Annotated in this window: 103 protein-coding genes, 1 other RNA gene, 8 pseudogenes and 1 riboswitch (1 of these 113 running past the window's edge); of the genes and pseudogenes, 62 read left to right on the top strand and 50 right to left on the bottom strand. The window is 71.1% G+C overall.

Features of this window, described 5'->3' with window-relative positions:
- Positions 1 to 978 carry the 3' portion of an NAD+ synthase gene (locus ACFYW5_RS09670; RefSeq protein WP_389416385.1) on the top strand. Its footprint begins 777 nt before the window's first position, so the window shows 978 of its 1,755 coding nt (coding positions 778-1,755); its start codon lies beyond the left edge, outside the window; the stop codon is at positions 976 to 978.
- A gap of 73 nt (positions 979 to 1,051) precedes the next feature.
- On the opposite strand, the gene panB is transcribed toward ACFYW5_RS09670, so the two are convergent.
- Entirely contained in the window at positions 1,052 to 1,918 is an 867-nt protein-coding gene (panB, locus tag ACFYW5_RS09665) for a 3-methyl-2-oxobutanoate hydroxymethyltransferase (protein ID WP_389416384.1), read from the bottom strand.
- A gap of 194 nt (positions 1,919 to 2,112) precedes the next feature.
- Here panB and ACFYW5_RS09660 point away from each other — a divergent pair, with 194 nt between their 5' ends.
- From ACFYW5_RS09660 to ACFYW5_RS09635, 6 genes and pseudogenes are all read left to right on the top strand, one after another.
- Complete coding sequence (locus ACFYW5_RS09660) at positions 2,113 to 3,663, top strand: MFS transporter (protein ID WP_389416383.1); 1,551 nt, start codon at positions 2,113 to 2,115, stop codon at positions 3,661 to 3,663.
- 576 nt (positions 3,664 to 4,239) lie between these two features.
- Positions 4,240 to 4,875, top strand: coding sequence for a TetR/AcrR family transcriptional regulator (locus ACFYW5_RS09655; RefSeq protein WP_389416382.1), 636 nt, complete (start codon positions 4,240 to 4,242; stop codon positions 4,873 to 4,875).
- A 181-nt stretch (positions 4,876 to 5,056) separates the two neighbouring features.
- Entirely contained in the window at positions 5,057 to 6,109 is a 1,053-nt protein-coding gene (locus tag ACFYW5_RS09650) for an endonuclease/exonuclease/phosphatase family protein (protein ID WP_389416381.1), read from the top strand.
- Between the two features lie 42 nt (positions 6,110 to 6,151).
- Positions 6,152 to 6,426: pseudogene (locus tag ACFYW5_RS09645) on the top strand (MFS transporter); the annotation flags it as partial.
- An 80-nt stretch (positions 6,427 to 6,506) separates the two neighbouring features.
- Entirely contained in the window at positions 6,507 to 7,529 is a 1,023-nt protein-coding gene (locus tag ACFYW5_RS09640; RefSeq protein ID WP_389416380.1) for an ATP-binding cassette domain-containing protein, read from the top strand.
- Positions 7,526 to 8,335 (top strand): ABC transporter permease, encoded by an 810-nt coding sequence (locus ACFYW5_RS09635; RefSeq protein WP_389416379.1) that lies wholly within the window; start codon positions 7,526 to 7,528, stop codon positions 8,333 to 8,335. The genes ACFYW5_RS09640 and ACFYW5_RS09635 overlap by 4 nt, the downstream gene beginning before the upstream one ends.
- 3 nt (positions 8,336 to 8,338) lie before the next feature.
- Here the strand turns inward: ACFYW5_RS09635 and ACFYW5_RS09630 are convergent, their stop codons facing one another.
- Together ACFYW5_RS09630 and ACFYW5_RS09625 are read right to left on the bottom strand one after the other, a co-directional pair.
- Positions 8,339 to 11,572, bottom strand: a complete 3,234-nt coding sequence (locus ACFYW5_RS09630) for a BTAD domain-containing putative transcriptional regulator (RefSeq protein ID WP_389416378.1) — start codon at positions 11,570 to 11,572, stop codon at positions 8,339 to 8,341.
- A 547-nt stretch (positions 11,573 to 12,119) separates the two neighbouring features.
- On the bottom strand, positions 12,120 to 12,671 hold the full coding sequence (locus ACFYW5_RS09625) for a DUF6578 domain-containing protein (RefSeq protein WP_389416377.1): 552 nt from the start codon (positions 12,669 to 12,671) through the stop codon (positions 12,120 to 12,122).
- Positions 12,672 to 12,778: 107 nt separating this feature from the next.
- On the opposite strand from ACFYW5_RS09625, the gene ACFYW5_RS09620 reads away from it, so the two are divergent.
- Entirely contained in the window at positions 12,779 to 13,546 is a 768-nt protein-coding gene (locus ACFYW5_RS09620; protein ID WP_389416376.1) for a site-2 protease family protein, read from the top strand.
- Here the strand turns inward: ACFYW5_RS09620 and ACFYW5_RS09615 are convergent.
- Together ACFYW5_RS09615 and npdG are read right to left on the bottom strand one after the other, a co-directional pair.
- Positions 13,531 to 13,710 carry a hypothetical protein gene (locus tag ACFYW5_RS09615; protein ID WP_389416375.1) on the bottom strand — a complete coding sequence of 60 codons (180 nt, stop codon included), beginning with the start codon at positions 13,708 to 13,710 and terminating at the stop codon, positions 13,531 to 13,533. The two genes, ACFYW5_RS09620 and ACFYW5_RS09615, sit on opposite strands and share 16 nt — an antisense overlap.
- A 60-nt stretch (positions 13,711 to 13,770) precedes the next feature.
- Entirely contained in the window at positions 13,771 to 14,478 is a 708-nt protein-coding gene (gene npdG, locus ACFYW5_RS09610) for an NADPH-dependent F420 reductase (RefSeq protein ID WP_389416374.1), read from the bottom strand.
- Between the two features lie 171 nt (positions 14,479 to 14,649).
- On the opposite strand from npdG, the gene ACFYW5_RS09605 reads away from it, so the two are divergent.
- Together ACFYW5_RS09605 and ACFYW5_RS09600 are read left to right on the top strand one after the other, a co-directional pair.
- Positions 14,650 to 15,282: a hypothetical protein gene (locus tag ACFYW5_RS09605; protein ID WP_389416373.1), complete on the top strand. Its 633-nt coding sequence runs from the start codon at positions 14,650 to 14,652 to the stop codon at positions 15,280 to 15,282.
- Positions 15,283 to 15,371: 89 nt separating this feature from the next.
- Entirely contained in the window at positions 15,372 to 16,655 is a 1,284-nt protein-coding gene (locus tag ACFYW5_RS09600) for an MFS transporter (protein ID WP_389416372.1), read from the top strand.
- Here ACFYW5_RS09600 and ACFYW5_RS09595 read toward each other — a convergent pair whose 3' ends face one another.
- A complete protein-coding gene (locus tag ACFYW5_RS09595; protein ID WP_389416371.1) occupies positions 16,656 to 16,883 on the bottom strand; it encodes a hypothetical protein in 228 nt (75 codons plus the stop codon).
- 58 nt (positions 16,884 to 16,941) lie between these two features.
- On the opposite strand from ACFYW5_RS09595, the gene map reads away from it, so the two are divergent.
- Both map and ACFYW5_RS09585 read left to right on the top strand, forming a co-directional pair.
- Positions 16,942 to 17,799, top strand: coding sequence for a type I methionyl aminopeptidase (map, locus tag ACFYW5_RS09590; RefSeq protein WP_389416370.1), 858 nt, complete (start codon positions 16,942 to 16,944; stop codon positions 17,797 to 17,799).
- Between the two features lie 110 nt (positions 17,800 to 17,909).
- Positions 17,910 to 18,557 carry a heme oxygenase (biliverdin-producing) gene (locus tag ACFYW5_RS09585; RefSeq protein ID WP_389416369.1) on the top strand — a complete coding sequence of 216 codons (648 nt, stop codon included), beginning with the start codon at positions 17,910 to 17,912 and terminating at the stop codon, positions 18,555 to 18,557.
- A 16-nt stretch (positions 18,558 to 18,573) separates the two neighbouring features.
- Here the strand turns inward: ACFYW5_RS09585 and ACFYW5_RS09580 are convergent, their stop codons facing one another.
- Positions 18,574 to 19,218 carry a PhzF family phenazine biosynthesis protein gene (locus ACFYW5_RS09580; protein ID WP_389416368.1) on the bottom strand — a complete coding sequence of 215 codons (645 nt, stop codon included), beginning with the start codon at positions 19,216 to 19,218 and terminating at the stop codon, positions 18,574 to 18,576.
- A gap of 90 nt (positions 19,219 to 19,308) precedes the next feature.
- On the opposite strand from ACFYW5_RS09580, the gene ACFYW5_RS09575 reads away from it, so the two are divergent.
- A complete protein-coding gene (locus ACFYW5_RS09575) occupies positions 19,309 to 20,304 on the top strand; it encodes a hypothetical protein (RefSeq protein WP_389416367.1) in 996 nt (331 codons plus the stop codon).
- A gap of 17 nt (positions 20,305 to 20,321) precedes the next feature.
- Here ACFYW5_RS09575 and ACFYW5_RS09570 read toward each other — a convergent pair whose 3' ends face one another.
- A complete protein-coding gene (locus tag ACFYW5_RS09570; protein ID WP_389416366.1) occupies positions 20,322 to 21,053 on the bottom strand; it encodes a bifunctional DNA primase/polymerase in 732 nt (243 codons plus the stop codon).
- Between the two features lie 159 nt (positions 21,054 to 21,212).
- Between ACFYW5_RS09570 and ACFYW5_RS09565 the strand changes: the two genes are divergently transcribed.
- Complete coding sequence (locus tag ACFYW5_RS09565) at positions 21,213 to 22,076, top strand: glycerophosphodiester phosphodiesterase (RefSeq protein ID WP_389416365.1); 864 nt, start codon at positions 21,213 to 21,215, stop codon at positions 22,074 to 22,076.
- On the opposite strand, the gene ACFYW5_RS09560 is transcribed toward ACFYW5_RS09565, so the two are convergent.
- The 4 genes from ACFYW5_RS09560 to ACFYW5_RS09545 all read right to left on the bottom strand — a co-directional run bounded on the left by ACFYW5_RS09560 (position 22,046) and on the right by ACFYW5_RS09545 (position 26,419).
- Positions 22,046 to 22,660: a TetR/AcrR family transcriptional regulator gene (locus tag ACFYW5_RS09560; RefSeq protein ID WP_389416364.1), complete on the bottom strand. Its 615-nt coding sequence runs from the start codon at positions 22,658 to 22,660 to the stop codon at positions 22,046 to 22,048. The genes ACFYW5_RS09565 and ACFYW5_RS09560 overlap by 31 nt on opposite strands.
- A 53-nt stretch (positions 22,661 to 22,713) precedes the next feature.
- Entirely contained in the window at positions 22,714 to 23,706 is a 993-nt protein-coding gene (locus tag ACFYW5_RS09555) for a small ribosomal subunit Rsm22 family protein (protein WP_389416363.1), read from the bottom strand.
- Between the two features lie 263 nt (positions 23,707 to 23,969).
- A complete protein-coding gene (locus tag ACFYW5_RS09550) occupies positions 23,970 to 25,163 on the bottom strand; it encodes a serine hydrolase domain-containing protein (protein ID WP_389416362.1) in 1,194 nt (397 codons plus the stop codon).
- Positions 25,097 to 26,419, bottom strand: coding sequence for a multidrug effflux MFS transporter (locus ACFYW5_RS09545; RefSeq protein WP_389416361.1), 1,323 nt, complete (start codon positions 26,417 to 26,419; stop codon positions 25,097 to 25,099). Before ACFYW5_RS09545 ends, ACFYW5_RS09550 begins: the two co-directional genes overlap by 67 nt.
- 88 nt (positions 26,420 to 26,507) lie before the next feature.
- Between ACFYW5_RS09545 and ACFYW5_RS09540 the strand changes: the two genes are divergently transcribed.
- Positions 26,508 to 27,569 (top strand): Gfo/Idh/MocA family protein, encoded by a 1,062-nt coding sequence (locus ACFYW5_RS09540; protein ID WP_389416360.1) that lies wholly within the window; start codon positions 26,508 to 26,510, stop codon positions 27,567 to 27,569.
- Here ACFYW5_RS09540 and ACFYW5_RS09535 read toward each other — a convergent pair.
- Complete coding sequence (locus tag ACFYW5_RS09535) at positions 27,556 to 29,196, bottom strand: alkaline phosphatase D family protein (protein ID WP_389416359.1); 1,641 nt, start codon at positions 29,194 to 29,196, stop codon at positions 27,556 to 27,558. The genes ACFYW5_RS09540 and ACFYW5_RS09535 overlap by 14 nt on opposite strands.
- Before the next feature lie 134 nt (positions 29,197 to 29,330).
- On the opposite strand from ACFYW5_RS09535, the gene ACFYW5_RS09530 reads away from it, so the two are divergent.
- Positions 29,331 to 30,098, top strand: coding sequence for an SDR family oxidoreductase (locus ACFYW5_RS09530; RefSeq protein WP_389416358.1), 768 nt, complete (start codon positions 29,331 to 29,333; stop codon positions 30,096 to 30,098).
- A gap of 242 nt (positions 30,099 to 30,340) precedes the next feature.
- Here ACFYW5_RS09530 and ACFYW5_RS09525 read toward each other — a convergent pair whose 3' ends face one another.
- The gene (locus tag ACFYW5_RS09525) at positions 30,341 to 31,327 is read right to left on the bottom strand and encodes an aldo/keto reductase (RefSeq protein WP_389416357.1); all 987 of its coding nucleotides are present in this window, start codon (positions 31,325 to 31,327) and stop codon (positions 30,341 to 30,343) included.
- Positions 31,328 to 31,410: 83 nt separating this feature from the next.
- Positions 31,411 to 31,737 (bottom strand): nuclear transport factor 2 family protein, encoded by a 327-nt coding sequence (locus ACFYW5_RS09520; protein WP_389416356.1) that lies wholly within the window; start codon positions 31,735 to 31,737, stop codon positions 31,411 to 31,413.
- A 131-nt stretch (positions 31,738 to 31,868) separates the two neighbouring features.
- Between ACFYW5_RS09520 and ACFYW5_RS09515 the strand changes: the two genes are divergently transcribed.
- Together ACFYW5_RS09515 and ACFYW5_RS09510 are read left to right on the top strand one after the other, a co-directional pair.
- Positions 31,869 to 32,426, top strand: a complete 558-nt coding sequence (locus ACFYW5_RS09515; protein ID WP_389416355.1) for a DoxX family protein — start codon at positions 31,869 to 31,871, stop codon at positions 32,424 to 32,426.
- A gap of 30 nt (positions 32,427 to 32,456) precedes the next feature.
- Positions 32,457 to 32,825 carry a MazG-like family protein gene (locus ACFYW5_RS09510; RefSeq protein WP_389416354.1) on the top strand — a complete coding sequence of 123 codons (369 nt, stop codon included), beginning with the start codon at positions 32,457 to 32,459 and terminating at the stop codon, positions 32,823 to 32,825.
- Here the strand turns inward: ACFYW5_RS09510 and ACFYW5_RS09505 are convergent.
- The 5 genes and pseudogenes from ACFYW5_RS09505 to ACFYW5_RS09485 form a co-directional block, all read right to left on the bottom strand.
- Positions 32,822 to 33,025: pseudogene (locus tag ACFYW5_RS09505) on the bottom strand (ArsR/SmtB family transcription factor); the annotation flags it as partial. The gene ACFYW5_RS09510 and the pseudogene ACFYW5_RS09505 overlap by 4 nt on opposite strands.
- A gap of 182 nt (positions 33,026 to 33,207) precedes the next feature.
- Positions 33,208 to 33,483, bottom strand: a complete 276-nt coding sequence (locus tag ACFYW5_RS09500; protein ID WP_389416353.1) for a hypothetical protein — start codon at positions 33,481 to 33,483, stop codon at positions 33,208 to 33,210.
- Complete coding sequence (locus ACFYW5_RS09495) at positions 33,480 to 33,629, bottom strand: hypothetical protein (protein ID WP_389416352.1); 150 nt, start codon at positions 33,627 to 33,629, stop codon at positions 33,480 to 33,482. The genes ACFYW5_RS09500 and ACFYW5_RS09495 overlap by 4 nt, the downstream gene beginning before the upstream one ends.
- A gap of 175 nt (positions 33,630 to 33,804) precedes the next feature.
- Positions 33,805 to 33,993 (bottom strand): hypothetical protein, encoded by a 189-nt coding sequence (locus tag ACFYW5_RS09490; RefSeq protein ID WP_389416351.1) that lies wholly within the window; start codon positions 33,991 to 33,993, stop codon positions 33,805 to 33,807.
- Positions 33,994 to 34,081: 88 nt separating this feature from the next.
- Positions 34,082 to 34,441, bottom strand: a complete 360-nt coding sequence (locus ACFYW5_RS09485) for a hypothetical protein (RefSeq protein ID WP_389416350.1) — start codon at positions 34,439 to 34,441, stop codon at positions 34,082 to 34,084.
- 202 nt (positions 34,442 to 34,643) lie between these two features.
- Between ACFYW5_RS09485 and ACFYW5_RS09480 the strand changes: the two genes are divergently transcribed.
- The 9 genes from ACFYW5_RS09480 to ACFYW5_RS09440 all read left to right on the top strand — a co-directional run bounded on the left by ACFYW5_RS09480 (position 34,644) and on the right by ACFYW5_RS09440 (position 46,049).
- Positions 34,644 to 35,177 carry a hypothetical protein gene (locus ACFYW5_RS09480; RefSeq protein ID WP_250075529.1) on the top strand — a complete coding sequence of 178 codons (534 nt, stop codon included), beginning with the start codon at positions 34,644 to 34,646 and terminating at the stop codon, positions 35,175 to 35,177.
- A gap of 22 nt (positions 35,178 to 35,199) precedes the next feature.
- Positions 35,200 to 36,111: a hypothetical protein gene (locus tag ACFYW5_RS09475; protein WP_389416349.1), complete on the top strand. Its 912-nt coding sequence runs from the start codon at positions 35,200 to 35,202 to the stop codon at positions 36,109 to 36,111.
- Between the two features lie 71 nt (positions 36,112 to 36,182).
- Positions 36,183 to 37,667, top strand: a complete 1,485-nt coding sequence (locus ACFYW5_RS09470) for a hypothetical protein (RefSeq protein WP_389416348.1) — start codon at positions 36,183 to 36,185, stop codon at positions 37,665 to 37,667.
- Positions 37,664 to 38,473: an ABC transporter ATP-binding protein gene (locus ACFYW5_RS09465; protein WP_389416347.1), complete on the top strand. Its 810-nt coding sequence runs from the start codon at positions 37,664 to 37,666 to the stop codon at positions 38,471 to 38,473. The genes ACFYW5_RS09470 and ACFYW5_RS09465 overlap by 4 nt, the downstream gene beginning before the upstream one ends.
- Positions 38,470 to 39,741 (top strand): ABC transporter permease, encoded by a 1,272-nt coding sequence (locus ACFYW5_RS09460; protein WP_389416346.1) that lies wholly within the window; start codon positions 38,470 to 38,472, stop codon positions 39,739 to 39,741. Before ACFYW5_RS09465 ends, ACFYW5_RS09460 begins: the two co-directional genes overlap by 4 nt.
- Before the next feature lie 319 nt (positions 39,742 to 40,060).
- The gene (locus tag ACFYW5_RS09455; protein WP_389416345.1) at positions 40,061 to 41,053 is read left to right on the top strand and encodes a hypothetical protein; all 993 of its coding nucleotides are present in this window, start codon (positions 40,061 to 40,063) and stop codon (positions 41,051 to 41,053) included.
- A gap of 84 nt (positions 41,054 to 41,137) precedes the next feature.
- On the top strand, positions 41,138 to 41,302 hold the full coding sequence (locus ACFYW5_RS09450) for a hypothetical protein (RefSeq protein ID WP_389416344.1): 165 nt from the start codon (positions 41,138 to 41,140) through the stop codon (positions 41,300 to 41,302).
- On the top strand, positions 41,299 to 41,607 hold the full coding sequence (locus ACFYW5_RS09445) for a hypothetical protein (RefSeq protein ID WP_389416343.1): 309 nt from the start codon (positions 41,299 to 41,301) through the stop codon (positions 41,605 to 41,607). Before ACFYW5_RS09450 ends, ACFYW5_RS09445 begins: the two co-directional genes overlap by 4 nt.
- A 32-nt stretch (positions 41,608 to 41,639) precedes the next feature.
- A complete protein-coding gene (locus ACFYW5_RS09440) occupies positions 41,640 to 46,049 on the top strand; it encodes a hypothetical protein (RefSeq protein ID WP_389416342.1) in 4,410 nt (1,469 codons plus the stop codon).
- A 57-nt stretch (positions 46,050 to 46,106) separates the two neighbouring features.
- On the opposite strand, the gene ACFYW5_RS09435 is transcribed toward ACFYW5_RS09440, so the two are convergent.
- From ACFYW5_RS09435 to ACFYW5_RS09415, 5 genes and pseudogenes are all read right to left on the bottom strand, one after another.
- A complete protein-coding gene (locus ACFYW5_RS09435) occupies positions 46,107 to 46,724 on the bottom strand; it encodes an SMI1/KNR4 family protein (RefSeq protein ID WP_389416341.1) in 618 nt (205 codons plus the stop codon).
- Between the two features lie 153 nt (positions 46,725 to 46,877).
- Positions 46,878 to 47,162 carry a hypothetical protein gene (locus ACFYW5_RS09430; RefSeq protein WP_389416340.1) on the bottom strand — a complete coding sequence of 95 codons (285 nt, stop codon included), beginning with the start codon at positions 47,160 to 47,162 and terminating at the stop codon, positions 46,878 to 46,880.
- Between the two features lie 5 nt (positions 47,163 to 47,167).
- A pseudogene (locus tag ACFYW5_RS09425) lies at positions 47,168 to 47,782 on the bottom strand (integrase core domain-containing protein); the annotation flags it as partial.
- Between the two features lie 28 nt (positions 47,783 to 47,810).
- Positions 47,811 to 48,216: RNase P RNA component class A (rnpB, locus tag ACFYW5_RS09420), an RNA gene on the bottom strand.
- A 29-nt stretch (positions 48,217 to 48,245) separates the two neighbouring features.
- A complete protein-coding gene (locus ACFYW5_RS09415; RefSeq protein WP_389416339.1) occupies positions 48,246 to 48,824 on the bottom strand; it encodes a Uma2 family endonuclease in 579 nt (192 codons plus the stop codon).
- A gap of 159 nt (positions 48,825 to 48,983) precedes the next feature.
- On the opposite strand from ACFYW5_RS09415, the gene ACFYW5_RS09410 reads away from it, so the two are divergent.
- Positions 48,984 to 49,760 (top strand): MerR family transcriptional regulator, encoded by a 777-nt coding sequence (locus ACFYW5_RS09410; RefSeq protein ID WP_389416338.1) that lies wholly within the window; start codon positions 48,984 to 48,986, stop codon positions 49,758 to 49,760.
- Here the strand turns inward: ACFYW5_RS09410 and ACFYW5_RS09405 are convergent.
- Positions 49,711 to 51,150 carry an RNB domain-containing ribonuclease gene (locus ACFYW5_RS09405; protein ID WP_389416337.1) on the bottom strand — a complete coding sequence of 480 codons (1,440 nt, stop codon included), beginning with the start codon at positions 51,148 to 51,150 and terminating at the stop codon, positions 49,711 to 49,713. The two genes, ACFYW5_RS09410 and ACFYW5_RS09405, sit on opposite strands and share 50 nt — an antisense overlap.
- Before the next feature lie 75 nt (positions 51,151 to 51,225).
- Here ACFYW5_RS09405 and yaaA point away from each other — a divergent pair, with 75 nt between their 5' ends.
- Together yaaA and ACFYW5_RS09395 are read left to right on the top strand one after the other, a co-directional pair.
- A complete protein-coding gene (gene yaaA / locus ACFYW5_RS09400) occupies positions 51,226 to 52,008 on the top strand; it encodes a peroxide stress protein YaaA (RefSeq protein WP_389416336.1) in 783 nt (260 codons plus the stop codon).
- Between the two features lie 73 nt (positions 52,009 to 52,081).
- Entirely contained in the window at positions 52,082 to 52,714 is a 633-nt protein-coding gene (locus ACFYW5_RS09395; protein ID WP_389416335.1) for a bifunctional 4-hydroxy-2-oxoglutarate aldolase/2-dehydro-3-deoxy-phosphogluconate aldolase, read from the top strand.
- Here ACFYW5_RS09395 and ACFYW5_RS09390 read toward each other — a convergent pair.
- From ACFYW5_RS09390 to ACFYW5_RS09380, 3 genes are read right to left on the bottom strand one after another with little or no spacing between them, the layout of a single operon-like run.
- Entirely contained in the window at positions 52,689 to 54,287 is a 1,599-nt protein-coding gene (locus tag ACFYW5_RS09390; RefSeq protein ID WP_389416334.1) for a bifunctional RNase H/acid phosphatase, read from the bottom strand. The two genes, ACFYW5_RS09395 and ACFYW5_RS09390, sit on opposite strands and share 26 nt — an antisense overlap.
- A gap of 30 nt (positions 54,288 to 54,317) precedes the next feature.
- The gene (locus ACFYW5_RS09385; RefSeq protein ID WP_389416442.1) at positions 54,318 to 55,061 is read right to left on the bottom strand and encodes a zinc ribbon domain-containing protein; all 744 of its coding nucleotides are present in this window, start codon (positions 55,059 to 55,061) and stop codon (positions 54,318 to 54,320) included.
- Positions 55,058 to 55,897: a Nif3-like dinuclear metal center hexameric protein gene (locus ACFYW5_RS09380; RefSeq protein ID WP_389416333.1), complete on the bottom strand. Its 840-nt coding sequence runs from the start codon at positions 55,895 to 55,897 to the stop codon at positions 55,058 to 55,060. Before ACFYW5_RS09380 ends, ACFYW5_RS09385 begins: the two co-directional genes overlap by 4 nt.
- 266 nt (positions 55,898 to 56,163) lie before the next feature.
- On the opposite strand from ACFYW5_RS09380, the gene ACFYW5_RS09375 reads away from it, so the two are divergent.
- Positions 56,164 to 57,342, top strand: coding sequence for a hypothetical protein (locus tag ACFYW5_RS09375; RefSeq protein ID WP_389416332.1), 1,179 nt, complete (start codon positions 56,164 to 56,166; stop codon positions 57,340 to 57,342).
- Between the two features lie 95 nt (positions 57,343 to 57,437).
- Positions 57,438 to 57,590, top strand: coding sequence for a hypothetical protein (locus ACFYW5_RS09370; protein WP_389416331.1), 153 nt, complete (start codon positions 57,438 to 57,440; stop codon positions 57,588 to 57,590).
- 109 nt (positions 57,591 to 57,699) lie between these two features.
- Here ACFYW5_RS09370 and ACFYW5_RS09365 read toward each other — a convergent pair whose 3' ends face one another.
- The 3 genes from ACFYW5_RS09365 to ACFYW5_RS09355 form a co-directional block, all read right to left on the bottom strand.
- The gene (locus ACFYW5_RS09365) at positions 57,700 to 58,647 is read right to left on the bottom strand and encodes a 3-oxoacyl-ACP reductase (RefSeq protein WP_389416330.1); all 948 of its coding nucleotides are present in this window, start codon (positions 58,645 to 58,647) and stop codon (positions 57,700 to 57,702) included.
- Positions 58,648 to 58,670: 23 nt separating this feature from the next.
- The gene (locus ACFYW5_RS09360) at positions 58,671 to 59,747 is read right to left on the bottom strand and encodes a Zn-dependent alcohol dehydrogenase (RefSeq protein ID WP_389416329.1); all 1,077 of its coding nucleotides are present in this window, start codon (positions 59,745 to 59,747) and stop codon (positions 58,671 to 58,673) included.
- Between the two features lie 69 nt (positions 59,748 to 59,816).
- A complete protein-coding gene (locus ACFYW5_RS09355) occupies positions 59,817 to 60,674 on the bottom strand; it encodes a MaoC/PaaZ C-terminal domain-containing protein (protein ID WP_389416328.1) in 858 nt (285 codons plus the stop codon).
- Positions 60,675 to 60,928: 254 nt separating this feature from the next.
- Here ACFYW5_RS09355 and ACFYW5_RS09350 point away from each other — a divergent pair, with 254 nt between their 5' ends.
- Positions 60,929 to 61,561, top strand: coding sequence for a response regulator (locus tag ACFYW5_RS09350; RefSeq protein ID WP_389416441.1), 633 nt, complete (start codon positions 60,929 to 60,931; stop codon positions 61,559 to 61,561).
- Between the two features lie 54 nt (positions 61,562 to 61,615).
- Here the strand turns inward: ACFYW5_RS09350 and ACFYW5_RS09345 are convergent, their stop codons facing one another.
- Complete coding sequence (locus tag ACFYW5_RS09345) at positions 61,616 to 63,103, bottom strand: MFS transporter (RefSeq protein ID WP_389416327.1); 1,488 nt, start codon at positions 63,101 to 63,103, stop codon at positions 61,616 to 61,618.
- Positions 63,104 to 63,251: 148 nt separating this feature from the next.
- Here ACFYW5_RS09345 and ACFYW5_RS09340 point away from each other — a divergent pair, with 148 nt between their 5' ends.
- From ACFYW5_RS09340 to ACFYW5_RS09315, 6 genes are all read left to right on the top strand, one after another.
- On the top strand, positions 63,252 to 64,970 hold the full coding sequence (locus ACFYW5_RS09340; protein ID WP_389416326.1) for an MFS transporter: 1,719 nt from the start codon (positions 63,252 to 63,254) through the stop codon (positions 64,968 to 64,970).
- 226 nt (positions 64,971 to 65,196) lie between these two features.
- Positions 65,197 to 65,853, top strand: coding sequence for a class I SAM-dependent methyltransferase (locus ACFYW5_RS09335; RefSeq protein ID WP_389416325.1), 657 nt, complete (start codon positions 65,197 to 65,199; stop codon positions 65,851 to 65,853).
- A 22-nt stretch (positions 65,854 to 65,875) separates the two neighbouring features.
- Complete coding sequence (locus ACFYW5_RS09330; protein WP_389416324.1) at positions 65,876 to 66,802, top strand: N-acetylmuramoyl-L-alanine amidase; 927 nt, start codon at positions 65,876 to 65,878, stop codon at positions 66,800 to 66,802.
- Between the two features lie 121 nt (positions 66,803 to 66,923).
- The gene (locus ACFYW5_RS09325) at positions 66,924 to 67,781 is read left to right on the top strand and encodes a hypothetical protein (protein WP_389416323.1); all 858 of its coding nucleotides are present in this window, start codon (positions 66,924 to 66,926) and stop codon (positions 67,779 to 67,781) included.
- Between the two features lie 93 nt (positions 67,782 to 67,874).
- Positions 67,875 to 68,870, top strand: a complete 996-nt coding sequence (locus tag ACFYW5_RS09320) for an LLM class F420-dependent oxidoreductase (protein WP_389416322.1) — start codon at positions 67,875 to 67,877, stop codon at positions 68,868 to 68,870.
- Between the two features lie 42 nt (positions 68,871 to 68,912).
- Positions 68,913 to 69,203 carry a hypothetical protein gene (locus tag ACFYW5_RS09315; protein ID WP_389416321.1) on the top strand — a complete coding sequence of 97 codons (291 nt, stop codon included), beginning with the start codon at positions 68,913 to 68,915 and terminating at the stop codon, positions 69,201 to 69,203.
- 1 nt (position 69,204) lies between these two features.
- Here ACFYW5_RS09315 and ACFYW5_RS09310 read toward each other — a convergent pair whose 3' ends face one another.
- From ACFYW5_RS09310 to ACFYW5_RS09300, 3 genes are read right to left on the bottom strand one after another with little or no spacing between them, the layout of a single operon-like run.
- A complete protein-coding gene (locus tag ACFYW5_RS09310) occupies positions 69,205 to 70,275 on the bottom strand; it encodes a prenyltransferase (protein WP_389416320.1) in 1,071 nt (356 codons plus the stop codon).
- On the bottom strand, positions 70,272 to 71,006 hold the full coding sequence (locus ACFYW5_RS09305; protein WP_250070156.1) for a class I SAM-dependent methyltransferase: 735 nt from the start codon (positions 71,004 to 71,006) through the stop codon (positions 70,272 to 70,274). Before ACFYW5_RS09305 ends, ACFYW5_RS09310 begins: the two co-directional genes overlap by 4 nt.
- Positions 71,000 to 72,427: a glycosyltransferase family 4 protein gene (locus ACFYW5_RS09300; RefSeq protein ID WP_389416319.1), complete on the bottom strand. Its 1,428-nt coding sequence runs from the start codon at positions 72,425 to 72,427 to the stop codon at positions 71,000 to 71,002. Before ACFYW5_RS09300 ends, ACFYW5_RS09305 begins: the two co-directional genes overlap by 7 nt.
- A 178-nt stretch (positions 72,428 to 72,605) precedes the next feature.
- Between ACFYW5_RS09300 and ACFYW5_RS09295 the strand changes: the two genes are divergently transcribed.
- The 5 genes and pseudogenes from ACFYW5_RS09295 to ACFYW5_RS09275 all read left to right on the top strand — a co-directional run bounded on the left by ACFYW5_RS09295 (position 72,606) and on the right by ACFYW5_RS09275 (position 78,364).
- Complete coding sequence (locus tag ACFYW5_RS09295) at positions 72,606 to 73,220, top strand: TetR family transcriptional regulator (protein WP_389416318.1); 615 nt, start codon at positions 72,606 to 72,608, stop codon at positions 73,218 to 73,220.
- Positions 73,221 to 73,500: 280 nt separating this feature from the next.
- A pseudogene (locus ACFYW5_RS09290) lies at positions 73,501 to 73,986 on the top strand (transposase); the annotation flags it as partial.
- A gap of 143 nt (positions 73,987 to 74,129) precedes the next feature.
- Positions 74,130 to 77,503 (top strand): annotated as a pseudogene (locus ACFYW5_RS09285) (RHS repeat-associated core domain-containing protein).
- A gap of 105 nt (positions 77,504 to 77,608) precedes the next feature.
- Positions 77,609 to 77,794, top strand: coding sequence for a hypothetical protein (locus ACFYW5_RS09280; protein WP_389416317.1), 186 nt, complete (start codon positions 77,609 to 77,611; stop codon positions 77,792 to 77,794).
- A 201-nt stretch (positions 77,795 to 77,995) separates the two neighbouring features.
- Complete coding sequence (locus tag ACFYW5_RS09275) at positions 77,996 to 78,364, top strand: RHS repeat-associated core domain-containing protein (RefSeq protein ID WP_389416316.1); 369 nt, start codon at positions 77,996 to 77,998, stop codon at positions 78,362 to 78,364.
- On the opposite strand, the gene ACFYW5_RS09270 is transcribed toward ACFYW5_RS09275, so the two are convergent.
- The 5 genes and pseudogenes from ACFYW5_RS09270 to ACFYW5_RS09250 all read right to left on the bottom strand — a co-directional run bounded on the left by ACFYW5_RS09270 (position 78,283) and on the right by ACFYW5_RS09250 (position 81,952).
- Positions 78,283 to 79,076, bottom strand: a protein-coding gene (locus tag ACFYW5_RS09270; RefSeq protein ID WP_389416440.1) for an IS5 family transposase whose coding sequence is annotated in 2 segments (ribosomal slippage) — positions 78,283 to 78,741 and positions 78,744 to 79,076 — 792 coding nt in all. Because the reading frame shifts where the segments join, the coding sequence is not laid out codon by codon here. The two genes, ACFYW5_RS09275 and ACFYW5_RS09270, sit on opposite strands and share 82 nt — an antisense overlap.
- Before the next feature lie 641 nt (positions 79,077 to 79,717).
- Positions 79,718 to 79,840, bottom strand: a pseudogene (locus ACFYW5_RS09265) (IS630 family transposase); the annotation flags it as partial.
- A gap of 206 nt (positions 79,841 to 80,046) precedes the next feature.
- Positions 80,047 to 80,205, bottom strand: a pseudogene (locus tag ACFYW5_RS09260) (transposase); the annotation flags it as partial.
- A gap of 11 nt (positions 80,206 to 80,216) precedes the next feature.
- Positions 80,217 to 80,492 (bottom strand): ferredoxin, encoded by a 276-nt coding sequence (locus ACFYW5_RS09255; protein ID WP_389416315.1) that lies wholly within the window; start codon positions 80,490 to 80,492, stop codon positions 80,217 to 80,219.
- Between the two features lie 2 nt (positions 80,493 to 80,494).
- Positions 80,495 to 81,952: an aldehyde dehydrogenase gene (locus ACFYW5_RS09250; RefSeq protein ID WP_389416314.1), complete on the bottom strand. Its 1,458-nt coding sequence runs from the start codon at positions 81,950 to 81,952 to the stop codon at positions 80,495 to 80,497.
- A 118-nt stretch (positions 81,953 to 82,070) separates the two neighbouring features.
- On the opposite strand from ACFYW5_RS09250, the gene ACFYW5_RS09245 reads away from it, so the two are divergent.
- From ACFYW5_RS09245 to ACFYW5_RS09215, 7 genes are all read left to right on the top strand, one after another.
- On the top strand, positions 82,071 to 83,096 hold the full coding sequence (locus ACFYW5_RS09245) for an MBL fold metallo-hydrolase (RefSeq protein WP_389416313.1): 1,026 nt from the start codon (positions 82,071 to 82,073) through the stop codon (positions 83,094 to 83,096).
- Positions 83,097 to 83,120: 24 nt separating this feature from the next.
- A riboswitch (cobalamin riboswitch) is annotated at positions 83,121 to 83,282 on the top strand.
- 112 nt (positions 83,283 to 83,394) lie between these two features.
- Positions 83,395 to 84,603, top strand: a complete 1,209-nt coding sequence (locus tag ACFYW5_RS09240; RefSeq protein ID WP_389416312.1) for a prenyltransferase/squalene oxidase repeat-containing protein — start codon at positions 83,395 to 83,397, stop codon at positions 84,601 to 84,603.
- Positions 84,600 to 85,220 (top strand): SCO2322 family protein, encoded by a 621-nt coding sequence (locus ACFYW5_RS09235; protein ID WP_389416311.1) that lies wholly within the window; start codon positions 84,600 to 84,602, stop codon positions 85,218 to 85,220. The genes ACFYW5_RS09240 and ACFYW5_RS09235 overlap by 4 nt, the downstream gene beginning before the upstream one ends.
- On the top strand, positions 85,213 to 86,361 hold the full coding sequence (locus ACFYW5_RS09230; RefSeq protein ID WP_389416310.1) for a CbiQ family ECF transporter T component: 1,149 nt from the start codon (positions 85,213 to 85,215) through the stop codon (positions 86,359 to 86,361). The genes ACFYW5_RS09235 and ACFYW5_RS09230 overlap by 8 nt, the downstream gene beginning before the upstream one ends.
- Positions 86,358 to 88,076, top strand: coding sequence for an ABC transporter ATP-binding protein (locus ACFYW5_RS09225; RefSeq protein ID WP_389416309.1), 1,719 nt, complete (start codon positions 86,358 to 86,360; stop codon positions 88,074 to 88,076). Before ACFYW5_RS09230 ends, ACFYW5_RS09225 begins: the two co-directional genes overlap by 4 nt.
- Complete coding sequence (locus tag ACFYW5_RS09220) at positions 88,073 to 88,918, top strand: ECF transporter S component (RefSeq protein ID WP_389416308.1); 846 nt, start codon at positions 88,073 to 88,075, stop codon at positions 88,916 to 88,918. The genes ACFYW5_RS09225 and ACFYW5_RS09220 overlap by 4 nt, the downstream gene beginning before the upstream one ends.
- Positions 88,919 to 89,253: 335 nt before the next feature.
- A complete protein-coding gene (locus tag ACFYW5_RS09215) occupies positions 89,254 to 89,667 on the top strand; it encodes a transglycosylase SLT domain-containing protein (RefSeq protein WP_389416307.1) in 414 nt (137 codons plus the stop codon).
- 99 nt (positions 89,668 to 89,766) lie between these two features.
- On the opposite strand, the gene ACFYW5_RS09210 is transcribed toward ACFYW5_RS09215, so the two are convergent.
- Positions 89,767 to 90,153 carry an ATP-binding protein gene (locus ACFYW5_RS09210; RefSeq protein ID WP_389416306.1) on the bottom strand — a complete coding sequence of 129 codons (387 nt, stop codon included), beginning with the start codon at positions 90,151 to 90,153 and terminating at the stop codon, positions 89,767 to 89,769.
- A gap of 74 nt (positions 90,154 to 90,227) precedes the next feature.
- On the opposite strand from ACFYW5_RS09210, the gene ACFYW5_RS09205 reads away from it, so the two are divergent.
- Together ACFYW5_RS09205 and ACFYW5_RS09200 are read left to right on the top strand one after the other, a co-directional pair.
- A complete protein-coding gene (locus ACFYW5_RS09205) occupies positions 90,228 to 91,055 on the top strand; it encodes a helix-turn-helix transcriptional regulator (RefSeq protein WP_389416305.1) in 828 nt (275 codons plus the stop codon).
- Positions 91,036 to 91,221, top strand: coding sequence for a DUF397 domain-containing protein (locus ACFYW5_RS09200; protein ID WP_389416304.1), 186 nt, complete (start codon positions 91,036 to 91,038; stop codon positions 91,219 to 91,221). The genes ACFYW5_RS09205 and ACFYW5_RS09200 overlap by 20 nt, the downstream gene beginning before the upstream one ends.
- Here the strand turns inward: ACFYW5_RS09200 and ACFYW5_RS09195 are convergent.
- Complete coding sequence (locus ACFYW5_RS09195; RefSeq protein ID WP_389416303.1) at positions 91,205 to 92,374, bottom strand: steroid 3-ketoacyl-CoA thiolase; 1,170 nt, start codon at positions 92,372 to 92,374, stop codon at positions 91,205 to 91,207. The two genes, ACFYW5_RS09200 and ACFYW5_RS09195, sit on opposite strands and share 17 nt — an antisense overlap.
- Before the next feature lie 195 nt (positions 92,375 to 92,569).
- Here ACFYW5_RS09195 and ACFYW5_RS09190 point away from each other — a divergent pair, with 195 nt between their 5' ends.
- Positions 92,570 to 93,805, top strand: a complete 1,236-nt coding sequence (locus ACFYW5_RS09190; RefSeq protein WP_389416302.1) for a cytochrome P450 — start codon at positions 92,570 to 92,572, stop codon at positions 93,803 to 93,805.
- A 149-nt stretch (positions 93,806 to 93,954) separates the two neighbouring features.
- Complete coding sequence (locus ACFYW5_RS09185; protein ID WP_389416301.1) at positions 93,955 to 95,556, top strand: hypothetical protein; 1,602 nt, start codon at positions 93,955 to 93,957, stop codon at positions 95,554 to 95,556.
- Here ACFYW5_RS09185 and ACFYW5_RS09180 read toward each other — a convergent pair.
- Positions 95,519 to 97,558: a bifunctional glycosyltransferase 87/phosphatase PAP2 family protein gene (locus ACFYW5_RS09180; protein ID WP_389416300.1), complete on the bottom strand. Its 2,040-nt coding sequence runs from the start codon at positions 97,556 to 97,558 to the stop codon at positions 95,519 to 95,521. The genes ACFYW5_RS09185 and ACFYW5_RS09180 overlap by 38 nt on opposite strands.
- Before the next feature lie 252 nt (positions 97,559 to 97,810).
- Between ACFYW5_RS09180 and ACFYW5_RS09175 the strand changes: the two genes are divergently transcribed.
- Positions 97,811 to 98,482, top strand: coding sequence for an O-methyltransferase (locus tag ACFYW5_RS09175; protein WP_389416299.1), 672 nt, complete (start codon positions 97,811 to 97,813; stop codon positions 98,480 to 98,482).
- Between the two features lie 20 nt (positions 98,483 to 98,502).
- Here ACFYW5_RS09175 and ACFYW5_RS09170 read toward each other — a convergent pair whose 3' ends face one another.
- Entirely contained in the window at positions 98,503 to 98,895 is a 393-nt protein-coding gene (locus ACFYW5_RS09170) for a hypothetical protein (protein WP_389416298.1), read from the bottom strand.
- A 79-nt stretch (positions 98,896 to 98,974) separates the two neighbouring features.
- On the opposite strand from ACFYW5_RS09170, the gene ACFYW5_RS09165 reads away from it, so the two are divergent.
- Positions 98,975 to 99,394: a DUF1992 domain-containing protein gene (locus ACFYW5_RS09165; RefSeq protein ID WP_389416297.1), complete on the top strand. Its 420-nt coding sequence runs from the start codon at positions 98,975 to 98,977 to the stop codon at positions 99,392 to 99,394.
- A gap of 5 nt (positions 99,395 to 99,399) precedes the next feature.
- Here ACFYW5_RS09165 and ACFYW5_RS09160 read toward each other — a convergent pair whose 3' ends face one another.
- Positions 99,400 to 99,885, bottom strand: coding sequence for a hypothetical protein (locus ACFYW5_RS09160; protein WP_389416296.1), 486 nt, complete (start codon positions 99,883 to 99,885; stop codon positions 99,400 to 99,402).
- A 5-nt stretch (positions 99,886 to 99,890) separates the two neighbouring features.
- A complete protein-coding gene (locus ACFYW5_RS09155) occupies positions 99,891 to 100,574 on the bottom strand; it encodes a hypothetical protein (protein WP_389416295.1) in 684 nt (227 codons plus the stop codon).
- Positions 100,575 to 100,682: 108 nt separating this feature from the next.
- Here ACFYW5_RS09155 and ACFYW5_RS09150 point away from each other — a divergent pair.
- Positions 100,683 to 101,050: pseudogene (locus ACFYW5_RS09150) on the top strand (GNAT family N-acetyltransferase).
- Here the strand turns inward: ACFYW5_RS09150 and ACFYW5_RS09145 are convergent.
- On the bottom strand, positions 101,031 to 103,079 hold the full coding sequence (locus ACFYW5_RS09145) for a DHA2 family efflux MFS transporter permease subunit (protein WP_389416294.1): 2,049 nt from the start codon (positions 103,077 to 103,079) through the stop codon (positions 101,031 to 101,033). The pseudogene ACFYW5_RS09150 and the gene ACFYW5_RS09145 overlap by 20 nt on opposite strands.
- A 181-nt stretch (positions 103,080 to 103,260) precedes the next feature.
- Here ACFYW5_RS09145 and ACFYW5_RS09140 point away from each other — a divergent pair, with 181 nt between their 5' ends.
- Positions 103,261 to 104,178, top strand: coding sequence for a peptidoglycan-binding protein (locus ACFYW5_RS09140; protein ID WP_389416293.1), 918 nt, complete (start codon positions 103,261 to 103,263; stop codon positions 104,176 to 104,178).
- A 141-nt stretch (positions 104,179 to 104,319) separates the two neighbouring features.
- Here ACFYW5_RS09140 and ACFYW5_RS09135 read toward each other — a convergent pair whose 3' ends face one another.
- Together ACFYW5_RS09135 and ACFYW5_RS09130 are read right to left on the bottom strand one after the other, a co-directional pair.
- A complete protein-coding gene (locus ACFYW5_RS09135) occupies positions 104,320 to 104,985 on the bottom strand; it encodes an HAD family hydrolase (RefSeq protein WP_389416292.1) in 666 nt (221 codons plus the stop codon).
- A 188-nt stretch (positions 104,986 to 105,173) separates the two neighbouring features.
- Positions 105,174 to 105,755, bottom strand: a complete 582-nt coding sequence (locus ACFYW5_RS09130) for a TMEM165/GDT1 family protein (protein WP_389416291.1) — start codon at positions 105,753 to 105,755, stop codon at positions 105,174 to 105,176.
- Between the two features lie 358 nt (positions 105,756 to 106,113).
- On the opposite strand from ACFYW5_RS09130, the gene ACFYW5_RS09125 reads away from it, so the two are divergent.
- The 3 genes from ACFYW5_RS09125 to ACFYW5_RS09115 all read left to right on the top strand — a co-directional run bounded on the left by ACFYW5_RS09125 (position 106,114) and on the right by ACFYW5_RS09115 (position 110,552).
- A complete protein-coding gene (locus tag ACFYW5_RS09125) occupies positions 106,114 to 106,758 on the top strand; it encodes an HNH endonuclease family protein (protein WP_389416290.1) in 645 nt (214 codons plus the stop codon).
- A 75-nt stretch (positions 106,759 to 106,833) separates the two neighbouring features.
- Positions 106,834 to 108,474 (top strand): alkaline phosphatase D family protein, encoded by a 1,641-nt coding sequence (locus ACFYW5_RS09120; protein WP_389416289.1) that lies wholly within the window; start codon positions 106,834 to 106,836, stop codon positions 108,472 to 108,474.
- A 188-nt stretch (positions 108,475 to 108,662) separates the two neighbouring features.
- A complete protein-coding gene (locus ACFYW5_RS09115; protein WP_389416288.1) occupies positions 108,663 to 110,552 on the top strand; it encodes an FAD/NAD(P)-binding protein in 1,890 nt (629 codons plus the stop codon).
- Positions 110,553 to 110,976: the final 424 nt, after the last annotated feature.

The following is a 110,976-nucleotide window of genomic DNA, read 5'->3' as shown; positions in this document are numbered from 1 at the left end:
CCGGCGGCCGCCGCCGACGCCCCGGAGGGCGTGGTGGACGACGGGCTCCGGATCGACCGCGTGGTGCTCTCCGAGCAGCCGCTGCCCGCGTACGAGCCGGAGCTGGCGGGCGGTTACGCCGACCGCCTGGAGGACGACGAGGAGGTGTACTCGGCGCTGGTCGTGGGCCTGCGGGCGTATGTGGCCAAGAACGGCTTCCGGTCGGTCCTGATCGGTCTGTCCGGCGGCATCGACTCGGCGCTGGTGGCCGCCATCGCCTGCGACGCGGTGGGCGCGGAGAACGTGTACGGCGTCTCGATGCCGTCCAAGTACTCCTCCGAGCACTCCAAGGGTGACGCGGCGGAGCTCGCCCGGCGGACGGGCCTGAACTTCCGCACGGTCCCGATCGAGCCGATGTTCGACGCCTATATGGCGTCCCTGGGTCTGACCGGCCTGGCGGAGGAGAACCTCCAGTCCCGGCTGCGCGGCACCCTGCTGATGGCGATCTCCAACCAGGAGGGCCACATCGTCCTGGCGCCGGGCAACAAGTCGGAGCTGGCGGTGGGCTATTCGACGCTGTACGGCGACTCGGTGGGCGCGTACGGCCCCATCAAGGACGTGTACAAGACATCGGTCTTCCGCCTCGCGGAGTGGCGGAACCGGGCGGCGGCCGAGCGCGGCCAGACCCCGCCGATCCCGGAGAACTCCATCAGCAAGCCCCCGAGCGCGGAACTGCGCCCGGGCCAGGTCGACACGGACTCCCTGCCGGACTACCCGGTCCTGGACGCGATCCTGGAGCGCTACGTCGACCGCGACGAGGGCGCCGACGTGATCGTCGCGGCCGGTTACGACCCGGCCCTGGTGGCCAAGACCCTGCGCATGGTGGACACGGCGGAGTACAAGCGCCGCCAGTACCCGCCGGGCACGAAGATCTCCCCCAAGGGCTTCGGCAAGGACCGGCGGCTGCCGATCACGAACGGCTGGCGCGAGACCGCGTAGGGGAAGCAGGGACGGACATACGGCAGCCCGCCGACGGGGGAGATCGGCGGGCTGCCTCTGTGCCGCTGTGGCTCTAGTGGACGGAGTGCTCCTCCAGCGGGAAGGTCCCGCCGACGACGTCCTCCGCGAACGCCTTGGCCGCGTCGCCCATGGCCCGGCGCAGGTCGGCGTACTGCTTGACGAACTTGGGCACGCGCCCGCCGGTCAGGCCCATCATGTCCGTCCAGACCAGGACCTGGGCGTCCGTCTCGGCGCCCGCGCCGATGCCGACCGTCGGGATGTGCAGGACCCGGGTGACCTCGGCCGCGAGTTCGGCCGGGACCAGTTCCAGCACGACCGCGAAGGCGCCCGCGTCCTGGACGGCCTTGGCGTCGCGCAGCAGCTGGGCCGCCGCCTCCTCGCCGCGGCCCTGGACGCGGTAGCCCATGGCGTTGACGGACTGCGGGGTCAGGCCGATGTGGGCCATCACCGGGATGCCGGACTCGACCAGCAGCTCGATCTGGCGGTGCGAGCGCTCGCCGCCCTCCAGCTTGACCGCGCCGACGCCGGCCTCCTTCACCAGCCGGGTCGCCGAGCGCAGCGCCTGCACCGGGCCCTCCTGGTAGGACCCGAAGGGCAGGTCGCCGACGATCAGGGCGCGTGAGGTGCCGCGTACGACGGCGGCCGACAGCATGGTCATCTCGTCGAGGGTGACGGGCACGGTGGTCTCGTAGCCGAGGTGGCAGTTACCCGCCGAGTCCCCGACCAGCATGACCGGGATGCCCGCCTCGTCGAAGACGGACGCGGTCATCGCGTCGTAGGCGGTGAGCATGGGCCACTTCTCGCCCCGCTCCTTGGCGGCGGCGATGTCGCGGACGGTGATGCGGCGGGTGCCCTTCCCCCCGTACAGCGCCTTGCTGCCGCCGGAGGGTGAGTTCTGGGCAGCCGAAAGCTGCGTCATGGCAACGGCTCCTTACGTCATCTCGAGGCGCCCTGACGGCGTCCCCGGACCACCTCCATGGTGGCACCTCGTGCCAGGCGCGGCTAGGGGGACCCCGGTCACGCTCGAGCGGGGTGAGAGCCGGGGGTGAGAGCCGGGTAAGAGAATTACGATACGAGACGGATCCGTATTGCAAATCGCCTACCCTGGACGGCATGACTGTCTCCGCTCCCCCTGTACCCCGGATACCGGAAGCGGTGCACCGGCGCCGCTGGGCCATCCTCGGCGTGCTCATGCTGAGCCTGCTGATCATCGTGCTGGACAACTCGATCCTGAACGTCGCCGTCAAGACGATCTCGACCCCCGCCCCGACCGGCCTCGGCGCCACCCAGAGCGAGCTGGAGTGGGCCATCAACGCCTACACCCTGGTTTTCGCGGGGCTGCTGTTCAGCGCCGGTCTGCTCGGCGACCGGCTCGGGCGCAAGCGGGTCCTGCTGGGCGGGCTCGCCGTCTTCGGCATCGGCTCCGCGCTCGCCGCGTTCGCCGGATCGCCGGGCGAGCTCATCGCCTACCGGGCGGTGATGGGCCTCGGCGCCGCCTTCGTCATGCCGGCCACCCTCGCCGTCCTGATGAACGTCTTCGAGCGCGAGGAGCAGCCCAAGGCCATCGGCATCTGGGCGGGCGGGGTGGGTCTGGCCATCGCCATCGGCCCGATCACCGGTGGCGTCCTGCTCGACCACTTCTGGTGGGGCTCGGTGTTCCTCGTCAACGTGCCCATCGTGCTGGTCGCCGTCGCGCTGATGATCTGGCTGGTCCCCGACTCCCGCGACCCGGACCCCGGCCGCGTCGACCCGGTCGGCGTGGTCCTGTCCGTCGCCGGGCTGGTCCTGCTGGTCTACGGCATCATCCGGGGCGGCGAGCTGGCCGACTTCACCGATGTCACCGTGGTGTCGACGATCGGGGCGGGGCTGGCGTTCCTGGTCGCCTTCGTGGTGTTCGAGAAGCGCAGCGACCACCCGTCGATCGACGTCGGCTACTTCCGCGACAAGGTCTTCTCGGCCGCGATCGCCGCCATCGCGCTGGTCTTCTTCGCGCTGATGGGCGTGACGTTCTTCGCCGTCTTCTACACCCAGAGCGTGCGCGGCTACTCACCGCTGGAGACCGGCCTGCTGTTGCTGCCCCTCGCCGTCGCGCAGCTGCTGTTCGCGCCGCGCGCCCGCCTCCTCGTGGACCGCTTCGGCAACCGGGCCACCACCACCGCGGGCATGGCGCTGATCGCGGCGACGCTGGCCGCGTTCGCCACGCTGGACGCGGACACGCCGATCTGGATCCTCGAGGTGATCTTCTTCCTCATGGGCACCGGCATGGCGCACATCATGACGCCGGTCAGCGTCGTGATCATGCAGACCCTGCCCCGGGAGAAGGCCGGTTCCGCCTCCGCGCTCAGCAACACCTTCCGCCAGGTCGGCGGCGCCCTTGGGATCGCGGTCCTCGGCTCGGTGCTCTCCACGGCGTACCGCTCCTCGATCGAGGACGACCTCGGCGCGGTGCCGGCCGGGCTGCGGCACAGCGCGGGCGAGTCCATCGAGTCGACCCTCGCGGCCGCGGCGCGGCTCGGCCCCGAGGGGCAGCCCCTGGTCGACCGGGCCAACGACGCCTTCCTGCACGCCATGCACGTCACGGCCCTGGGCGGCGCGGCGGTGGCGGTGGTCGGCGCGGTGGTGGTGGCACTGTTCCTGCCGGGGCGAACTGGGGGGCGGTCCTGAGGCCGGGGGGCCTCCGGGGCGGTCCTCAGGCCGGGGGGAACCGGGGGCCGGTCCAGAGGCCGGGGGACTCCGAGGCGGCCCTCAGGCCGGGGGGAACCGGGGGCCGGTCCAGAGGCCGGGGGCCTCCGGGGCGGTCCTCAGGCCGGGCGGGTCGACCAGCATCTTGGCGACAGCGCCCCCGGCCGCGCCGGCGCCCGAAATGACCGCCCGCAGCTGCCCGATCTCCCGCCGGCTCAGCCGCGCCGCGTTCCGCAGCGCCGCCAGCGCGGAGGGCCGGTCCTCAGGCCGGGGGGAACGCCGGGCCGGTCCACTGGCCGAGGGAACTACGGCCCGGCCCCGGGGCCGCGGGGAACCCCGGCCCGACCCAGAGGCCGCAGGGAACTCCAGCCCTCCTCATGCCGGGCGGAACCCCGGCCGGGTCCAGAGGCCGCAGGGAACTCCAGCCCGGTCCGGAGGCCGCAGGGAACCCCCGCCCAGGTCCAGAGGCCACAGGGAACTCCGGCCCTGTCATGAGGCCGGGCGGGACCGGGGCCCCGTCCTGAGGGAGAATCCCCCGACCACAGAAGGGACGCACACGTGACAGTCGCCGACAGTCAGCCCGGCCCGGTTCGGGGCCGCCCGCGCAGCGAGGCCGTGGAGCGCGCCATCATCGAGGGCGTGATGCGGCTGCTGGAGGAGGGCGTACCGCTCGCGGAACTCTCCATCGAGCGGATCGCCCGTACCGCCGGTGTCGGCAAGGCCACCATCTACCGGCGCTGGCGCGGCAAGGAGGAGCTCTTCGTCGACGTCGTACGCGCCGCCGAGCCCCCCGACCCCGAGCTGCCCGGCACCTCCATGCGCGACGACCTCGTCGTGCTGCTGGAGTCGCTGCGCCGGCGCGGACTGGTCAGCCGCTCCTCGGCGATCCTGCACAACGTGCACGCCCAGATGAAGAGCAGCCCCAAGATCTGGGCGGCGTACCACGCCCTCGTCGTCGCCCCCCGGCGCCGGCTCGGCATCGAGGTGCTGCGCCGCGGCCAGCGCGACGGGGAACTCCGCGAGGACGTCGACGTGGAGCTGCTCAACGACCTGTTCGTGGGCCCCATGCTGCTGCGGTCCGTGATGCGCCCGGACGCGGACCTGCCGGACGGGCTGCCCGAACAGATCGTCGACACCCTGCTGGAGGGGCTACGGCCCGTCAGCTCACCGTCCGTCAGTTCGCCTCCCCCGTAGCGGATGTGCGCGTTTCGTCACAGAGCACGCTTTCCACCGGCGTACCCGGAACTCCGGGAGCCGTCTTGTACGTCCTCGTGCCCGTACGGCCGTCATGGGACGGCAGGAAGAGAACCGATCATCCCCTAGGGTCGTAAGAGCGGGGGTTGAAGGTGTGCACGGCAGGCAGTGAGGCGACGGTATGGCGCAGCAGGCGTACATGACGGAGACGGACAGCGGCGGCTCGGGACCCGAGCGCCGGGGAAACCGGTTCCGGCGTCTGCTGGGGAGACTGGTGGCCGGCTGGCGCGGTGATCCGCGGATCTGGCGCCGGGGCATCGTCACGGCCGTGTTCGCGGTGCTGCTCGCCCTGGTCATGCTGCTGCACGCGCAGATCCCGAACGCCATCGGCAACCTGGGCAGCCTCACCGAGACCTTCCTGCCCTGGATCGGCGTGCTCGTCCCGCTGCTGGTGCTGGTGGCCCTGCTGCGTAAATCCGCGACCGCGCTGATCGCGGTGGTGCTGCCCGCGGTGGTGTGGCTGAACCTCTTCGGCGGGCTCCTCACCGACAAGACCTCCCCCGGCGGCGACCTCACGATCGCCACGCACAACGTCAACGCCGACAACACCGACCCGTCGGGCACCGCCCGCGACGTGGCCGCCTCCGGCGCGGACGTGGTGGCGCTGGAGGAGCTGACCGCGAGCGCGGTGCCGGTGTACGAGAAGGCGCTGGCGTCGACGTACCAGTACCACTCGGTGCAGGGCACGGTCGGGCTGTGGAGCAAGTACCCGCTGAGCGGGGTGAAGGCCGTGGACATCAAGCTGGGGTGGACCCGGGCCATGCGCGCGGCCGTCAGCACGCCGTCCGGGGAGATCGCGGTGTACGTCGCCCACCTGCCGTCGGTGCGGGTGAAGCTGGAGGCCGGGTTCACCGCCCGGCAGCGCGACAAGAGCGCGGACGCGCTGGGCGAGGCCATCGCCGCCGAGGAGCTGCCCCGCAGTGTGCTGCTCGGGGACCTCAACGGCACGATGAACGACCGCGCGCTGAACGCCGTCACCTCCCAGATGCGCTCCACGCAGGGCGCGGCGGGCACCGGGTTCGGGTTCAGCTGGCCGGCGTCGTTCCCGATGGCGCGGATCGACCAGATCCTGGTGAAGGGCATCGAGCCGATCACCTCCTGGACGCTGCCGGAGACCGGGAGCGATCACCTTCCGGTGGCCGCGCGTGTGAAGGTCGACACAACCGCCTCGTAGAAGCCGCTGGTCACCCGGGCGTAACCTCCAGGAATACTGGGCCAGAAGGCGTCGGCGGCCCCCTCCCTGGCCTCCTCGGCCAACCAGGCCGCCTTCAACCTGGCCAACGCCGGCGGCGCCTGGATCGGCGGCCTGGCCCTGACAGCGGGCCTCGGCGTCACCTCCCCCGCCCTCACGGGTGCCGCCCTGGCCGTCCTGGGCCTCGGTGTGGCAGGCACGGCCTCTACGCGGTGGACCGCCACCGCGTCCCCCACCCCACCCCCGAGCGCCTGATCGCCGGGCACCTGCCGCAGGAGACGGAGACCGTGCGGCCCTGAGGGGGTGCTTGTCGGCAGCCTGTAGGCGCCCGTCGGTCGCCTGTCGGTGGTTTGTCGGTGGGGGTTGGCAGGTTGGGGGCATGACGCGAATCGATGGGAAGGGCGGCGCCGGGCGTGCCGTCACCGTGCGGGGGCTGGTCAAGCACTACGGCGAGACCAAGGCGCTGGACGGAGTGGATCTGGACGTGCGGGAGGGCACCGTGATGGGGGTGCTCGGGCCCAACGGGGCCGGGAAGACCACCCTCGTGCGGATCCTGTCCACCCTGCTCGCGCCCGACTCCGGGCAGGCCACGGTCGCCGGATACGACGTCGTACGGCAGCCCCGGCAGCTGCGCCGGGTGATCGGACTGACCGGGCAGTACGCCTCCGTGGACGAGAAGCTGCCGGGCTGGGAGAACCTGTACCTCATCGGGCGGCTGCTCGACCTGTCCCGGCGGGACGCCCGTGCGCGGGCGGACGAGCTGCTGGAGCGGTTCTCGCTGACCGACGCCGGGAAGCGGCCCGCCGCCACCTACTCCGGCGGTATGCGGCGGCGCCTCGACCTCGCCGCCTCGATGATCGGGCATCCGGCCGTGCTGTATCTGGACGAGCCGACCACCGGGCTCGATCCCCGCACCCGCAACGAGGTCTGGGCCGAGGTCAAGACCATGGTCGGCGACGGCGTCACCGTGCTGCTGACCACCCAGTACATGGAGGAGGCCGAGCAGCTCGCCGACGAGCTGACGGTCGTCGACCGGGGCAAGGTCATCGCCAAGGGCGGCATCGAGGAGCTGAAGGCGAAGGTCGGCGGGCGGACCCTGCGCGTACGCCCGGCCGATCCGCTGCAGCTGCGACCGCTCGCCTCCCACCTCGACGGCCTCGGCATCACCGGGCTCGCCACCACCACCGTCGACACCGACCGCGGCGCCCTGCTGGTGCCCATCCTCAGCGACGAGCAGCTCACCGCCGTCGTCGGCGCGGTGACCGCACGGGGCGTCACGCTCTCCTCCGTCACCACCGAACTGCCCAGCCTCGACGAGGTGTTCCTGTCCCTCACCGGCCACCGCGCCAGTGCCCCGCAGGACGCCGTACCCACCGACAACCGCGAGGAGGTCGCCGTATGAGCGCCACCACCGTCACCACGGCCGACGCCCGCATCCCGGTGCGCGGCCACCTCCGGCACACCGGCGCGCTCGTCCGGCGCAATCTGCTCTGGATCCGGCAGGACCCGGAGTCGATGGCCGACGCCGTGCTCTTCCCGATCGTCTTCACCCTGCTGTTCGTGTACGTCTTCGGCGGCTCCATCGGGCAGTCCCTGGGCGGCGGGCAGGAGGCGTACGTGCAGTACGTCGTGCCGGGCATGCTCGCCATGATGGGCATGACCATGGCGCAGGGGGTGGGCACCGGCTTCAACCAGGACTTCAACACCGGCGTCATGGACCGCTTCCGGTCGCTGCCGATCGGCCGCGGCTCGGTGCTGTTCGCGAAGATCGCCGTCGAGCTGCTGCGGATGCTGTTCGCCACCGCCGTGCTGATGATCGTGGCCCTGCTCGTGGGGTTCGACATCACCAGCTGGGCCGGACTGCTCGCCTCCGTGGCCCTGTCCGTGGCGTTCGGCTCGGCGCTGATGTGGGTCTTCCTCACCCTCGGCGTGGTGATGAAGAACGCCCAGTCCGTGCAGGCGATGGGCTTCCTGGTGCTGATGCCGCTCCAGTTCGGCTCGTCGATCTTCGCGCCGACCGAGTCGATGCCGGGCTGGCTGCAGAACTTCACCGACTACAACCCGCTGTCCGCCCTCGCCGACGCTGCCCGCGGACTGATGAACGGCGGTCCGGTCGCCCATGACCTGTGGCTGACGCTCGGCTGGTCGGTCCTGCTCACCGCGGTCATGGCGCCGATCGCCATCCACAAGTTCCGCACCAAGACCTGACGGTCACACCAGGGCGGCGGCCTCCTTCGCGGTGAGGTCGCCGCCCTCGGCGAACCCGGCCTCGTACGCCTCGTCGTCGAGGACCGCGCGCACCGCGGCCACCGCCCGGTCCCGGCACTCGCGTTCCAGGGTGGAGTTCCGGTGCCCCGGCGGCCACAGCGCCTCCGCGGCCCCGAGACAGCGGGCCGCGTCGAGCGGGGCGCTCGGGGCCAGCGCCACGGCGGCGATGACCAGGCACCCCGAGACCAGCTGCGGGGCCATGGCCTGCGACAGCGGATCGTCCGCCTGCTCCAGGGCGCGCCGCAGCTTCTCCCGGGCCTGGTCGTGGAGCCCGTCGGAGGCGTCCAGCCAGGCCTCCCCGCTGAGGATGAAGGCGTCGAAGACATGGAACTGGGCGAGGCCGAAGTCCTCGCGCAACAGCCGCATCTGCTCGCGGGCCTCGGCGGTACGGCCGGTGATGCTGAGCCAGCCGGCGAGGATGACCCGGCTGAACGGCATCGCCTCGCTGTGCCCGCCGTCCAGTCCGTCGATGACCTCCCGCAGCAGGCGTTCGCCCTCCTCGGGCTGCCCGCCCTCCAGCAGCGCGCCGGCCAGCCGGGCGGACAGGACGGCCTCCTGGGCGTGCGCGCCGAGGCGGCGGGCGTGTTCGACGGCCGCCTCGTAGTCGGCGGCGGCCTCCAGGAAGGCGCCCTTGCGCTCGCGGGCCTCGCCGCGCGCCGCCAGCGCCTCGGCGCTGCCCCAGGCGTCACCGAGCCGCCGGTAGATGGCCAGCGACTCGTCGGCGTCCTGGGCGGCGGCCGCCGCGCGGCCGGGGCGGTGGGCGAGGAGGTTGGCCCGCATCTGCAGGGTGGCGGCCAGTTCCCAGTCGTAGCCGGGGGTGCGGCGGCAGGTCTCCACGGCGGCGTCGAGGATCGTGCCGACCCGGTCGATGTCGCCGGTGAGCATCACGGCGAAGATCGCGAGCAGGCCGGGGCTGCGGCAGGTCTGCGGCAGGCCGGGCTCGTAGACCTCGGCGATGGTGCGCAGCTTCTGCTGGGCGGTCGGGTTCTGCCAGGCGGCGATCTCGGTGTCCATGCAGGCGAGATGGGCCAGATGGACCCCGCGCCGCGCCTCCGTCAGCACCTCGCCGGTGTACGGGGGCGGCTCCGCGGTGACGCGCCGCCAGACCGGCTCCGCCCGGCGCAGGGGCTCGGCGAACGGGTCGGGGCCGAGTGTCATCACCTCCGCGCACCAGCCGCGGGCCTCTATCCTGAGGTCGCGCATCTGCCAGTACCAGGCCAGCGACAGCACCAGGGTGACCGCCTCCTGCTCGTCGCGTTCGGCGACGGCGTGCCGCAGGGCGGTGCGCAGGTTCTCGTACTCCCGCTGGAGCCGTTCCACGGACTCCAGTTGGCGCGGGCCGCGCAGCAACGGGTCGGTGGTGCGGGCGAGTTCGCGGTAGTACGTCAGATGCGCGCGCTCGGCGCGGGGCCGCTGCCCGGCCTCGTCCAGGCGCTCGCCCGCGTACTCCGCGACGGTCTCCAGGAGCCGGTAGCGCATGGCCCCGTCGCCCGAAGGGGCGGCTACCACCAGGGATTTGTCGACGAGGGAGCCGAGCGCGTCGAGGGCGGCCGGTCCGCACACGGCCTCGGCGGCGGGCAGGTCGCAGCCGCCGGCGAACACGGACAGCCGGCTCAGGACCGCGCGTTCGTCCTCGTCGAGCAGGTCCCAGGACCAGTCGACGACTGCCCTGAGGGTCTGCTGGCGGGGCAGCACGGTCCGGCTGCCGGAGGTGAGCAGCCGGAAGCGGTCGTCGAGCCGGTCGGCGATCTGGCGGGGGGTGAGCATCCGCAGCCGGGCGGCGGCGAGTTCGATGGCCAGGGGCAGTCCGTCGAGGCGGCGGCAGATCTCGGCGCAGGCCTCGGGGTCGTCGTCGACGCTGAACCCGGGCCGGGCGGCGGCCCCGCGGTCGGCGAACAGCCGCAGCGCGTACGGCTGCGGCAGCGGCTCCACCGGCCGCAGCACCTCACCCGGTACGCCGAGGGGTTCGCGGCTGGTGGCCAGGACGGTCAGGCCGGGACAGCGGGCCAGCAGGTGGTCCGCGAGCCGGGCGGCGGCGTCGACGACATGTTCGCAGTTGTCGAGGACGATCAGCATGCGGCGCCGGGCGCAGTGCTCCACCAGCCGGTCGAGCGGGTCGTCGTGCCGGTCGGCGACGGCGCTGCGGAACTCCTCGGCACCGGCGCCGTACAGCACGGTCTCGCGGGCGCCCACGGCGGTCAGCACGGCCTCCGGTACGGCGGCCGGGTCGTCGACGGGTGCCAGCTCGGCCAGCCAGACCCCGTCGCGGGCGGTGTCCCGGAGCGTTTCGGCGGCCTCCTGCGACAGCCGGGTCTTGCCGGCACCGCCGGGTCCGAGCAGCGTGACCAGCCGGGCGCGGCCGAGGTCCCCGCGGATGGCCTCGATGTCGGCTTCCCGGCCGACGAAGGAGGTGAGCCGGGCGCGCAGGTTGCCGGGTGTGGAGGGAGCCGCAGGTTTCAGCAACTCGGCGTGCAGTTCCCGCAGTTCGGCCCCGGGGTCGGATCCCAGCTGCTCGGCGAGGAGGTGTCGTACGTCGTCGTAGGCGGCCAGCGCCTCGGCGGCTCGGCCGGTGTCGCGCAGCGCGCGCAGGCGTAGTGCCTGCAGCGGCTCGTCGAGCGGATGGGTGTCGCACAGGGCGGTCAGTTCCGGCAGCGTGGTCTCGGCCTGGCCGAGGGCGAGGGCGGCGGTGTGCCGGGCGCGCAGGGCGTCCAGGCGCCGGGTCTCCCAGCGGGCGGCCTCGGCGGCGCGGTCGGGGAGGTCGGCGAGGGCGGGGCCGCGCCACAGGGCGAGGGCGTCGTCGAGGACGCCGGCGGCCTTGGCGGGGTCGCCGTCGGCGAGGGCGCGGATGCCGTCGGCGGTGAGCCGTTCAAAACGGTGCAGGTCGATGTCGTCGGGGCCGGCGGCCAGCCGGTACCCGCCGTCGACGGATTCGACGGCCTCGGCACCGAGCACCCGGCGCAGCCGTCCGACGAGCGCCTGCAACGCCCCCGCGGCGTCGGCGGGCGGATCCGCGCCCCACACCTCGTCCACGAGCACCTGCACGGGCACGGCCCGTCCGCCCCGCAGAGCGAGCACACTGAGCAACGCCCGCAACCGCGCCCCACCGACCGGGAGGGGGGCGCCATCGGGGCGAAGGGCCTGAGTAGTACCGAGGATGCGATAGCGCACGGGGTCCATTGTCTCCGGTGGGCGGGGGGTGAGCGCGGGGCGGGCTGGGGGGCCGGGATCTCGGGGGTCACCGGCGGTCCGGCGGGCCTTGGTTCCTGGGCGTTCGGCGGCTCCGGATTCCTGGCGCTTCGGCGGCCCGGTTCCTGGCGGTGCGACGGCCCCGGTTCCTGGCGCTTCGGCGGCCCGGTTCCTGGCGGTGCGACGGCCCCGGTTCCTGGCGGTGCGACGGCTCCAGGCGGCCCGGCGGCTTTGGATTCCTGACAGTCCGAGATCCCCAGGGTCCTGACGGCCCAGGATCCCCAGGGTCCTGGGGGCCCGTGACCCCAGAGCACCGGCGGCCCGGCAGTCCGGCGGCCCCAGGCTCCTGGACGGTCTGGTGGCTGCAGGATCCTGGCGACCAAGGCCCCCCAGAGCCACGGGTGGTCCGACGGCCCCCGGTTCCCGGACCGGTCTGGTGGCTGCAGGCGGCCCGACAGCCCCGGATTCCCGGCCCCCAAGACCCCCGAGCCACCCGCGGCCCGACGGACCCGGGATCCTTGCGGCCCAAGACTCGGGCTCACGCGTGCCCCGGGATCTCCAAGGTCACCAGTGCTCCCGTCTCTCTCCGCCCGCGGCCCGGGGTGGGTGGGTCGGGGTCGGTGAACCACTTCGGGCAGGTCTTCACCGGGCGCAGTGAACGCGTGCCCGGCACCGGATGCCAGGTGCGGGAAGCTGGGTCGGTCTCGGCGTACTCCTGGCTCACCACCCGGAGGGCCCGTACCCGCCCCCGGGCCTCGGGCCACTCGCCGCCGTGCCGTTCCACCGTGAGCAGTCCGACCAGGCGGACCCAGTCGCCCGGCCGGTCCTCGCCGAGGGCCTCCGGTGGCATGACGTCGACGGGGTCCTCGTGCAGGGCCACGGTCAGTCCCGTCTCCTCCCGGAGGACCCGGATGCCCTCCACGTCCGCCACCTCCCCGACGACCTTCGCCAGCTCGTCGTCCCAGTCGCCGTCCAGGACGTCCCCGGAGTCGTTGAGCAGCAGCGGCCAGCTCACCTCGTCGCCGACGGAGAACGGTGTGCCGCAGCACTCCATCTGCCAGTCCGCGTAGAACACGTGCCAGATCCCCATCCCCCCCACCTTCTCCGGAACCAAGGCCGGCCCGCGAGACGTTTTCCCGGTGCGCCCGGTACGGTCGGGCGGCAGCACACCGCGTGCCGACCAGTTCAGGGAGCCGCATGACCGCCATCACCACCCGCCACAGCGACCGGCGGATGAGCCCCGTCTTCGTGGGCATTCTCGCTGTCACGGCGGTGACCGGCTGGGCCACCTGGACCGGGTTCGCCGAGCAGCCGGGGCTCGCCGTGTTCCTGTTCGTGACGGCGGCCTGGATCGTCTCCCTGTGCCTGCACGAGTACGCCCACGCGCGCACCGCCCTGCACAGCGGTGACATCACGGTCGGCGCGAAGGGCTACCTCACGCTGAACCCTCTGAAGTACACCCACGCCCTGCTGAGCATCGTCCTCCCCGTCCTCTTCGTGATCATGGGCGGGATCGGGCTGCCCGGCGGGGCCGTCTTCATCGAGCGCGGGCGGATCCAGGGGCGGTGGCGGCACAGCCTGATCTCGGCGGCGGGCCCGCTGACGAACCTGCTGTTCGCGGCCGTGTGCACGGCACCCTTCTGGCTCGGCGCGCTGGACGGCGTGCCCGACGACTTCCGGGTCGCGCTCGCCTTCCTCGCCCTGCTCCAGGTCACGGCGGCGATCCTGAACTTCCTGCCGGTCCCGGGCCTGGACGGCTACGGCGTCATCGAGCCCTGGCTGCCGTACAACGTCCGGCGCCAGGTGGAGCCGTTCGCGCCGTTCGGGCTGCTGTTCGTGTTCGCGCTGCTGTGGCTGCCCGCGGTCAACAGCGGGTTCTTCGACCTGGTCGACGCGGTGCTGCGCGCCCTCGGGGTGAGCGAGCTGGAGACGGCGCTCGGCTGGGACCTCTACCGCTTCTGGTAGGCGGCGGCCTTCTGGCGCTTCAGGTAGTACCAGCACATGTTGGACGACAGCCCCGCCAGCAGCACCCAGACGATCCCCAGGAAGCTGCCCTGCACGAAGGAGACGACCGCGGCGGCCACCGCGAGGAGGCAGACGATCAGAGCGTAGAGGGCGAGGCGGGGCATGCGGGGGGCTCCTGTCGGGGGGACACTGCGGTACGACGACCTCCAGTGTCCCCCATCCCCTCATACGTCCGTGATGCGGAGCCCCGCGTGCGCCTTGTAGCGCCGGTTGACGGAGATCAGGTTGGCGACCAGGGACTCGACCTGGTGGGCGTTGCGCAGCCGCCCGGCGAAGATGCCGCGCATGCCGGGGATGCGGCCGGCCAGCGCCTGGACGGTCTCCACGTCCGCGCGCGCCTCGCCGAGGACCATCACATCGGTGTCGATCTCGTCGATCGCGGGGTCCTGGAGCAGCACCGCCGACAGATGGTGGAAGGCGGCCGTGACCCGGGAGTCCGGCAGCAGGGCCGCGGCCTGCTCGGCGGCGCTGCCCTCCTCCGGCTTCAGCGCGTAGGCGCCCTGCTTGTCGAAGCCGAGCGGGTTGACGCAGTCGACGACCAGCTTCCCGGCGAGTTCCTCGCGCAGCGACTCCAGGGTCTTGCCGTGGCCCTCCCACGGCACGGCGACGATCACGATGTCGCTGCGGCGGGCGCACTCGGCGTTGTCGGCGCCCTCGACACCGTGCCCGAGTTCCTCGGCGGCCGTCCGCGCGCGGTCCGCCGCGCGGGAACCGATGATCACCTTCTGGCCGGCCTTGGCGAGCCGGTAGGCCAGGCCCTTGCCCTGCGGCCCGGTCCCGCCGAGCACGCCGACGACGAGCCCGGAGACATCGGGAAGGTCCCAGGGGTCCTTGGCGGGGGCCTTCTGTGCAGCACTGTCGGTAGAGGTCATGGCCCGACTGTACGTCCGCGCCGACGGCCCCTCGGCCCGGGCCAGGAGCAGGTGAGCCGCGTCACGGGCACCCGCCGGAAGATGCCGACATGTCGTACCGCATCCCCAGGTTGAGGGAATTCGGGGTGAACTGCCGGTCCCGGGTGGCCCGGTGCGGCAGGATGCGGGGCCATGGACGCCGTACGGGTCGCGCTGCTGCGTGAAGTGCTCGCCGGGACCGAGTGGTTGGGGGCCACGCGGAGGTTCGCGGGTGTGCTGCGGGGTTCGGTGGTCTCCCACGGCGGAGGGCTGTTGCTGGTCGGGACGCCGGAGTACGAGCCGTGGCATCTCGCGGCGCACCTGGTGGACGAGGCCGCGTGGTCGGGCACCCCGGAACTGACGCCGACGCTGGTACGGCATGACGCGCGCGCCGAGGATCCGGCGCATCTGGCGGTCGGGCTGGGGCGGCTCGCGGCGGCGCGGCGCGGGGAGACGCTGCTGGTGGTGTCGCCGCAGGGGCCGGACGCGGAATTGCTGGAGCGGGTGCACGACGCTCGGCGGGCCGGGGCGACGGTCCTGGCACTGAGCTCCGGCGACAGCGACGGCAACGGCAACGGCAACGGCAACGGCGACCTGACGACGATGGCGCACGAGTCGCTCGCGGTGCCGGAGGCCCCGGATCTGGACCTGGACACGGTGCAGCATCTGGTGAGCGCGGCGGCCGGGGAGAACTCCGTCCCCTCCCCCCGGGCCCGCCGTCGCTTCCGCGACCGCTTGTCGGCCCTGGCGGACCAGTTGACGGCACCGCCACCGGCGCGCTGGTGACCGACGCGGCGAAAAGCAGCCGCAGCGAGAAGTAGCCGAGGCGAAAAGAAGTTGCCCCGCTCCCTCCTCCCTGCCGAGCATGGCCTCTCGTGAGTTCCTTCCTTCCCGATCTGTCCCCCTGGCGGGCCTCCGCCGACTTCCGGCGGCTGTGGCTGTCGGGGCTGGTCTCCGGCTTCGGCAGTTTTCTGACGTTCGTGGCGCTGCCGGTGCAGGTCAAGGAGCTGACCGGCTCCGCGGCGGCGGTCGGGGCGATCGGTGCGGTGGAGGTGATCCCGCTGATCGTCTTCGGCCTGTACGGCGGGGCGCTGGCCGACTCGCTCGACAAGCGCGGCCTGATCATCTGGACCGAGGCGGGCCAGGGAGTGCTGAGCGTGGCGCTGCTGGTGAACGCCCTGCTGCCGGAGCCCGCCGTATGGCCGCTGTATGTCGTCGCGGCCCTCTCTTCGGCGCTGGTGTCCGTGCAGCGCCCGGCGCTGGACTCGCTGTGGCCGCGGATCGTGGCCCATGACCACCTCCCGGCCGCCGCCTCCCTGAACGCGCTGCGCTGGACGGTCGGCGGGGTCGCGGGCCCGGCGGTGGCGGGTGTGGTCGTGGCGTACGCGGGTCTGGGCTGGGCCTACGCCGCCGACCTGCTGACCTTCGTCGTGTCCGTCGTACTGATCCTCCCGCTCGCCTCCTCCCCCGCCGCGCACGAGGCCGCGAAGCCGTCGCTGAAGGCGATCGCGGAGGGCGCCCGGTACGCGTGGAGCCGCAAGGAACTCCTCGGCACCTATGCCATCGACCTGGCCGCGATGTTCCTGGCGATGCCGCTGGCGCTGCTGCCGTTCCTGGCGGACGAGCTGCACGCGGAGTGGGCGCTGGGGTTGATGTACGCGGCGCTGCCGCTCGGGTCGCTGCTGGTGAGCGTGACCAGCGGCTGGACCGGGCGGATCCATCGGCACGGGCGGATGGTGGTGCTGGCGGCCGCGCTGTGGGGCGTGGCGATCGCGGCCGCCGGGGTCGTGGGCAATGTCTGGCTGGTGCTGCTGTTCCTGACCGTGGCGGGCGGCTGCGACATGGTCAGCGGGATCTTCCGCGGGGTGATGTGGAACCAGACCATCCCGGACGAGCTGCGGGGGCGGCTCGCCGGGATCGAGTTGCTGTCGTACTCGGTCGGGCCGACGCTCGGCCAGGTCAGGTCGGGCGGTTTCGCCGCGTGGTGGGGCGTGCGGGCGTCGGTGTGGTCCGGTGGTCTGCTGTGCGCCGGGGCGGTGGGGCTGCTGGCGCTGTGCCTGCCGAAGCTGATGACGTACGACGCCCGGACGAGCGAGCACGCGAAGAGCGTGCGTGAACAGCGCACGGCGGCCCGGGCGTCGGCTCCGGCCGAGTCCTGATCAGGTGTCGTCGGCGCCCTTGGGGGCGTCGTGCCAGTTGGGGTCGTTCTCCCACTGGACGTTGCGCTCGCGGGCGGTCTCCATCGCGTGCTCGGCCTCCCTGCGGGAGGCGTACGGGCCGAAGCGGTCCTTGCCGGGGCAGTCCGGACCCTCCTCGACCTTCTTGTGCTCCAGGCAGTAGTACCACTCGCCCGGCTTTCCGACGGTGCGCTTCTTGAACAAGGCCATGACCAGCTCCTCTCGCCACGGACATGTTCCCCCACCGCGGCTCGTTAGACTCGCTGGCATGTCTGGCCAGTCGCTGCTCGTACCAGGGGAGCTGTCTCCCACCCGTTCCGTACCCGGAAACATCCGCCGTCCCGAGTACGTCGGCAAGCCCGCGCCGACGCCGTACTCGGGCCCGGAGGTGCAGACTCCGGAGACCATCGAGGCGATGCGTGTCGCCGGCCGGATCGCCGCGCGGGCGATGGCCGAGGCGGCGAAGCTGATCGCGCCCGGGGTCACCACCGACGCACTGGACAAGGTGGCGCACGAGTACATGTGCGACCACGGCGCCTACCCGTCGACGCTCGGCTACCGGGGCTTCCCGAAGTCGCTGTGCACCAGCCTCAACGAGGTGATCTGCCACGGCATCCCGGACTCCACGGTGCTGCGCGACGGCGACATCGTCAACCTCGACGTGACGGCGTACATCGGCGGGGTGCACGGCGACAACAACGCGACGTACCTGGTCGGGGAGGTGGACGAGGAGAGCCGCCTGCTGGTGGAGCGCACCCGCGAGTCCCTGAACCGCGCCATCAAGGCGGTCAAGCCGGGCCGCCAGATCAATGTCATCGGCCGGGTCATCGAGTCGTACGCCAAGCGCTTCGGCTACGGCGTGGTCCGCGACTTCACCGGCCACGGCATCAACTCGTCCTTCCACTCCGGCCTGATCATCCCGCACTACGACAGTCCGCACGCGACCACGGTCATCCAGCCCGGGATGACCTTCACGATCGAGCCGATGCTGACGCTGGGCACGCACGAGTACGACATGTGGGACGACGGCTGGACGGTCGTGACGAAGGACCGCAAGCGGACGGCGCAGTTCGAACACACGCTGGTGGTGACGGAGACCGGCGCGGAGATCCTCACGCTGCCGTAGCGGCCCGGGAACCCGCCCCTGCTGGGGGCGGGTTTTTTCTTGTACGCTTTTACCGACAGCGCGTCGGCAACCTATTGACTTAGGTAAGCCTTACTCGGAGGATGTGCGGCATGGACTCCTTCTCGACCGTCATCCGCACCGCTTCGCACGAGCAGCACGTGGAGGCGGAGACCTCGACGTTCATGAGCGACCTGCTCGGCGGACACCTCGGCGTCGACGCCTACGCGCGCTACACCGAGCAGCTGTGGTTCGTCTACGACGCACTCGAGAGCGAGACCGGACGGCTGGCGTCCGATCCGGTGGCGGGGCCGTTCATCCAGCCGGAGCTGTTCCGGCTGCGCGCGCTGGAGAAGGACCTGGCGCATCTGCGGGGGCCCGAGTGGCGGGCGGGCGCATCGGCGCTTCCGGCGACGCGGGCGTACGCGGACCGGGTGCGCGAGTGCGCCCGGGAGTGGCCGGCGGGCTACATCGCCCACCACTACACCCGCTACCTCGGCGACCTCTCCGGCGGCCAGATCATCCGTGACAAGGCGGAGAAGACCTGGGGCTTCGAGAAGAAGGGCGACGGCGTCCGCTTCTACGTCTTCGAGGAGATCACCAACCCGGCGGCCTTCAAGCGGGGTTACCGGGAACTGCTGGACGCGGTCCGGGCGGACGACCTGGAGAAGCAGCGCGTGGTGGCCGAGTGCAAGCGGGCGTTCGCCCTGAACACGGCGGTCTTCCGGGCGCTGGGCGAGGAGTTCCCGCTCTCGGCGTGAACTGGCGTGAACCCGGTCAGCGTTCCAGGACGACCCGGCCACCCAGTTCCACCCAGCCGTCCGGCTGCGGGGCCGTGAGCAGTTGGGAGCCCGCGCCCTGGGTGATGTTCAGGGCGCGGCCCAGTCGTTCCGTCAGCAGCAGCGCCGCCGCGCCGGTGGCCTCGTCCTCCTCGATTCCGTCGCCCCGGCCGGGAAAGCCCCGCGCACGCACCCGGCCCGCCGCCTCGTCCTCCCACGCCCAGGCGTAGATCCACTCCCCCGGGGCGGGCACCGCCAGCGCGTCGACCTCGTCAGCGGTCGCGTACTGCCGCAGGGTGCGCGCGGGCGCCCACTCCGGCCGGGCCTCGATCCAGCAGAACTCCCCGTCCTGCCGGGCACCGACCACCCCCGCGGGGGTCACCAGTTCCGGGACGTCCAGGAGCCAGGCAGCGCCGACGCAGGGATGCCCCGCGAACGGCAAGCGGACGCCGGGCGTGTAGATGTCGATGACCCCGCGCTCGGGATCATCGACGAACACGGTCTCGCTGAACCCGAGTTTCGCCGCGAACGCCTGCCGCTCCTCCGGCTCCGGCAGCACCGAGCCCTCGCGGACGACGCCCAGCTCATTGCCGTATCCACCGCGCGGCCCGCAGAAGACCCGGAGCACGTCGTAATCAGTCACGGGGGAATTGAAACATCACGGGCCCCCGCTTCCCGGGGGCTGGTCGCCCGGTAGGGTTCGCCTCCGGGAAGGGGAAGGTGAAAGGACCCGATGAGCAGGGATCGCAGCCCTCGTAGGCTCCGCAGGCTTGACCGGAGGGTGCTGACAGCAGCTTCCGTGACCGCTTTGTCGCTGACGGCGAGCGGGTGCGTCGTGGTGCACGGGGAACGGGAGTTGATCCCCGCCGCCACCCGGGCCGAGGCCGCGGAGGCGCTGAAGGACTTCACCGCCGCGTACAACGCCGCCGACAAGGCGTACGACAGCTCCCTGGACGCCGACCATGTCACCGGCGCGCTCGGCGACATCGACGAGGCGCGGCTGAAGGCGGGCCGGGCCAACAACCCCGACGGCAACCCCGGCCACTCCCCGCTGGAGTTCACCGACGCCGAGTTCACCATCCCCAAGAAGCCGGGCTGGCCGCGCTGGTTCCTGGCCGACGTCCGGGCCAACCGCGGCGGTGACTCCCGTTGGCTGCTGGTGTTCACCCGGGGCGCTCTCGAAGACCCGTGGGAGGCCGCCTACTTGACACTGGTGGCGCCCGACGAGATGCCGGAGTTCAAGCTGGACAAGGACGGCTGGGCCGAGGCGGTGGACCCGAACTCCACCGAACTGGCCGTCGCACCCGGCGACTTGAGCTCGTCGTACACGACCTACCTCAAGGGCGGCGGGGCCATCTTCGCCAACGGCAGTCACACCTCCGGCTGGCGGGACAAGCGCGCGAAGAACGCGGAGAAGCCGGGCCTGGTCACCCAGTACATCGACGAGCCGCTGACCGAGGGCGACTACCGGCCGCTGGCGCTGCGCACGACGGACGGCGGGGCGCTGGTGTTCTTCACCACGCACCACTACCAGAAGCAGACGGCCGCCCCGGGCACCTCGGTGCCCACCCCCAACAAGGACGTACAGGCCCTGACGAAGGGCGAGATCAAGCAGTCGCTGACGATGGAGTTCGTCTCGAACGAGGTGGCGCTGGACCCGGTGAAGGGCACGGACAACGTGTCGGTGCTGGGCCGGATCGAGGGTCTGACGGGCGCCAAGGGCGAGTAGCGCGGGTGCTCTTCGGGTCAGCGGCGCGAGGGCCAGGCGGGCTGCGCCGGGCCGGATTCCTGGTCGGCGTGGCGGGCGCCTACGTCGGTGAGGACCTCCAGCAGGGTGAGCGGATCCGGCAGGGGATGCTCGGGCCCGCGTACCCAGCGCACGTGCTGGTCGTCGCCGGTCAGGCGGGCGGGCGGCACCAGGACGTACGAACCGCGGCAGTGCCACCGTAGACCCGGATGCTCGTCCATCGTCTCGGGGTGGCAGTCCAGCTCGCAGGGCCACCACTCGTCCTCGTCCTCGGGGGTGCCGCGGGTGAGGGTGAAGAAGAGCATGCGGCCGGCGTCGCTCTCGGCGACGGGGCCGACCTCGATACCGGCGTCGAGGAGCCGGCCGAGGGCCTCACGGCCCGCTTCCAGGGGGACGTCCAGGACGTCGTGGACCATGCCGGTGGCGGTGATGAAGTTGGCCTGCGGCTGATTGCGGGCCCAGCGCTCGATCTGGGAGCGTTCGGTGGTGGACTGCGTCTGCCAGGCGAACGACACGGGGTGCTGGGCGGGGGTCGGACAGCCGACGCGGTCGCAGGAGCAGCGGTAGCCGGGCGCCGGGTATGCGGCGGGCGCGAGCGGCAGTCCCGCCGAGGCGGCGGCGAGCAGCAGGGCCTCACGACCGCCGTCGCCGGTGGTCTGCTGAGGGCGGCGGCCGCGCAGCCACCGGGAGAGTTTGCTCTGAGGGCCTCGGTCGCCGAACTCCGCGCTCATCTATCTCCTCGCCTCGCCGTCGTGCGACACAGCATGCCTTATCGTCCCACCATCGTGCGCTCCGGGGGGCCGTAGCCGACAACAGGGGTAGGTGGGGCGAGGCCCGGGATCGAGTGTCATTGCATGCTTTGACAGGATTTACGCCCCTACGGTGTCGCCATGGTCACCTGGACCGCACTGACCGCGACCGTGGCGTGCACGGCCTCCCTGATCTCCCCGGCCCCACTGGAGTGGGGACCGGCCCCGCTGACCGTCGACGCCCTCCCCCGCATCACGTACGTCGCCCATCGCGGCGGCGCCCGTGAGGTCCCCGAGAACAGCATGTCGGGGCTGATGGCGGCGTACCGGCGCGGGACGGCCCACGTCCTGGACTTCGACACGCGCCTGCTGCGCGACGGGACTCCGGTGGTCCTGCACGACCCGACCCTGCAGCGCACGACGGGCCGGTCCGGGGCGGTGCGGTCCCTGGACGCCGGCGACTGGCGGGCGGTACGGCTGCGTCCGGCGCCGTCCCTGCCGGGCCGCTGGCGTCCGGAGCGGCCGCCGACGGTGGCGGAGGTGCTGGACCGGTTCGGCGGCCGGATCGTGCTGATGCTGGAGGCGAAGGACCCGGCGGCCCTGGACCGGCTGGCCCGGCTGATCCGCGCCCGGGACCTGACCCGCTCGGTGCTGGTGAACACGAACGACCCGACGGTGGCGTGGCGGGCGGACCGGCTGGGCCTGGTGACGCAGCTGTGGCGCTCGGCCCGTCAGCTGCGCACGGACCGCCCTGCTCGCTGGCGGTCGTACGTGGATGTGCTGGACGTGGACCACCGGGCGCGGGACGGGGATCTGCGGCGGGCGGTACGGTCCGGGATCCCCCGGGTGTGGGCGCACACGGTGGTGACGCCGGCCCAGCGGGACCGGGTGCTGGCGCTGGGCTGCGACGGGGTGATCACGGATGCGCCGGGGCGGCTGGCGCGGGCGGCTCTCCGGCGATCTCAGCAGGGGGTTCAGCGGGGAGCGATGCCGTGGAGGGCGTAGTCGACGAGGGTGTCGGTGTACTCGTGGGAGATGGGCCCGGTGTACTGCAGCCACCGCTGCGCGAGAGGTGAGACGAACAGCTCCAGGGCGATGCGCGGATCGACGTCCGGGCGCACGTCCCCGGCGTCCTGGGCGGAACGCAGGCGCTCGACGTAGAGCTGGAGCGAGGGTTCGAGGAGCTTGGCGACGAACGCGCGCCCGAGCTGTTCATTGACGACGCCCTCGGCGGCGAGCGCACGGGAGGGCACCTCGAAGCGGGGGTCCTTGAGCTCGTCGACGGTGGCGCGGAGCACGGCCTTGAGATCGGCGGCGAGGTCACCGGTGTCGGGGATGGTGTACGGCTCCTGCCCGGCTTCCCGGTTCGCCTGCTCGCCCAGGTCGAGGAACGCCTCCATGAGCACCTCGGCCTTGGAGGACCACCAGCGGTAGATGGTCTGCTTGCCGACCCCGGCGCGGGCGGCGATCCCCTCGATGGTGGTCTTGGGGTACCCGACCTCCCCGACGAGGGCGAGGGCGGCGTCGTAGATGGCCCGGCGGGACTTCTCACTGCGGCGGGTGGAGTCGGGGGCGAGGTTCTTGGCCATGCTCCGAACCTACCAGGTAGACAAGACGCCGCGTCTCGCCGAAGTCGGAGCTGCTAGGCGTCGTCGGCCGGGGGCCAGGGGGCGCCCCAGGCCGCGTCCCGGGCCGCCTTGTAGAGGTCACCGTGGCGTTTGGTGACCGTGGTGCGGGTGAGGGCCGGGTCCGTCTCGCACAGGTCGAGGAGGACCTGGCCCTTGCGGATCTGGGGCTTGCGGACGACGCGGGAGGGTTCGGGGGTGGCCGGGAAGCGGGTGGCGGCGACGTAGGCGAACTTCTCGTCCTCGTAGGCGAGGGAGCCGCCCTTGATCTGGCGGTGCAGGGAGGAGCGGCTGACCCTCGTCGAGAAGTGGCACCAGTCGGTGCCGGGGACGATGGGGCAGGCGGCGCTGTGGGGGCAGGGGGCGGCGATCCGGAAACCGGCCGCGATGAGCCGCTGCCGGGCCTCGATGAGCCGCGTGTAGCCGTCGGGGGTGCCGGGTTCGACGATGACGACGGCCTGGGCGGCGGACGCGGCGGTGTCGACGAGGGTGGCGCGATCGGCTTCCGCGAGCTCGTTGAGGACGTAGGAGATGGTGACGAGATCGGTGCTCTCGATGGAGAGCGCTGATCCGATACGAGAGCGCTGCCAGCGGACGTCGCGCAGGGCCGGGTTGGCGGCGGCGATCTCCCGGCCGAGGGCGAGGGCGGGCTCGGCCCAGTCCAGCACGGTGACGCTCCGCTCGGCGGGCCAGGTCGCGCTGACGGCCCAGGTCGCGGCACCGGTGCCGCCCCCGACATCGATGTGGCTCGCCGGAACCCACTCGGGGGCGGCCTCGGCGAGCGCCTCCAGAGCGGCGTGCACCGCCTCGAAGGTCGCGGGCATGCGGTAGGCGGCATACGCGACGACGTCGGCGCGGTCCCGGAGGATCGGGGCGTGGGTAGGGGTGGCCCCGCGATAACTGGCGATCAGCCGCTCAACGGCAGCGGCGGCCTGCCGGGGCGGGAGCCCGTCGAGAAGTCCGGCGAGAGCGGCACGCAGGGTATCGGCCGGGGCAGCGGGGTGATTCACCCACCGATTCTAATATCGCCCGCGCGGACAGAATGCCGTCCGGATTCCAGCCCCTCCGGCGTTTGAGGAGCGGGGGTCCAGGGGGCAGAGCCCCCTGCGGCGGGGTCGAAGGGGCGGCAGCCCCTGAAGCGGGGTCGAAGGGGCGCAGCCCCTGGAGGATGGGACGGGTAGGGGCGGCGGGGGCGAGGAAAGTCCCCGGCACCGCTGCCGTACCCCCGTACCCCCGCGCCCCCCGCGCCCCCCGCGCCCCCCGCGCCCCCGCGTCAGCGTTCCCGTACCGCCCGAGCCACCCGCGTCCCCGCCGCCGCCCGGGGGCGGCTGTCCGCGGGCCGGCGCCGGGGGTGCACCGTGTTGGCCAGCAGGACCAGGAACGTGTCCGTGGCCCGGTCCAGCACCAGCATCGTCCCCGTGAAGCCGGTGTGCCCCGCCGCCCCCCGCCCCGCCAGCTCCCCCATGAACCCAGTCTGATCCAGCGCGAACCCCAATCCGGGCGGCGTCAGCAGCAGTTCCACGAAGTCCGGGCCGAGGATGCGCGCGGGACCGTACGAGCCGCCCGCGAGCAGCGCCCGGCAGAACACCGCCAGATCGCGCGCCGTCGAGAACAGCCCCGCATGTCCCGCCACCCCGCCCAGCGCCCACGCGTTCTCGTCGTGCACCACCCCCCGCAGCATCCCGCGGTCCGCCTTCGCCCAGGGCCGCCGCTGGTACTCCGTCGCCGCCGCACCGGGGCAGGGGCCAAAACGCGTAGCCGTCATCCCGAGCGGCCGGGTGATGCCGTCGTGGATCAGCACGTCCAGGCCACGCCCGGTGATCCGCTCCAGCACGTGCTGCAGCACCAGCGGGTTGAGATCCGAGTAGCAGTACGTCCCCGGCACCCCCACCGGCACCTCCGCCTGCAGCCGCGCCAGCCTCTCCGCGTCGTCCGCGCAGGAGTACAGCGGAAGTTCGGGCCGCAGCCCGGAGGTGTGCGTCAGCAGCTGCCGTACCGTCACCCCGAACCGCGCCGCTCCGCGGAAGTCGGGCAGATACGCGCCCACCTCCGCGTCGATGCCGAGCGTGCCCCGCTCGATCTGCTGCACCGCCGCGACCGCGGTGAACACCTTGGTGAGCGAGGCCAGATCGAAGGGGGTCGTCACGGTCATCGGTACCCGGGCGGCGGGCGGCAGTTCCACGCCCGTGTCCGTCTCGGGTTCGTAGGAGGCATAGCGGACCGCCCAGCCCGCCGCTTCCTCCACGGCGACGCAGGGGCCCCGTCCGGCGATCACCACCGCGCCCGCCGCCCAGGGCCGCTCACCCGTGGTGAGGGCCCGGACATCGTCGACGAGACGGCCGAGCTCCGCCGGGTCGAGCCCCGCCCGCTCCGGTGTGTCGCCGCGCAGTCTCGGTGCGCTCAGCTCCCCGCTCCCTCCACGCTCACACGCCCCTGACCGCTGGTCCGCCGGTGCCAGGGACGGCACATTCCCACGAAGCAGGCCGACGCCACCAGTGCGGCGGCCAGTTGGACGACGGCCATCGGGACCGCGGTGTTCTCCCCGGCGACCCCCACCAACGGGGAGACCACCGCGCCGATCAGAAACGACGACGTACCCAGCAGCGCCGACGCCGAACCCGCCGACTGCTTCGTCCGCAGCAGCGCGAGGGTCTGGGTGTTGGGCAGGGTCACACCCATGGCCGACATCAGGACGAAAAGCGCCGCGGCAACCGGCACCAGGCCCACCTCGCCGAACACCCCCGTCGACATCAGCAGCAGCGCGCTCGCCGCCAGCACCACCACGCCCAGACCGGCCGTCAGCACCGCGTCCAGGCTGACCCGTCCCACCAGCACCTTGCCGTTGATCTGGCCGACGATGACCAGCCCGATCGAGTTCAGCCCGAACAGCAGGCTGAAGGTCTGCGGCGAGGCACCGTAGATCTCCTGGATCACGAACGGCGACGCGGCGATGTACGCGAACAGCGCCGCGAAGGAGAACCCGCCCGTCAGCATGTAGCCCGCGAAGGCCCGGTCCGCCAGCAGCCCCCGCATCGAGCGCAGGGCCTCGCCCACGCCTCCCTCGTGGCGGTCGGCGGGCGCCAGCGTCTCCGGCAGCCGCGCCCACACCAGCCCCGCGAGCAGCGCCCCGACCACCGTCAGAACGACGAACACGCCCCGCCAGTCCGTCACCCGCAGGATCTGCCCGCCGATCAGCGGCGCGATGATCGGCGCGACCCCGGAGATCAGCATGAGCGTGGAGAAGAAGCGGGCCATCGCGATGCCGTCGTAGAGGTCGCGGACGACCGCACGCGCGATCACGATCCCGGCCGCACCCGCGAGACCCTGCGCCAGCCGGAAGGCGACCAGGGCCTCGACGGTGGGCGCGAACGCGCACAGGGCGGTGGCGACGACGTAGACGGCGAGGCCGATGAGCAGCGGGCGCCGGCGGCCCCATCGATCGCTCATCGGGCCGACCACGAGCTGGCCGAGCGCCATGCCGGCCAGACAGGCGGTGAGGGTGAGCTGGACGGTGGCGGCAGGGGCGTTCAGGGCGCCGGTGACCTGCGGGAGGGCCGGGAGGTACATGTCCATGGCCAGCGGGGGCGTGGCGGTCAGGCCGCCGAGGACGAAGGTGACGAGCAGTCCGGTGCGCCGCATGACGCGGGCGGCCGGTTCCGTCTTCGGTACGGCCGCCTGCGTCTCGTTCGGTATGGATGCCCTGGACGCCCCGCTGTCGGGCATGTGCCCTCCCTCTCCTCGCGATACGGCACCTATGCTCTCAGCTCGAACGCAGTGCCGAGGGTCACTACAGCAAGGGTGGGGTTCGGGGATGACGGAGCAGAGGGTGCGCTGGGGGATCCTGGCGACCGGCGGGATCGCGGCCGCGTTCACGGCGGATCTGGTCGACCTGCCGGACGCGGAGGTCGTGGCGGTGGCCTCTCGGTCGCAGGCGTCGGCGGACGCGTTCGCGGAGCGCTTCGGGATCGCGCGGGCGTACGGCGACTGGGCCGCGCTCGCGGCGGACGAGGACGTCGACGTCGTCTACGTCGCCACCCCGCACTCGGCGCACCGGGCCGCCGCCGGGCTGTGTCTGGAGGCCGGCCGGAACGTGCTGTGCGAGAAGGCGTTCACGCTGAACTCGCGCGAGGCCGAGGAGCTGGTCGCCCTCGCCCGGGCGCGCGGGAGCTTCCTGATGGAGGCGATGTGGATGTACTGCAATCCGCTGGTCAGGAAGGTGAAGGCGCTCGTCGACGACGGGGCGGTCGGTGAAGTGCGCAGTGTGCAGGCCGACTTCGGGCTCGCCGGGCCCTTCCCGCCCTCGCACCGCCTGCGCGACCCGCTCCAGGGCGGGGGCGCGCTGCTCGATCTCGGGGTCTACCCGGTGTCGTTCGCGCAGTTGCTGCTCGGGGAGCCCTCGGACGTCGCCGCGAGAGCGGTGCTCTCCGACGAGGGCGTCGATCTCCAGACGGGAGCACTGCTCTCCTGGGAGAGCGGCGCTCTCGCTTCGGTGCACTGCTCCATCGTCGGCGGTACGGCGACCTCGGCGTCGGTCACCGGCTCGCTCGGCCGGATCGACATTCCCTCCGGCTTCTTCTTCCCGGACCACTTCGTGCTGCACCGGGACGGCCGCGACCCCGAGAAGTTCGCCGCCGACCCGGCCGACGGCCCCCGCAACAGCCTGCGCCACGAGGCCACCGAGGTGATGCGCGCCCTGCGGGCCGGGGAGACCGAGTCCCCGCTCGTCCCGCTGGACGGCACCCTCGCCGTGATGCGGACGCTCGACGCGATCCGGGACCGCGTCGGCGTCCGCTACCCGAGCGAGACCGGCGCGACCGGCGCGAACGGGGAGACCGAGGGCGAGCCCGGCGCGCCCGTGCTCACGCCGGCCTGAGCCCCGGCTCCCCCGCCTCCGTGACGAAGGACGCGGCCGTCGTGACCGGCGCCCCGGGCGTGGTCACGTACGGCACCGTCTTGAAGTCCGCCCGCGCCCGCCGCTCGTCCAGCGCGACGGTCACATAGCCGCGCCGGCCGTTGTAGAACCGCAGGTGCGGGTTGGCGGCCATGTAGGTGTTCCAGTTCGCGGGGCGGTCGGCGCCGTCCCGGCCGCTGGCGATCGAGGTCGCCACGATCTCGGTGCCCCGCACCCGCGAGGCCGGGTCGTCGAAGTCGTCCTTGATGTCGAAGGCGTACCCGACGTGCACATCGCCGGTGAGCACCATCAGGTTCTCCACCCCGGCGGCCTCGGCGCCGTCCAGGACCCGGCGGCGGGAGGCGCGGTAGCCGTCCCAGGCGTCCATCGAGACCCGGGACGGCTCGGTCAGGTCGAACTTGCGCTGTGAGAAGACAACCTGCTGCGGGACGACGTTCCACACCGCCCGCGACCGCTGCCAGCCGTCCAGCAGCCACCGCTCCTGCGTCGCACCGGTCATCGTGCGCGCCGGGTCGTCGACCTCGGGCCCGGGCACCTTGGCGCCGTCCCCCTGGGCCTGGTTGCTGCGGTACTGCCTGGTGTCGAGCACGTCGAACTGGGCGAGCCGGCCCCAGTGCAGCCGCCGGTACAGCTGCATGTCGGGGCCCTCGGGCAGCTGCGGGCGGCGCAGCGGCTGGTGCTCCCAGTAGGCGCGGTAGGCGGAGGCCCGGCGCAGCAGGAACTCCTCCGGCGGGACGCTGTTCTCGGGGGTGTCGTCGGCGTAGTTGTTCTCGGTCTCGTGGTCGTCCCAGGTGACGACGAAGGGGTGCGCGGCGTGCGCGGCGCGCAGGTCGGGGTCGGACTTGTAGAGGGCGTAGCGCAGGCGGTAGTCCTCCAGCGTGACGGTCTCGCGGTTGAAGAGGGCGGGCAGCGTGCGGTCTGTGTAGTTGCGGGCGCCGCCGACGGAGTTGACCGCGTACTCGTAGAGGTAGTCGCCGAGGTGGAAGACGACGTCGACGTCGTCGGCGGCGAGATGGCCGTAGGGGGTGAAGTAGCCGTCGTGGTACGCCTGGCAGGAGACCGCGGCGAGCTTGAGCCCGGAGCCGTGGGCGGCGGGGGCGGGGGCGGTGCGGGTGCGGCCGGTCTCGGAGATCCACTTGCCGACGCGGAAGCGGTAGAAGAGGACCTGGTCCGTGCCCAGGTGGTTCACCTCGACATGGACCGTGTGGTGGAACTCGGGGTGGGCGGTGGCGATGCCGCGTCTGACGGGGCGGCGGAAGTTCTCGTCGCGGGCCAGCTCCCAGTGCACGGTGACGCGCTCGGCGGGCAGGCCGCCGTCGGGCTGGTAGGGGGCGGGTGCGAGCCGGGTCCACAGCAGGACGGAGCCGGGCAGCGGGTCGCCGGAGGCGACGCCGAGCGTGAAGGGGTCGTCGGTGATCCGGGCGGCGTCGAGCTCGGCGGCGCCGGCGACACCGGCCGTCGGCAGGTTCACCGCGAAGGCGAGCGCGGCGGCCGCGCCGGTGACCGTGAGGAAGCGGCGCCGGCCCAAATGGCGAGCGGCGGCGCGGAGTTCGGGGTCGTGCTGTGGCGAGTCTGCTTCGAGTGTCATCCGGTCCTCCCCTGGCGAATGAATGCACCCCGCATTGGAGTGGCCGGGGACGACTCGCGATTGGCGCGTACACAACACCCGGATGGCGGACAGATGAGTTCCGGATGGCGGACCCTCGCCTAGGCTGCGGGCCCATGAATGCGAAGCAAACGGGCAAGCCGAGGACCGCCGTGGTGACCGGGGCGGGTTCCGGCATCGGACGCGCGGTCGCCGTGGAGCTGCTGCGCGCGGGCTGGTCGGTGGCGCTGGCCGGCCGCCGCACCGCCACACTGGAGGAGACGGCGGCCCTGGCCCCCGAGGGCGCCGCCCTCGCCGTACGCACGGACGTGTCGCGGCCGGAGGACGTGGCCGCGCTGTTCGCCGCGGCGGTGGACCGGTTCGGGCGGGTCGACCTGCTGTTCAACAACGCGGGGACGTTCGGGCCCGGCGGGGTGCCGGTGGAGGAGCTGCCCTACGACGCCTGGCGGCACGTGGTGGACACCAACCTCAACGGGGCGTTCCTGTGCGCGCAGGCGGCGTACCGGCAGATGAAGGAGCAGGACCCGCAGGGCGGCCGGATCATCAACAACGGCTCGATCTCCGCCCATACGCCCCGTCCGCACTCCGTCGCCTACACGGCGACCAAGCACGCGCTGACGGGCCTGACCAAGTCGCTGTCGCTGGACGGGCGGCCGTACAACATCGCGGTGGGCCAGATCGACATCGGCAACGCGGCCACGGACATGACGGCCCGCATGCAGACCGGCGCGCTCCAGGCCAACGGCGAGGTCGCGCCCGAGCCGGTGATGGACGTGGCCGATGTGGCGCGCACGGTCCGGCACATGGCGGAGCTGCCGCTTGAGGCGAACGTGCAGTTCGCGACGGTCCTGGCGACGGCCATGCCGTACGTGGGCCGCGGCTAGGCCGCAGCCTTCACAACGTACACATACGGAATGTGACCGTCCGCCCCATCGCGGCCGGTCGGCGCCCTATGCTCAAATCGCCTCCACAAGAACTTCACAGCTGGAGTGCGGAGCTTCCGCCGGACCACACCGAGGGGGGAAACGGCAGCCGTCCCACGGCGCGGGTTGGGGGTGGGCCTCGCGCGGGACCGCGGGGTGCACTCCGCGCCGTGGACGGCTGCCGGATACGTACGGGGCGCGGATCACCGTCCCAGGATGCCGTCGACTTCCGCCAACTGAGCCCCGGTGAGCGGCCCTTGGGTGAGCGCCCCGGCGTTCTCCTCGGCCTGCGCGACCGTACGGAACCCGGGGATCGGCACCGTGTGCGGGCTGCGCGCCCAGATCCAGGCGAGGGCGCCCTGGGCGAGCGTACGGCCGCCGCTGGTGAGGATCTCCCGGAGCGCCTCGACCCGCTTCAGCCACTCGGCGTCGGCACCCTCCGCCGAGAACCCGGGCAGCCAGGCGGGCGGCGCGCTGCGGATGTCCCCCGCCTCCAGCACCTGCCCGGCAGCCCGCTTACCGGTCAACAACCCCATGGCGAGCGGGCTGCGGTTGATGCTCGCCAGGTTGGACTCCGCGCACAGCGCCAGCATCTCGGGGGCGTCCTGGAGCACATTGAGCCGGTGCTGTACGGCCGTACAGTGCGCGCCCTTCGCGAACACGGCGGCGCGGGCCGGATCGTCGGTGCTCCAGGCGTAGGCCCGGACGATCCCCTCGCGCACGAACTCCTCGCACGCGTCCCGGAGTTCGGCGGCCCGTTCGGGTTCGGCCTCCGACAGGTGCAGCTGGTACAGGTCGATGTAGTCGGTGTCCAGACGCCGCAGTGACGCGGTCAGGGCCCGGCGCGCGTACGCCGGGGAGTCGTCGCCGCCGGTGAGGGTGCGGGTCTCCTCGTCGAAGACGTTGCCCCACTTGGTGGCGACGACGACATCGGCCCGCCGCTTGCCCAGCGCACGGCCCAGGACGCGCTCGCTGTGCCCGGCGCCGTAGGTGTCGGCGGTGTCGAAGAAGGTCACACCGAGGTCGAGGGCGCGCCGGACGGCCCGTACGGACTCCTCGTCGTCGACCCGGCCCCAGCCGAGCGGCTGCCCGTCCGGGTCGGTCCATTCACCGCCGATGGCCCAGCAGCCGAAGCCGAGCGCGCTGACGTCGATGCCACTGCGGCCCAGGGTCCTGAAGTTCGTCTCCATGACGGCAGACGCTAGGAGTTGGAGCGCACTTCAGCGCAAGGGGCCGTACGAAGTCTTACGCCTGCCGTCTTACGCCTGCCGTCTTACGCCTGCCCGGTCTCGAAGCGGCGGATCCGTCCGCTGTCGTCGATCTCGAAGCGCCACCGGGTGCGCATCTCGCCCCAGGTGTCATTGCTGTAGCGGGCGATGAGGGCCTGGCCGCCGTCGGACTCGCGGTCGACCTGAAGGTGCCCGCGGGACTGGAAGATCTCCCGGTCGACCCAGTCGTCGAGGTCCCGGTCGGAGCCGTCGTCCGCCATGGTCGCGTCCGGGGCGAGCAGCGCCATGAAGGCGTCCCGGTCGTGCTGGTTGACGGCGGTCACGAAGTCCCGGACGACCGGGTCGCTGAGATTCTTCGGTTGGATCGTCATGACGGCAGACTCACACCGCTCCCGGCACCCCGCCACCCGAACGGCGGCCCGGACAGGCCCGCCGGGCGCGACCGGTGCGACGGTGGAGGCGCGGGTGGGGACTGTTGCCGCCGACTGCCACGGGAGACATCGTGAGCGCTTACGACCGACATGATCTGGGCCTGCTGCTGCTCCGGCTGGGTGCCGGCGGGGTGCTCGCCGCGCACGGCGCGCAGAAGCTGTTCGGCTGGTTCGGCGGGGGTGGCATCGAGGGCACCGGCAAGTTCATGGAGTCTGTGGGGTACCGGCCCGGCCGGGTCAACGCCACGATGGCCGGGCTCGCCGAGGCGGGCGGCGGCACGCTGCTGGCGCTCGGCCTGGCCACCCCGGCGGCGGGCGCTGCGGCCGGCGGGGCGATGGCAGGCGCCGCCGCGGTGCACACCCCGAACGGCTTCTTCAACGCGAGCGGCGGCTACGAGTACGCGGCGACCCTGGGCCTGGCCGCCCTGGGCCTGGCGGTCACCGGCCCCGGCCGGCTCTCCCTGGACCACGCGCTCGGCCATGTCGTCGACCGGGGCTGGATGGTCCCGGCGGCGTTCGCGGCGACGGCCGCCGGCACCGCGGTGGTCGTGGGCATGCGCAACAAGCGGCTGCGGGAGGAGCGGGAGGGAGAGCAGGTGGCCTTGTTCGAGCAGGAGTTCTCGCGGTAGGCCCCTGGCGTGCCATGAAACCCTGCTCACATGACTGAACAGGCCACCCCTCCCGAACGGGCCACCACCCCTCCCGACCTCTGGTCCGGCATCGACGAGCTGTGGTCCTGGCTGGAGGCCAACCGCCCGCTCGACGGCCGCGAAGCCATGCTCCTGCGCATGCTGAAGCTGTCCGAGGAGGTCGGCGAGGTCGCCGAGGCGGTGATCGGGGCGACCGGCCAGAACCCACGCAAGGGCGTCACGCACACCTGGGACGACGTCCAGGCGGAACTCTGCGACGTCGTGATCACGGCCCTGATCGCCCTGCGGACACTGACCCCGGACACCCGGGAGGTCTTCGCCGGGCATTTGGCGCGGGTGCGGGAGCGGTCGCTGGGGACGGCCCCGGAGTCGGCCTAGGCGGCGTGGACCGGGGCCGGGCCCAGGATGTCCCGCACCCGGTGCAGTCCGCCGCGGTCGACGGCGTACCAGACCCAGGTCCCCCGCCGTTCCCGGGTCAGCAGTCCCGCCTCGGTCATCACCTTCAGGTGGTGGCTGACCGTCGGCTGGCGCAGTCCCAGACAGTCGGTGAGGTCGGCGACGCAGGCCTCACCGGCGGGGCGCGTTCAATCGATGATGACAACGGGCGGGACCAGCAGCGACAGCGTGAGCGAGGCCGTCAACACGGTTCTGGATGTTGATCTCGATCATGCGGTTGTACCAGCGGTTCTGGTCGGCGTACTCCTCCAGGTAGATGGCCGCATGATGCCGGTGGGCAGACAGAACAGGGCGGTGAAGGCGATCACCCAGATCGTGCCGAAGATCGCGGACTGGGCACCGGCGCGCTCCGGCCGGCGGATGGGGGGAAGTTCTCCCACAGCCGGGAGTCCAGCCTCGGCCAGGCCTCGACCAGCACATAGGAGATGAGCACGCCGAGGAAGATGATGCCCACGGCCAGACAGCACAGCAGGATCAGCCGGAAGGCGCTCTCGCCCGGCCGGAAGCACCGTCCGGCGAGCTTGCGGGGTGCGGGGTGGGGCGGCGGTTCGGCGACCCGGATTCCGGTCCCGGCGGTCATTCGTACACCTCCCGGTATTTGCGCACGAGCCGGATGCTGATCACGTTCATCACGAAGGTGATGACGAACAGCAGCGCACCGACGGCGAAGATGGTCCTGTACTCGAAGGACTGCACCGTCGGGTCCGTCGCCGCCCGGCCGGCCACCACTCCTGCAGCCGGGGCGTGACGAAGCTGAGCACGAAGAAGCCGTAGACGACGGTGGGCACACCGGCCAGCACTTCGAGGGCGGGTTTGAGCGTGGCCCGCACCCGGCGGTCGGCGTACTCACTCAGATGGACGGCGGCCCCTAGCCCCACCGGCACGGCGACGGCGAGCGCGATCACATGATCAGCATGGTGGCGCCGAGCAGCGGCAGCACCCCGTACTCGGGGGTGCTGAACAGCGCGGTCCACTCGGTGCCGCCGAGGAACTCGGTGAGACTGACGCGCTCGAAGAAGTCGACGGTGGGCGGGATGAGCGGGACGACGATGCCGACGGTGGTGGCGACGGAGACCAGCGCAGCCGTCAACAGCAGTCCCTGGATGACCCGTTCACCGTAGCGCGGCTTGGCCCCCGCAGGGACGGGGTCCCTGCGGGGGCCTTCAGCGACAGCGAGGTCACCCCGCCGCTGCCTTCAGCTTGTCGATGGCCGCCTTGAGCTCGGTCTCCTGCTCGGAGTTGAGCGGGATGAACTGCGCGTCCTCGGCGATGGCCTTGTGGTCCTCGACGTAGTACTCGACGAAGCCGAGGACTTCCTTGCGGTCGGGGGCCTTTGCGGAGGGGTATATGCCTGGGACGGTGTGGCACCGGAACGGGGTTCCGTCCCAGGCGCGGGGCGGCGGGCGGCGCGGCCTCGTCGGGGCTGCACCGTGATCACCGGGCCTCCTACCGACGGCCGGGAGGCTCTTGGCCAGGTCGGTGCGCGCTCTTCTCGTGACCCGAACGTGATCTACCTGAGATGGTTCAGAAGTGATCACTTGTCCGTTTGAGGGCGATGTGAATCTGCTCTAATGAAGATCACAGCCCGGGGGGGAACCTGCAACGCACGGAGTATGGATTCGATGCCCGATCGATCCTTGCTGCAAATTCCGCATGCTCGAATGTTCAGCGACATGCGGGAACGTCTGGACAGCCTGCGTTCCACTCCTCTCAAGGTGTTTCTCTTTCTTAGGAGTAGGAATGAAGATGTTCAACAAGCGCGTCAGCGCCGTGTTCGTCACCACCGCTGCCACTGCCGCCGCCCTGCTTGTCACCGCGCCGACCGCGAATGCGGCCACGTACAACGTGGACAACAACTGCGGCTACAAGGTCTGCGGCATTGAGAACGCGGGCGGCCAGCTCAACGTGCACTACAACTCGATCGCGAACGACGGCTACTACTCGGGTAGGGCCCACTTCTATGGGAACGTCTACAACTACGCGGGCGAGACCGTGTCGGCCAACGGGGCCACCTCTCAGACGTACAACTTCGTGTTCGGTAAGAACAATGTGGGCAACACCGCGCCCGGCACGGGTCAGGCCGTGAAGAACAACGCGGCCTCCGTCGAGAACTGCGGCCCGTACGACGCGTACCGGATCTACTACAACTCCGGTTACCAGGGCAGCTCGCAGTACTTCGCGCACACCAACGGCAGCCAGTACTGCGCCGGCGGCAAGATTGTCGACCTGAACTCCACGCTGAAGAACAACAATGCCTCGCAGCACTTCGCGTAACCGACGCTACGCGCTGCTCGCCGTGTCCGTGCTGGTCAGCACGGTCACGGCGGGCTGCGCCGCCGAGCAGGAGCGTGATCCGGCGGCTGCCGCTGCGCAGAATCTGAAGAACGTCGACCGGTCCAAGTGGCCTCCGGCCACCCCGGAGAGCGGGCTGGCCAAGGGGCTGACCCTGCCGCTCGAGCAGTACATGCAGACGTATGAGCAGAACGTGGTCATCGATCAGGCGACACGCAATCTGCAGTCCGAATGCATGGCGGGTTTCGGCTTCGATTTCCGCCCGCCGCCCGCCGGTACCACGCCGCCGCCGAATTCCAACGATGCGAACATGGAACGGCGCTACGGCATCACCGACCGCAAGGTGGCGGAAAAGCACGGGTACGGGCTCGACGAAAAGGGCCCGGAAACCGGGGCGCAAGCGCCTGCCCTGACCGAGTCGGCGGAGATGGTGCTGAGCGGCGGGCTCCGCAAGGGTGACAGTGTCACCCCGGCCCCGGACTCCTACGAGGGGAAGAAGATCCCCAAGGGCGGTTGCACGGGATGGGCCCAGAACAAGGTCGGATCCGCCGGACTTGAATTCTCGCTCGTGAGCCGCCTGAACTACGAGAGCCTGATGCGGTCCCAGGACGCTCCGGAAGTGCGGGACGCCACGGGGAAATGGTCGTCCTGTATGAAGGGGAAGGGCTACGAAGTCGCCCATCCTTTCGAGGCCATCGACCTGAACAAGGGGCAGCCGCTCGACAGCGAGCGGGCGATCAGTGGCGCACTGGCGGATATCGACTGCAAGAAGGCCGTCAACCTGGTGAACATCTGGTTCGAGGCCGACTCCGAAATCCAGCGCAAGCAGATCGAGGAGCACCAACTCGCCCTTGACGAGGCGAGGAAGCAGAACGAAGCCGCGGTGAAGGCCGCGGAGCAGGTGCTGCGCGGCTGACCGCGCCACCGTCCGGTCCGTACGAGCGCACCGGGCAAGGCCAGGAGAAGGTCCGGGGAAAGGGAACCGCCATGTCCGATGGCGAGGTGCACAATGGTGCCGCGGGGCTGGCCCGAAAGCGCCGGTGGGCCGTGGGGATCGCCACGGGAGCGGTACTGCTCTCCGGCGCCGGCATGGCGGCCACCCAGGTGATCAAGTCGCCCGCGCAGGCCGCGGCCGACTCCGAAGCGCCCCCGCCGACGGTGCTGACGGCCCCGGTCGAGCACCGGGTCTTGGAGGACTCGGTCACCGTCCGCGGCACGGTCACCGCGGCCCAGACCGTCGAGGTCAGCCCTTCGGCGGGCGGCCCCGACGGAGGCACGCCCGTTATCACCAAGCTGTCGGTCAAGGACGGTCAGCGGATCGAGGCCGGCCAGTGGCTCCTCGAGGTCTCCGGCCGTCCGATGTTCGCCCTGCGGGGCGAACTGCCTGTCTTCCGGGACCTGAAGCCTGGGGCGGAGGGGGATGACATCGCCCAGCTCCAGGACGCGCTGACCGAGCTCGGGCACAGCACGGCCGGTGACCGGGCCGGGTATTTCGGGCCGCAGACGAAGGCCGCGCTCACCGGGTTCTACGACCACATCGGTTACACACCGCAGACCGCCCAGGAAGACGGCGACAACGCGGTGCACAACGCCGAGGCCGCGGTGACCCTGGCCGAACGGGCGCTGGAGGACGCCCGCCTGGGCGCGGCGTCCGGCACCGGCTCCCCCACCCACGCCGATGACGCGGGCACCGACGCGGACGGCAAGGGCGTGGGCGACCCTCTCGGCACCGACGGCAAGGGCGCGGGCGGAAGCACCGCGCGCCAGGTCGAGCGAGCAGAGGAGGACCTGGCCAAGGCGCGCGACGAGCTGGCCCGGGTGCGGGCGACGACCGGACCCATGCTGCCCGCCTCCGAAGTCGTCTTCCTGTCCCGCTTCCCCGCCCGGGTCGACGCGGTGCACGCGCGGGTCGGCGAGGAGGTATCCGGCCCGGTCCTCACCGTGTCGGCCGGCGCCCTGGTCGTCCAAGGCTACCTGCAGCAGCACGAGAAGGGCCTGGTCAGGTCTGGTCAGCGGGTGGAGATCCTGTCCGAGGTGACCGGCCGCACCGCGACCGCGAGGGTCGTGTCGGTCGCGGACACCGTCGGCCAGGAGCAGACCGCCGCGAGCGGGGGAGAGGACAAGGAGCAGGCCACCGGCGCCCAGGGCTACCTGATGCTCGTACGCCCGGACAAGCCGCTGCCGCCGGACCTCACCGGACAGGACGTTCGCCTGACCGTGCGCGCCGCGGCCACCAAGGGCGCGAGCCTGGTCGTGCCGCTGTCGGCGGTGTCGGCGGGCGCGGACGGCACGACGACGGTGACCGTCGTGGAGAAGGGCGACGGCCGACGCAAGGTGGCGGTGGTCACCGGGAGCACGGGGGACGGCAGCGTGGAAGTGCGCCCGCGGACCCCGGGCGTGCTCACCGAGGGGGACAAGGTCCTCATCGGCGTGCGCCCGAACCCCGCGGACGCGGCGGGAGCGGGTTCGTGACCGCCGTGGCCGAACCTCCGGTCATCGAACTGCGCCAGGTGGGCCTGACCTACCCGGGGCCACCGCCGGTACAGGCACTCGCTCCCTGTGACCTGCGCGTCGAGCGCGGCGAGTTCGTCACCGTGGTCGGTCCCTCCGGGGCCGGCAAGTCGACGTTCCTGAACATCGTGGGGCTGCTCGACTCACCGACGACGGGCGGGTACCTGCTCGACGGTGTCGACACCGGCTCGCTGGCGGACGCGGACCGCACGGCCCTGCGCGGAGAGCGCATCGGATTCGTGTTCCAGGCGTTCCACCTCATGCCGCACCGCAGCGCCCTGGAGAACGTGGCGCTCAGCCTCGTCTACGACGGCACTCCGCGCCGGGAGCGCGCGGCACGCGCCCGTGCCGCCCTCGAACAGGTGGGGCTCGGCCACCGCGTGCAATCCCTGCCCACCCAGCTCTCCGGTGGAGAGCGCCAACGCGTCGCCATCGCACGGGCGTTGGCAGGACGGCCGTCGCTGCTGTTGTGCGACGAGCCGACCGGCAACCTCGACACCGCGACCGCTGAGGCCATCCTCGGACTACTGGACGCGGTGCACCGCAGCGGTATGACAGTGGTCGTCATCACCCACGACCCGGCGGTGGCGGCCCGCGGGCAACGCACCGTGACCATTCGGGACGGCGCACTGTCGGAGACCTCAGCCGCGCCGCATCTCGCGCCGAACGCCCGGCCGCACGGCCCGACGGCACTTGGGCCCGAGCCCGAGTCCGACTGGCCGGACTCCCCGACCCTCGACCTCCTGCGGTCAGGCAGGCCCATATGAGGCGTCTTCCGTTCTCCCTGCCGGGGCTCCGCGGGCGCGCGGCCAGTCGGCCCGCCGGCGTGGTCCGGCACCGGCTCGCGGTGCGGGACCTGGTCTCCGAGGCTCTCGCCGGCGTGCTGCAGCGCCCTGCCCGTTCCGTGCTGACCTCGCTCGGGACGGTGCTGGGAGTCGGCACGTTCGTCGCCATCCTCGGCCTGACCGCGACCGCCTCCTCGCAGATCGACGAGCGGTTCAACGCGCTGAGCGCCACCGAGGTGACCGTCGACGACGTCTCCCGCGAGCAGGGCGCCCTCGGCACCGTCGGCTTCCCCGCCGACGCGGACCAGCGGGTGGAGCGGCTCAACGGCGTACGGGACGCGGGCGTCTACTGGTCCGTCGACCTGGCTCCCGAGGAGCAGGTCCGATCGGCACCGGTGGGCCCCGACCGCGGCAACAGCCGGATCCAGGTGGTGGCCGCATCCTCAGGCGTACTGCGAGCGGCGCACCCCACCCTCGCCCAGGGCCGGCTCTACGACCCCTGGCACGACCGCACGGAGCAGCGGGTCGCCGTCGTCGGCGCGGGCCTTGCCGCCCGGCTCGGCATCACGACCCTGGAGACCGCGCCCGCCGTGTTCATCGGTGACGAGGCCTTCAGCGTCGTGGGCATCGTGGACGACGTCGAGCGCCAGGCCGACCTGCTGCTCTCCGTCGTGGTGCCCCGGTCCACCGCGCAGCGGATCTGGGGTGCGCCGAAGAACGCGCCCAAGATGCTCGTGTCCACACGCCTGGGTGCCGCACCGCAGGTGGCCGCCGAGGTACCGCTGTCGCTCGATCCCGCGCACCCGGAGCACTTCAGGTCCGTGCCACCGCCCGACCCCAGGGCGCTGCGGGCTGGAGTGGGCGGTGATCTCAACCAGTTGTTCCTGGTGCTCGCCGCGATCTGTCTGTTCATCGGGACCCTGGGCATCGCCAACACCACGTTGGTCGCCGTCCTGGAGCGCACCGGTGAGATCGGTCTGCGCCGCGCGCTCGGTGCCCGCGGACGGCACATCACGGCCCAGTTCCTCACCGAGTCGGGCGCGCTCGGTACGCTCGGCGGCCTGGTCGGCGCGTCACTCGGCATCCTCACCGTCGTGGGCGTCGCTCTAGCCAGGGACTGGACACCCGTGATCCATCCGCAGGTCGCCGTCGCGGCACCCGGCATCGGGTTGCTCACCGGTCTCCTGGCGGGTCTCTACCCCGCATGGAGGGCCAGCCGGGTGCAGCCGGTCGAGGCACTGCGCCGGTAGCCGCGAGCCGCCCGCTCACGTGGCCGACCCTACGTGACGACCCGGCCTCCGCGATGGCACCCGCCCCAGGCCACCGGCCGAACAACGACACCGTCCCCCCACCTTCGTACAGACACGGTCCCGTTCCAGATCACCGCCGACGCCGACGGCGGCATCACCTTCATCGACCGCGAACCGGACAAGAAGACATCCATGACGCCGACCAGTTGGGCCAACGATTCCGGCGGCTGGGGCTGCAGCCACCTCGACCTCATCTCCGCCCGCAAGAACAACAACGCCTCCCAGCACTACACCTGAACCACCCGAGCAGGAGCCCCGCATGAACACCACCGGCAAGGCGCTCGCCGCCACCACCCTGATAGCCACCAGCTTCCTCACCGCCTGCACCGCCAGCGCCGACAAGCCCAGTCCAGCCTCCGCAGGCCAGCCCATCGTCAACAAAGACAAGTGGCCCAACTCCACCCCCACCGCCGGACTCGCCAAGGGCATCAGCCTTCCGCTGGAGCGCTACATGGTGTCCTACGCCGACCGCGTCACGATCGAAGACGCCCAGAACACCCTCACGACGTCCTGCATGAAGGAGTACGGCTTCACCGTCACCCTCCCCAAGCCCGGCGCGAACCCCCCGCTGTCCAACAACGACGCCAATATCGAGCGCCGCTACGGCATCACCGACCGCGACCAGGCCACCAAGCACGGCTACAACCTCGCCCCCGTCCTCGAAGAGCACGTCAAGCAGAACATGCCCGACCTCACCGGCGTACAGGTCGAAGTCCTTACCGGCCACACCAAGCCCGAGGAGACCGAACCGCCGAAGGGCACCAAGGCAGGCGAGCCGTACTTCGCCGCCCCGGTCAGCAAGCCCGCCCGCGCCGAGCACAACGGCATCAAGCTCAAGGAAGGCGGTTGCACCGGCTGGGCGAAGAAGCAGGCCGGCGTGGACGAGCAGGACGCCTACTTCGTCTCCGACCTCAACGGCCAGAGCCTCGTCGCCTCCCAGGACGTGACCGCCGTCAAGAACGCCGTCAGCGACTGGTCCGCCTGCATGAAGAAGGCCGGGCATGACGTCGCCACCCCGTGGAAGGCCATGGAACAGGGCGCCACACAGGACAACAAGCCCACCAAGGACACCATCGCTCTCGCGCTCGCGGACATCGGCTGCAAGGAGCAGACGAACCTCATCCGCATCTGGGCCGACGAAGAGACCAAGATCCAAAACAAGCAGATCGCCGACAACAAGGCCAAGCTCGACGGCATCAAGAAGAACCTCGGCGAGCAGATCACGGCCGCCAAGAAGATCAACACGCAATAACAGCCTCTGTGTGAACACTCATTCGCTTCGATCGGTTCACGCGCGCCACTCGTACGACTATCAGAAAAGTAGGGGGAAACCCGCATGAAGATACCTACCGCTCGCGCGTCCGCTCTCTTCGTCAGTGCCGCCGTCACCGCCCCGGCGTTCGCTGCGCCGCAGCAGGAGCCTGGCCCGGCAAAGGTCAAGGCCGTCACCATCGACGGCATCAAGGTCGACAAGCGGGCCAACGCGCCACCCGGCAGATGATCGGCGCCAACCCGGAGGTCGCAGCCGCCACCGCCAACGTGTGCGGCTCCGGCAACACCATCTCCACCGTCACCGCCCGCAACACCACCGACAACGTGCAGAACTACGCAGTCGAGGTCAGCGACGGCCAAGGCGACGGCGACGGCTGGGTCGCCTCCGACACCTACCGCCTCTGCCAAGTCCCCGCCCAAGGGACCAAAGCCGAGGCATCCACCGTTCGCGGCACCCGCCTTGGACCCATCCCCGAACAGCCGAACATCAACCGGCTGACCACCTACGAGAAACAGGAACACCAGCTCACGTGAAGCAAACCCGCAGAGGCTTGCGGATATCCCTCGTGGTCGCCACAGCGACCGCGCTGGCCATACCGCTCACCATGCCCGCAAAGGCCGACACACCCACCCCGCCCAAGGGTGCGGCCAACGGCTGGAACACGACCAAGAAGACCACGCCGCGCCCGGCCGCGATCGCCGCCAAGGACCGCATCAAGACGCTCGGCACTGGCTACAGCAAGTCCCAGGACACCGCGTTCACCACTTCTGGGGATGCGGCCGGCTTCCACCTCCTCATCGCCGACGAGGCAGACGGCTACGGGTGGAAGACCGCCGCGAGTCTGCGTGAGGACGGCTTCGACGCCGACAGCTGGATCGGTAACGCCTGCCTCACCGAATCCGGAAGGTACGCGGCCGTCGCCTACGCACCGCGTACCTTCACCAACCGGCCCGAGCTGATGGTGCGCGGCGCGTTCGCCGCCATCGTCAACCTCAAGACCGGCGCGGTGAACAAGCTGCCCTTCAACGCCTCCCTCGCCTACTTCAGCCCCGGCTGCGGCAACGGCGACCAGGTCGTGTTCACGCAGCTCTCCCACGACGGCGACAAGAAGCAGAACACGCGCCTCATCACCGTCAACGCTGCCACCGGCAAGCAGACCACGCCGGCCGAGTTCCCCGGGCAGGTCACCTCAGCCGTTCCCACGAAGAACGGCATCGTCGCCGCCCACGGCAACAAGCTGGTACGCCTGAACGGCAAGAAGGAGACGGTTCTCCTCACCACCAGGACCGTCCCGTTCCAGCTCACCGCCGACAAGGACGGCGGTGTCACCTTCATCGACCGTGACATCGACCGCAAGGCCGGTGCCACGGTCAACGCCCGCGCCCGTCACCTCACGCCGGCACAAGCCCGTACGGGCAAGGCGAATGCAGCCGTGGTCGCCTCGGGCAAGCTCACCGACTGGGACCTGACCCGCACCTCCAACGGTCGCGTCTACATCACCGGTAAGGCGGCCAACAAGACGAAGCTGCCCACCCAGGTCGCCAACCCTGGTGGCATTGCCAAGGGCGCACGCCTGTCCAGCCACGGCCATGCCGCCGTGACAACGATGTGGGCCGACGGCAAGACCAGCCTCATCACCCCCGACAAGGCCAACCAGGTCCGGGCCGCACGGAACACGGTGAAGGTCCTCGCCACCGGCAAGACCATCACCCTCGACGCAACGCCTCACCTGAGTGAAAAGCTCACCCAGGCGGGCAGCGCCATGTCCCCGGCCATCGGAACCCCGAAGCCGACGAAGAAGAGCGCGGTGGGCAAGACGGATGAGGGTGGCATGTCCACCCAGACCGTGCGCACCCAAGCCCTCGCCGCATCCCCCACGGGGCCGTCCGAGGGCACGGATGAGCGCTACTGCGCCGTCACGCGGAACGACTCCAAGAAGGCCGCGTTCCAGCCCACCCCCCGCCAGGTGGAATGGGCCGTAGACCAGGCCGTTGTAGGCAAGCTCGACTTCTACCGGAGCATGGACTGGAAGAACACCGGCACAGGCGGCTACCAGCCGCAGGGCCTCTTCCCGCCGCTTCTCCTCGCGGGTGACCCCAACGGCACCCTCGACACCGAGGACGCCACCAACGACAAGTGGCACGTTCCCGCACAGGTCATGCTCGGCATCACCGCGCAGGAATCCAACATGTGGCAGGCCACCCGCTTCGCTGTCCCCGGCGTCACCGCCAACAGCCTCATCGGCAACTACTACGGCGTCCAATACACCGCCGAAGGCACCCAGGCCGACCCGTGGCGCATCAACTGGTCGGAGGCCGACTGCGGCTACGGCATCACCCAGGTGACCGACGGCATGCGCCTTGCGGGTAAGACGAAGCCGGGCGAGACCGCCCTGTCGACCCTCACCCAGGAAGCCGCCGCCCTCGACTACACCGCGAACATCGCCTACGGCGTGCGCATCCTCTCCGACAAGTGGAACCAGGTCCACCGCATGGGGATGCAGGTCAACGACGGCCACCCCAAGTGGATCGAGAACTGGTTCTACGCCCTGTGGGCGTACAACTCCGGCTTCTACGAGACCGCCGACAGCGGAGGCCACAAGGGCCTCGGCTGGACGAACAACCCGGCCAACCCGCTGTGGAAGGCCAACCGAGTCATGTTCCTCCAGCACGACACCAACAGTGCGCTGGACGACTACTCGGATGCCGCCCACCCCCAGGACTGGCCGTATGAGGAGAAGGTCATCGGCTGGGCCGCACGACCCATCTCCGCCATGTTCGCCCCCGGCGACTTCCAGGCCGGATACCGGGCCTCATGGTGGAACTCCAACCTCGACCGCGCCCAGGCCAAGCCGCCGGTCGACCTGTTCTGCAACGCCTCCAACGACTGCGTCCCGTCCAAGATCGGCGACAACGACTCCAACGACCCCGGCCTCGGCGCCTGCCAGCTCGATGCCGGCGACTCCGACACCAACGCCCACTGGCTGCACTGCTGGTGGGACTCGGACGCCACCTGGAAGAACTGCAACACCGGCGCCCAGTGCGGTAACGCCGTCCACCGCTTCAACACCACCTACGGGGAGCAGGCGGACGCCGCCTCCTACCCGCCGAACTGCACCAGCACCCTGCCGACGAACGCCCTGATCGTGGACGACCTCCCGAACGGGCTCACCCCAGCAGGGTCCGACAGCAGAGGGTGCGGGCCGGTGAAGTCAGCAGGAACGTTCAACCTCACCTATCAGCCATCGAACATCACCGACGCCGAAACCGGGCAGACCGTCACCACCTACCCGGGCAAGATGGACACCCACCAGATCGGCGCAGGATGGGGCAACCACTTCTGGTTCACCCACACCCGCTCGCCTGAGTCATTCCCGGCGCCCGGTGACCGGATGAAGGTCACCGGCACCTGGAAGCTGAACGCCCCACTGACCAACTCCACCCGCCAGGCGAAGATCTTCGCCCACATCCCCGACCACGGAGCACAGACCTCCAACGCCGTCTACCGAATCCAGACCCCCGAAGGCGAAATGGAGGCACCCACATCTCAGAAGGCCAACCAGGCCAACAAGTGGGTAAGCCTCGGCGCCTACTACTTCGGAGACCAGATCCCCGAAGTGAACCTCGACAACTTCAACGGCGGTGACGGTTCGGCCGACATCGCCTACGACGCCATCGCCTTCGTGCCGGGCACTTACAACGGCCTGAACATGGGCTCCTTCCCCAGCCCGAACCCCAACGCCGCTGAGCCCGCCCCGGTGGAGCCCGCAGCCCACATCGACGGCCGCTTCTTCTCCCTCGGAGGCACCAGCGCCCTGAGCGCCCCCACCAAGTCCAGCAAGTCCGCCATGACCACGCAGACAGCTTCCGCCTCCTCAGTAGGCGGCATGTCCTGCTCGTCCCTGACCCTGTCGATGGACTTCGACCGCACCGACGCGTGCATCATCGACGAGATCTACATCAACCAGGCAGCAGACAGTAACAACCCGGCAAAGTCGGCCAAGTTCCGCTACATCCACGAAATCCACACCAACAACCGCACCAAAACCGTCACGCAGGAGATGTACATCAGCCTGCAAAGCCTCACCGGCGCCACCCGGACATCGTTCGACGTCACCTCCCTGTGCCGGGGCAACTGCACCATGGCGCCGAAGAACACCAACGGCTCCAGCGAGTCCTTCACTGTGGGCGACGGCCACGTCTACCACATCACCCAGACCATGACGTGGGACGGCACCGGCAAGGACGTCATCGTCCCGCACTGGAGCTACGAAGGAACCCTCGACGGCGTGCGCACCAAGTCCACGCCCACCGCCGAGAAGGACAACCTCACCATCCGCTGCGACACCGTGGTCACCACCGCTGGCGGATGCGTCTTCTCCTGGTACAAGCCCACCTACGTCATGAACTCCAAGAAGTTCCCGGGCGCCGCCGCCCACATCGCCCTGATGTGGAAGAAGACCAACGTCGACTGGGGCAACAGCAATGGTGGCAAGCCCTTGACGTACCTGGCGCAGAAGCTGAGCCCGACCAGCACCACGGGCGAAACCCAGGCGGACGAGAACCGCAAGTTCATCTGCGGCCGCAAGTGGCGCAAGTTCTCGGGCACCGGTGACTTCAGTGACCTGTGGACCATCGATGCCCAAGCGCCGCGCACAGACGGAATCAGTTGTGACGAGTTCGCCTTCGCCAACGCAAAGGAGAGCGCCGGAAACCCCTCCGGACCCAACCCCGTCACCTACAGCGGCGCCGAATGCGTCCAGACGTACATCAAGCGCAACACCGATGGAACGTCCTCCATCCATCTCCGTCCGGACTACCCGGATCCGACGTGGAGCGAGCCCTGTGGCCGGTCCTCCATGTCGACATGGCAGAACACACAGTCGATGCAGCCGTTCGGCGGGTTCATATCCAACCAGCGGCTTCTGGAAGACGACCAGTACTGGGTTGACCTCGACGGGTTCACCCTTCCGTAGGTAGGCAACTGAACAAGCACGAACCCCCCACGGGAAGCCGTGGGGGGTTCGTGCTTGTCAATCCCATTCAATGACGCCGCCCGTGATGCATCCCGGAGGGTCATCAGCCGTACGCGCACTGAGCGGCTTGATCTCGTAGTGCTCGCCTTCCGGGACAAGCCTCCTCATAAGCTGGAGCTGATGGTCGAAGAAAGCGGGCAGGTCAGGGAAGGCGTGCTCGCGGATCTCGCCGTAGTCGCTCCACGTGCCGACGGCTGCGGTGCGGGAATCGATGAACAAGCCGCAGAGCCAGTCTGCGTCGACGGCGAAGGGAATCCACCCGGGCTGCCAGTAGTCGTCGTTGCCGCCTTCGGTGCCGCGCTGCCTCTGGTAGGCGTACACCTCGGGGATGTGGGTGGTGGAGAGCAGGTGCCGGTCGCTGTGCAGGAAGAGACCTTCAGTGGCTGCCCCGGCACGGGTTTCGCGTGCGGAGCCGGGCTTTACGCCGTTGGTGAGGCCAAGGAGGGTGGCGAGGGCCGGGGGGAAGGTGCGGCCGATGGCTTGCTCAGCGGTGGCAATGTCGTTGGGGTGGGCGCCGGGGGCGAGTGCGCCCGCATTGTTGGGGGCGTTTTCTGTAAGCCAGGTGAGCAACTGGCTCCACACCTGGTGCACTTGCTGGGCGTCGTTGGGGTTCACAGGCGTGAAGTATGCCGCACACCCCCACTCACGCAAGTACATAAGTAAGAATTGCGCACAATGATCCGTTTTCATCTGTCCGACGGGGATGATGTTGCAGGTCAGCGGGGTGGTGTGACTGTTTCCACCAGGCCCTGCCGACGCTGCAGGGCTTTAGAAAGTGATCTTGTATCCGTGCAGTTTCCCCGTGATCCGGACACGTGATTGTGATGCCGCGAGGGTGCGCTGATGCCGCGGCCTGGTCTCGGCCGGGGTGAGATAGCCGAAAGTCCGGTGCATGCGCAGGCGGCGGCGGTTGCAGAAGGCCTCGGCAAGGGCGGTGGCCCGGTCGGGCCAGGCGCGGGTGCCGATCTCCTCTTCGAGCAGGGCCCAGAAGCTGTCCGCGGCAGCGTTGTCGAAGCACGATCCGGTGCGTCCGCACCTCTGTCGCAGTCCCAACTGCCCTATGGTGTGACGGAACTGGTTGACGTGTATTCGCTGCCGCGACCGCTGCGGACCACGCAGCCGGGCTCGAGTCCGTCCCGGCCGTGGGCCATGTCGAGAGCGACGACGACGAGTTCGGCGCGATGGTGGTCGGCCATGGCGTAGCCGACGACCTCGCGAGTAGCCAGGTCCGGCCAGCAGGCGAGGTAGAGCCAGCCTTCGGCGGTGGGCAGGCAGGTAATGTCGCAGACCAGCCGGGTCCTGGGCCGCTCGGCCTGGAAGTCGCGGCCGATCAGGTCCGGGGCCGGCTTCGCCTTCGCGTCCGGCCGGTTCAGCGAACGTCTCTTGCGACGGGTGACACCCGGATGAGCTGCCCCGCGTTCGTAGAGTCCGGTGATCTTGTTCCAGGCGGACTGCGGGACTGGCTCCTGGCTCCGACGGACGTCGCGTTCGTACTCGGCGGGCGGTACGTAGTCGAGGGCGGAGTGGAGGCGTTCTTCGTTGTACCACGTGACCCACTGGAAGATCGCCCGCTCGACCTGGTCGAAGCCGGTCCAGGGCCCTTGCATCTCGATCAGTTCGGCCTTGAAGGTACCGTGCAACGCTTCGGCCATCGCGTTGTCATAGCTGTCCGCGACGGAACCGACCGACGCGGAGTGGCGGCAGACGAGTCGGGCTGTACGCCGGGTTCTGTTCCGGGGGTTCCTCGCGGGGCCCCCGGCGACGGCCATCCATCTAGGGCCGGCGTTGCCACCGGCCTCGTGCGGTCTACCCGCGGACTCGGGCGGGCAGCCCTCGAACGTCCGCGCAGGGTCACCTCGAAAGGCGGCCCCTCTTGACCTTGCTCCGGGTGGGGTTTACCTAGCCGCCTGAGTCACCTCAGGCGCTGGTGGTCTCTTACACCACCGTTTCACCCTTACCGAGGGCCTTGCGGCCCCCGGCGGTTTGCTTTCTGTGGCACTGTCCCGCGGGTCACCCCGGGTGGCCGTTAGCCACCACCCTGCCCTGTGGAGCCCGGACGTTCCTCGGGGAGGTCCAAGAACCTCCACGCGGCCGCCCGCCCGGCTCGTCTGCCGTGTCGACCATGGTACTAGGCGCTCAGAGGAAGTCGGACGTCTCCAGGTCGAAGGCGAACGGGGCGGGGAGGGTGATGGCCTTGCCGAAGGGACGGGTGCGGTGCTCCCGGTAGTCGTCCTTCTCCGGATCGCTGAAGAGTGTGATCGAGGACGAGTCACGGTCGATGAGCAAGTAGAGGGGGATGCCGCCGCGGGCGTAGCAGCGACGCTTGGCGTCCCTGTCGGCCCTGGGCCGGGTGGACGTCACCTCCACAACCATGGCGACGCCAACGCAGGGCATCCAAGAGCCGGCGCCCCCGAAGGCGTCTGCATCGACGGGCGCGAAGGTGACGTCAGGGATCACATGGTGTGCCGGGCCCGCTTCCTCCCTTGCCAGCCTCAGCCCCTTGTTCCCGGAGAAATCCATCTCGATCCGGGACAGCTTGATCACTTGCCGCACGATCCGGCTGATGTACTTCTCGTGATCCCCGTCCGGCGGCGGCGTCACAACGATCTCCCCCTCGATCAGCTCCGCCCGGAATCCCTCCGGGGTGTCCAGGGCGAGAAAGCCCTCCAGCAGGACCTGTTCCTGCGTGAGCGGCTCGTGGGCCACGGCAGTCATGTCACGCCCCTCCTTCGGTCGCTCGCCAGAGTCGGACATCGGCTGATCACCTGTACGTGAGATCGGGAACCGTTCCCTCGATCGTGGCACACGAGCCCTGGCACCGTCAGGACACCGCTCGCTTGACCCTGCCGTCGCGTCAAGGTTTCTACTGGTCGTATGCGTATCGGAGAGCTGGCCGATGCGGTTGGGGTCACCACCCGAGCCATTCGGCATTACCACCATCTCGGGCTGCTCCCGGAGCCCGAGCGGCTGAGCAATGGGTACCGGGACTACACCCTCCGGCATGCCGTCGTGCTCGCTCGTATAAGGCGGCTCACCGAGTTGGGGCTCGGGCTCGGGGAGGTGCGGGATGTGCTGGCCGATGATGTCGGGAAGGATCTCGCCGAGGTGCTTGCCGAGCTCGACGAGGATCTTGCTCGGCAGGAGGCTGCGCTACGGGAGCGGCGGGCTCGGTTGCGGGCGCTCATGGAGGACGGGGTCTCCGTCGAAGGGCCCGTTTCTCCCGAGCTTGCCTCCCTCTTCCGCCGTACCGCCCATCTCTCCGACTCCCCCATGGCCGCCAAGGACCGGGAGATCCTCGCCCTCATGGAGAGCACCGCCGGTCCGGAGGAGCGCGAGCGGCTCTCGGGGATCATGAGCGCAGCCATGGAGGACCCCGCCGGCGTCGAGCGCGCTCGTGCCGCCTACGCCCTCCTCGACGACCTCGCCGACGCCGAACCCGACGATCCCCGGGTGGAGCAGGCCGCCCGGGCCCTCGTCGACTGTCTCCCCGGCGACCTCACGCGCGCCTCTCCCATCGACCACGACAACAGCTTCCTCCGCGCCCTCTACGCCGACTTCGCCCCCGCCCAGGCCGAAGCCATCCGGCGGACCGTCCAGATCGTCACGCGGGAGCGAAACGTACCTTCGCCGCCACCGGATCCGCCTGCGTGAGGCGTACGCGCACCCGCTCCCCCAATGGCAGCGCCCCGTCGCCGCTCTCCACCCGCCCTATCACCGCCGGGCTCTCCAACTGCACCGTCCCGACCCCCGGCCGGCGCCCGTCCACGTCCACCACCCACGCGTCGAACACCTCCCCCACCCGGCCCTCCATCAGCGCCGCCTCCACGATGTCCACGCACGACCGCTCCACCGTCCCGGCCCGCCGCGAACCGTCCGCCATCTCCTTGGGCAGCGCGTCCATGGCCGAGAGGACCCACTCCGGCGGGGGCCCGCCCGCTGCCGCCGCGAGGCACAGCTCGGACGCGAAGCGGTCGGCCAGGCGGCGCAAAGGGGCGGTGCAGTGGGCGTACGGCGCAGCTACCGCCGAGTGCGTCACGATGTCCGGGAGGTCGCCGTCCCGGAAGACCGTGTAGCCCGCGCCCCGCAGCAGCGTCGTGCACTCCTGCAGGAACGCCGCGTGGTGCGGTACCGAAGGGTCCAGGGAGCGCACCAGCTGCGCATACGACACGTGGTGCGGCCAGTCGATGTGCAGGGCGTGCGCGGTACGGCGCAGGCGGCCCACCGCTCCGTCCGGGGCGGCCGGGAGCGTGCGCAGCACACCCGTGCCGGACGACAGCATCAGATCCGCCGCCGCCAGCCCGGTCAGGAGGGAGATCTGCGCGTTCCAGCCCTCCGCCGGGAGCGGGGCCCGGAAGCTCAGTTCGTAACCGCCGTTGCGCTGCACGATCTCCTGCTCGGGGACGTTCAGGGAGATGCCTCCCCTGTCCACCTCCAGGGCCTCCCTCAGCCGGCCGATCTCCGCCAGCAGGGCCAGCGGCTCCTCGGCCGTTCCGTCCTCGATCTCCTTCTGTACGGCCGCGTAGTCCAGCTTCGCCCTGCTGCGGACCAGTGAGCGGCGGACGTCCACGGTCAGCGGGCGGCCTTCCGCGTCGAGGTCGATCGTCCACAGCGCCGCCGGGCGGGTCTGGCCCGGCAGCAGGCTCGCCGCGTCCTCGCTGAGGACCGCCGGGTGCAGGGGGATGCGGGTGTCCGGAAAGTAGAGGGTCATGACGCGGCGGTGGGTCTCGGCGTCGAGCGCCGTGCCCGGTTCGACGAAGGCGGCCACGTCCGCGATGGCGTACCGCACGCGGTAGCCGGTGCCGTGGCGGGACAGGTGCATCGCCTGGTCGAGGTCGGTGGACGTGGGTGGGTCGATGGTGAAGAGGGGGACGTCCGTGGCGTCCTCCACCGGCAGCGCGGGGTCTCGCGCGGCCCTCTCGGCTTCCGCCAGTACCTCCGGCGGGAAGGTCTCGTCGATGTCGAGCTCGGTTCGCAACGCGGTGAGGGCGGCCCGAAGCGGGGCTTCCGGGGCGTCGGTCACGCGGATGTGGCGGCGAGGCATACAGCGAGCGTAGGGCGGAGGCCGCCCGGAGGCACACCGTACGCTTGGCCGAGTTCTACAGAAGGAGATCCACCCGTGCTTGTCCTGCTGCCGCCCTCCGAAGGCAAGGCGTCTTCCGGCCGTGGTGCCCCGTTGAAGCTGGAGTCGCTGTCGCTGCCAGGGCTCGCCGAGGCCCGTGCGGCCGTACTCGACGAACTCGTCGAGCTGTGTGCGGCGGACGAGGAGAAGGCGCGGGAGGTTCTCGGGCTGAGTGAGGGGCTGCGGGGCGAGGTCTCCAAGAATGCCGAGCTGCGGACCGCTGGTGCTCGGCCCGCCGGGGAGATCTACACCGGTGTCCTCTACGACGCCCTCGACCTCGCCTCCCTCGACACCGCCGCCAAGAAGCGGGCGGCGCGCTCGGTGCTCGTGTTCTCGGGGCTGTGGGGTGCGGTCCGGGTGACCGACAAGATCCCCTCCTACCGGTGCTCGATGGGCGTGAAGCTGCCGGGGCTCGGGGCACTGAGCAGTCATTGGCGTACGGCCATGGCGGCGGCGCTTCCCGATGCCGCGGGAGACGGGCTCGTACTGGATCTGCGGTCCGCTGCGTACGCGGCGGCCTGGAAGCCCACGGGTGAGATCGCCGGGCGGACGGCGAGCGTACGGGTGCTGCACGCGCCGACCCGGAAGGTCGTCAGCCACTTCAACAAGGCGACGAAGGGACGGATCGTGCGCAGTCTGCTCACGTCCGGCACGAAGCCCGGTGGTCCGGCCGAGCTGGTCGAGGCGCTGCGGGATCTCGGGTACGAGGTGGAGGCCACGGTGCCGAGCAAGGCCGGTGCCTCTTGGTCGCTGGATGTGCTGGTGGACGAGATTCACTGAACCATCTGCCATTCCATTGCAGTATGCGCAATGACCTTTGCACATACTGCACGGCGGCGGCAGGATGTCCGGCATGACCTCCGTGCTGGATCTCGCCCCCGTCCTCCCTGTCGTCGTGATCGAGGACGCGTCCGACGCCGTGCCGCTCGCTCGGGCGCTCGTGGCCGGGGGGCTGCCCGCGATCGAGGTGACCCTGCGGACGGCGGGGGCGCTGGATGCGATACGGGCCATCGCGGCCGACGTGCCGGATGCCGTCGTCGGGGCGGGGACCGTCATCACGCCGGATCAGGTGACGGCGGCCGTCGACGCCGGGGCACGTTTCCTTGTCAGTCCGGGCTGGACGGCCGTACTGCTGGAGGCCATGCGGTCGTCCGGCGTGCCGTTCCTGCCGGGGGTGTCGACGGCTTCCGAAGTCGTCGCGCTGTTGGAGCGCGGGGTGCGGGAGATGAAGTTCTTTCCGGCGCAGGCCGCCGGGGGGACGGCGTATCTGAGGTCTCTGGCCGGGCCGTTGCCGCAGGCGCGGTTCTGTCCGACCGGGGGGATCGGGGTCGAGTCCGCGCCTGAGTATCTGGCGTTGCCCAATGTGGGTTGTGTGGGCGGGAGTTGGATGATTCCCGGCGATGCCGTCGCCGCTCGGGACTGGGCGCGGATCGAGAGGCTGGCCCGGGCCGCGGCGGGGCTCAGCGCAGGTGGGACGTGTCGTTGAAGAGCCGTACGCTCGCGTTGCCGTCGGCGTAGTACGCCACCGCCGACAGGGAGGCCGCCGAGAGTTCCATCCGGAACAGGGACTCGGGCGGGGCGCCCAGGGCCAGCCGTACGAAGGTCTTGATCGGCGTGACATGGCTGACCAGGAGGACCGTGCGGCCGGCGTAGGCGGCGATCAGCTTGTCGCGGGTCGCGGCGATACGGGTGGCGGTCTCGGTGAAGCTCTCGCCGTTGCCGGTGGGGCGGGCCTCGGGGTCGGCGAGCCAGGCGTTGAGGTCGTCCGGGTAGCGGTCGCGGACCTCGCCGAAGGTCAGGCCCTCCCAGGCGCCGAAGTCCGTCTCGCGCAGGCCCTCGTCGACGGCCACCTCAAGGCCGAGCCGCCTGGCTACGGCGGCGGCGGTCTCGCGGGTACGGGCGAGGGGGGACGCCACGATGGCCTGGATCGTCCCGCGCCGGGCCAGCGCGGCGCCGACCCGCTCGGCCTGGTCCCGGCCGATCTCCGACAGCACGGGGTCGCTGCCGCCGCTTCCGGAGAACCGCTTCTGCGGAGTCAGCGCGGTTTCGCCATGGCGCAGGAGCACGAAGGTCGCGGGCGCGCCCATGTCGGCGGGAGCCCATCCGGGACTCGCCACGGTCTTCGCGGCACGGACGTCGGCGTCGGCCTTGGCGGGGTCGGTCGCGGCGTCAGCCTCAGCGGCTGCGGGCCCGGCGGCTACGGCCTTGGCGGCGTCAGCCCCACCGGTTGCGGCCCCGGCGCCGTCAGCCCCAGCGGCTGCGGGTCCGGCGGCTACGGCCTTGGCGGCGTCAGCCCCACCGGTTGCGGCCCCGGCGCCGTCAGCCCCAGCGGCTGCGGGTCCGGCGGCGTCAGCCCCGGCAGCTGCGGCCCATGCAGCGTCGCCCCCACCGGGGACGGCCGTGGCGGCATCGGCCCTCGCGGCGTCCGCCCCGGCGGCTTCGGGCCTGGCGGCACCAGCGCCCCCGGCCACCGCACCCGCGGCGCCCGCTCCGCCGACCACGGCCCCGGCGTCGTCACCGCCCCCGGCGGCACCGGTGCCCCTGGCCACCGCACCCGCAGCGACAGGCCCCCCGGACTCAACCGAAGGCCCGCCCACGACAGCCCCAGACACAGCAGAAGCCCCGGATGCAGCGGACCCCCGGGAGGTCCCCGAAGTCCCCGCATCCATCGCCTCGTTGGCCAAGCGATCCGCCACCTTGTTCCGCTCCCGTGGAATCCACTCGTACGTCACCCGCTCCGGTGGGAACACTCGTGACGCCTCCATGGCCAGCGGCTTCATGTCGGGGTGCTTGATCTTCCAGCGGCCCGACATCTGCTCCACGACGAGCTTGGAGTCCATGCGAACGTGCACCGTCGCGGTCGGGTCCAGGTCGAAGGCGGCTCGCAGGCCGGCCAGCAGGCCCCGGTACTCGGCGACGTTGTTCGTGACCACGCCGAGGTACTCGGACCGCTCCGCCAGCGTCTGCCCCGTAGCGGCGTCGAAGACCACCGCGCCGTAGCCCGCGGGCCCCGGGTTGCCCCGTGACCCGCCGTCCGCCTCGACGATGAACTCCCTCACGAACCAAGCCCCTTACCGGCCGGCCAAGGTCTACAGACCCGATTCCGCCGTACGCACCAGGATGCGGCGGCAGTTCTCGCAGCGCACCACCGTGTCGGGCGCCGCCGCGCGGATCTCGTTGATGTCGGTGATCGACAGCTCCTGGCGGCAGCCCTGGCAGGTACGCGCCTGCAGCTTGGCCGCGCCGACCCCGCCCTGCTGCTCGCGCAGCTTCTCGTAGAGCTTGAGGAGGTCGGCCGGGATCGCGCCCGCGATGACCTCGCGCTCCTTGGTCACGGTCGCCGCCTCACCGTCCAGCGACTCGAACGCGGCGTCACGGCGGCTGGTCGCGTCGTCGATCTTCGACTCCACGGAGCCGACCCGCTCGGTCAGCTCGGCGACCCGCTCCTGCGCGGACTCGCGGCGCTCCATGACCTCCAGGACCACGTCCTCCAGGTCACCCTGGCGCTTGGCGAGGGAGGCGATCTCGCGCTGGAGGTTCTCCAGGTCCTTCGGGGAGCTGACCGCGCCGGAGTCCAGGCGCTGCTGGTCGCGGACGGCCCGCTGGCGGACCTGGTCGACGTCCTGCTCGGCCTTGGTCTGCTCGCGGGCGGTGTCGCTCTCCTCGGTCTGGGCGGCCACGAGCAGGTCGCGCAGCTGGGTGAGGTCCTTGGTCAGTGACTCGATCTCGGCGTGCTCGGGCAGCGACCGGCGCTTGTGCGCGAGCTGCTGGAGGCGGACGTCGAGGGCCTGGACCTCGAGAAGGCGGATCTGGTCGGCGGGCGCGGCGTTCAGTTGGGGGCTCCAGGTGAAGGGGAGTGACTGGTCCAGGGGTCTGTGACCGTCTTCGAGACATGGACGCGGAGGTTCCAGCCATGGCGGTCGGAGATCTCGTCGAGCTGGGCGGCGGCCTGTTCGCACCAGGGCCACTCGGTGGCCCAGTGCGCCGCGTCGAGCAGCGCGAGAGGAGTGTGGGACACCGCTTCGGACGCCGGGTGGTGGCGCAGGTCCGCGGTGAGGAAGGCGTCGACGCCCGAGGCTCGTACGGCGTCGAAGAGGCTGTCGCCCGAGCCGCCGCTGACGGCGATCGTCCGGACGGTCGTCTCGGGGTCGCCGGCGACCCGGATGCCCTGCGCGGTGGCGGGCAGCCGGGCGGCTGCGCGGGCGGCGAGCTCGCGGACGGTGACCGGGTGGTCCAGTTCGCAGATACGGCCGAGGCCGCGGCGTCCGGACGGGTCGGCCGGGTCCGGCACCAGGGGCCGTACGACCCGCAGGTCCAGGGCGCCGGCCAGCGCGTCGCTCACTCCGGGGTCCGCCGTGTCGGCGTTGGTGTGCGCCACGTGCAGCGCGATGTCGTTCTTGATCAGGGTGTGGACGACCCGGCCCTTGAAGTGCGAGGCCGCTACCGTCGTCGTACCGCGCAGGTAGAGCGGGTGGTGGGTGACGAGCAGGTCGGCGTCCAGCTTGACCGCCTCGTCGACGATCTCCTGGACCGGGTCGACGGCGAACAGGACCCGGGTGACCTCCTGGTCGGGGTCGCCCACGACGGTGCCGACCGCGTCCCAGGACTCGGCCCGCTCGGCGGGCCACAGGTTCTCCAGCGCGGCGATGACTTCAGACAGACGGGGCACGGGAAAAGGCTACCTGGCCGTTCTGCGCCGCAGAACCGCCGTACGACCATCGCACCACCATCGCACCACCGCCGGGCCCCCGTCGCGGGGTTCCCGAGGAGTCACCTCCCTACGGCCCCGCAGGCGCCCCGCGCCCCGCGCAGCACACCCGCCCCCATTCCCTCAGGTGAATCGTTCCTGGAACACCCTTATGTGTGAAGCGGCCGCCTGCCGGTCCCACGTCTGTGCGTGCGAAAACTAGCTTCGTCGCCGGAGGTGACCAGACGATGACGGCCTGTGCCATCGAATCCGCCGCTGCCGGGTCCGAGGCGCCGCAAGCGGGGTGCGTGATCACCGCGGACGGCGCCTATGCCGCGCGCCTCGCGCTGGACGGCGACTGCTGGTTCCCGGAGCGCTGGACCCTGGACGGACCCGAGCCGTACGCCGTGCCGCTGCCCGGCAACCAGCCGGAGGAGCCCGGCACCGAGGTGCAGCCGATGGGTGACGGACGGGTCCTGATCCGCCGGCCCACCGACGGACGGCATGTCTTCACGCTGCTCTATCCCACCGGGCCCGGCACCGGCGAGCTGCTGATCGGCGCGGTCGAGTGCCCCGACGCCGACACCCGGATCCGGCTGCTGCCCCCGGCGCCGTGCGGGCGCAGGGCGTACGCCCTCGCCGTGGGCCGGTACACGAGCACGGTGTGGCTGGTGGCGGGCGGCGCCTTCGGGCCGGAGCACCTGGCCGAGGTCCCGGGGCGCTGCTCGGGCGGGGTGTGGCTGGACCGCACGGGGCGGATGCTGGCGCTGGACCGGGAGGTCGGCGGCCGGACCAAGACGGTCGTGGTGGACCTGGAGCGCGGCGGCGAGGTGTCGCCGCTGCTACAGATCGCGGCGGAGAGCGACGACCGGCTGCTGCTCGCGGACGCGGACAGCGGGCTGCTGCTGATCGGCTCGGACGCGCCGGAACCCGGGCAGCCGCCGCGGCTGGGGTGGGGCGTGCTGGGCAGCACCCTGCCGGTGCGGTTCCCGGAGTGTCTGCGGGTGCCGGACTGCTCGGTGACGCCGTTCGCGGTTCAGCCGGGGCAGGTGCTGATGCCGGAGAACTGCTCGGTGGCGCTGCGGGTGGACGGTCCGCTCGGCAGCTGGGTCGGGGTGTGGCGGCCCGCCGAGAAGCAGATGCGCCATCTTCCGGCGCCCGAGGGGTGGTTGGCGGGTGCGGGCTGGTGGACGCGGGAGGGGGCGCTCCAGCTGCCGTACTCGACGCGGGCGGTACCGTGCGGAGTGGCGTGCTGGGAAACCCCGGTCCCGGAAGCCCCCGTGAGGGGCGCGGGGAACTGCGCGACCCACCAAGACGGCGCCGCACCGGACCCGCGACAGGACCAGCCACCCACCCCATCGGCCCCGGCCCCGGCACGGCCCGTGCCGTTGCAGCAGGCCCCGTTGGCGCGTCTTGTAACGAAGTAGCGGCGGTTGGCGTGTGCGGCTGGATTCGGCCCGAGACGTGCCGGTTAAACTCGCTCGGCTGTCCGAAAGATCATGTTGACGGGGTGAATTTTCCGATGAGCGACGCCACTATGACCCAGCCGCCCGCCCACGACCAGGAGAACTCAGGTCACGGCAGGCACCGCGGTCCGGTCTCGTCCCACGACGGCGAGGCGGCCCCCCGCGGCCGTCACCGCAAGCCGGCCGAGCAGAACGAGTCGGCGGCCTGAACGACGGAACGGCCCCCGCACTTCGATGAGAAGTGCGGGGGCCGTTCCGTGTCCAAGCCCAAGCCCAATCCCAAGCCCAATCCCTAGTCCCAGGCCAAGTCCCGCGCGTCTACGCCCGCTTCAGCCCCAGCACTTCCGTCGCCGCGAACGTCTCCCCCGGCGGCCGGTCCGCGTAGTGCGCGGTGAGTACGGCGTCCAGCTCGTCGTAGGAGAAGGTGTCCTGCTTGCTGTCGAACTGGGCCCGTATCCGCGGCCGTTCGACGACCGCGACCATGCCGCCGTGCACGACGAGCAGCTGGCCGTTGACGCGGGCGGCGGCGGGTGAAGACAAGTAGCCGACGAGCGGAGCGACATGCTCGGGGGCGAGCGGGTCGAGGCCGCCCTCGGCGGGCTTGCCGAAGACGTCCTCGGTCATCCGGGTCCGCGCCCGGGGGCAGATGGCGTTGACCGTCGCCCCGTACTTGGCGAGCGCCAGTGCCGTGGAGGTGGTCAGGCCGACGATTCCGCCCTTGGCGGCGGCGTAGTTGGGCTGTCCGGCGGATCCGGCGAGGAACGCCTCCGAGGAGGTGTTTACGATCCTCCCGTACACCGGCTTGCCGTCCGCCTTGGACCGCTCACGCCAGTGGGCGGCCGCGAAACGGGTGGTGTTGAAGTGACCCTTGAGGTGGACGCGGATCACCGAGTCCCACTCGTCCTCGGTCATCGTGAAGACCATACGGTCGCGCAGGATGCCCGCGTTGTTGACCAGGATGTCCAGCTTGCCGAACTCCTCCACCGCCAACTGAACCAGCTGACCCGCCTGTCGGAAATCGGCGACGTCCCCGGTGTGCGCGAGGGCGAGGCCGCCCGCCGCGCGGATCTCGGCGGCCGTCTCCTCCGCGGGCCCGGCGGAGGACTCGCCGGAGCCGTCCCGGCCCGGCTGCCCGTAGTCGTTGACGACGACGGCCGCGCCGAGCCGGGCGAGTTCCAGCGCCTCGGCACGGCCGAGGCCCCTGCCCGCGCCGGTGACGATGGCCGTGAGCCCTGCCAGCGGGGCACCCGAGGGGGTCCCTTCCATCGGGGCCCCCGAGGGGGTGGCCATCACAGCTCGATGCACGTACGCAGCGCGCTGCCGGTACGCATCTGGTCGAGGGCCTCGTTGATCTCCGCCAGGGGCACCCGGTGGGTGATCAGCCCGGCCAGGTCGACGCGGCCGGCCCGCCAGAGGTCGATGGTCCGCTCGTAGGAGCGCAGCACGTCGCCGCCGCCGTACAGGGACGGCAGGATGCGCTTCTCGTCGAAGAACAGCTCGAACATGTTCAGCTGGAGGAAGTCGTCCATGGCGCCCGCGCCGACGATCACCAGGGTGCCGCCGCGCCGGGTGTTGTCGTAGGCGGTGCGGGCGGTGGCGGACCTGCCGACGACCTCGAAGACGTAGTCGAAGCCCTCACCGGACGTGATCTCCTGTTTGGCGCCGGGCAGTTCGTCGGGCGAGACGGCCTTGGTGGCGCCGAAGGCGAGCGCGGCCTCGCGGCGGCTCGGGACGGGGTCCACGGCGACGATCTCGGCGGCACCCTTGAGCCGGGCGCCCTGGATCGCGGAGATGCCCACCCCGCCGCAGCCGATGACGGCGACCGACGAACCGGCCCTCACGTCCGCGGTGTTGATCGCGGCGCCGAGTCCGGTGGTGACCCCGCAGCCGATGAGGGCGGCTATGTCGAAGGGCACGTCCTCGGGGACCGGCACCGCGCAGCCGGCGTCGACGACGACCTCCTCGGCGAAGGTGCCGGTGCCGGCGAAGCCGAAGACATCGCCGGCGGGGCGCTTGAAGTTGGGGGTGCCGGCGTTCATGAACCCGGCCAGGCACAGTTCGGTCTGGCCGCGCTTGCAGGCGGGACAGGCGCCGCAGGCGGGCAGCCAGCACACGACGACCCGGTCACCGGGCTTCAAGTGGGTGACACCTTCGCCGACTTCGAGGATCTCCCCCGCGCCCTCGTGGCCGGGCACGAAGGGGGCCGGCTGGGGCAGTACGCCGTTCATCGCGGACAGGTCCGAGTGGCACAGGCCGGTGGCCCGCACCCGGATCCTCACCCGGCCGGGGCCGAATCCCACCGCCTCGACGTCGTCGAGGACCTCCAGTTTGTCCTGGCCGGTCTCGTGCAGTACGGCTGCGCGCATGGTGCGGCTCCCCTCGACGGTGACTCAGGAGTGGTGGTGGCTCAGGGGCGGTGGCTCAGGAGCGGTGACTCAGGAGTGGTGGACGACGGTGTCGGTGAGGGCGGGCGCGTCGTCCCGTTCGACGACACCGACGGCGACCCGGACGGTGTCACCCCGGTCCCACATACGGATGCGCAGGGTCTCCCCCGGGTACACGACCCCGGCGAACCGGGTGGCGTACGCGCGCACCCGGTCCGCCTCACCGCCCAGCAGGGTGTCGACGACCGCCTTGAGGGTGATGCCGTAGGTGCACAGGCCGTGCAGGATGGGCCGGTCGAAGCCCGCTTCGGCGGCGAAGTCGGGGTCGGCGTGCAGGGGGTTCCAGTCGCCGGAGAGGCGGTAGAGCAGCGCCTGGTCCTCGCGGATCGCTCGTTCGACGATCTTGTCGGGCTCACCGGTGGGCGGCTCGGGGCGGGCCGAGGGGCCTCGGTCACCGCCCCATCCCCCTTCGCCCCGGATGAAGATCTGCGAGTCGTTGGTCCACAAAGGCCCGTCGGCGTCGCCGACTTCGGTACGTAGGACCAGGACGGCGGCCTTGCCCTTGTCGTACACGGCGGCGATGCGCGAGGTGGTGGTCGCGGTGCCCTCGACGGGGAGCGGGCGGTGGATCTCCAGGCTCTGTCCGCCGTGCAGGACGCGGGCCAGCTCGACCTCGACGCCGGGCATGGAGAGGCCGCTGATCACTCCGGGGGCGCCGGAGCCGGCGACGGTGGCGAAGCTGGGCAGCACCTGCAGCCGGGACTCCAGGGTGTAGCGCAGCTCGTCGGGGTCGGTGGCCGGGCGTCCGGCGCCGATGCCGAGGTGGTAGAGCTGGACGTCCTTGGCGGTCCAGGAGATCTCGCCGGACCGGGGTTCGGCGGCTACGGCCTTCGCTGCGTCGATGGGCATGGGGCTCCTGAGGGTCTGAGACCTCGGCGCGGTCGTCCGCACCGTCGGCCGCGCCGAGGTCGCGTAGGGGCGGGCCCGGAATCGCGTCGGCGGGCCCGGTCCTGTCAGGACCTAGAACGCGTTCCAGTCCGGCGCCCTCGTTATAGCCGAGCGCCCGGCACATGTGAAGGCTCCTGACATGGCGTCAGCTCTCCCCATGGCTCTCCCGCGTCGCCTGCCTCCCCCTCCCGCCCTACGCTTGGCCCGTGAACGAGATGCCCCGGGATCACCGTCCCGCCAGGTCCATCAGAGTGCTGCTCGCCGAGGACCAGGGCACGCGGCGCGGCGCGCTGGCGGTGCTGCTGGGGATGGAGCCGGACCTGAAGGTCGTGGCACAGGTCGGCAGGGGCGACGAACTCGTCGACGCGGCACTCGTCCACCGCCCCGACGTGGCCCTGCTCGACGTCGAACTGCCCGGCCGAGGCGGCCTCGACGCCGCGGCCGACCTGCGCGACCAGGCCCCCGACTGCCGGGTGCTGCTGCTGACGACGTCGGCCCGGCCCGGCTACCTGCGGCGGGCCATGGCCGCGGGCGCCGCGGGCATCCTGGTGAAGGACGGCCCCGTGGAGGAGCTGGCCGGGGCGATCCGCCGGGTGCTGACCGGGGAGACGGTGATCGACCCGGCGCTCGCGGCGGCGTCCCAGGGCGCCGCGCCGAACCCGCTCACCGCCCACGAGAGCGAGGTCCTGCGCGCCTCCACGCACGGTGCGACGGTCGCCGCGGTCGCCGCGGCCCTCCACCTCCCCGAGTCCACGGTCCGGGCCCACCTCGCCACGGCCCTCACCAAGACGGCCACCCATACCCCGCCGGAGGCCCTGCGGGCGGCCCGGGAGCAGGGGTGGGTATAGGCCTCGGGGCCCCCAGCGGCAAGGGTCCAGGGCTTCGCCATCACGTGCCAGACATCACTTGGCAGACACATCCGCGGACACCTCCGCCAGAACCACCCCCGGCACCTCCCCCGACACCTTCCGCGGCAGCCACACCAGCATCAGCACCGTCCCGGCCAGCAGCACCCCGGCCCCCGTACGGAACACCAGCGCGTACCCCTCCGTCAGCGCCCGCGCCGTACCGCCGGAGCTGCTCTCGGTCCGGGCCGCCGCGATCGTCGACATCACCGCGAGCCCCAGCGAACCGCCCATGACCCGTGACGTGTTCACCAGCCCCGACACCAGGCCCGCCTCCTGCGGCGGCGCCCCGGCGGTGGCGAGCGCGGCGAGGGGGGTCGCCGCGAGCCCCGCGCCGAGCATCATCAGGATCCCGGGGAACATGATCGCCGTGAGGTAGGAGCCGTCCGCGGTCATCAGGGACTGCCAGCCGAAACCGGCCACCGCGACGACGTTGCCGAGCACCGCCAGGCCGCGCGCGCCGAGCCGGTGCATCAGCCGGGGCGCGAGCTTGGAGCCGACGATCACCGCCAGGGAGCTGGGCACCAGGGCGAGACCGGCCTCCAGCGGGGTGTAGCCGAGGACGTTCTGCGCGTACAGCGTCATGAAGAACCACATGCAGAACATGGAGGAGCCGCACAGGAACATCGACACGTTCGCCGAGGACACCGGCCGGCGCGCGAGCAGGCCGAGCGGCATCAGCGGCGCCGCCGTCCGCGCCTCCACCGCGAGGAACAGCCCGATCATGGCGAGCCCGGCGGCCAGCGGCACCAGCGTGGCCGTGGCCGTCCAGCCCGCGGCCTCGGTCTGTGAGATCCCGTACGCCAGGGTCGCGAGCCCCGCCGTCACCAGCACCGCGCCCGGCAGGTCGAGCCGGCGTCCGTCCCCCGCGCGGCTCTCGGCCAGGTAGCGGGCGGCCGCGAACAGCACGACCGCGCCGACGGGGACGTTGATCAGCAGGACCCAGCGCCAGCTCAGAACCTCCACCAGCAGACCGCCGACCAGTCCGCCCAACGCGCCGCCACCCGCGCCCACCGCGGTCCAGGTCGCTATGGCCCGCGCCCGGGCCGCGCCCTCCGGCACCGCCGAGGTGACGATCGTCAGCGTGGCCGGTGCCAGTACGGCCGCGCCGAGCCCCTGCACCCCCCGCGCGAGCAGCAGCTGCCAGTCGTCCTGGGCGAGCCCGCCGCCGAGCGAGGCCAGGGTGAACAGGCCGAGCCCGACCAGGAACATCCGCTTGCGGCCGTAGAGGTCACCGGCCCGGCCGCCGAGCAGCATGAACCCGGCGAAGGCGATGGCGTAGGCGTTCACCACCCACTGCAGCCCCTGCTCGCTCAGCCCGAGGCCGGTGCGCATGGACGGCAGCGCGGTGTTCACCACGGACACGTCGAGCACGACGAGGAACTGGCCCGCGCAGGCGAGGGCCACCACCACCCAGGCCGGTGGGGCGGTACGGCGAGACAGGCGGGAGACGTCGGTGGCATCGGGGGCGGGCATGCCTGTCATGTTCTCAACCGGCCGACGCTCCTGGCATCGGCATTTCGGACTAGGTCCGACCTGGTCCTCATGGCGATTCCCCAAGAGAAGGTCAAGATTTCGTTAGTGAGCCAAAGCATCGGAATAGTTGCTCCGGCACACCGAGTTCAAGCTACACATGACACGTACGACCACCGACCGGCCCGCTGTCGTCCCCGTCCTCGCCTTCGCGGGCATCGTGGTCGCGGTGATGCAGACCCTGCTCGTCCCGGTCATCAAGGACCTGCCGCTGCTGCTGGACACCTCCCCGTCCAACGCCACCTGGGTCCTCACCTCCACCCTTCTCTCCGGCGCGGTCGCCACCCCGATCATGGGCCGCCTCGGCGACCTGTACGGCAAGCGGCGCATGCTGGTGCTGAGCCTCGCCGTGATGGTCGTCGGCGCCCTGGTCAGCGCCGTCACCAGCGCCCTGCTGCCGATGATCGTCGGCCGTACCCTCCAGGGCTTCGCGATGGGCGCCATCCCGCTCGGCATCGGCCTGATGCGCGACATGCTGCCCCGCGAGCGGCTCGGCTCGGCGATGGCCCTGATGAGCTCCTCGATCGGCGTCGGCGGCGGACTCGCGCTGCCCGCCGCCGCGCTGGTCGCCCAGCACAGCGACTGGCACGCCCTCTTCTACGGCGCCGCAGGGCTCGGTGTCCTCGCCATCGCCCTCACCTTCCTCGTCGTACCGGAGTCCCCGATGCGCGCGGAGGGCACCTTCGACCTGCCGGGCGCGCTCGGCCTCTCCACCGGCCTGGTCCTCTTCCTGCTGCCGATCACCAAGGGCAGCGACTGGGGCTGGAGCTCCGCCCTCACCCTCGGCCTGTTCGCCGCGTCCGTCGTCGCGCTGCTGCTGTGGGGCGTCTACGAGCTGCGCAGCAAGGCCCCGCTGGTCGACCTGCGCACCACCGCCCGCCCGGCCGTGCTCTTCACCAACCTCGCCTCGATCATGGTCGGCGTCTCCTTCTACGTCGTCTCCCTGGTCCTCCCCCAGCTCCTCCAGCTGCCCGCCTCCACCGGCTACGGCCTCGGCCAGTCGATGGTCGTCGCGGGCCTGCTGGTCGCGCCGCTGGGCCTGACGATGATGGTCACGGCCCCCGTCTACGCCCGTCTCTCGGCGCGGTACGGCCCCAAGTTCACGCTGATCCTCGGCCTGTCGATCATCGCCGTCGGCTACGGCGCCGGCCTCGGCCTGATGAGCGCCGCCTGGCAGTCCCTGGTCATCGCCGTCCTCCTCGGCGCGGGCATCGGCCTCGCCTACTCCTCGCTGCCCGCGCTGATCGTCGGTGCGGTCCCGGCGTCGGAGACGGGCGCGGCGAACGGCCTGAACACGCTGATGCGTTCCATCGGTACGTCCGTCTCCAGCGCCGTCATCGGCATGGTGCTGGCCAACACGGCGAACACCGTGAACGGCGTGGAGGTCCCCACCATGCACGGCTTCCGTCTCTCCTTCCTGATCGCGACCGGAGCGGTGGCGATCGGCCTGCTGCTCGCCCTGTTCCTGCCCAAGCCGAACCGCGCGCCCCAGTTGCGCGCCAGCAGCGAGGAGGAGACCAACCTGGCCCGCGCGGAAGCGGCCCTGCGCGGCTTCCGCGGCCGGGTCCTCGACGCCACCGGCACCCCGGTCCCCCACGCCAAGGTCACCCTGATCGACCCCCGGGGCCGCCAGGCGGGCGCCACCCTCTCGGCGGCGGACGGCACTTACACCCTCCCGGTCCCGACGAAGGGCGCCTATGTCCTGGCCGCGAAGGCCGACGGCCACGCCCCGCACGCCTCCGCGGCGACCCACACGGGCGACGACAGCACAGTCTCCGTCGACCTGTCCCTACCGAGCAGCCCGGTACCGGCGACGTAGGCCATGGGGACGCCGGGTGGGCCCCTGGACGTACCGGTCCGACGGGCGGACGACCGGCGCCCCCTGGACGCTCCGCAGGGTCCGCCCCCGCCCTCCAGGGAGACGGCCCTACCTCGGCACCCCCCGCGAACGGGCTGGGCACCCCTGGTCACCCCCGCTCACCCCCCGACCAGCGCATACGGCAGCATGGGGCGCCCAGACGCTCGTACGACCGAAAGGCGGCCCCATGGCCCCGGCACCCGCGCCAGCCCCCGAGATCCTGGCCGCGTTCGAGGCGGCGAAGGGGTTCATGCCCGTGGGAGAAGGGCTGGCCCTCCACGCGGCGGCCGTGGAGGCCGGTCGGCTCGGGCTTCCGCTCCTGGAGGTCGGCACCTACTGCGGGCGCTCCACCGTGCTGCTCGCCGACGCGGCCCGCGCGGCCGGGGTGAGCGCCCTCACGGTCGACCACCATCGCGGCAGCGAGGAGCAGCAGCCGGGCTGGGAGTACCACGACCCCGAGACGGTCGACCCCGAGATCGGCCTGATGGACACGTTGCCCACCTTCCGGCGCACGCTGCACCGGGCGGGGCTGGAGGAGCACGTGATCGCCCTGGTGGGGCGTTCCCCGCAGGTGGCCCGTGTCTGGGGCACCCCCCTCGGCCTGGTCTTCATCGACGGCGGCCACACCGACGAGCACGCCACCGCGGACTACGAGGGCTGGGCCCCCCATGTGGCCGAAGGCGGCCTGCTCGCCATCCACGACGTCTTCCCCGACCCGGAGGACGAGTTCACCGGCCAGGCCCCCTACCGCGTCTACCTGCGGGCGTTGGAGTCGGGCGCGTTCACGGAGATCTCCGTCACGGACTCGCTGCGCGTGCTGCGGCGAACGGGGGCGGGGATCTGAGGCCGAGGTTAGAGTCGCAGACGTGTCGTACGCAGGCCCTGAATTCGAACCGCCCCGCCGCCCCCGGCGCCGCCCTCTGACCGTGGCCCTCGCCGCGCTCGTGCCGGGCGCGCTGCTCGGCTGGGTGGTGTACGAGGGACTCGGCGGCGCCAGTGACGACGGCGGCGGTGGCCCGGAATCCGCGACGGTACGGACGCCGTCCGCCACCGGCGACGCCAAGGAACCGCACCCCAGCCCGACGCAACCGGCGAGCTCCGCTCCCGAGGCCGCCTCCGGCCCCCTCAAGGGCAAGGTCGTCGTCATCGACCCCGGACACAACCCGGCCAACTTCCAGCACACCGCCGAGATCAACGCCAAGGTGAACATCGGCACCGGCTACAAGGAGTGCGACACCACCGGCACGGCCACGAACTCCGGTTACACCGAGGCCGAGTTCACCCTGGACGTCGCCCACCGCATGCGCACGCTGCTGGAGAAGCAGGGCGCCACGGTGAAACTGACCCAGGACGGCGACCGTTCGTACGGCCCCTGCATCGACGAGCGGGCGCGCATCGGCAACCAGGCCGAGGCCGACGCGGTGGTCTCCGTCCACGCCGACGGCTCCGGTTCCGGCAACCGCGGCTTCCACGTCATCCTCCCCGGCGCGGTGAACTCCGGTGCCGCGGACACCCGTCCGATCGTCGGCGTCTCCCGCGATCTCGGCGAACGCATCGCGGGCAAGTTCGTCCGCGCCACCGGCAGCGCCCCCTCCAACTACGTCGGCGACGGCACCGGTCTCGTCACGCGTAAGGATCTCGGCGGTCTCAATCTGTCAACGGTTCCCAAGGTGTTCATCGAGTGCGGCAACATGCGCGATACCAAGGACGCGGCACAGCTGACCAGCGGTGCGTGGCGGCAGCAGGCGGCGCAGGGGATCTCTGAGGGAATCGTGAGTTTCCTGCGCGGGTAGTGATCAGCGCGCTGATCCCGGCGGACAGCCTGATCGTGCGGACGATAGGGTCGTCCGTACGATAAGGGGCCACCCCCGCGACGCCTCTACCGATGACGAGACGACCTACGAAGGACCTGAAGTGAATATCCGCTCCCTCACTCGAGGCGACGGCGTGGTGATCGGAGCAGCGGTGTTGCTCTTCGTCGCGTCGTTCCTCGCCATCTACGACGGCGACGGCAATGACATCCCCAACGCCTGGGACAACCTCGGCCTGGTGATGAGCGTGTACGTCGGCGGCATCATCGGCGCGGTCCTGATCGTCGTGGCCCACGCGCTGCCGCAGCCGCGCAAGGTTGTCGGCCTTGAGCTCGGTCCGCTCGGAGTCGCGCTCACGGTCTTCTCCGCGTGGACGGCGCTCTGGACGATCTTCGATCCGCTGGGCGCGTTCAGCGACACCTTCGGCGCCGCGGACGTGGATGCCGGTGTCGGCCTGATCCTCGGTCTCATCGCCGCCCTCCTCCTGGCCGGCGCCGCCGTCGCCTCCCCGCTCGTCCCCGCCCTCCAGGCCCCCCTGATGCCCGCTTCCCGCCCCGCGGCCCCGCAGCCGTACGGCGGTCAGCCGCAGGGTGGTTACGGTTACCCGGGCGCTCCCCAGCCGGGGCAGCCGCAGCCCGGTCAGCCCTTCGGCGGTCAGCCGCAGGGTGCGCAGCCGTTCGGCGGTCAGCCGCAGGGTGCGCAGCCGTTCGGCGGTCAGCCGCAGCCGGGGCAGCCGCAGGCGCCCGCGGCGCAGCCCGGCGGGGACTTCTCCCCGTTCTGGTTCGCCGTTCCGGTGCCGCGTCCGCTGTTCGCGGAGGACGGTTCGCCGACGCCGATCGCCGAACTGGCGCCCGGCACCTGGTACCTGGCCGTGGAGCAGCGCGGCCCGAGCCTGATCGCGCAGACGCAGGACGGTCGTCGCGGTGTCCTCCAGGACACCAGCGGCATCCAGCGCGGCTGACACCGCTCACGGTCACGGCCCCTCACCCTTCCCGGTGAGGGGCCGTTGTCGTACAGTCGCCCTCCCCGGCTGACACACCGTCAGGAGGCAGCTATGCGGCTCGGTCTGGCGCTCGGCTACTGGGGGCGCGGCCCCTCGCCCGGTCATGTGCCGCTGGCCCGGGAGGCCGAGCGGCTCGGCTACGACTCCGTATGGACCGCGGAGAGTTGGGGCTCGGACGCCTTCACCCCGCTGACCTGGATCGCCGCGCGGACGTCAAGGATCAAGCTGGGGACGGCGGTTGCGCAGATGGCCGCCCGGTCGCCGACCACGACCGCGATGCACGCCCTCACCCTCGACCATCTCTCCGGTGGCCGCATGATGCTCGGCCTCGGACTGTCCGGGCCGCAGGTGGTGGAGGGCTGGTACGGCCGCCCGTTCCCGAGGTCGCCGCTCACCGCGACCCGGGAGTACGTCGACGTCGTACGGCAAGTCCTCGGGCGGGAAGCCCCCGTCACGCTCGACGGCCGCTTCCACCCCCTCCCCTACCGGGGCGCGGACGCCACCGGCCTCGGCAAACCCCTCAAGCCCATCACCCACCCCCTCCGCCCCGACCTCCCCGTCCTGCTCGGCGCCGAGGGCCCGAAGAACGTCGCCCAGACCACGCGGATCGCCGACGGCTGGCTCCCGCTGTACTGGTCCCCGGCCCGCCCCGAGGCGTACGCCCTGCCGGAGGGCTTCCTGGTGGCCCCGATGGCCCAGGTCCGGGTCTGCGACGACGTGACCGAGGGCCTGCTGCCGGTGAAGACCATGCTCGGCTTCTACATCGGCGGCATGGGCCACGCGGCCCGCAACTTCCACGCCGACCTGATGGCCCGCATGGGGTACGAGGAGCAAGCCCGCCGCATCCAGCGGCTGTTCCTCGAAGGGCGCCGCCAAGAGGCGGTCCTCGCCGTCCCCGACGCCTTCGCCGACGAGATCTCCCTGGTCGGCCCGCGTGAACGCATCGCCGAGCGGCTGGAGTTGTGGCGCAAGGGACCGGTGACGGACCTGCTGGCGCTGGCGCCGGACGAGCGGTCGCTGCGGGTGCTCGCCGAGCTCAACGGCTGAACCGGGGGGTTTCGTCGACGGTTCAGCGGCAACCCGGGGGGCATGTCCCCTCGATATAGCAACGGTGCCAGTTCGGCGGGCAGGGTCATCGCGATCGTCGCCGACATCATGGCGTTCATTCTGGGTCTGTGGATCCTGATGTACCTGCTGGACGCGAACCGCACGAACGACTTCGTGCAGTTCATCCATGACGCGGCCCGCTGGCTGGCGGGCTGGTCCCACGACCTGTTCACCTTCGACGAGGCATGGGCCAGGGTCGTGGCGGGGTACGGGCTCGCCGCCGTGGTGTACCTGTTCGTCGGGCACGCCATCGCGAACCGCGTCCGCCACTGAGTCAGCCGCAGCAGTCCGGGTCCAGGCCGGCGGGCAGTTGCTCGCCGCCGAAGACCCGGCAGGTGGCCTCATGGCCGCCCAGGGCCGCGACGGCGAGCAGCAGCGAGCCCGCCGTCCAGGTCGTCAGTTCCCTCGGCCAGATCGCCGCGTCGTCGAAGACGTAGCCCGTCCAGTACAGACCGGTCCGCTCGTCGCGCAGGTGCTGGATCCACTGGAGGATGTCCAGCGCCCGGTCGGACTCGCCCATCGCCCACAGGGCCAGGGCGAGTTCGGCCGATTCACCGCCCGTCACCCACGGGTTGGGGTCGACGCACCGCACTCCGAGCCCGGGTACCACGAAGCGGTCCCAGGACTCCTCGATGCGGGCCTTGGCCTCCACGCCGGTGAGCGCGCCGCCCAGCACGGGGTAGTACCAGTCCATCGAGTAGCGGTCCTTGTCCAGGAACCGCTCGGGGTGCCGCCGGATCGCGTGCCGGAGCGCACCCGCCGCCAACTCCCAGTCCGGTTGGGGCTCTTCGCGCTGCTCGGCGATGGCGAGCGCGCAGCGCAGCGCGTGGTGGACCGAGGACGAGCCGGTCAGCAGCGCGTCCTCGGTCGCCGTGCCGTCGTCGTCCCGCCGCCAGCCGATCTGCCCGCCCGGCTGCTGCAGCCGCAGGACGAACTCCGTCGCCGCGTACACGGTCGGCCACATGCGGTCCAGGAAGGCGTCGTCGCCGGTGGAGAGGTGGTGGTGCCACACGCCGACCGCGATGTAGGCGACGAAGTTGGTCTCGCGTCCGCGGTCGGTGACGTCGTCGAAGGCGCCGTCCTGGTAGGCCGCGTACCAGGAGCCGTCCTCGTTCTGGTGCCGCGCGAGCCACTCGTAGGCGCGCTCGGCGGCGTCGTGCTCGCCTGCGGCGTCCAGGCCCATGGCCGCCTCGACGTGGTCCCAGGGGTCGAGATGGTGTCCCCGGAACCACGGTATGGCGCCGTCCTCCCGCTGCACGGCGAGCAGTCCGGCGACGGTCGCGGCGGCCTGCTCGGCGGTGAGGACCCCGGGCAGGACGAGGTGTTCCGTCCGGGGAGTGGTCACTTGGCGTCCACCCGGGGCAGGTGCGGCTTGGTCGCGTAGGCCACGAAGCTCTTGCCGATGAGGGGGTTGAGGGCCTGCTCGGCGACCCGCGTCGCCAGTGGCTTCTTCATGATGTCCCAGACCAGCAGCTTGTGGTACGCCCGCACCGGCAGCGCCTTGTCGTTGTCGACGCCGAACGCGCACTTGAGCCACCAGTACGGCGAGTGCAGCGCGTGCGCGTGATGGGTGCCGTACGGCTTCAGGCCCGCCTCGCGGATCCTGGCGAGGAGTTCGTCGGCCTTGTAGATGCGGATGTGGCCGCCCTCGACCTCGTGGTAGGCGTCGGACAGCGTCCAGCAGACCTTCTCGGGGCCGTAGCGCGGGACGGTGATGGCGATGCGGCCGCCGGGCTTGAGCACCCGGACCATCTCGGCGAGGACGCCCTTGTCGTCCGGGATGTGCTCCATGACCTCGGAGATGATGACGACGTCGAAGGACTCGTCGGGGAACGGCAGCGCCAGAGCGTCGCCCTCCATCGCGGTGGCGGTGGCGCCCTCGGGTGCCTCGCCCGCCTCCTTCATCGCCGCGAACCACTTCGCGACCTCGCGGATCTCCTCGCCGTTCTGGTCCAGCGCGACGACCTGGGCGCCGCGCCGGTAGCACTCGAACGCGTGCCGCCCGGCACCGCAGCCGAGGTCCAGGACACGGTCGCCCGGGGCGAGCGGGAACCGGGAGAAGTCGACGGTCAGCACGTGGCCCTGCTTTCGGGATAGACGCCGGTGGTACTCGCGGAGGTCAGGGGGGCGGCACCGGCCGAGGACGCGGGCGCGCCGCCGGCCGGGGGCGTGGCGCGGGCGATGGCCTCGCGGTAGTGCGCCACCGTGCCCTCCGCCGCGCGCGCCCAGGTGAACCGCGCCAGCACCCGCTCGCGTCCGGCCCGGCCGAGCCGCGCCCGCAGTGCGGGGTCTCCGAGGAGCCGGCTCAGTCCGGCGGCCAGGGCGCCCGCCTCGCCGGGCGGCACCGCCAGACACGTCTCGCCGTCCGCGCCGGCCACCTCCGGGATCGCCCCGCCGGTCGTGGCGAGCAGGGGCGTGCCGGTGGCCATGGCCTCGGCGGCCGGCAGGGAGAAGCCTTCGTACAGGGACGGCACGCAGGCGACCTGCGCCGAGCGGACCAGGTCGACCAGTTCGGCGTCCGAGATGCCCTTGACGAACTCGACGGCGCCTTCGAGGCCGTAGCGCTCGACGGCCTGCGCGACCGGGCCCTCGGCGGGCTTCTTGCCGACGACGACGAGGTGGGCGTCGGGGTGTTCGGTGCGCACCTTCGCGAGCGCCTCGACGAGGAAGACCAGCCCTTTGAGGGGGACGTCCGCGCTGGAGGTCGTCACGATCCGGCCGGGGACCTGCGGGACGGACGGATCCGGCGAGAACAGGTCGGTGTCGGCGCCGATGTGCACGACGTGGATCCGGTCCTCGCGCACCCCGAGGTGGTCGACGATCTCGGCGCGGGAGGTGCCGGAGACGGTGAGGACGGAGGGCAGGCGGCGGGCGACGCGCTTCTGCATCCGGGTGAAGGCGTACCAGCGGCGGACCGCGTACCGGCGGCGGCGGTTCTCGGCGGCGTCCAGCTCCAACTGCCGGTCCACGGTGATGGGGTGGTGGATGGTGGTGACGAGGGGGGCGCCCACGTCGCCCAGCAGGCCGTAGCCGAGCGTCTGGTTGTCGTGGACGACGTCGAACTCGCCGCGGCGGGCGCGCAGATGGCGGCGGGCGCGCAGCGAGAAGGTCAGCGGCTCGGGGAAGCCGCCGGTCCACATGGTGGCCACTTCCAGCGCGTCGATCCAGTCGCGGTACTCGCCGCGTCCCGGGGTGCGGAAGGGGTCGGGCTGGCGGTACAGGTCGAGGCTGGGCAGCTCGGTGAGCGGGACGCCCTCGTCGAGGACCGGGTAGGGCTGGGCGCCGATGACCTCGACCCGGTGGCCGAGGCGGGCCAGTTCGCGCGAGAGGTGGCGGACGTAGACGCCCTGGCCGCCGCAGAACGGGTTCCCTTTATAGGTGAGAAGCGCGATGTCGAGAGGTCGCTCTCCCCCACGCTCGAATCCGCTCGCGCGGGAGGGGCCCCCACCCGCCGCGGGCTCCGTGGGGGAACCCGTCCGACTGGCCTCAGCGGTCACTCCGGGCCCCCTTCTCCCTGCACTGTCCCGCGAGATTACGCCGGGACGCTAATCTAGAACAAGTTACAGACTTGATCGTTCAAGAAGCTCCGAATCTACCGGCAGGTAGAGGCGGCGCGAGCAGTGGATCAGGTGATTCACGCCACGGTCGCGCCACGGCGAGGGGAACAAGGTGGACATGGTGGCAGCCAGTACCGCGAGACCCGTCACCCCACCGCTGACCGAGCGGCAGGAGGCGCGGCGGCGCCGCATCCTGCACGCGAGCGCGCAGTTGGCCAGCCGGGGCGGTTTCGACGCCGTGCAGATGCGGGAGGTGGCGGAGTCGTCGCAGGTGGCGCTCGGCACGCTCTACCGCTACTTCCCCTCCAAGATCCATCTGCTGGTCGCCACCATGCAGGACCAGCTGGAGCACATGCACGGCACCCTCCGCAAGAAGCCGCCCGCCGGGGACACGGCGGCGGAGCGGGTGGCGGAGACGCTGATGCGCGCTTTCCGCGCCCTGCAGCGCGAGCCGCATCTGGCCGACGCCATGGTCCGCGCGCTGACCTTCGCGGACCGCAGTGTGTCGCCCGAGGTGGACCAGGTGTCCCGGCAGACGACCGTGATCATCCTGGACGCGATGGGCCAGGAGCACCCGACGCCGGAGCAGTTGTCCGCGGTCCGGGTCATCGAGCACACCTGGCACTCGGCGCTGATCACGTGGCTGTCGGGCCGCGCCTCCATCGCCCAGGTGAAGATCGACATCGAGACGGTGTGCCGCCTGATCGACCTGACGGCGCCCGCGGACACATGAGGGACCTACGGGACGGGTTCCCTGCGCTGGCATGACCCGGATCAGGTGCTGGGGGTCGCCGTCCGGCCTGACTGCTGCTTTCCGGCCTCTCAGCCCGGACCGTCGACGTCGGCAGCGGCGTAAGCGTTGCTCCTTCCCATCCTTCCCCCAGCACCCCTTGTAGGGCTTGGTCGGGTTCATTCGTGAGCGGTGTGTCTGTTGCTGCTTTGGGGTCGTGGGGGTGGTGTGACGCCCTAAGAGATGGCCGGGGTCCGGGAGGACCTGGAGGCGTTCGCGGCGGAGTTGCATCGACATCCTCCTGGTCGTCGCGGACGCCGGATACGGCGATGCCGCCGCCTTCCGCCGGGGGCCTGGAGGAACGCAAGCTGCCCTGCGCGGTGGGCATTTCTTCCCGCCACACCGCCCAGCCGCCGACGCACGGCTGGTCCAGCCCGTGTACGTGGGCACCGGCCGGCCATCGAAAACGCAGTACCCCGAGCCTGCGCAGACCATGAAGGTTCTGGTCATCGCGGCCGGGAGGACGGCCGCGAGACCGGTGTCCTGGCGGGAAGGCTCCTGGCCGGGGAGGCGCCACCGATTTTGCTGTCGGTCCTCTCAAGGGCGATCGTCCCGAGAGTCTCACCACCAAGATCGTGTTATGCGTTCCGAGGGGGACTCGGGTCTGGTCTTTTCGGTCAGTGTGACCGCGGCGAACAGTAACGGAACGCAGATTTTTCCCTTTTGTGTCGGACGGATCGCCTCATGGTGTCCGCGTTCACCCCTTTAAGAGGCAGGGCTCATTCCGCCGCCAACGGGACGGATGGTGCGGGGCATGCCTGTCGGTCCATGTGGTTCTCGTGCCAGGTTGTGCTGCCGAGGTGACCGTCTGGTCACCCGTTCTGGCTCTCTGACTTCCTGTGGGGGAAGCTGATGCATTCACATGCTGGAAGCACGTCGCTGCAACGTGCCCGACGAACACACAGAACCGTTCTCATATCCGCGATCACGGCTGTCGCTCTGGTGGCTGGCGTGGCACCGGGGTTAGCCGCGGCGGGGCAGGCGGAGTTACCGGCGCCGGAAAGTCCGTGGACGAAGCCGACGAAGGTGGAGGCTCCCGCGACGCCGGCCGGGTCGGTCAAGGCGCCGGAGTCGGAGGCGGAGGCCAAGCCGTCGGCGGAGGTGGCCGCCTGGCGGGCGGCGCAGCAGGCCCGCGCAAGCGGTGAGACCGCCGCGCAGTCGGCGGCGGCCGATGCCGAGGCGGATGCCGAGGCCTTGTCCTTCGTTCCGGAGGGGCAGGGCGATGTGCCCTGGCACCGTGTCCTCGACACGCGTCTGAATGATGCGCTGGTGGCGCGGGTGAACGTCTCCAACGGCAATCTCATGCTCGCCGCGACCGACTTCGACATCGCCGGTGTCGGTCACAAGCTGCAGCTGACCCGGACGTACAACTCCCTGGAAGCGCCGTGGGGAAAGGTGTCGCAGCGCTGGTGGCAGGGTTATGAGCGTTACCTCCAGGCCGGTGACGGCGAGGTGGTGGTCTACGACGCCACGGGGGCTGCTGTGCGGTTCAAGTCGGCGAGTACCGGCGGCTACACCACCCCGGCCGGGTACTCCAAGGACCTGAAGAAGAACGCGGACGGCACCTACACCCTGACCGACCGCAAGTCGGGTGCGAAGGACACCTTCAACGTCCACGGCACGCTGACCAAGGTCACCGACAAAAATGACGGTGTGATCAATGTCGACCAGCACGACGAGGGCGCCGAGCACAAGGGCTTCAGGCTCACCGAGACCCGCTCCGGGCGCTGGATCGACCTGGTCAAGACCTACCCCAATCAGTGGCAGGCCAAGGACCACACCGGCCGCACAGCCGTCTTCGACCTGGACGCCTCCGGCAACCTGGCCAAGGTCACCGACACCGCCGGCAAGGCCACGCTCTACGGGTACGACTCCTCCCGGCGCCTGACCAAGGTGACCACCCCCGAGGGCACCATCACGCTGTTCACCTACGACACCCACAACCGCGTCACCTCCATGCAACGCGTCACCGAGTCGACGAGCAACGGCCACACCGGCCCGACCTGGCGCTACGCCTACACCGCGACCACCCCCTCGGCTGCGGGGACCACGACGGTCACCGACCCCGACGGGGATGCACCCAGTACCTGCACAACGCCGACGGTGAGGTCACCAAGGTCACCGACCCCCTCGGCCACTCTCGCCATTCCACCTACACCAACCGCCTGCTGCAGACCGCGATCGATGCGATGGGTACGGGAGCGGACGGAACGGGAGGCAACACCACCACCTACGGCTGGGACGCCCGCAACAACGCCGTCTCCCAGAAACTGCCGATGGGCGCAACCGCGTCGGTGACCGCGTACCAGACCATTGCAGGCACCGACCTGCCCAACGACTTCACCTCCGCCGACGGCCGCAAGGACTCCTTCTCCTACGACACCAACGGCAACACCCAGTCGGTGACCACCTCCGGCACCGCAGGAGGGCAGCGCACCTACACCTACAACAAGGCCACCCCGACCTGCGGCGGTTTCGAGGGCCAGCGCTGCACAGCCGCAGTGAAGATCTCCAGCACCCGCACCTCGACCACGTCCTTCACCTACGACGCCAAGGGCAACCTGAGCAAGGTCACGCCCCCCGCGCCGCTGGGCGAGACGACATACACATACGACGCGCTCGGCCGCGTCAAGACCGCACTCGACGGCCGCGGCATCCAGACCGTCTACACCTACGACAACCGCGACCGCGTCACCAAGGTCTCCTCGACCAACGCGACCGTCACCTTCGACTACGACGCCGACGGCAACCTCAAGGTGCGCACAGACGCCTCCGGCACTACCGGCTGGGACTACGACGAGCTCAACCGCGAGCGCGTACGCACCCTGCAAAACGGTGCACAGACCGCCCTGGCCTACACCCCCGGCGGCAACGTCGACCACTACACCGACCCCACCGGCAAGACCGACTACACGTGGGACGCGGCCGGTCGGCTGGACTACCTCATCGCGCCGGACGGCAAGAAGACCGACTTCGACTACAACAACAACGACACACGCACCAAAACTGTCTACCCCGGCGGCACCACCCAGTCCTTCAGCATCGACAAGAACGGTCGCCCCTACGCGGTCAAGACAACCGCCGGGACCACCACGCTGATCGACCTCGCCTACACCTACACCAACAGTGCGGGCAAGGACACCACCAAGATCCGCACCCGCACCGACAACCTCACCAAGTACAAGACCACCTACGACTACGACACCCAGGACCGGCTCCGCTACGCCCTGGAAGCCGACTCCACCGGCGCCCGCAAGGCGTCCTGGCTGTACTGCTGGGACCAGGCCGGCAACCTCACCGCCCAGGACGGCACCGCCGCCACCTGTCCCACCACCCCCATCTGGACCTACAACGACGCGCTGGAGCTCACCGCGCAGAACGGCTCCGCCACCGGCTGGTCCTACGACAAGGCCGGCAACGAGACCGCGGGCGGACGCACCGCCACCACCCGCCGCACGAGCGAGACGTGGACCGACTACAGCCAGCTGTCCGGCCTGACCGTCAACACATCGGCAAACGACCTGGTCCACGCGGGAACCGACAACTCCGAGCGCACCAAGCTCGGTTCGACCTGGTTCCACCACACCGCACTCGGACTGGCATCCACCACGACCAACGGCGTGGACACCGGATTCATCCGCGAACCTGCGGGCACCTTGAACTCCATGACGACCGGGGGCAAGTCCTACTACTACCTCACCGACGCCACCGGCAACGTCCTCGGCCTGGTGGACGACGCAGGCAAGCGCACCCACACCTACGCCTACGGCCCCACCGGCCTGCCCCGCGGCACCACCACCGAAACAACCCCCCAGCCGTACCGCTACAGCGGCACCTACCTCGACCCGACGGGCCTGTACAAGATGGGCCACCGCTACTACGACCCCCAACTCGGCCGCTTCACCCAACCCGACCCTTCAGGGCAGGAGAGCAACCCCTACCTCTATGTGAGCGGCGACCCAGTCAACAACAGCGACCCCACGGGCCTCTTCGACTTCTTCGGTCTCGTCGAAAAAGCAGAGCCGTTTGTCAGCGCGGCCGCTGGCTGCCTGGCCGGTGTTGAGGCTGCGGCAGGCACCGGAGTCATCGCATACGCCGCCGCGGCGGGCGGCGTGATCGGCGCGGGAGTCGGCAGCGCCGTAGGCGCTGGTGTCGCCGGAGTCACCAGCTGCGCGATTGGAGCTGCCGCAGGCTACTACGGAGCGGACATCCTCACCTACAGTTAAACAGGGGTATACGGCCACTGCATGTGACTGTTGGGTCGGATTTCCCGACCCAACAGTTGCCGCGAATTCGGAAGGAGCGCTTGGATGCGAGGGAGGGACGCGTCGATGAGTGATGCGATCAGGGGATTGGCAACCTTTTCCGCGATTGCGATCATCGGCGGAATATGCGCTTGCATTGCAGGATCCATTACCGGCGACACCGTGCCGATTGTGCTCGGAGTGATCGCAGCAGTCGGTGGAATGATTCTGGCAGTTTTTGCCTTCCTGGCCCATCAGAAAACTCGCTCTTGACATGATGTTTCGGAGTTCGTCGGCAGTCGTGGCTGCTGTTGGACAAGCGACGGTCTGGGCTGGCAGAGACGGCGGGCGGCTGGTCAGGGTGCGGGTGTGACCACGACGACTGTATCCGCGAACCGGCGGGCACCCTGAACTCCATGACGACCGGGGGAAGTCCTACTTACTGCCGACGCCACCGGCAACGTCCTCGGCCTCGTGGATGACGCGGGCAAGCGCACCCACACCTACGCCAACGGCCCCACCGGGCTGCCCCTCGGCACCACCACCGAAGCGGTCTCCCAGCCGTACCGCTACAGCGGCACCTACCTCGACCCGACCGGCCTGTGCAAGATGGGCCACCGCTACTACGACGCCCAACTCGGCCGCTTCACCCAACCCGACCTCTCCGGCCAGGAAACCAACCCCTACCCCAGTGGGCTTTTGTGTGACAGCTCTCTCGGCTCAGCCCTGGGCGGAACCCTGTGCGCTTCTAAGAGGTCGTCTCAATTGGCGAGCCTGCGGAAGCAGATGAGGGTGCAGGCGATGCCTGTGAAGGCCAGGAAGTGTTCGGCCTTGCGTTCATAGCGGCGGTGGAGTCGGCGGCAGCCGCCGAGCCAGGCCATGGTGCGCTCGATCGTCCACCTGTGTCGGCCGAGCCGTGTGGAAGATTCGATGCCCTTGCGTGCGATGCGGTGGCGGATGCCTCGCTTGCGGAGCCAACGGCGCAGGTGGTCGTAGTCGTAGCCCTTGTCGGCGTGGAGCTTTGCAGGCTTTCGCCGGCGCTGGCCACGGCGGGAGCGGATCGGCGGGATACCGCGCACGAGGGGTTCCATGGCCTGGCTGTCGTGGAGGTTGGCGCCGGAGATGCCGACGGAGAGGGGCAGACCGGTCCGCTCGGTGATCAAGTGGATCTTCGACCCATTCTTGCCCCGGTCCACAGGATTCGGGCCTGTCAGCTCCCCCCTTTCAGGGCCCGCATGTTCACCGAGTCGATCGCGCAGCGCGACCAGTCCAGGTCTCCGCGCGAGCCCAGCTCATCGAGGATGAGGCGGTGCAGCTTCGCCCAGACCCGGGCAGCTGTCCACTCGGTGAAGCGCCGGTGGGCCGTTGGCCCCGACGGGCCGAAGACCGGCGGTAACTGCCGCCAGGTACAGCCTGTCGTGGCAACGAAGATGATGGCTGCAAGGACCTCACGGTCGCCGTGCCGTCGTCGGCCTCCACCTTGCGGCCGGATCGGGGCGGGCGGCACCACCCGCTGGAAGAGGTCGTACAACTCGTCCGGCACCAAGCGTTCCACGATCAGCACGAACCCAGGCTACCGACCTCGCCAATTGAGACGACCTCTAAGGAAGAGAAGGCCGCGGCGTCCGACTGGCTGACTGGAGCGGCTGCAGCAGCAGGTGTGTGCGCAGGCTCCGGAATCGCAGCAGCTGCAGCCTGGGGCATCACAAAGGTACCGACGATCGAATAGACACACACGTCCAGGGAGAAGAAGGATGAGTCCAAGGCCGAGCGGAAGCCCCAACTTGCAAAAGTCGCAATGGATCACGGCTGCCTTCTGTGCGGTGGTTGCCGATCGTACTGCTTATCTCTGCGGACGGGTCGGTGTGGACGTACGTGGGAGTAGCTGGCACCGCTCTCGCTGCAGTGTCCTTGGCCGTGAGCGCAGCTAAGCGAAGTAGGCCATGAGCCACCGCAGGCCGACGCGGACCTGCGCACTCAGGCGGTCATGGCGGCAAGCCGCAACACGCTCTCCGGCTAAGGCCCCGGTTCGCGTTCTCGCCAACCGGGGGCCACACGTATAGACGCGGGGAGTATGCAGATGAGCCCAGCCAAGAAGCTGACGCTTTTTGTGGTGATAGGGATCCTGATGGCAGTTGCCCGTCAAAGGTCAAGTAGATGAAATAGTCAACGATATTGATTAGAACCCAAAGGGTTCTAATCGAGGGTGTAGCGGACGTGTGGGCCGCCGAAGTAGCCGCGGCCGATGTGCGGCTGCCGTTGGCGGCGGTGGAGGAACCTGCGGGTCTCGGCGGCGGGTTGGGCCTGGTCACGGGGCCTGCTGTGCATGGGCACCTTTTCCAACCTGCTGCTGACGCATGGCCGTTGGGCTGAGAGCATGATGAAGCCCCTGGTAGACGGCTTTTCGACCGAGAGAACTGTCTCCACCAGAGGCATCCTGTGTTCGTGTACCCGTCGGGCGCCCAACTCGCAGCAAGGTGCGGCCTGGGGCCCACGACGGCCTACCGCTACGTCACCGAGGCCGTTCGGGTGAGCAGGCCGCATATGCGGTCGGCGGTGCGGGTTGCTGCAGCCGCCAGGTCCTGGTCGAAGCCCACCAGCACGGTCAGTTCGGCAGTGATCTCGTCGGTCGGCCCGAGCGTCCGCAGGGTGTGCGGCATGGTTCGTGCGGCGTCCGAATGAACCTGGCCAAGCCCTACTGGTCCTCCGGCGGAAACACCGGCTCCCCGCTGCCCAGCAGCGTGATCACGATCGCCTCCACCGGGCACATCTCCGCCGCCGCCAGCACCTCCTCGTGGGCGTCCGTCTCCGGCTCGCACGGGTGGGACTGGCGGGCGGTGTCGAGCCGGAACGCGTCGGGGGCGCGGTGGACGCACTGGGCCGAGCCGATGCACACGGACCGGTCGACCTCGACATGCCAGCGGTCTCCCGCCCCCACGCCCGGCTCCGCTCGCGCGGGAGGTGCCCCCATCCCTACGCCTCCCAGCCCGCGGGGAGGTGGATCATCTTGTGCTCCAGGTACTCGCCGTACCCCTCGGGCCCGAACTCCCGCCCCAGACCGGAGTTCTTGTAGCCGCCGAACGGGCCAAGCATGTCGAGGCTGAAGGTGTTGACGGAGTAGGTGCCGGTACGGACCCGGCGGGCGACCTCGATGCCGCGCTCGACGTCGGCCGTCCAGACGCTGCCGCTGAGCCCGTACTCGGAGTCGTTGGCGATTCTCACCGCCTCGGCCTCGTCGCCGTAGGGCAGCAGGCAGATCACCGGCCCGAAGATCTCCTCCCGCGCGATCCGCATGGAGTTGTCGACGTCGCCGAAGAGCGTCGGCTCGACGTACCAGCCCCGGTCCAGGCCCGGCGGGCGCCCGCCGCCGGTGAGGATCTTGGCGCCCTCCTCCTGGCCGATGCGGATGTAGTCGAGGTTGCGGCGCTGCTGGCGCTTGGCGACGAGCGGGCCGACCTGCGTCGCGGGGTCGAGGGGGTCGCCGACGACGAGGGCGTTCGCGGCGGCGGCGAGGGCCTCGGCGAACTCGTCGTAGCGGGAGCGGGGCAGCAGGATGCGGGTCTGGGCGACGCAGGCCTGGCCGTTGTTCATCCAGGCCGCCGGGACGATGCCGGCCACCGCGGTGTCGACGTCCGCGTCCGGCAGCACGACCGCCGCCGACTTGCCGCCCAACTCCAGGGTCACCCGCGTCAGGTTCCGCGCGGCCACCTCCATCACGCGCTTGCCCGCGGCGACCGAGCCGGTGAAGGAGACCTTGTCGACGCCGGGGTGCCCGACGAGGTACTCGCTGACCTCGCGGTCGGCGGGGAGGATGGACAGGACCCCCTCCGGCAGCCCGGCCTCCTGGGTGATCTCGGCGAGCAGACAGGCGTCGAGCGGCGTCTCGGGGGACGGCTTGAGCACCACCGTGCAGCCGGTGAGCAGGGCGGGGCCGAGCTTGGCGGCGGCGACGAACTGCGGGACGTTCCAGGGCACTACGGCCGCCACGACCCCGACCGGCTCGCGCCGCACGAGGATCTTGCCGAGGACGCCGTCGCGGTGTTCCTCGTAGGTGAAGTTGCGCGCGACGGTGATGGCGGAGTCCCACACCATCATCGCGCCGAGCGCCTGCGCGAGGACGCTCCAGGAGTAAGGGGAGCCGTTCTCCGAGGAGATGACCCGGGCGATCTCCTCGTGCCGCACGGCGAAGGCGTCCTTGATCCGGGTGACGACCTCGATCCGCTCCTCCAGGGACATCCGCGGCCAGGGCCCTTCGTCGAAGGCCCTGCGGGCGACGGCGACGGCCCGGTCCACGTCGGCGGTGGACGCGTGCGGCACCCGCCCGATGACCTCTTCCGTGTGCGGTGAGACGACCTCGATGAAGTCCTTGCCGAGGGGATCGGTCAACTCCCCGCCGATGAACAGCTGTCCGTGTTCCACGAGCTCGGTCATGGCCGACGCCTCCTGCGGAGCTGAGCACTGTTTCTGACGCTGCACTGTTTCTGACGCTGCCTCAGAACTGATACCAGTTCTAGTTATAGTGGGCAATGACCGCGACGCGGAGGGGCAGATGACGAGAACCCACGATCACGGCGGGGGCGTTCGCTCCCTCCAGGTCCCCATCCCGGACAACCCGCTCGGCCACACCCTCGTCTACGTCGTCGACACCGACCGCGGGCCCGTGCTGATCGACACGGGCTGGGACGACCCGGCCTCCTGGGACACCCTCGCCGAGGGCCTGACGGCCTGCGGTACGTCCGTCGGTGAGGTCCACGGCGTGGTCGTCACCCACCACCACCCCGACCACCACGGCCTGTCCGGCGCCGTGCGCGAGGCCTCCGGCGCCTGGATCGCGATGCACGAGGCGGACACGGCGATCGTGCGCCGCGCCCGCTCGGCCGAACCCGAGCGCTGGTTCGCGTACATGGCGGCGAAGCTCACCGCGGCAGGCGCCCCCGAGGAGCATGTGGCCCCGCTGCGCTGCGCCCGCCGCCGTGCCCTGCCCGGCCTCTCCCCCGCCCTCCCGGACCGCGAGATCGTCCCGGGCGAACTCCTCGACCTCCCCGGCCGCCGGCTGCGCGCGATCTGGACCCCGGGCCACACCCCGGGCCACGTCTGCCTGCACCTGGAGGAGGAGCACCCCGAGCAACTCCCCGGCCACGGGCGCCTGTTCTCCGGCGACCACGTCCTGCCGGAGATCACCCCGCACATCGGCCTGTACGAGGACCCCGACGACACCACCGTCACCGACCCCCTCGGCGACTACCTGGACTCCCTGGAACGCGTCGCCCGACTGGCCCCCGCCGAGATCCTCCCGGCCCACCAGCACCCCTTCACCGGCGCGGAGGCCCGCGTGCGGGAGCTGCTCACCCACCACGAGACGCGCCTCACCGGCCTCCTCACCCTCCTCCGGGAACCCCTCACCGCCTGGCAGCTCGCCGAGCGCATGGAATGGAACCGCCCCTGGGAGCAGATCCCCTACGGCTCACGCACCATCGCGGTCTCGGAGGCCGAGTCCCACCTGCGCCGACTGGTGAAGCTGGGCAGGGCGGAGACGGTGACGGGGAGCGAGCCGGTGACGTACCGGGCCGTGTGAGGGTTCCGTAAGAGCCGGATGTACGGGCCGGTAGAGTGGCCGCGTCGTCATCACACCCGTACGGGGGGAAGCCGGTGCAATTCCGGCGCTGACCCGCAACCGTGAGCAGCCGAAGAAGCCTTCAGAAGACGAAGAAGCCGAAGAAGCTGCGAGCCGGACTGCCCCGCACGGGTACGTGAAACGGCTCACGTGCGTCGGCAGCCCGCCGCCGCACGGCACCGTCGAGGTCTGCGGAGCCGAGCCGCCCGGGGTCGTCCCGTGCTGCCCGGCTCCCCCCAGGGAGAGGCACCCGCCGATCATGAACGTCCGCCGCAGCGCCGCGGTCCTGGCCGCCACCGCCGTGATCGGCACGGCCACGCCCGTCATGGCCGCGTCCCCGTCACCGTCGCCGTCCGTGGCGATCCCCTCCGGTCTGTACGGCACCGCCGATCCGACGTACGACGGCGTCTGGCGCCAGTCGCTGGCCCTGATCGCCCAGCACAAGTCGGATGTGCGGCCCGCCGCCAAGGCCGTCGACTGGCTGCTCGGCCAGCAGTGCGCGAACGGCGCCTTCGCCCCCTTCCGCGCCGAGCCCGCCAAGGCCTGCGACGCCAAGGTCATGGTCGACACCAACAGCACGGCCGCCGCGGCCCAGGCCCTTGCCCTGGCCGGTGACGGCGACCACATGGACGTCGCCCTCAAGGCGGTCACCTGGCTCAAGAGCGTGCAGAACAAGGACGGCGGCTGGGGCTACACCCCCGGCGGCCCGAGCGACGCCAACTCCACGTCCGTCGTCATCGGCGCCCTCAACGCCGTGGGCCAGGAACCCGACACCACGGTCAAGGGCGGCAAGTCCCCCTACGACGCCCTGCGCGAGCTGGCGCTGCCCTGCGAGGACGGCGGCGCGTTCGCCTACCAGCCCGACAAGAAGGGCAAGCTCACCGCCAACGCGGACGCGACCGCGGCGGCCGTGCTCGGCCTGAAGGGCATGAGCATGGAGTCGGCGAAGGCGGCCGACGACACCGACCTGCGCTGCGCCGACGCCACCGAGCCCGACCGGGTCGCCGCCAACGGCGCCTCCTACCTCGCCGAGGCGATGAAGAAGGACAGCCACCTGATGTCCGCCCTCGCCGGTGCCGAGGACCAGCCCGACTACGGCAACACGGCCGACGCGGTCGTCGCGCTCGCCGTGACGGCCGGCCCGAAGGCGGCGGAGAAGCCGCTGACCTGGCTGGAGAAGAACTCCGCGGACTGGGCGAAGCAGAACGGCCCCGCCGCCTACGCTCAGCTGATCCTCGCGGCCGAGGCGGCCGGGGCGGACCCGCGTGCCTTCGGCGGCACGGACCTGGTGAAGCAGCTCAACGCCACCGGCCCCGAGCCGAGGACGCAGGCCACCGCGAAGGCCGCCGAGAAGGCGGAGGACGACGAGGACGGCGTCAGCGTCTGGTGGATCATCGGCGTGGGCCTGGTCGCGGGCATCGGCGTCGGCTTCCTGTTCACCGGCCGCAACAAGGGGCAGCAGCTGTGACACGCCGGGCCTGCGCACTGCTGCTGGCCGTGCTCGCCCTGTGGGCCGCGGCCCCCTCGGCGCAGGCCGCCGGGTACCGCTACTGGTCCTTCTGGGACCGCGACGGTTCGTCCTGGACGTACGCCACCCTGGGCCCGTCCACGACGGTCCCCTCGGACGGCGACGTCCAGGGGTTCCGCTTCACCCTGAGCGAGGACTCGTCGGACGCGGCGACCCCGCGCGGCACGGCGTCCTTCGGGGCGATCTGCGCGCGGACACCGGCCCGGGACGGCGAGAAGCGGGTGGCCCTGGTGATCGACTTCGGCACCAAGACGGAGTCCCCCTCGGGAGATACCCCGCCGAAGCTCCGCACGGCCTGCGCGCGGGTCGGCGAGGACGCCACCACGGCGGATGCGCTGGCCTCGGTCGCCAAGCCGCTCCGCTACGACTCCAACGCCCTGCTGTGCGCCATCGCGGGCTACCCGAGCGCGGGTTGCGGCGAGAAGGTGGCGAAGTCGGCGCCCGAGAGCACGGAGCAGACGGACGGCCCGTCCGTGGGCCTGTGGGCGGGCGTAGCGGGCGTGGCGACCCTGGGAGCGGCGGCAATCTGGCAGGCACGCCGACGCGGGCATGGGTAAGGCGCCCAGCCGTTCGGGGCGCAGCGGCACCCAGCATGCGCCGGTGGGCGAACCCACCCCGCCCAGGCCCACGCCCCGCGTCCCCCTCCACCCCGGTGCCTGGTGGCTCTGGTCCCTAGCCCTCGGCACCGCCGCGACCCGTACCACCAACCCCCTCCTCCTCACCCTCCTCATAGCCACGTCCGCCTACGTCGTCGTGACCTGCCGCCAGAACACCCCCTGGTCCCGCTCCTACAACGCCTTCGTCAAGCTCGCCCTCGCCGTCATCCTCATCCGCCTCGCCTTCGCCGTCGTCCTCGGCTCCCCCATCCCCGGCACCCACACCCTGGTCACCCTCCCCGAGATCCCCCTCCCCGACTGGGCGCAGGGCATCCGCCTGGGCGGCCGGGTCCACGCGGAGGGCATCGTCTTCGCCCTCTACGACGCCCTGCGGCTGGCCACCCTCCTCATCTGCGTGGGCGCGGCGAACGCCCTCGCCAACCCCACCCGCCTCCTCAAATGCCTCCCGGGTGCCCTGTACGAGATGGGCGTCGCGGTGGTCGTGGCGCTCACCTTCGCCCCGAACCTCATCGCGGACGTCCAGCGCCTACGGGCCGCCCGCCGCCTGAGAGGCCGCCAGGACAAGGGAATCAGGGGCCTGCTCCAAGTGGGCCTGCCCGTCCTGGAGGGCGCCCTGGAACGCTCGGTCGCCCTCGCCGCCGCGATGGACGCCCGCGGATACGGCCGTACCGCCGACGTCCCGCCCGCCGTACGCCGTACCACCACCGCCCTCACACTCGGCGGCCTGCTCGGCGTCTGCGCCGGGACCTACGGCGTCCTGACGCCGGAGGGCGGCACCTACGGCCTCCCCGTCCTCCTCGCCGGGCTCACCACCGCCCTCGTCGGCCTGCGCCTGGGCGGCCGCCGAGTCACCCGCACCCGCTACCGCCCCGACCCCTGGGGCGCGCGGGCCTGGCTGGTGACGGCGTCCGGGACGGCGGTCGCCGCGCTCATGTTCCTGGCCGAGGCCCGGGACCCCGCGGCGCTGGAGCCCGGCGTGATCCCCCTGACCGCCCCCACCCTGCCCCTCTGGCCCGCCGCGGCGATCCTCCTCGGCCTGCTCCCCGCCGTCCTCGCCCCCACCCCGAAGGAGCCGTCGTGATCCGCTTCGAGAACGTCTCCGTGACGTACGACGGACAGCGCGAACCCACGGTGCGGCACATCGACTTCGAGGTACCGGAAGGCGAACTCGTCCTGCTCGTGGGCCCGTCGGGCGTGGGCAAGTCCACGGTCCTGGGCGCCGTGAGCGGCCTGGTCCCGCACTTCACCGGCGGCACCCTGCGCGGCCGGGTGACCGTCGCCGGCCGCGACACCCGCACCCACAAGCCGCGCGAACTCGCCGACGTGGTCGGCACGGTGGGCCAGGACCCCCGCGCCCACTTCGTGACGGACACGGTGGAGGACGAACTGGCTTACGGCATGGAGTCGTTGGGTCTGGCCCCGGACGTCATGCGCCGCCGGGTCGAGGAGACCCTGGACCTGCTGGGCCTGGCCGATCTGCGCAACCGCCCGATCGCGACCCTCTCCGGCGGCCAGCAGCAGCGCGTGGCGATCGGCTCGGTCCTCACCCCCCACCCCCAGGTCCTGGTCCTCGACGAACCGACCTCCGCCCTGGACCCGGCGGCGGCGGAGGAGGTCCTGGCGGTCCTCCAGCGCCTGGTCCACGACCTGGGCACGACGGTCCTGATGGCCGAGCACCGCCTGGAACGGGTCATCCAGTACGCCGACAACGTCGTCCTGCTCCCGTCCCCGGGAGCGGCCCCCGTCCTCGGCCCCCCGGCGGAGGTCATGGCGATCTCCCCGGTCACCCCACCGGTCGTGGCCCTGGGCCGCCTGGCGGGCTGGACCCCCTTGCCCCTGACGGTCAGGGACGCCCGCAGAAGGGCAGCAGACCTACGGCACCAGCTGAAGGAACGGGACACCAACTCCCCAAAGGGGCGCGGGGAACTGCGCGACCAGCCACACCCCACCCGCAGCCGCCCCCAAACCACAACCCCCACCCCACTGGGCGCCCCCACCCGCCGCTGGTTCCGCCGCACCCCCAGCACCCCGCCGTCCCCTCTCACAGCCGAAGTACGGGCCCTGACCGTCACCCGCGGCGCGGCCCGCATCCGCAGCCTCCGCAAGGTCGACCTCACCGTCACCCCCGGCGAGACCATCGCCCTCATGGGCCGCAACGGCGCCGGAAAGTCCACCCTGCTCAACACCCTCGTCGGCCTGGTGGAACCCTCCTCCGGCGAGGTCCGCGTCGGCGGAGTCACCCCCCACCGCACTGCACCCCCCGACCTGATCCGCCACGTGGGCCTCGTCCCGCAGGAACCCCTCGACCTCCTCTACGCCGACACGGTCGCCGCCGAATGCGCCGCGGCCGACGCCGACGCGGACGCCACCCCCGGCACCTGCCGCGCCCTGGTCACCGAGCTGCTGCCCGGCGTGAGCGACGACACCCACCCCCGGGACCTCTCCGAGGGCCAGCGCCTGGCGCTCGCGCTCGCCGTCGTACTGACCGCCCGCCCGCCCCTGCTCCTGCTCGACGAACCGACCCGGGGCCTGGACTACGCGGCGAAGGCCCGCCTGGTCGGGGTCCTGCGCGGGCTCGCGGCCGAGGGCCACGCGATCGTCCTGGCCACGCACGACGTGGAGCTGGCCGCCGAGCTGGCCCACCGCGTGCTGCTGCTGGCGGAGGGAGAGGTGATCGCCGACGGCCCCACGGCTGAGGTGGTGGTGTCGTCCCCCTCCTTCGCCCCGCAGGTCACCAAGATCCTCGCCCCGCAGCAGTGGCTCACGGTCGCCCAGGTCGAGCGGGCCCTCTCATGACCCCGAACCGCACCCCGCAGCCCCCCACCCCCCAGGCCCGCCCCATCCGCCTCGGCCCCCGCTCGATCGCCGCCCTCACCCTGGTCAGCGCGGTCGGCCTGGCCGCCATCGGCTGGCCCCTCTTCGCCCCGCCCGGCTCCCGGACCAGCGCCCACTCCGAGGACGCCCCGTGGCTGTTCGCGGGACTGCTGATCCTCCTGGTCGCGGTCGTCGCGGCGACGATCTCCGAGTCCGGCCTGGGCCCGAAGGCGGTCGCCATGCTGGGCGTACTCGCGGCCACCGGAGCGGCACTGCGCCCGATCGGCGCGGGGACGGCCGGCCTGGAGCCCATGTTCTTCCTGATGCTGCTCAGCGGGCGGGTCCTCGGCCCCGGCTTCGGGTTCGTTCTCGGCGCGCTGAGCATGTTCGCGTCCGCGCTGCTCACGGGCGGGGTGGGACCGTGGATGCCGTTCCAGATGCTGGCGATGGGCTGGTTCACCATGGGCGCGGGGCTGCTCCCGGGCCCTGACCGGATCCGCGGGCGGGCGGAGCTGCTGCTGATCGCCGCGTACGGCTTCGTCGCCGCCTTCGCCTACGGCGCGATGACGAACCTCGCGGGCTGGCCGTTCCTGAAGGAACAGGCCTCGAACATCGCCTTCGACCCCGACGCGGGCGTCCCCGCCAACCTGGCCCGGTTCGTCGTGTACTGCCTGGCCACCTCCCTCGGCTGGGACCTGGGCCGGGCCCTGGTGACGGTCGTGCTGACCCTGACCCTCGGCCCGGCGATCCTCAAGGCGCTGCGCCGGGCGACGCGCAGGGCGGCTTTCGAGGCGCCGGTCACATTCGACAAACCCGGCGCGTAAGCCCTCGTACGCACACGGTCAGCACCACGGTGAACCACCCCACATGACCCACATCACCTACGACCCGACTTAGTGGGCATTTCGGAAGCCGTGTCCACACCAAAAGGACCCCTGACCTGCCCTTTGAGAGCCACGTCACACGAGAAGCATGTACCCCACATACGGCCACAACTAGCAAATAGGGGCATTGCGGACCTCCCTCCCGGCCTGCTTATCTGAATGACGTCGCACGGCGCCGACGAGCCCCACGGGCCTCGGCGCCGACGCATGTCCCCCACGCACCGCGTGGTCACGGCATGCCGCGGCCACACCGTCCCCGACGAAAGGTCACCGCCTTGTCCGCCGCTTCTTTCCTCCGCACCATCGCCACCCCGAAGAAGGCCCTCGCCGGTACCGCCGTGGCCGCTGCCGCCGCCGGTGCGATCTTCACCGCGGCGCCCGCGCAGGCCGCCGTCTCCGAGGCGTCGGCCCAGGCGACCGCGAAGAAGATGATCGGCAACTCGGCCCAGTACCAGTGCTTCTCCAACATCGTCGAGCACGAGAGCGGCTGGGACGCGAACGCCACCAACGCCTCGTCCGGCGCGTACGGCCTCGTCCAGGCCCTGCCCGCCTCGAAGATGGCCTCCGCCGGCTCCGACTGGAAGACCAACCCCGCCACCCAGATCGAGTGGGGCGTCGACTACATGAAGGACCGCTACGGCAGCGCCTGCGGCGCCTGGAACTTCTGGCAGGCCAACGGCTGGTACTAAGCCGAGCCGACCCCCCGACGCAACGAAACCGCACCCGTGTCCGCACGGGTGCGGTTTCGTTCGTGCGGCGGAGCTTGATTCCGCCAGGCGGATGCGGGGTCAGGCCTCGAACCACACCGTCTTCCCACCCCCGTCCCGCCGGTCGACCCCCCACTTCTCCGCCACCTCACTGAGCAGCACCAGCCCCCGCCCGCCCTCCGAGTCCAGCGGCAACCGACTCTCCATGCACGGGACTTCGGGACACCCGTCCGCCACCTCCACCCGCACCCCCGCCTCCCGCCGCAGCACCAGCAACCGGCATCTCCGGTCCGGGACATGGCGTACGACATTGGCGACCAGCTCGGTCACTCCCAGCGCGACGGCGTCGTACAGCTCCGGCATCTCCCAGTCGGCCAGCAGCGAGCGGACGATCCGGCGAATGTGCCGCGCCGAGTGCTCACCGACCGTGAGGTGCATGGAGTACCCAGGGGGAATGTGTTCGTTCACGGTACGAGCCTGACCTCGCGGAACTACTCTGGGCTACAGGTCGAACACAACATGCTCTGGAGTGGGGGCACTTCGTGACGCACGTCAACGTTCTGGATCCGGGCGCCTCGCCTCTCGACTACTACGGCTTCGAGCTACGCCGGTACCGCGAGGCCGCCGGTCTCACCCAGCGCCAGTTGGGCGAGATCCTCAACTACACCGGGTCGCTCGTCGGTCAGATCGAGACGGCCCGGAAACTCCCGACGCTGGAGTTCAGCCAACGCGCCGACGCGGCCCTGAACACGGGCGGGTTACTGTCCCGCCTCGTCGCGCTGGTGATGCGCAGTCAACTTCCGGCGTGGTTTCAGCAGGTCGCGGAGCTGCAAGCGAGGGCCATCGAGATCTGCTCCTTCGAGACGCACATGGTGCATGGCCTCCTCCAGACGAAGGACTACGCCCGTGCAGTGCTCGGCGTGCTGGACCCGACCAATCTCGACGACCGCGTAACCGTACGACTCGCGCGGCAGAACATCTTCGAGAAGGAGGAGCCGCCGGTGTTCTGGGCGATCCTCAGCGAGGGCGCACTGCATCAGGAAATGGGCGGCCCCGGGACCATGCGGGACCAGCTGGCCCACCTGTTGTCGTTCGAGCACAACCCCCGAGTCAATATCCAGGTGCTGCCGTTCACGGAAGGGGCGCACGCGGGACTACAAGGCTCGTTCGACATCTACCGCTTCGCAGGCGATCCGACCATCGTCTACACCGAGGGTTACGGCAGCGGACATCCAACCGCCAACCCGGACACCGTCAAGGACTGCTCGCTCCGTTACGATCACCTGCAAGCCGCCGCGCTCTCCCTGAGGGATTCGGCGGAGCTGATCCAGCGCGTGATGGAGGACCGCTATGGAGAGCAACTGGCGTAAGTCCAGCTACAGCGGCGACCAAGGCGGCAACTGCGTCGAGATCGCCGAAGCCACCGACTCCGTCGCCATCCGCGACTCCAAGACCCCGACGGGACCGATTCTCACCATCGACCCCGCCACCTTCACCACCTTCGTGAACTGGACGTCGACTACAGCCGCTGAATGATCGTGCCGGTGGCCAAGCCACCCCCCGCGCACATCGTCACCAGTGCGAACTCCCTGTCCGTGCGCTCCAGTTCATGAAGTGCCGTGGTGATCAGCCGCGCCCCCGTGGCCCCCACCGGATGCCCGAGCGCGATGCCACCGCCGTTCACGTTGACCTTCTCAAGGCTCTGCTCGAAGACCTGGGCCCAGCTCAACACCACCGACGCGAAGGCCTCGTTGATCTCGACGAGGTCGATGTCCCGCAGGGACATCCCCGCCTTGCCCAGCACCGCGTTCGTCGCGTCGATCGGTCCGTCCAGATGGAAGTGCGGGTCGGAGCCGACCAGCGCCTGCGCCACGATCCGCGCCCTCGGCCGCAGCTTCAGCGCCCGCGCCATCCGCTTGGACGCCCACATGACCGCCGCCGCGCCGTCGCTGATCTGGGACGAGTTGCCCGCCGTGTGCACCGCGGTGGGCATGACCGGCTTCAACCGGGCCAGCGCCTCCATGGACGTGTCGCGCAGCCCTTCGTCCCGGTCCACGAGCCGCCACATGCCCTGCCCGGCCCGCTGCTCGTCCTCGGTGGTCGGCACCTGGACCGCGAACGTCTCCCGCTTGAACCGCTCCTCGGCCCAGGCGACACCGGCCCGCTCCTGCGAGATCAGCCCCAGCGAGTCGACGTTCTCGCGCGTCAGCCCCCGATGCCGCGCGATCCGTTCCGCCGCCTCGAACTGGTTGGGGAGGTCCACGTTCCACTCGTCCGGGAACGGTTTGCCGGGCCCGTGCTTGGACCCCGACCCCAGCGGCACCCGGGACATCGCCTCCACGCCGCAGGAGATACCGACGTCGATGACCCCGGCCGCGATCATGTTCGCGGTCATGTGCGACGCCTGCTGGGAGGAACCGCACTGGCAGTCCACGGTGGTCGCGGCGGTCTCGTAGGGCAGGCCCATGGTGAGCCAGGCCGTGCGCGCGGGGTTCATGGACTGCTCGCCGGCGTGGGTGACCGTACCGCCGACGATCTGCTCGACGCAGTCGGCGGGAATGCCGGTGCGGCCGAGGAGTTCGCGGTAGGTCTCGCCCAGCAGATAGGCGGGGTGCAGATTGGCGAGCGCGCCGCCGCGCTTGCCGATGGGGGTGCGGACGGCTTCGACGATCACGGGTTCGGCGGCCATGGGGGGTGGTCCTCTCATCCGGAACCAGCACAACCAGATCCACAATTAGTACGTGTTCTAGTTCTGTGTGCAGTCTGCTGACGTGACGCGCATCACCGCAAGGGTCTTGCAGTCTTCGGGGCCCGCCGTTACGTTGCGCGACAACTGATGGTCCGTCAGACAGCTGTCCTCAGTCGGCCAATGGCTGGAGCCGCCATGCCCTGTCCAGCGCTTCCCGACGGGTTCGACTTCACCGACCCCGACCTCCTCCGACACCGCGTCCCCTTCCCGGAGTACGCCGAGCTGCGCCGGGCCGAGCCGGTGCGCTGGATCCCGCAGCCGGGCAATCTCGCCGGCTTCCAGGACGAGGGGTACTGGGCCGTCACACGGCACGCGGACGTCAAGTACGTCTCCACGCACCCGGAACTCTTCTCCTCCTGGGTCAACACCGCGATCATCCGGTTCAACGAGCACATCGAGCGCGACGCGATCGACGCCCAGCGGCTGATCCTGCTGAACATGGACCCGCCCGAGCACACCCGGGTCCGGGGGATCGTGCAGCGGGTGTTCACCCCGCGCGCGATACGGGCGCTGGAGCAGCGCCTGCGCGACCGGGCGCGCGCGATAGCCGAGGAGGCCCGCGCGCACACCGGCCCGTTCGACTTCGTCACCGAAGTCGCCTGCGAACTGCCCCTGCAGGCCATCGCCGAGTTGATCGGCATCCCGCAGGACGACCGGGCCAAGATCTTCGACTGGTCCAACAAGATGATCTCGTACGACGATCCGGAGTACGCGATCACCGAAGCGGTCGGCCAGGAGTCGGCCACCGAGCTGATCGCCTACGCGATGAACATGGCCGCCGACCGCAAGCAGTGCCCGGCGAAAGACATCGTGACCACGATGGTGACGGCGACGGACGAAGGCAGCCTGGGCTCGGACGAGTTCGGCTTCTTCGTGCTGATGCTGGCCGTGGCGGGCAACGAGACCACCCGCAACGCCATCACCCACGGCATGCACGCCTTCCTCACCCACCCCGAGCAGTGGGAGCTGTACCGGCGGGAGCGGCCCGGGACGGCGGCCGAGGAGATCGTCCGCTGGGCGACCCCGGTCAACTCCTTCCAGCGCACCGCCACCCAGGACACCGAACTGGGCGGCAAGCTGATCAGGAAGGGCGACCGGGTGGGCCTCTTCTACGCCGCCGCAAACCGCGACCCCGAGGTCTTCGAGAACCCGGACGCCTTCGACATCACCCGCGACCCGAACCCGCACCTCGGCTTCGGCGGTGGGGGCCCGCACTTCTGCCTGGGCAAGTCCCTTGCGGTCCTGGAGATCGACCTCATCTTCAACGCCGTCGCCGACGCGATGCCCGGCCTGCGCCTGGCGGGCGACCCGGACCGGCTGCGCTCGGCCTGGATCAACGGCGTGAAGCACCTCCGGGTCAGCCTGGCCTGACAGACCCGGGGGAGGCAGGAGCACCCATCCCCCGCCTCGCCCCTGCCTCCCCCGCGACCGGCACGACGAAGTCCCCCCGCAACCGGCAGATGAACTCCGCCGTGACGCACTGATGAACGAAACCGCTCCCCACGGCGTCTTCGATCGTGATGCACCCGCCGGCAGAGCTCGCCACCCGCCCCGGCACCCGCACGGCCCCCCTGCGGAAGCATCCCTTCCGAATACCCCTGCTCGCCACCCTCCCGCTACTGCCCCTCTACGCCCTGTGGTGGTCCCTCCTCGCCACCGGCGGCGGCGACCTCGCGGCCCAGCTGGCCTGGGCGGACTTCGCCTCCCGACACGGCGGTTCGGCCTACAGCCTGGTCTGGTACGGCGGGATGCACACCGCCAACTACAGCCTGCTCTCGCCGTACTTGATGGCGGCCCTCGGCGTGCGCACGGTCACCGTCGTCTCCGGGCTCGCCGCGTCCTGGCTGGCGGCCGTCCTCATCACCCGCACCGGCGTCCGACGCCCCCTCGGCCCGGCGCTGCTCGCCTCGCTCGCCCTGTGGTGCAACGTGGCCTCGGGCCGCACCACCTTCGCCCTCGGCGTCACGTTCGGCCTCGCCGCCTGCCTCCTGCTCACCCGGGAGCGCCGCATCACCCTGGCGGTGGCGTACGCGGTCCTCGCGACCATGGCGAGCCCGGTGGCGGGCCTGTTCCTGGTGGTCGTGGGCGCGGCGATGCTGCTCGTACGGGACTGGGGGCGGGCGCTCGCCCTGCTGGTGCCGCCCGCCGCGGTCGTCGGCGTGACGACCCTGCTGTTCCCCTTCAGCGGCGAGCAGTTGATGCCCCCGGCGCGGGTCTGGCCACCGGTCGTCCTCGGTCTCGCGGTCACCGCGCTGGCACCGCGCGCCTGGCGGGTCGCCCGGTGGAGCGGCGCGGTCTACGCGGCCGGGACCGTCCTGACGTATCTGATCCCCTCCCCCGTCGGCACGAACGTCGAGCGGTTCGCGGAGCTGTTCGCGCCCGCCGTGCTCTCGGCCGCCCTGCTCGGCGCGCCCGGCCTGGCCAGGGTGCGGCGGAATCTACTGGTGGCGGCGCTGGTCTTCTCGGTCGGCTGGGTCGGCAAGAAGACCGCCGACGACCTGGTGGTCTCCACGACGGTGCCCGCCTGGGCGCAAGAGACCAACGGGGTCGTCCGGGCCCTGGAGGTCCTCGGCGCCGACCGCACCCGGGTCGAGGTCGTCCCGGCCCGCAACCACCGCGAGGCCGTCGAACTCGCCCCGCACATCACCATGGCCCGCGGCTGGAACCGCCAGCTCGACATGGAACGGGCCCGCCTGTTCTACGACGGCACCTTCGACGCCGCCAACTACCGTGCCTGGCTCGACCGGTGGGCGGTCGGTCTGGTGGTCCTGCCGCTCGGCAAGCCCGACGGGTACGCCGAGGCCGAGGCGCGGCTCATCAGGGAGCGGCGGCCCGACTGGCTGGAGCCGGTGTGGCGGGACGCGCACTGGCGGATCTACCGGGTGCGGGACGCCGTACCCCTGGTGTCGGCGCCCGCGACCGTCGTGCGGTCCTCCGGCGCCGACCTCGTCGTCCGGCTGCCGCGCGCCGGTTCGGTGACCGTGCGGGTGGCGTACTCGCGCTGGCTGCGCGCGGAGGGCGGATGCCTGTCCCGGCAGGGCGAGTTCACCCGGCTGACGGTGAACTCACCCGGCGTGTACCGGATCAGCTCGGAGTACGGTCCTTCAGCGGCTCGCTGCTGACCTCCTGCGCCGTCACCGGCCGGGCGCGCGGGCCCTGGAGCAGATACGTCAGACCGAACCCGGCGCCGACCACCGCGGCGCCGCCCACCGCGTCCAGCACCCAGTGGTTGCCGGTGACGACGATCGCGGTGAGCGTGAAGAGGGGATGCAGGAGCCCGAGGGTCTTCATCCACGCCTTCGGCGCGACGATCGCGATGACCAGACCGCACCACAGCGACCAGCCGAAGTGCAGCGACGGCATCGCCGCGTACTGGTTGGTGAGCGCGGTGAGCGTGCCGTAGTCCGGCTTGGAGAAGTCCTGCACGCCGTGCACGGTGTCGATGATCCCCAGGCCCGGCATCAGCCGCGGCGGGGCCAGCGGGTAGAGCCAGAAGCCGACCAGGGCGAGCAGGGTGGCGAAGCCGAGGGCGGAGCGTGCCCAGCGGTAGTCGACCGGGCGGCGCCAGTACAGCAGGCCTAGGACGGTCAGCGGGACCACGAAGTGGAACGACGTGTAGTAGAAGTCGAAGAAGTTGCGCAGCACGTCGACCTTGACCACGGCGTGGTTGAGCGTGTGCTCGATGTCGAGGTGCAGGAAGCGTTCGAGGTCGAGGATCTGCTGCCCGTGTTCCTCGGCCCGCTCCCGGCCCGCGGAGTTGCTGCCCCCGGTCGCGGCGAGGCGGACCTTGGAGTAGGCGGCGTAGGTGACCCGGATCAGCAGCAGTTCCAGCAGCAGGTTCGGACGGGCCAGCACCCGGCGCAGGAACGGCAGCAGCGGCACGTGTTTGAAGCGGGTGGGGACGGGATCGGCGTACGGCGTGGGCAGCGGTGCCTGGTAGTAGGGCGAGGTGCGGGACAGGAACGGCACGAAGGTGGCGGCGGCGAGCGCGGCCAGCAGGACGACGTTGTCCCGCAGGGGGTACAGGGCCGCCATGTTCGGCAGCATCATCTTCGCCGGGAGGGTCATCACCAGCACGACGGCGACCGGCCACACATACCGGTCGGAGGCCTTCTTGCCGACCCGGCCGACGACGGCGAGGAGCACCCACAGCAGTTGGTGCTGCCAGGCGGTGGGCGAGGCGACGATGGCCGCGCAGCCGGTGATGGCGACGGCGAGCAGCAGCTGTCCGTCCCGGGCGTAGCGCACGGCCCGGCGCACCCCGAGGGCGGCGACGGTCGCGGCGAGCACCAGGAACAGCGCGATCTCCAGCGGCCCGTCCAGGCCCAGCCGCAACAGGGCGCCGTGCAGCGACTGGTTGGCCAGGTCGTCGGCGCGTCCGCCGAGTCCGGTGCCGGCCATGTGGTGCACCCAGTAGGTGTACGAGTCGTGCGGCATCGCGGCCCAGGCGAGCAGGGTCGCCGCGGCGAAGGTCGCGCCGGTGGCGGCGGCGGCCCGTCGGCGGCCGGTGAACCACAGCAGGGGCGCGAACAGCAGCAGCGTCGGCTGCAGCGCGCCGGCCACGCCGATCAGCACGCCGCCGGCCCGTTGCCCCCGTACGGCGAAGCAGCCCGCCAGCACCAGCAGCACCGGGATGATGCTGGTCTGGCCGAGCCAGAAGCTGTTGCGCACCGGCAGCGACAGCATCAGCAGGCTGACCGCGAGGGGCGCGGCGAGCAGGGAGGTCCGGCGGCTGACGGGCTGCGGCAGGGCGCGTGCCGCCAGCAGGCCGAGGGCGACCACCAGGAGCAGGGTGCCGAAGGTCCAGCCCCAGCCGAGCGTCTGCTCGGCGGACTTGGTCAGCGGCTTCAGCACAAGTCCCCCGAAAGGGGTGCCGGTGAACCGCGTCGAGTCGTACAGGGAGCCGTTCACATGCAGGACGCCGTCCGGACCGACCCAGGTCTCCAGATCCGTCAGCCGCTCCCCGCGGGGCGTGCTGAGGACGACGGCCACCTGCCGTACCGCGAGGACGGCGGCGACCAGCCACAGGCCGATACGGGCCGCGCGCAGGCGTGCCCGGGCCGTGCCGGCGGCCGTCGCTCCGAATCCTTCCGCCGGTGGCCCGCTGTGCTCCGCATTCGCCACGCCTCGTCGGCCTCCCGCCCCGTCAGTCCCACGCGTCGCGTGGCATGTGAGATCCCGTCACGAACCCTATGGGGCCCGTATCACCCCCGGAAGAGACGCAGGCAACCGTCGATTCACCTGACGTCCGCTCTGCTTTTGTCCGAATGACGATAGTCCCGAGCCGGACATGTCCCCTGCCAACGGCACAAGACGGCTATATTCCTTAGCGGCGCTACTTAGCCGCTCTAACTAGCCATAGGAAGGCACAGGTACATGAGCGATTCGCAGCTCTGGGACGCCGTGGACGACTACTTCACCGCCCACCTCTCGCCCGACGACGAAGCGCTGCGGGCCGCCCTGCGCGACAGCGAGGCCGCGGAGCTCCCGCAGGTGGCCGTCTCCGCCCCGCAGGGCAAGCTCCTCCACCTGCTGGCCCTGACCCAGGGCGCCCGGACCATCCTGGAGATCGGCACCCTCGGCGGCTACAGCACCATCTGGCTGGCCCGCGCGCTGCCCGCCGACGGGCGCCTGGTCTCCCTGGAGTACAGCCCGAAGCACGCCGAGGTGGCCTGCCGCAACATCGCCCGGGCGGGCCTGGAGAAGGTGGTCGACGTCCGCGTCGGCGCGGCCCTGGAGTCCCTGCCCCAGCTGGCCGACGAGAACCCGGCCCCCTTCGACCTGGTCTTCATCGACGCCGACAAGGCGAACAACGCCCACTACGTGGAGTGGGCGCTGCGGCTCACCAGCGCGGGCAGCCTGATCATCGTCGACAACGTGGTGCGCGGCGGCCGGGTCGCGGAGGCGGACAGCCCGGCGGCGGACGTCCAGGGCACGCGGGCGGCCGTCGAACTGATCGGCGGCCACCCGCGATTGAGCGGTACGGCGATCCAGACGGTGGGCAGCAAGGGCTACGACGGTTTCCTGCTGGCGCGGGTGCTGGCGTAGGGCACTTTCCGGCCAGTGGGCTAAGCCTCGTGGTAGAAGCCGACGTTGACGCTGCGCGGCGCGGTGCGGTCCCGTACGACGATCTCGCCGCTGCCGCCCCGGGGCAACGGCAGGGTGCCGCCGTAGGCGAGGGCCTGGGCGTAGGCGCCGATGGCGATCCGGACGTCGGAGGACGGGTCGGGCTGGGAGCCGCGCAGCCAGGTCACCTGCCAGTTCCCCTCCGGCCCGCACAGGAACTCCAGGTGCACCCGGGACACGAACAGCCAGTCGTCGGGCGTGGCCAGCCGGCACACCGACTTGTCGCGGCCCACCCGGAGCACGGCGCCCGGCTCGCTGGGCGCGTCGGCCATGAGCATGCCGGCCGTGGCACCCTCCTCCGCCGCGGTGACGGCGGCCATGGTGAGTTCGAGCACGTGCGTCCTCCTGAAGTGTCCTTACACAGCGGCCGCATGATAAATCGCCCGGCCCTACCCTGTCCGGCACAATGGAGTCATGACCGAGCGAAAGCCACCGGGCGTCCCGTTCGAGTCCTGGGTGGACAAGCAGATCCGGGATGCCGAGAGACGCGGCGACTTCGCCCGTCTCCCCGGCGCGGGGCGGCCGTTGCCGCCGGGCACGGACACGACGTACGACGAACTGTGGTGGGTCAGGCAGAAGATGGCCCGCGAGGGGCTGTCGGTGCTGCCGCCGACGCTCGCGCTGCGCAAGGAGGCGGAGGACGCTCTGGAGGCGGCGCTGAGGGCGCCCACCGAGCGGCTGGTCCGGAAGATCGTCACGGACATCAACACGAAGATCCGCGAGATGATGTTCAAACCGCCGCCGGGCCCCCCGCTCGGGAAGAAGCCGTACGACGTCGAGGACGTGGTACGACGGTGGCGGGAGGCCCGGTTCGCGGATCCGTCGGACGCCTGAGGGCGTCAGACGCGCAGCAGCCGGTCGGCCAGCTCGCGGTAGTCGCGCAGCGCGAGGCGGAGCTGCTCGGTGTCGGCGGAACGCTCGTCGCCCTGCCAGGAGCCGCGCAGGGTGCGCCGCCGCTGGGTGAGCGCGTCGGTGAGCCGGCCGGTGAGCTCCTCCAGCGCCTGGTCGGCTTCCTCGACGGAGGCCCGGGGCTCGTCGACGAACCCGGTCATGGCGTGCTGGAGCCGGGTCTCGAGCTTGTCGTATTCCTCACGGGGCAGCAGCGGGGTCGTCTGGCCTGCCTGGCCGGTGTGGCCTGCCTGGCCGGTCGTGCGGCCGGTCACCGCGCCCCCGCCGGTGGTGGCGGTCGTGGCGCGCGTGGGGTCGGCCGTGTGGCCGCCCACCGCCGGGTCTCCGCCCGGCGTGCGGCCGGTGCCCGTGCCGCCCATACCGGCGCCGGCGCCTATGCCCGCGCCTGTTCCTGTACCGCGTGTCGCATCCGTCATGTCACTCAGCTCCCCTTCGCGTGACGCCTGGTGATCGCCCACGGAGCGTGGTGACCGTCAGTGGGCTTGGCCGACTCCTCCCGAGCCGGCCGGTGACGCTTGTTCTCGGACTGCCCCACCAGCTCCTCGAAGAGCAGCCGGGCCTCGATCATGGCCTCGCGCATCTCCTCGGTGCCGGCGGTGCCGCTCTGCCCGACCGCGGCCATCCCCGCGCCTCCGCCCGCTCCGGCGTGCGCGGCGCGGTGGACGCGCCGGTAGCCGTCGACGTGACGGGCGTGGTGGACGGAGAGCGCGGCGAGCTGCTCCTCGTACCGACCGCCGTCCGGGAAACCCTTGGCCCCTGCCAGCTCGGCGAGCAGCTGGTCGGCCTCGCTCACCGCCTGCTGCGGGGAGTCGACGAAGTGTTCCTGGGCAGCCGCCCAGCGCGCCTCGTACTGCTGCCGCTGCGCGGGCTCCAGCGGGCGCTCGTGCAGCGAACCGTGCCGCTGCACCCGCTCGGAGAGCTCGCGCTCCGCGGCCTTGGTGTCACCGTCGTGCCGGGCAACGGCCCGGTCGTACTCGGGGCCGAAACGCCCCTTGAGGCTCCGACCCCCCTGCCCGCCTCGTCGAGCGCGCAGGAACAGGACGGCCGCGACGATGAGAACGGCCGCCACGATCACGATCAGAGCGATGATCAGACCTGTGGACATGTATGCCTTCCGGGGTTCTCGACCCAACCGGTCCTCCCTGCGAACCGGTACACGCTCCGGGTTGCCCCGAGTTACCTCCTCAAACGGCGGCGCCCGACAATGACGGCCATGACCTGGACCATCACCCCGGAACCCCCTGACTCCCCCACCGCCACAGCCCTTTGGCGGGCGAACTACACGGAGGTCAGCGACCGCTACAGCTGAAGGGGCGGCTGCTGGTGGCGCGGTTCGCCGGGAGGCGGCCGGGACGGCAGGAGTAGGGCTCCTTCCCGGTGAACCGCCGAACTGAAGCGGGTGTCGTGACGCAGTCCCTGCGCAGCGCCGCCCGCGCGATGGGGGCGGGCCGCATGATCCTCGACACCCGCAGCGACCTGACCGAGGCCCGGGCCCTGTACGCGCGCCTCGGGTACACCGAGACCGAGCCGCACAACGACGACCCCTACGCCGATCACTGGTTCACGAAGAACCTCGGCTGACCCCGGGCGCCGAGCCGTTGCGGGGCTGTTCGCCGGCCGAGCCGCACAGTTCGGCGTTGAGTTCCTTCACCAGCTGCGCCAGATCGGTCGGCCGGTCCGGGCCCCACCAGTCGCCGAGGAGTTCGGCCAGGGAGTCCTCCCGGGCCTGCGAAAGCCGCTCGGCGACCTCGCGCCCCTGGTCGGTCAGGACGAGGTCCAGGCCCTCACGCCTGGCCAGCCGCCGTTCCTCGACCTGGCGGGCGGCGGCGAGGATCACCGCCAGGGGGACGGTGCTGCGCTCGGCGAGCTGCCCGGGCTCCACCCACCCGTACCGCCTGATGCGCAGCAGCAGCCAGCTCGCCCCGGGGAGCAGGTCGTACCCGGCCCGTTCGGTGATGCTGCGGTAGATCTCGCGCCGCCCCTCCCGGGTGCCCAGCACCGACAGCGCACGGCACACCTCGTCGTACGACGACCGCTGCACCGGGTTGCTGGCCAGCGTCTCGGTGACGTCCGGGGCGGTGACCGAGCCGCGCAGTTTGTCCTCCTTGAGGAACCAGGCCAGCACGAAGCCGACGAGGGCGACGGGGGCGGCGTACAGGAAGACGTCGGTGATGGAGGTGGCGTACGCCTCCACCGCGCCGGGCTGGAGCGCGGCGGGAAGTTCGGTGATGCCGCGCGGGTCGGCCTCAAGGGCGTCCACCGAGACGCCGGGGGGCAGTTCGGCGCTCCGGAAGACGTCGGCGAGCTTGTCGTCGAGGCGGCTCGCGAAGACGGTGCCGAAGATGGCGACGCCGAAGGACGCCCCGATGGACCGGAAGAAGGTCGCGCCGGAGGTGGCGACGCCGAGATCCTCGTACGCCACGGCGTTCTGCACGATCAGCACCAGCACCTGCATGACCAGGCCGAGGCCGAGCCCGAAGACGAAGAAGAAGGTGCTCATCACGGCCGTGGAGCTGTCCACGTGGAGCTGGTGCAGGAGCAGCAGCCCGAGGGCGGTCACGCCGGCACCGGCGATCGGGAACACCTTCCAGCGCCCGGTACGGCTGACGATCTGCCCGGAGGCGGTGGACGCCAGCAGCAGCCCCAGCACCATCGGCAGCATGTGCACCCCGGACATGGTCGGGGTGACGCCCTGCACGACCTGGAGGAACGTCGGCAGGTAGGTCATCGCGCCGAACATGGCGAACCCGACGATGAAGCTGATGACGGCGGCGAGGGTGAAGGTGCGGATCCGGAACAGCTTCAGCGGCAGCACCGGTTCGGCGGCCCGGCGCTCGGCGGCCACGAAGGCGACGGCGAGGACGACCCCGAGCACGGCGAGCGAGACGATCTGCGGGGAGCCCCAGCCCCAGGTGGTGCCGCCGAGCGAGGCGACGAGCACCAGGCAGGTGGCGACGGCGGCGATGAGGAAGGTGCCGAGATAGTCGATGACATGGCGCTCGGTGCGGCGCGGGATGTGCAGCGCGGCGGCGATGACGGCGAGGGCGACGACCCCGACGGGAAGGTTGATGTAGAACACCCACCGCCAGCTCAGATGCTGCGTGAACAGCCCACCCAGGAGCGGTCCGAGCACACTGGTGGCGCCGAAAACGGCCCCGAACAGCCCCTGGTAGCGCCCGCGTTCGCGGGGTGAGACGAGGTCCCCGACGATGGCCATGGACAGCACCATCAGCCCGCCGCCCCCCAGCCCTTGCAGTGCCCGGAAGGCGATGAGCTGCGGCATGTCCTGCGCCATGCCGCACAGCGCGGACCCGACGAGGAAGATCACGATGGCGGTCTGGAAGAGCCGTTTGCGCCCGTACTGGTCGCCGAGTTTGCCCCACAGCGGCGTGGCGGCGGTCGAGGCCAGCAGATAAGCGGTGACCACCCACGAGAGGTGGTCCATCCCGCCCAGGTCGCTGACGATGGTCGGCAGCGCGGTGGAGACGATGGTCTGGTCGAGCGCGGCGAGCAGCATCCCGAGCAGCAGCGCGCCGATCGGGACGAGGACATTGCCCGGCACGTTCTCCTGGACCGCGGTTCCGTGCCGCGTGTGGGTATCCCCGGCCATACGGACCTCCCCAGGCCTCCCGAGGCTCGATGCACCTTCCATCGTGCTGGGTGCGGCCGCGTATGGCCTGTTGAATCCGGAATGCGCAGCCGAACCGGGGGCGCGTCGACGACGCCGTGAAGAAAATCTGCATAATCTCTGGAGTTCGCGAGGGGAGTCGCGAGGGGGAAGGGACGAACAGGTGACAGACCACGAGGACCACGGGTGCCCGGAGTGCGGGGCGGCCAGGGGGGCCGACCGCACGCCGTCCTGCGCCTGCACGCAGCGCGCGTCCGAGGCCCTGCGCGACGCGCGCGAGGCTCAGGCAGCGGCGGCGGAGGACTTCGATCCGCTGCGGATACGGCCGTACGTCGAGCTGGACGGCACGGAGGCGGACCCGGGGGTGACGATGCCGCTGCACACGCCCCTGGCACCACCGCCGGCGGAACCGAACGCGACGGACATCGACCTGTTCGAGGCCCCGCCCGAGTCTCCGGCACCCGCGCAGCAAGGGACGGGACGCCCCAGGGGCCGCCGCAGGACGGTGGCGCTGCTGGGAGCCGCGGCGGCGATGGTCGCAGTGGTGGCGGCGGCGGGCATGGCGAGCGGCCTGTTCAGCTACGAGTCCCCCACCCGGGACACGAGTCTCCCGGAGGCGGTACGGGCGAGCGTCCCGGACCCCACGGCGAGCGAGGCGCCCGAGCCGACCGGCAAGTCGGCGTCCCCGTCCCCCTCGTCCACGTCCGCGAGCCCATCGGCGACGGAGAGCGCATCCCCCTCACCGTCCGCGACGAGCGCGTCCGCGACGCCGTCCACGTCACCGTCCCCGACGCCCACACCCACCCCGGCCAAGGCCTCGGAGGCCGCCCCCCAGGAAACCGCCGCCGACCCCGCCCCGCCGGTCCTCCGCCGGGGCGACAAGGGCGCGGAGGTGACAGAACTCCAGCTCCGCCTGCACCAGCTCTGGCTCTACAACGACGACATCGACGGCACCTTCAACCACCAGCTGGAGAACGCCCTGAAGAACTACCAGTGGAGCCGGGGGGTGGGCAGGGAGAGCCTGGGCGTCTACACCGTGGAGACGAGGGCGAGCCTGGAATCGGAGACGCAGGAGCCGTAGGGGCTTTTCGTGACACGGTCGGCACCCTCAGCCCGTCCGGCGTTTGAGGATGAGGCCCTTTAAGGGCCGAAAGGGGGGTCTGGGGGCGCAGCCCCCAGGGATGGGACGGGTAGGGGCGGCGGGGGCGAGGACAACCAGGCCTCAGCCCACGTACAGCCGCACGCCCCCGCCCTCCACCGCCTCCACCCGCACCTCGTTCAGATCCCGCACCACCACATCAGGCCCATGGAACGAGGCCCGAGGCCCCACCCCCACCACCCGCATCCCAGCCGCCCGCCCCGCCTGAATCCCGGCCCCCGAGTCCTCGAAGACCACACACTCCCCCGGATCCACCCCCAACTCGGCGGCCCCCTTCAAGAACCCCTCCGGATCCGGCTTGCTCGCGCCCACCGACTCCGCGGTCACCCGCACATCCGGCAGCGCCAGCCCAGCCGCCCGCATCCGCGCCGTGGACAGCGCCACATCCGCCGACGTCACGAGCGCATGCGGCACGGAACCACCCCGCAGCGCGGTCAGGAACTCCGCAGCCCCCGGTATCGCGACGACACCGTCCATGTCCGCCGTCTCCTCGGCGAGCATGCGCGTGTTCTCCGCGTGGTTCTGCGCCATGGGCCGCCCGGGCAGCAGCAACGCCATCGAGGCGTACCCCTGCCGCCCGTGGACGACCTTCATGACCTCGTCGCCGTCCAGCCCGTGCCGGTCGGCCCAGCGGCGCCAGATCCGCTCCACGACGGCATGCGAGTCGACGAGGGTGCCGTCCATGTCCAGCAGGAGGGCGCGGGCGGTGAGCACGGCGGTGGACGTCATCGGCAGCTCCAAAGCACGAGGCGGGAAACAAGGTGGTCCCGCCCGCCGGTCAGGGAAAACGGGCGGGAGCCACTTTGTTTCTCTACGGTACAAAACCTTTCCATGATCCCGCCACCACCCCGGCAAAGGTTCACCGACCGTTCAGCTCAGCCGAAGACCGTCCGCGCCCCCGGACGATCCCCCGAAGATCACCCGGCGACGGCCTCGTACAGACTCCACACCCCGAGCCCCAGCATCAACAGCGCCGCAATCTGAGTGATCAGCTTCAGCGGCACCCGCTTCATCAGCGCCTTGCCCCCCACGATCCCCAGCCCCGCCACGGCCCACAGCGCCAGCACCGCACCGAGGCCCACCGACAGCGGATCGTCGTACCGCGCGGCGAGATTCGCCGTCATGATCTGCGTCAGATCCCCGAACTCGGCGACGAGGATCAGCATGAACCCCGCCCCGGAGACCTTCCAGAAGGACTGATTCTCGGGCCGGCGGACCTCCGCCTCGTCCTCGTCCTTCTTCAGCAGCAGCACCGCCGCGCCGCCCAGGAACAGCACACCGGTCAGCGCGTGCAGGATCTGCTGCGGCAGCAGCGTCAGCACGCTCCCCGCAGCCACGGCCAGGGCGACATGCAGCGCGAACGCGGCGGCGACCCCCACGAAGACGTACGACGCCCGGTACCGGGTACCGAGCACGAGCCCCGCCAACGCCGTCTTGTCCGGCAGTTCCGCGAGAAAGACGACGCCGAAGACGAGCGCCATCACACTGAAGCTGATCAAGGTTCCTCAATCGGTCGGGGCCGCCCCACCGAGAGTGCAGTACCTCTTGCACAAAGACACCTCGGCACGGCAGCACACGGAAGATGCACTGCGTTGCCGAAGGTCTCGCTGGCGGGACCCCTGTGACGAGGTCCGCCTCCGGGCGCCGGCTCAGACGAGCTGAGCAGTATGTCGACGGTCCGGCGAAGAGCTACTCCCCTTCTGCGCCGTCCATCTTACGTGATTGTTCGACCGTGAACCTTGTCATGTCATGCACGCGTCATTAACTTCTCACGCAACGCACACCTCCCGGCAACACGGCGTCGCGAGCATTCCCTCGCCCGCACGCCCAACGCCCCCACTTTCCAAGGGAGTTCGCATGCCGAAGTTCTACGCGCGTCGACGCCTGAGCATACTCGCCGCGTTCACCGGTCTCATAGCCTCCGTCGGCCTCGTCAACGGGCCGACCGCCTCCGCCGCCCTCCCCACCCCGGTCAGCGCCGCCACCGCCCGCAGCTACCTCGCCTCGCTCACCGTGACGGCCGAGGACCGCACCGGCTACAACCGCGACCTCTTCCCGCACTGGATCACCCAGTCCGGCGCCTGCAACACCCGCGAGGTCGTCCTCAAGCGCGACGGCACGAACGTCGTCCAGGACTCCGCCTGCGCCGCCACCAGCGGCAGCTGGTACTCCCCCTACGACGGCGCCACCTGGAGCGCCGCCTCCGACGTCGACATCGACCACCTCGTCCCGCTGGCCGAGGCATGGGACTCCGGCGCCGACAGCTGGACCACCTCCCGCCGCCAGGCGTTCGCCAACGACCTGACCCGCCCGCAGCTCATCGCCGTCACCGACAACGTCAACCAGGCCAAGGGCGACCAGGACCCGGCCACCTGGATGCCGTCCCGCACGGCCTACCGCTGCACCTACGTCCGCGCCTGGGTGCAGACGAAGTACTACTACGGCCTGTCCGTGGACTCCGCCGAGAAGAGCGCCCTGACCAGCCATCTGAGCGCCTGCTGAGCCGGAAGACCCCGGAACCTACCCACCGGCCTCCGTCGTTCCGTACCGTACGGGGCGACGGAGGAGTGTGATCGCGTGGCCGAACTGCGGCTGGGACCGCTGCTGAGACATGCCGGTGGTTCGTCCGCGACCGTCTGGGTCGAGACGAGCCGTCCGTGCACCGCCGAGGTGCGCGGCGCGGACGGCGCGCACGGCGCGTCCCGCACCTTCCGGATCGCCGGGCACCACTACGCCCTGGTGGAGGTGGCCGGCCTCGCACCGGGCACGACACAGTCGTACGAGGTGTTCCTGGACGGCGCCCGGGTGTGGCCGCTGCCGGACTCCCGCTTCCCGCCCTCGGTGATCCGCACCCCGGCCGCGGACGACACGGTCCGCGTCGCCTTCGGCTCCTGCCGCTGGGCGTCGCCTCCGGACGGCGGGGACGACCCGGTCGGCCCGGACGCCCTGGACACCCTCGCGGCCCGGATCGCGGCGGACCCCGAGGGCGAGCGCCCGGACGTCCTGGTCCTGCTCGGCGACCAGGTGTACGCCGACGAGGTCTCCGAGGACACCCGCCGCTGGCTCGCCGGCCGCCGCGACCTGAGCGAACCCCCGGGCGCCGAGGTCGCGGACTACGAGGAGTACACCCACCTCTACTACGAGTCCTGGCTCGACCCCGAGGTGCGCTGGCTGCTCTCCACCGTCCCCAGTTGCATGATCTTCGACGACCACGACGTCATCGACGACTGGAACACCTCCGCCTCCTGGCTCGCCGACATGCGGGCCACCCCCTGGTGGCGCGAACGCCTGCTGAGCGGCCTGATGTCGTACTGGGTCCACCAGCACCTGGGCAACCTCACCCCGGCCGAGCTGGCCGCCGACCCGCTCTACGCCGCCGTACGCGAGAGCTCCGACGGCACCGACGCGTTGCGCGACTTCGCCATCGCGGCCGACGCCGACCCCGCCTCGGTGCGCTGGAGCTACCGGCGCGACTTCGGCCGCGTACGCCTGCTGATGGTCGACACCCGCGCGGCCCGCGTCCTCGACGAGCAGCATCGCGCGATGCTCGACCCGGGCGAGGCCGACTGGCTGCGCGCGCAGGTCCACGACGGGCCCGGGAGCTACGACCATCTCCTCATCGGCACCTCACTGCCCTGGCTGCTGCCGCATCTGGTGCACTACGCCGAGGCCTGGGACGCCGCGCTGTGCCGGGGTGAACGGGGCGAGCGCTGGGCCCGGTTCGGGGAGCGGCTCAGGCGGGCCGCGGACCTGGAGCACTGGGCGGCCTTCCCGGCGTCCTTCGACGCACTGGCGGAGGCGATCCGGGAGGCCGGTTCGGGGCCCCAGGCGCCGGCGACGGTGTGCGTGCTGTCGGGGGACGTCCATCACGCGTACGTCGCCGAGCCGTCCTGGCCGGGCGACGAGGGACCCGGCGCACGGGTCGTCCAGCTGACCTGCTCCCCCGTCCACAACTCCATCCCGCTGCACATTCGGCTCGGGTTCCGGTTCGGCTGGAGCGCGGTGGCGCGGGCGCTGGGGCGGCGACTCGCGGGGCACGGCGGGGTGCCGCGGCCACGGATCGAGTGGCGGCGCACGGGCGGGCCCTGGTTCGGCAACCAGCTGATGACCCTGACCATGCGCGGGCGCTCGGCCTCCCTGCGGCTGGAGCAGGCACGCCCGCAGAAGGGCGGCGGGGCCCGGCTGCAAACGGTCGCGGAGTCCGAACTCAGCCCCTGATCGTCCCTTTTCGGGCGGTTGTCGCGGGCGTGGCACCCGATATCCCAGTTGCCAGTGAGGCATCCCACAGTCGCCCCACCCCGGGCCCGGATCCACCCCCTCCCGACGGCATGATGAGGCGGACCGTCCGCTTCCAGTGGAGGCGGCGGCCGTCCGCCCATGCGCCCCACCGCCCGGGAGTCACCCTCTTGTCTGCACCGACCACGGACCCCCTGCCGCTCTCCGTCGCCGTGGTCGGCGCCGGCCCGCGCGGCACCAGCGTCCTGGAACGCCTGTGCGCCTCCGCCCCCGAACTCCTCCCCCCGGGCGCCCGGCTGACAGTCCACGTCGTCGACCCCGCCCCGCCGGGACCCGGACGCGTCTGGCGCACCGCCCAGTCGCCCGAGCTGCTGATGAACACCGTGGCGAGCCAGGTCACCCTGTTCACCGACGACAGCGTCGACTGCTCGGGCCCCCTGCGCCCGGGCCCCAGCCTGCACGAGTGGGCGGCCGGCGCCCTCGGCCCCGACGAGTACCCGACCCGCGCCCACTACGGCCGCTACCTGGAGTGGGTGTTCGCCCGCACGGTCCGCGAGGCACCGCCCACGGTCCGCGTCGAGACCCACCCGGCACGGGCGACCCGCCTCGACGACGCCCCGGACGGCCGCCAGACCCTCACCCTCGACAACGGCCGCACCCTGACCGGCCTGTCGGCGGTCGTCCTCGCCCAGGGCCACCTCCCGACGGCACCGGACGCCGCCGAGCGCGCGACGACCGCGTACGCCGAGCAGCACGGCCTGCGCCACATCCCGCCCGCCAACCCGGCCGACGTCGACCTGTCGGCCGCACTCCCGCACGAGCCGGTGCTGTTGCGCGGTCTGGGTCTCAACTTCTTCGACCACATGGCCCTGTTGACCACCGGCCGGGGCGGCCGCTTCGTCCGCGCCGGGCAGGTGTTGCGGTACCTGCCCTCCGGCAACGAGCCCCGCCTGTACGCCGGTTCCCGGCGCGGCCTGCCCTACCAGGCGCGCGGCGACAACGCCAAGGGCCCCTACGGCCGCCATCTCCCCCTGGTCCTCACCCCCGAGGTCATCGCCGCCTTCCGCAAGCGCGCGGACTCCGGCGAGGCCCCGGACTTCCTCGCGGAGATATGGCCGCTGGTGGCGAAGGAGGTGGAGACGGTCTACTACGGGGCGCTGCTCTCCCCCGCCCCGGACTTCACCGACCGCTTCCTCGCCGCCCCGCACCGGAGTCCTCAAGAGCGGGATGTGCTGGACGAGTTCGGGGTTCCCGAGGAGAAGCGCTGGTCCTGGGACCGGATCTCCCGGCCGTACGAGGGACTGGACTTCGCCGACCCCCACGCGTGGCGCGCCTGGCTGCTGGCCTACCTGCGCGAGGACGCCGCGCAGGCCGCCCTCGGCAATACGGCGGGCCCGCTCAAGGCGGCCCTGGACGTGCTGCGCGATCTGCGCAACGAGCTGCGGCAGATCGTGGACCACGGCGGACTGGCCGGCGCCTCCCGCCGGGACCACCTGGACCGCTGGTACACCCCGCTCAACGCCTTCCTCTCCATCGGCCCGCCCCGGCGTCGCATCGAGGAACTGGCGGCCCTGATGGAGGCGGGCGTGGTCCAGGTCCTCGGGCCGCGCCTGGAGGTCCGGGAGGAGGACGGGGCATGGGTCGCGCACTCCCCGGCCGTGCCGGGATCGGCGGTCCGGGTCACCACGCTGGTCGAGGCCCGGCTCCCGGAACCGGACCTGCGCCGCACGGCCGACGACCTCCTCGCCCGGCTGCTGAAGACCGGACAGTGCCGTCCGCACACGGTCGACGGTTACGAGACCGGCGGCCTGGACGTGACCGCCCGCCCCTACCACCTGATAGACCGTCAAGGCCACGCACACGCGCGCCGGTTCGCCTTCGGGGTACCGACCGAGGGAGTCCACTGGGTCACCGCGGCCGGTGCCAGACCGGGCGTGGACTCGGTCACCCTCTCGGACGCGGACGCGGTGGCAAGGGCCGCACTGCGTACCGCCGCGACGGAAGCAGCACCCCCAGCCACTCCTCATACGGCACTCGCCACAACCAGAGGGTGCGCGTGAGACGGCGGCCCGGGTGGCGCTCGGCGCGGGCCCGCGCAATCCCGCCCCGCCGGGAACAGACGCCGCCGTCCGAGCGCGGCGACATTGGCCCGCACTGCCGCCACGACGGCGGATCCGAATGCGCCACTCGCCGACACCCCGGCGCACCCCGGCCCCAGCGGGGACGGCCGCTCCGCGCACCATGAAGCCGCGAAGAAAACGGCCCCGCAGCCCGACCGAATCCGGCACCCGCCGACACCACGGGGCCCGCATGGCCCCAGCCGGGACGGCGCTGCCATAGAGCCACTAAGGAGACGGCCCCCGCAGCCCGGCCGATCCAGCACCCCCCGGCACCGAGGCGCCTGCACAGCCCCGCCCCAGCCGGGACGGCCACCGTCATCCATGGACCGCGCACCATAGCGCCGCGAACGAAACAGCCCCCGCA

The organism is Streptomyces sp. NPDC002779, from assembly GCF_042888685.1.
Taxonomy (GTDB): domain Bacteria; phylum Actinomycetota; class Actinomycetes; order Streptomycetales; family Streptomycetaceae; genus Streptomyces.
The sequence above is the reverse complement of the archived record's forward strand: the minus strand, read 5'-3'. Positions and strand labels throughout refer to the sequence as shown.

What these genes read in the sequence shown, in the direction of transcription:
- panB (WP_389416384.1), bottom strand. Translation starts at nt 1,918, where the DNA reads ATGACGCAGCTTTCGGCTGCCCAGAACTCACCCTCCGGCGGCAGCAAG.
- ACFYW5_RS09660 (WP_389416383.1), top strand. Translation starts at nt 2,113, where the DNA reads ATGACTGTCTCCGCTCCCCCTGTACCCCGGATACCGGAAGCGGTGCAC.
- ACFYW5_RS09650 (WP_389416381.1), top strand. Translation starts at nt 5,057, where the DNA reads ATGGCGCAGCAGGCGTACATGACGGAGACGGACAGCGGCGGCTCGGGA.
- ACFYW5_RS09640 (WP_389416380.1), top strand. Translation starts at nt 6,507, where the DNA reads ATGACGCGAATCGATGGGAAGGGCGGCGCCGGGCGTGCCGTCACCGTG.
- ACFYW5_RS09635 (WP_389416379.1), top strand. Translation starts at nt 7,526, where the DNA reads ATGAGCGCCACCACCGTCACCACGGCCGACGCCCGCATCCCGGTGCGC.
- ACFYW5_RS09630 (WP_389416378.1), bottom strand. Translation starts at nt 11,572, where the DNA reads ATGGACCCCGTGCGCTATCGCATCCTCGGTACTACTCAGGCCCTTCGC.
- ACFYW5_RS09625 (WP_389416377.1), bottom strand. Translation starts at nt 12,671, where the DNA reads ATGGGGATCTGGCACGTGTTCTACGCGGACTGGCAGATGGAGTGCTGC.
- ACFYW5_RS09620 (WP_389416376.1), top strand. Translation starts at nt 12,779, where the DNA reads ATGACCGCCATCACCACCCGCCACAGCGACCGGCGGATGAGCCCCGTC.
- ACFYW5_RS09615 (WP_389416375.1), bottom strand. Translation starts at nt 13,710, where the DNA reads ATGCCCCGCCTCGCCCTCTACGCTCTGATCGTCTGCCTCCTCGCGGTG.
- npdG (WP_389416374.1), bottom strand. Translation starts at nt 14,478, where the DNA reads ATGACCTCTACCGACAGTGCTGCACAGAAGGCCCCCGCCAAGGACCCC.
- ACFYW5_RS09605 (WP_389416373.1), top strand. Translation starts at nt 14,650, where the DNA reads ATGGACGCCGTACGGGTCGCGCTGCTGCGTGAAGTGCTCGCCGGGACC.
- ACFYW5_RS09595 (WP_389416371.1), bottom strand. Translation starts at nt 16,883, where the DNA reads ATGGCCTTGTTCAAGAAGCGCACCGTCGGAAAGCCGGGCGAGTGGTAC.
- map (WP_389416370.1), top strand. Translation starts at nt 16,942, where the DNA reads ATGTCTGGCCAGTCGCTGCTCGTACCAGGGGAGCTGTCTCCCACCCGT.
- ACFYW5_RS09585 (WP_389416369.1), top strand. Translation starts at nt 17,910, where the DNA reads ATGGACTCCTTCTCGACCGTCATCCGCACCGCTTCGCACGAGCAGCAC.
- ACFYW5_RS09575 (WP_389416367.1), top strand. Translation starts at nt 19,309, where the DNA reads ATGAGCAGGGATCGCAGCCCTCGTAGGCTCCGCAGGCTTGACCGGAGG.
- ACFYW5_RS09570 (WP_389416366.1), bottom strand. Translation starts at nt 21,053, where the DNA reads ATGAGCGCGGAGTTCGGCGACCGAGGCCCTCAGAGCAAACTCTCCCGG.
- ACFYW5_RS09565 (WP_389416365.1), top strand. Translation starts at nt 21,213, where the DNA reads ATGGTCACCTGGACCGCACTGACCGCGACCGTGGCGTGCACGGCCTCC.
- ACFYW5_RS09560 (WP_389416364.1), bottom strand. Translation starts at nt 22,660, where the DNA reads ATGGCCAAGAACCTCGCCCCCGACTCCACCCGCCGCAGTGAGAAGTCC.
- ACFYW5_RS09545 (WP_389416361.1), bottom strand. Translation starts at nt 26,419, where the DNA reads ATGCCCGACAGCGGGGCGTCCAGGGCATCCATACCGAACGAGACGCAG.
- ACFYW5_RS09540 (WP_389416360.1), top strand. Translation starts at nt 26,508, where the DNA reads ATGACGGAGCAGAGGGTGCGCTGGGGGATCCTGGCGACCGGCGGGATC.
- ACFYW5_RS09535 (WP_389416359.1), bottom strand. Translation starts at nt 29,196, where the DNA reads ATGACACTCGAAGCAGACTCGCCACAGCACGACCCCGAACTCCGCGCC.
- ACFYW5_RS09530 (WP_389416358.1), top strand. Translation starts at nt 29,331, where the DNA reads ATGAATGCGAAGCAAACGGGCAAGCCGAGGACCGCCGTGGTGACCGGG.
- ACFYW5_RS09525 (WP_389416357.1), bottom strand. Translation starts at nt 31,327, where the DNA reads ATGGAGACGAACTTCAGGACCCTGGGCCGCAGTGGCATCGACGTCAGC.
- ACFYW5_RS09520 (WP_389416356.1), bottom strand. Translation starts at nt 31,737, where the DNA reads ATGACGATCCAACCGAAGAATCTCAGCGACCCGGTCGTCCGGGACTTC.
- ACFYW5_RS09510 (WP_389416354.1), top strand. Translation starts at nt 32,457, where the DNA reads ATGACTGAACAGGCCACCCCTCCCGAACGGGCCACCACCCCTCCCGAC.
- ACFYW5_RS09500 (WP_389416353.1), bottom strand. Translation starts at nt 33,483, where the DNA reads ATGACCGCCGGGACCGGAATCCGGGTCGCCGAACCGCCGCCCCACCCC.
- ACFYW5_RS09480 (WP_250075529.1), top strand. Translation starts at nt 34,644, where the DNA reads ATGAAGATGTTCAACAAGCGCGTCAGCGCCGTGTTCGTCACCACCGCT.
- ACFYW5_RS09470 (WP_389416348.1), top strand. Translation starts at nt 36,183, where the DNA reads ATGTCCGATGGCGAGGTGCACAATGGTGCCGCGGGGCTGGCCCGAAAG.
- ACFYW5_RS09460 (WP_389416346.1), top strand. Translation starts at nt 38,470, where the DNA reads ATGAGGCGTCTTCCGTTCTCCCTGCCGGGGCTCCGCGGGCGCGCGGCC.
- ACFYW5_RS09455 (WP_389416345.1), top strand. Translation starts at nt 40,061, where the DNA reads ATGAACACCACCGGCAAGGCGCTCGCCGCCACCACCCTGATAGCCACC.
- ACFYW5_RS09450 (WP_389416344.1), top strand. Translation starts at nt 41,138, where the DNA reads ATGAAGATACCTACCGCTCGCGCGTCCGCTCTCTTCGTCAGTGCCGCC.
- ACFYW5_RS09445 (WP_389416343.1), top strand. Translation starts at nt 41,299, where the DNA reads ATGATCGGCGCCAACCCGGAGGTCGCAGCCGCCACCGCCAACGTGTGC.
- ACFYW5_RS09415 (WP_389416339.1), bottom strand. Translation starts at nt 48,824, where the DNA reads ATGACTGCCGTGGCCCACGAGCCGCTCACGCAGGAACAGGTCCTGCTG.
- ACFYW5_RS09410 (WP_389416338.1), top strand. Translation starts at nt 48,984, where the DNA reads ATGCGTATCGGAGAGCTGGCCGATGCGGTTGGGGTCACCACCCGAGCC.
- ACFYW5_RS09405 (WP_389416337.1), bottom strand. Translation starts at nt 51,150, where the DNA reads ATGCCTCGCCGCCACATCCGCGTGACCGACGCCCCGGAAGCCCCGCTT.
- ACFYW5_RS09395 (WP_389416335.1), top strand. Translation starts at nt 52,082, where the DNA reads ATGACCTCCGTGCTGGATCTCGCCCCCGTCCTCCCTGTCGTCGTGATC.
- ACFYW5_RS09375 (WP_389416332.1), top strand. Translation starts at nt 56,164, where the DNA reads ATGACGGCCTGTGCCATCGAATCCGCCGCTGCCGGGTCCGAGGCGCCG.
- ACFYW5_RS09370 (WP_389416331.1), top strand. Translation starts at nt 57,438, where the DNA reads ATGAGCGACGCCACTATGACCCAGCCGCCCGCCCACGACCAGGAGAAC.
- ACFYW5_RS09365 (WP_389416330.1), bottom strand. Translation starts at nt 58,647, where the DNA reads ATGGAAGGGACCCCCTCGGGTGCCCCGCTGGCAGGGCTCACGGCCATC.
- ACFYW5_RS09360 (WP_389416329.1), bottom strand. Translation starts at nt 59,747, where the DNA reads ATGCGCGCAGCCGTACTGCACGAGACCGGCCAGGACAAACTGGAGGTC.
- ACFYW5_RS09355 (WP_389416328.1), bottom strand. Translation starts at nt 60,674, where the DNA reads ATGCCCATCGACGCAGCGAAGGCCGTAGCCGCCGAACCCCGGTCCGGC.
- ACFYW5_RS09350 (WP_389416441.1), top strand. Translation starts at nt 60,929, where the DNA reads ATGCCCCGGGATCACCGTCCCGCCAGGTCCATCAGAGTGCTGCTCGCC.
- ACFYW5_RS09345 (WP_389416327.1), bottom strand. Translation starts at nt 63,103, where the DNA reads ATGACAGGCATGCCCGCCCCCGATGCCACCGACGTCTCCCGCCTGTCT.
- ACFYW5_RS09340 (WP_389416326.1), top strand. Translation starts at nt 63,252, where the DNA reads ATGACACGTACGACCACCGACCGGCCCGCTGTCGTCCCCGTCCTCGCC.
- ACFYW5_RS09335 (WP_389416325.1), top strand. Translation starts at nt 65,197, where the DNA reads ATGGCCCCGGCACCCGCGCCAGCCCCCGAGATCCTGGCCGCGTTCGAG.
- ACFYW5_RS09320 (WP_389416322.1), top strand. Translation starts at nt 67,875, where the DNA reads ATGCGGCTCGGTCTGGCGCTCGGCTACTGGGGGCGCGGCCCCTCGCCC.
- ACFYW5_RS09315 (WP_389416321.1), top strand. Translation starts at nt 68,913, where the DNA reads ATGTCCCCTCGATATAGCAACGGTGCCAGTTCGGCGGGCAGGGTCATC.
- ACFYW5_RS09295 (WP_389416318.1), top strand. Translation starts at nt 72,606, where the DNA reads ATGGTGGCAGCCAGTACCGCGAGACCCGTCACCCCACCGCTGACCGAG.
- ACFYW5_RS09280 (WP_389416317.1), top strand. Translation starts at nt 77,609, where the DNA reads ATGAGTGATGCGATCAGGGGATTGGCAACCTTTTCCGCGATTGCGATC.
- ACFYW5_RS09255 (WP_389416315.1), bottom strand. Translation starts at nt 80,492, where the DNA reads ATGGGGGCACCTCCCGCGCGAGCGGAGCCGGGCGTGGGGGCGGGAGAC.
- ACFYW5_RS09250 (WP_389416314.1), bottom strand. Translation starts at nt 81,952, where the DNA reads ATGACCGAGCTCGTGGAACACGGACAGCTGTTCATCGGCGGGGAGTTG.
- ACFYW5_RS09245 (WP_389416313.1), top strand. Translation starts at nt 82,071, where the DNA reads ATGACGAGAACCCACGATCACGGCGGGGGCGTTCGCTCCCTCCAGGTC.
- ACFYW5_RS09240 (WP_389416312.1), top strand. Translation starts at nt 83,395, where the DNA reads ATGAACGTCCGCCGCAGCGCCGCGGTCCTGGCCGCCACCGCCGTGATC.
- ACFYW5_RS09230 (WP_389416310.1), top strand. Translation starts at nt 85,213, where the DNA reads ATGGGTAAGGCGCCCAGCCGTTCGGGGCGCAGCGGCACCCAGCATGCG.
- ACFYW5_RS09220 (WP_389416308.1), top strand. Translation starts at nt 88,073, where the DNA reads ATGACCCCGAACCGCACCCCGCAGCCCCCCACCCCCCAGGCCCGCCCC.
- ACFYW5_RS09200 (WP_389416304.1), top strand. Translation starts at nt 91,036, where the DNA reads ATGGAGAGCAACTGGCGTAAGTCCAGCTACAGCGGCGACCAAGGCGGC.
- ACFYW5_RS09195 (WP_389416303.1), bottom strand. Translation starts at nt 92,374, where the DNA reads ATGGCCGCCGAACCCGTGATCGTCGAAGCCGTCCGCACCCCCATCGGC.
- ACFYW5_RS09190 (WP_389416302.1), top strand. Translation starts at nt 92,570, where the DNA reads ATGCCCTGTCCAGCGCTTCCCGACGGGTTCGACTTCACCGACCCCGAC.
- ACFYW5_RS09185 (WP_389416301.1), top strand. Translation starts at nt 93,955, where the DNA reads ATGCACCCGCCGGCAGAGCTCGCCACCCGCCCCGGCACCCGCACGGCC.
- ACFYW5_RS09175 (WP_389416299.1), top strand. Translation starts at nt 97,811, where the DNA reads ATGAGCGATTCGCAGCTCTGGGACGCCGTGGACGACTACTTCACCGCC.
- ACFYW5_RS09165 (WP_389416297.1), top strand. Translation starts at nt 98,975, where the DNA reads ATGACCGAGCGAAAGCCACCGGGCGTCCCGTTCGAGTCCTGGGTGGAC.
- ACFYW5_RS09160 (WP_389416296.1), bottom strand. Translation starts at nt 99,885, where the DNA reads ATGACGGATGCGACACGCGGTACAGGAACAGGCGCGGGCATAGGCGCC.
- ACFYW5_RS09155 (WP_389416295.1), bottom strand. Translation starts at nt 100,574, where the DNA reads ATGTCCACAGGTCTGATCATCGCTCTGATCGTGATCGTGGCGGCCGTT.
- ACFYW5_RS09145 (WP_389416294.1), bottom strand. Translation starts at nt 103,079, where the DNA reads ATGGCCGGGGATACCCACACGCGGCACGGAACCGCGGTCCAGGAGAAC.
- ACFYW5_RS09135 (WP_389416292.1), bottom strand. Translation starts at nt 104,985, where the DNA reads ATGACGTCCACCGCCGTGCTCACCGCCCGCGCCCTCCTGCTGGACATG.
- ACFYW5_RS09125 (WP_389416290.1), top strand. Translation starts at nt 106,114, where the DNA reads ATGCCGAAGTTCTACGCGCGTCGACGCCTGAGCATACTCGCCGCGTTC.